Origin of the sequence: Streptomyces glomeratus (assembly GCF_021462825.1) — a bacterium.
GTDB classification, from domain to species: Bacteria; Actinomycetota; Actinomycetes; order Streptomycetales; family Streptomycetaceae; genus Streptomyces; species Streptomyces glomeratus.
The window spans coordinates 54858-169590 of sequence record NZ_JAKEEB010000011.1; the positions used below are offsets into that span (position 1 = coordinate 54858).

The window sequence follows — 114733 nt, forward strand, 5'->3', positions numbered from 1 at the left end:
GGGACCCCTACCGGACCAACTCGACCGCGCGCACCCCCAACGCCCGGGACGGCATCTACCGACGCGGCGGCTCCTCCACTCTCCTGACGCTCACTCAGGCCGGCAGTGACCTCGGCAAGGGGGTGACCGGTACGGTCGTGCTCGGCATCGACCCCGCCGCGACCCCCTGACAGCGGCCGCCCCGGCGCCGGAGACGATGGTTTCCCCACGGAACGCCACGGCCAGGAATCCGGGATGAGCCCGAGTCGAACCTGTGAGGAGTGCGGCGTGCCCCTGACCGGCAGGCAGCGCGCCGGCCGGCCGGCGCGCTACTGCTCCGGCGCCTGTAGGCAACGGGCGTTCCGGCAGCGGGCGGCCCGCCGCGACGCACACCCGGCGGAGGGGACCGCGACCCCGGCCCAGACCCTGCCCGCGGTCACACACGACCACGGTCTGGGCCGGGCGCTCGACTCCTTCGTGGGCCGCCGGCCGGAGCTCGCCCGACTGCGTACGCTGCTGAGGTCGTCGCGGCTGGTCACCCTGACCGGAACCGGCGGGGTCGGCAAGACACGGCTGGCGCTGGAGTACGCCAGGGCCCGGCCCCGCGGAGCCGGCCGGGCCGATCTGGTGGAGCTCGACTCGCTGCAGGACGACACCGAACTCGTGCAGTCCGTGGCGGCCGCACTCGGCGTCGGTGAGCGGGCAGGACGCACCGGCACCGATCTCCTCGCCCGGGCGATCGGCGAGACCTCCCGGCTGCTCGTCCTGGACAACTGCGAGCACCTCGCCGACCCGTGCGCACACCTGGCGGCGACCCTGCTCAGCCGCTGCCCCGGTCTGAGGATCCTCGCAACGAGCCGGGAACCGCTGCGCGTCCCGGGGGAGGTCGTGTTCCGGGTGGCGGAGCTGTCGCTGGCTCCTCCCGAAAGCGGGGACGATCCGGCGGCACTGCTGCGGGCCGACGCCGTACGGCTGTTCGTGGAACGAGCCTCGGCCTGCGCGCCCGGCTTCCGCCTGGACCGCGGCAACGGCCGCACGGTCGCCGAGATCTGCCGTCGCCTCGACGGTCTGACGCTCGCCATCGAACTGGCGGCCCGCCGGGCCGGAAGCCTCCCCCTGAACGGCATTCTCGCGGGCCTGGACGACCAGCTGTCCCTCCTGGCCGACGGCAGCAGGACCGGGCCTCGCCGCCACCGTGAGCTGTCCGCCGCCATCGACTGGAGCCACCGTCTGCTCGATCCGGTGGAACAGGCGGTGTTCCGGCGTCTCTCCGTACTCGTCGGCGGGTTCGACGACAACGCGGCCGAGGCGGTCTGCGGCGGCGACCCCGTCGCGTCGCGGCAGGTCCTGCGGGTGCTGTGCGCCCTGGAGGCCAAGTCCCTGATCGTACGGGTGCCGGGGGAGGACCGGCCCGCACGGTTCCGGCAGCTCACCGCCATCCGCGCCTACGCCTTGGAGCGTCTGACCGCCGCCGGTGAACTCCAGGACACCCGCCGACGGGTCGTGCGGTGGCTGAACGGGCTGGCACGGGACGCCGGTGACGAGGTGTTCGCCGACCAGGCCGGCGGCGGCCTGGCGGCGGAACGCGACAATCTCGCCGCGGCCCTGGCCCAGGGCGCGCCCCGCGACGGCGGCGTGCACGTCCGCCTCGCCCTCGAACTCGCCCGGGTCCGCTACCAGCAGGAGCAGCCGTCCGCCGCCGGGGCGCTGCTGGCCCGCCTCGTGGACGACGCCGACAGCCGGGCGCTGGGTGGCGAGGTCCCGGCACTCGCCGCCCGTGTGGCCTGCCAGCAGGGCGAACTGGCCAAGGCGCTGCGGCTCGGCGAGCGAGCCGTGCTCGAAGAGCGCTCGCGCGACAGTCCCGCGGGCCTCGCCAACGCCCTGGACGCACGGGCCGGGGCCCGCTTGTGCCGCGGCGAGTTCATGGAGGCCGTGGCGGACCTGCGCGAGTGCCTCACCGTCGTCGCCGTGCTCGGCAACGCGCACGCCACCGCCTGGTGCTCCCACCATCTGGCCTGGGCCCTGCTCCAGGCGGGCGGCGAACGGGAGGCCGACGCGCTCATGTCCCGCTGCCTGCCGGTGCTCCGGCGGCACGCCCCCTGGCGTCAGCTGGCGGCCGCACTGCACACGACGGGCGCCGCGCGGCTGGCCCTCGGCGACCTGAAGCACGCCGAGGAGCTGTTCGCCGAGGTGCTCAGGATCGCCCCGGGATCCAGCTTCCACGCGCTGTATCCCGTCGAGGGCCTGGCGATCGTGGCCGCCGAGACCGGTGACATGGAGCGGGCGCTACGGCTGTGCGAGGCGAGCGCCCAGGCACGCCGACGGCTGGACACCGAGGCGGAGGGCCCCTGGCGGCGCCGGGTGGAGGAGACGGCGGCGCGCGCCGGGACACGGCTGTCGCCGGCCGCGCGGCGGGCCGCCGTCGGGGCGGCCCGCCGACTGCGCGGGGAACGACTGGTCGCCTACGCGCTGCGGGGTGGGTACGGCGGCCCGGGAGCGGAGGGCGGCGGTGCGCACGCCGGGGAGGAGTCTCCGCTGACCGGCCGGGAGTTCATGGTCGCAGAGCTGGTCGCCCAAGGACTGACGAACCGTCAGATCGCCGGAAGGCTGGATCTGTCGCCCCACACGGTCGCCACCCACCTCGACAAGGTGCGGGACAAGCTCGGCCTGCGGACCCGGACGCAGATCGCCCTGTGGGTGGCCGACCGGGCCGCTCACCGGCCCGTTCCGGCCCGGTGAGCAGGTATGCGGGCCGCGGCTTCGGACGCCGGGAGCCGGTCCTCCGGGTACGCCGGGCCGGAATGTGATCGGATAGGGCGTGGCACCCGGCTACGGGACCGCCTCGCGAGAATGCCCACGCATGCGAAAGGACTCATCGTGGCTACCACGCGCACCGCACACACCGTCTGGGAAGGCAACCTGCTCGAGGGCAACGGCGTCGTCACCTTCGACTCCTCCGGCATCGGCCAGCAGCCGGTGTCGTGGCCGTCGCGCGCCGAGCAGGCGAACGGCAAGACCAGCCCGGAGGAGCTGATCGCCGCCGCCCACTCCAGCTGCTTCTCCATGGCGCTGTCGCACGGCCTGACCGGCGCCGGCACCCCGCCCACCAAGCTCGAGACGAAGGCCGACGTCACGTTCCAGCCGGGTGAGGGCATCACCGGCATCCACCTCACCGTCGAGGGCACCGTCCCGGGCATCGACAACGACGCGTTCGCCGCCGCAGCCGAGGACGCCAAGAAGAACTGCCCGGTCAGCCAGGCCCTGGCCGGCACGACGATCACCCTGGACGCCAAGCTCGCCTGACGCGCACACCTCCGCAGGTGCCGCGCCCGCCGCAAGGGGGGCGCGGCACCGCTGTTTTCCGGGTATCCGAAGGCGGGGACGGACGGTGGCCGGTGTCGAGACGGTGTCATTGACAAGGACCCACTCAAGTTTTGTGATGGAGTGCAAGGAGCGCCCTGACGGAAGGGGACAGCGATGGCACGTGCGGTCGGGATCGATCTCGGTACGACGAACTCGGTGGTGGCCGTCCTGGAGGGGGGTGAACCGACCGTCGTCGCCAACGCCGAGGGCGCCCGGACCACCCCGTCGGTCGTGGCCTTCGCCAAGAACGGCGAGGTGCTGGTCGGCGAGGTCGCCAAACGGCAGGCGGTGACGAACGTGGAGCGCACCGCACGCTCGGTCAAGCGGCACATGGGCGAGGCGGACTGGCGCTTCCCGGAGCAGGGGTCCGTCGACGGCAACCGCCTGCGGGCGCAGGAGTTGTCGGCCCGTGTCCTGCAGAAGCTCAAGCGGGACGCGGAGGCCTATCTGGGCGAGGACGTCACCGACGCCGTGATCACCGTGCCCGCCTACTTCGACGACTCGCAGCGGCAGGCCACCAAGGAGGCGGGGGAGATCGCGGGACTGAAGGTCCTGCGGATCATCAACGAGCCGACGGCCGCGGCCCTCGCGTACGGGCTCGACCGCGGTGAGGAGCAGACAGTCCTCGTCTTCGACCTCGGTGGCGGCACCTTCGACGTCTCCCTGCTGGAGATCGGTGAGGGCGTCATCGAGGTGAAGGCCACCAACGGCGACACCCGCCTCGGCGGGGACGACTGGGACCAGCGGATCGTGGACCACCTCGTCCAGCGGTTCCGGGGGCAGTACGGCATCGACCTGGGGGCCGACAAGATGGCGCTGCAACGGCTGCGCGAGGCCGCCGAGAAGGCCAAGATTGAGCTGTCGAGCTCCACCGAGACCACCGTCAACCTGCCCTACATCACGGCCTCTTCCCAGGGCCCGCTGCATCTGGAGGAGCGGCTGACGCGCGCCCAGTTCCAGGAGCTCACCGCCGATCTGCTGGACCGCTGCCGCACCCCCTTCCACCAGGCGGTCAAGGACGCGGGCGTGAAGCTCCCCGCGATCGACCACGTCATCCTCGTCGGCGGCTCGACCCGTATGCCCGCCGTCACCGACCTGGTCAGGGAGCTCACCGGCAAGGATCCGCACAAGGGCGTGAACCCGGACGAGGTCGTGGCGGTCGGCGCGGCGCTCCAGGCCGGTGTCATCCGCGGCGACGTCAAGGACGTCCTGCTGCTCGACGTCACCCCGCTGTCCCTCGGCATCGAGACCCAGGGCGGCATCATGACCAAGCTGATCGAGCGCAACACGACCATCCCGACCCGGCGTTCCGAGATCTTCACGACCGCCGAGGACAATCAGCCCTCCGTCGGGATCCAGGTCTACCAGGGCGAGCGCGAGATCGCCGCGTACAACAAGAAGCTCGGCGTCTTCGACCTGGCCGGGCTGCCGCCCGCGCCGCGCGGGGTGCCGCAGATCGAGGTGGCCTTCGACATCGACGCCAACGGGATCATGCACGTCTCCGCCAAGGACCTGGCGACCGGCCGGGAGCAGAAGATGACGGTCACCGGCGGCTCCGCGCTCCAGAAGGACGAGATCGACCGGATGATGCGGGACGCGGAGCAGTACGCCGAGGAGGACCGCAGGCGCCGGGAGACCGCCGAGACGCGCAACCAGGCGGAACAACTCGTCTACCAGACCGAGAATTTCCTGCGGGACAACGAGCAGCGCGTTCCGGCGGACACCAAGGGCGAGGTGACGGCCGCGCTCGCCGAGCTGAAGGAACTGCTGGAGGGCGAGGCCGACACGACGGCCCTGCGGGCCGGGGCCGAGAAGCTGGCCTCCGCCAGCCAGCGGATGGGCCAGGCGATGTACGCCCAGGCCCGGCAGACGCCGACGGAGAGCGCCGAGCAGCATGCGTCGCCGCGGGACGAGGAGGGCGTGGTGGACGCCGAGATCGTCGACGACGACACGAGCGCCGGGAGCACCGCGCACAAGGGCGGCCGGGGCGGTGCGGGCTGACGCCGGAAGGAGGCCGTCGGCTCAGGGTTTGCGCGCGACCCCCGCGTAGACCGGCACGATGCCCTCCGCCTGGGCTGCGACGTCCTCCGGCTCCGGCCGCCATCCGCTGACGGGGATCACCCCGGGCCCCAGCAGCTCCAGACCGTCGAAGAACGCCGAGAACTCGGTGAGCGTGCGCGGGAACAAGGGCGTGCCGCTCTGCCGGAACAGGCCCGCGGCCTTCTCCACGGCCTCGGCGTTCAGATCCGGCGTGACCTGCGACAGGACCAGGTGACTGCCGGGCGCCAGGGCCTTGAGATATCGCTTCAGCAGCCCATGGACGTCGTCGGCCTCGTCGTCGAGGTAGTGCGTGAGCGCGACCAGCGACAGCGCGACCGGCTTCCCGAGGTCCAGGGACCGCGCGGCCAGGGTGAGGATGGCGTCCGGGTCGCGGACGTCCGCGTGGACGTAGTCCGTGACGCCCTCGGCGGTGCCGCGCAGCAGCGCCTGTGCGTGCCGCAGCACGATCGGGTCGTTGTCGGCGTACACCACCCGTGCCTCGGGTGCCACCTCCTGGGCGATCTGGTGGAGGTTGGGCTCGGTGGGGATGCCGGTGCCGATGTCGAGGAACTGGCGCACCCCCGCCTGCGCCAGTGTCCGGGTCGCACGATGCATGAACCGGCGGTTGGCGCGCGCCCCGCGCCGCACGGTCGGATCCACGGCGAGGATCTTCCGCCCCAGCTCCTCGTCCACCGGGTAGTTGTCCTTGCCGCCCAGCCACCAGTCGTACACCCGGGCGGGGTGGGGCCTGCTGGTGTCGATGCGGGTGGTGGGCGCCGCCTCGTGTCCGGTCGTCATGCGGATGCTCCTGATGGGGGGTGACTTCGATCTCGGTGTGCCGTACCGGCCTTCGCCGGGTCAGTAGTACGTGTCGCGGTACTCGCGCAGGATCGTCCTCGTGCGCTGGACGGAGGCCGCCTTCGCGGACATGTGGTCCAGGACCTCCAGATGCATGGCCACCTCGGCGCGCGAGTCGAGGTAGAGGGCGCCGGTCAGGTACTCGCTGTAGACCATGTCGGGCAGCTCCGGCTCCTGGAAACGGAACAGCACGAACGGGGTGTACGTCCCCGGGTGCGGCCCTGAGGCGAATTCGGCGACCTGGAGAGTGATCCCGGGGTTCTCGCCGGCCTCGAGGAGCCGGTCGAGCTGGTCGCGCATCACCTGGGCGCGGCTGCCGACCGGCCTCCGCAGCACCGTCTCGTCCATGACCACCCAGAGGTGCGGCGCGTCCTCGCGGGCGAGCAGCCTCTGCCGGGCCAGGCGCAGTGCCACATGCCGTTCGACGTCCTGGGGACTGACCTGTCCGACGGTTCCCGCCTCCAGCACGGCGCGGGCATAGTCCTCGGTCTGCAGCAGCCCGGGCACGAAGTGCGGCTCGTACGACCGGATGAGGCGGGCGGCGCCCTCCAGGCTGACATGCAGACTGAACCAGTCGGGCAGCACATCGTGGTACCGCTGCCACCAGCCGGGCCGGTTGGCCTCCTCGGTGAGCCGGACGAAGGCGGTGATCTCCTCGTCGGGCACGCCGTACCTCGCCAGCAGCATCTGCACGTAGGGGATCTTCAGCGCGACCTCGGCGGTCTCCATGCGCCGCACGGTCGCCGGAGCGACCCGCAGCACCTGTGCCGCCTCCTCGCGCTTCAGCCCGGCGGACTCCCGCAACTCCTGCAGCCGCCGCCCGAGCACCACCTGCCCCACGGTGGGCGCAGCACGCCGCTCACTCACCGCCACGCCTCCCCTCGCGCCGAACTACGGAAGAAGTGTGGCATGTTCGCGGGGAAGTCTCATGGGGTCCCGCCGTGCCACGGGCCTGCGGTGCGTCAGGCACCGGGCGACTGGAGGTACTTGACCGTCGCCGGGTCGGCAGGCAGAAAGGTCTCGATGGCCAGTTCCGCCACCGTCACGTCCATGGGGGTGTTGAAAGTGGAGATGGACGAGATGAAGGACAGCACCCGGCCGTCGTGCTCGATCCGCATCGGCAGCGCGAAGGGCGGTGCGGGCTCGTCAGGTTCGGGCCGGGGTTCGGTCACGGTCCGGTCCGGTACCGGATACGCCGCCACCTCCTCGTACAGCGTGCGCAGGGCCGGCGAGCGCTGAAGCGCGATCTGGCGCTCCATCTGCGCCAGCAAGTGGCCCCGCCACTCGGGGAGGTTGACGATGCGCGGCGCCAGGCCCTCCGGGTGCAGCGTGAGCCGCATCGCGTTCAGGGGCGGGACGAGCAGCCGGTCCGGGACCCCCTCCAGCAGCAGCGCGATGCCCCGGTTCGCCGCCACCACGTCGTACCGCGCGTCCACCACCAGCGCCGGATAGGGCTCGTAGCCCTGGATCAGCCGCTCCACTCCCGCGCGCAGCGCGTCCATGGACGGGTCGTCCAGGGGCGTCTCCGGGTAGTGGGGGGCGTAACCCGCCGCCAGCAGCAGCGCGTTGCGCTCGCGTACCGGGACCTCGAGGTGCTCGGCGAGCCGCAGCACCATCTCCTCGCTCGGCCGTGACCGACCCGTCTCGATGAAGCTGATGTGCCGTGCCGAAGAGCCGGCCCGCAGCGCCAACTCCAGCTGGCTGACCCGCCTTTTCTCCCGCCAGCCCCGCAGCAGCGGCCCGATGCCCGGGTCGGAGGGGGCCGGTGGGGAGGCGGCGGTGCCGGACGCGACAATGGTCATACGGACGACCGTAGTCGAGGAGCGGCATGTACGACCGGCTGAACCCGTCCTGGGAGGCCACGGCGATCTACCGGGCCCGGGTGCGTGGGGCCCTGCTCGGGGGTGCCGTCGGTGACGCCCTCGGGTATCCCGTCGAGTTCGTCTCCCTGGACCGCATCCGGGCCCTGCACGGCGCGCGGGGCGTCACCGGTCTCGTGCCGGGCGCAGGGGGAGTCGTCGGCCGGGTCACCGACGACACCCAGATGACCCTGTTCACCGTGGAGGGGCTGCGGCAGGCGCACCAGCGCGAGCGGCACAAGGGAATCGGCGGCGGCTGGTCCCGGCTGGTGCGGGAGGCGTACGGCCGCTGGTTCGACACCCAGCGGCTGTCCGGCCCGCCCGAGGGGGCCGACGGCCTCGCCGCCCAGCCGTGGCTGTACGCGCGCCGCGCGCCCGGCAACGCCTGCCTGTCCGGCCTCGCCCAGGACTTCGTCCCCGACCCGCAGGCCGAACTCGGCCGCCCCGGCCCGGTGAACTCCGACTCCAAGGGCTGCGGCGCGGTCATGCGCTCGGCGCCCTTCGGGCTCACGCGCGTGCCGGCCGACACCGCGTTCGCCATGGCCGCCCGAAGTGCCCAGACCACCCACGGCCACCCCACCGGCTACTACTCCGCGGGCGCCTTCGCCGCGATCGTCGCCCACCTCGTCGAGGGCGACTCCCTGGAGGGGGCGGTGCTGCGCGCCGCGCGCCTGCTCGCCCGGTATCCGGGGCACGAGGAGACCACGGACGCCCTGCGGGAAGCCCTCGACCTGGCCGCCGAGGGCTCGCCCACCGCGGAGAGGGTGGAGACCCTCGGCGGGGGCTGGGTCGGCGAGCAGGCTCTGGCCATCGCCGTGTACTGCGCGCTGGTCGAGCCCGATGTCCGGCGCGCGCTGCTGCTGTCCGTCAACCACTCCGGTGACAGCGACTCCACCGGCGCCATCTGCGGCAACCTTCTCGGTGCCCACCACGGCGACCATGGAATGCCGCACGAGTGGCTGGAACGCCTCGAGGGCCGGGCCGAGATCACCGTCGTGGCGGACGACCTCGCCGCGGAGTGTCTGCGAAGCTGACGGTCCAAAGGCCCGGCCGCGCGTACGGAGCCCCACGAAGGGGATGTGACAGGGTGGGGCGAACCCCGCGCCGTACGGAAGGAGCCAGGCCATGCCCGTCGAACCGCTGTCGCAGAAGGAGATCGAGGACCGGCTGGCGGAGCTGCCCGGCTGGTCGCTGGAGGGCGACCGGATCGCCCGCTCCTACCGGCTCGGCTCGCACTCCGCGGCGACCGCGATGGTCGTGCACATCGCCCAGGTGCAGGAGGAGCTCGACCACCACTCCGACCTCACTCTCGGCTACAACACCGTCTCGGTCAGCGTGAACACGCACAGCGTGGGCGGCGCGGTCACCGAGCTGGACTTCGAGCTCGCCCACCGGATCGAGGAACTGGCGTCCGGGCACGGCGCGCACTGAACGGGGGAACGACACGTGCTGGACTACGACAAGGAGGCCGAGGCGTACGACGTCTCGCGCGGCGGCGAGCCGCGGGCCGCGGCCGCGGCCGACGCCGTGCTCGGACTCATACCCGGGGACGCGCACCGGCTGCTGGACCTGGGCTGCGGCACGGGCATCGTGACCCGGCGGCTCGCGGCCGGGCGGTCCGGATTGCAGGTCACGGGGGTGGACCTGGCGTACGGGATGGCGCGCCGGGCCGACGCCCGGCTGCCCGGCACCGTCGTCCTCGCCGACAGCCGCCGACTGCCGTTCGCCGACGGGACGTTCGACGCGGTCACCGGCATCTGGCTGCTGCATCTCTTCGGGCGGCCCGAGGACGTACGGGCCGTGCTGGCCGAGTGCGCCCGCGTGCTGCGGCCGGGTGGGGTGTACGTCACGACCGTCGACAAGGCCGCCGCCCACGACGTCGGCAGCGACATCGACGCCGTGCTCGCCCCGCGCCCGCACCGGCCCGCCGTCGACACTGCGCAGGCCGTCGCCGAGCACGCCGCCGCCTGCGGTCTGGTACCGGCCGGAGCGGCCGGCTTCCCCGGCATCGGCCAGGGCCGCAGTCCCCGCAGCACGCTGGCGGATCTCAGGCGCGGCTGGTTCGCCACGCTGACGCCCGGCGATCCGCTCGGGGAGCGGATCGCCGGGCGTCTTGCCGAGCTGCCGGATCAGGACCGGCCGCGCCCCGATCCGATGTTCTCCCTCAGGGCGTTCCGCAAACCCGGGCCCTGACCCGGCGATCCGCCTCGATCGCGGGAGCGCCGTCGGTGCCGTCCGGCCGAATGGCGGTGATCGGCCGCCGGCGTCCGTGGCGCTGACGCCCGTACGGATGAGATCACGCCGAGATGGTCCACCTGTGGCCGACGGCCACTACGCGGACCGCGTCCGGGGGGTGATGCGCCGGGCTCAGCCCTTCCGGCCCAGGCCCCGGCGGATCGCGAGCTCCACCGCCGAGTAGTTCCCGTCCGCCGGCTCCAGCTCACAGGGCACCGCCGGATACAGGGGCGGCTGCGCCATGAACCGGGGCCGGGTGCCGTGGTGGGGCTGGGCGGCGTGGACCAGGAACGGGTGGCACAGGTAGACGTCTCCTGGGCGGCCGGTGGCATACGCGAGCGGGCGGTGCGCGGAGGCCGCGTCCACCCGTGGGCCCAGCTCCACGAAGGAGGCGCCCTCTTCGCCGTACGGTGCCAGGACCGGGGGTACGTCGAGATGCGAGCCGGCGCGGATGCGGGTCGGGGCGTCGTCCTCGGTGACCTCCGTGAACAGGAACAGCATCAGAAGAGCACGCTCCCTGGACCGGAGATTGGCGTGCCACAGGGCGGCGCCCTCCGGCAGATAGCTGCCCTCGATGTGCCAGCCGGCGTCGTCCGGCTCCTCCTCGTGCGGGAAGCGCAGCGGAAAGGTGCCGAGCGAATAGCGGGGCTCCCAGCGGCGCTCTCCCACCAGCAGGTCGAAGGCCCCGTGCAGGGTGGGGGAGTTGGCCGCGGCGGCGAAGGGACCCTGCGCCATGCCGCCCACCCGGTACACGGGGTCCTTCCAGGTGCCGGGGTCGTCCGGGTCGTAGCCCGTCTCCCGCCACAGCAGCCGCGCGCAGTCCTCGGCGACCCGTGGCGGAAAGGCGCCCTCGAGCTTCACGAACCCGTCCTCGAGAAAACGCTCCACCATCTCGTCGCCCATGGGCCCATGGTCGCGACCGGCCCTCGCCACCGCACCCGGTTTTTGCCGCTCCCGCAACACAGGTGGCCTTCGCGCGGCACCTCGGCGCAGGCTGGCGGCACCGAGAAGAAAGGCTGACCACCATGGCGCACGAGCACCACGGCCACTCCGGCCGCCACGGCCACTCCGGCGACACCGCCATCGACTGGGCCGTGATGGCCCCGATGCTGGAGTCGCAGGCGGAGCTGTTCGCTCCGTTGTACAAGAGGGTCATGGCGTGGCTGGCGCGGGAGACGCCCGAGCCCGGCCTGATCGTCGACACGGGCAGCGGACCCGGCGTCGTCTCCGGTCTCTTCGCCGAGGCCTTCCCGGGCGCGCGGGTGGTCGCGGTGGACGGTTCCGGGCCCCTGCTGGAACGTGCCCGCGCCCGGGCCGCCCGTCTGGGTCTCGCCGACCGCTTCGGCACGGTCACCGGAGAACTTCCGGACGTGCTCGCCGAGTTGGACTACCCGGCCGATCTGCTGTGGGCCGCCAACAGCCTGCATCACCTGGGCGACCAGCGGGCCGCCCTCGCCGCGTTCGCCGAGCGGCTCGCGCCCGGTGGCACCCTGGCGCTGCTGGAGGGCGGTCTGCCCGCGCGGTTCCTGCCGAGGGACATCGGCTTCGGCCGTCCGGGGTTCCAGGCGCGGCTCGACGCGGTCGAGGCGGAGTGGTTCGCGCGGATGCGGGCCGAACTGCCCGGCGCCGTCGCCGAGGCCGAGGACTGGCCGGCCCTGCTGACCGCCGCCGGTCTGAAGCACACCGGTACGCGCAGCTTCCTCCTCGACCTGCCCGCGCCGGTCGAGGACCGGGCCCGGGCGTATGTCGCCGCCACCCTGACCCGGCTGCGCGAGGCCCTCGCCGACGGCCTGGACGCCGACGACCGTGCCACCCTCGACCGTCTCCTCGATCCCGAGGACGAGGCGAGCGTGCACCGCCGGTCGGATGTCTTCGTGCTCAAGGCGCACACGGTGTACACGGCGGTGCGACCCGTCTGAGGCGGGCCGCGCCCGGTACCGCCGGCGACGCGGTACCGGGCGCGGCCCGGCCGCCGGATCAGTTGTTCCGGATGAACTGCTTCGCCAGCGACTCGCCGAGCGAGACCGCCGCGCTGTGACTCTCGATCGGCGACACCTGGGAGTTCTTGAACAGGATGTACGTCACGCCCGAATCGGCGCCGCCGGTCGCCGGGTCGGGGTCGATGCCGAGTGCCTTGGCGGTCGCGTACGAGGCCTCGCCGATGATCTTCGTGGGTCCGGTGTCGCCGACGACCGCGTACTCGACCTTGTTGTTGTAGATCACGGCGACCACGCCGCCGCCCTTGATGCCGGAGCCGGAGTACTTCCAGATGCCGCTCGCGCTCGGCACGACGACGTACGGGAGCGAGTCGGCACGCAGGGGCCTGCCGTCGGACTGGTGGAACGCGGTGTCGTCCTGGAACCAGGGGTCGGTGTCGCCGTTGCACTTGGCGGTGACCTGGCCGTCGCAGTCGACGTCCATGTCGGCCTTCCAGAACACCGCGCCGTTCTTTCCGCACACGGGGACGGTGGCCGAGGTCTCGTCGTCGGTCTTGTACTTCCCGTTCGATATCTGCGAACAGGACGTCACCTTGGCGAGCAGGTCGGCCGCGCTGACCGTGCCCTCCTGAGCGGACTTGGGGGCGGCCGCCCCGGAGGCGGTGGTGGGGAGCACCGCGGCGGCGAGGATCGCGGCGCCGGCGGCCGCTGTGAGGGTCAGTGTTCGAGTGCGCACTGTGGGGGACCCTTCTGTTAGGAAAGTTTCCTTACCAGTGCCGTACAAGGTGCCCGTTCCTCATGGCCGCGTCAACCCCCAACGCTCCGACGACAGGCCGGAGTTGAGTTCGGGTCGACGCCGGTGCCGCGGCCTGCCTCCCATGGACAGCGGCACGCCCCGGAGCCGCCGGCAAGCGGTCCGGGGCGTGCCGCCCGGTCGTCCGTCAGGCCATGTCGAACGTCGCCGGGTCCGGACCGAGGCGCCGGTCCTCGTTCAGCGCGCTGATCGCCGCCATGTCCTCGGTGTCCAGCGAGAAGTCGAAGACCTCGATGTTCTCCCTGATCCGGGACGGGGTCACGGACTTCGGGATCACGATGTTGCCGAGCTGGAGGTGCCAGCGCAGCACCACCTGGGCGGGAGTCCGGTTGTGCTTCTGGGCGATGGCCACGATCGCGGGGACCTCCAGGAGGCCTCTGCCCTGGCCGAGCGGCGACCAGGCCTCGGTGGCGATGCCCTGCTCCGCGTGGAAGTCGCGTGCCCCGTGCTGCTGCAGGTGCGGGTGCATCTCGATCTGGTTGACCGCCGGGATGACGGACGTCGCGGCGAGCAGCGTCCGAAGGTGCTCCGGAAGGAAGTTGGAGACACCGATCGCCTTGGCGCGGCCGTCCGCGTAGATCTTCTCGAAGGCCTTGTACGTCTCGACGAACAGGCCGCGGGACGGCAGCGGCCAGTGGATGAGGTACAGGTCGACGTACTCCAGGCCGAGCTTCTCCAGCGAGGTGTCGAAGGCGCGCAGCGTGGCGTCGTACCCGTGATCGCTGTTCCAGAGCTTGGTGGTGACGAAGAGGTCCTGGCGCGGAATCCCGGAGGCGGCGACCGCCTTGCCGACGCCCTCCTCATTGCCGTAGATCGCCGCGGTGTCGATGCTGCGGTAGCCGGCCTCCAGTGCGGTGGCCACGGCGGTCTCCGCCTCGTCGTCCGGCACCTGCCAGACGCCGAAACCCAGCTGGGGCATCTCGACGCCGTTGTTCAGGATGATCGGGGGGACCTTGCTGCTCACGAGCTCTCGATCCTTCAAGTCGTCGGGTGGTACTCCCATCGTCAACGATCACGCGGACGCGTGCATTCCTGACGGGTGATTTCGCCGCGGAATCTCTGGGGGACCCACGGATCGGCCGGACACGTATCCGGCCTCTCGGACACGCGCGGCGAGTCAACCCCCGGCGAACCCCCGGCGAACCCCCGGCGAACCCCCGGCGAACCCCCGGCGAACCGCCGGCGAACGGCCCGGCACGTCGGTCGGCGCGCGTTTCGTGCAGCGACGACGCGCCGTTCGTGCAGGCGCTCGCCGGGGCGCCGGCCGCACACTCGGTCACCAGGCAAGGCCCATCCCGACCGACACGCGAAGGCGGAGCCTCATGCGGACGTTCGTCTACACATCCCATCCCTCACGGGTGGTCTTCGGCTCCGGCGCCGTCGACCGACTCCGCGAGGAGATCGAGCGGCTCGGCCGTCAACGGATCCTGCTGCTGTCCGGCCCGGCCCTCGAGTGGGCTTCCGCGAGGGTCCGCGAGGCGGCCGGGGACCTGGTGGTGGCCGAGTTCGGCGACGCGGCCATGCACACCCCCGTGGAGGTGACCGAGCGGGCGCTGGCGATCCTGCGGGAGACGTCCGCGGACTGCCTGGTCGCGGTCGGCGGCGGATCGACGACGGGCCTGTCGAAGGCGCTGGCCCTGCGCACCGGCCTGCCCCAGGTGATCCTTCCGACCACGTACGCCGGCTCCGAGGTGACCCCCGTGCTCGGCGAGACGCGGGACGGCCACAAGACCACCCGGTCCTCTCCCGAGATCCTGCCCGGGACCGTCCTCTACGACGTCGACCTCACGCTCACCCTGCCCGTGCCCCTGTCGGTGACCAGTGGCGTGAACGCCCTCGCGCACGCCGTGGAGGCCCTGTACTCCGCGGACGCGAACCCGGTCACCGACGGGCAGGCCCTGCAGGCGATCTCCCTGATCGGCCGGGCGCTGCCCCGCCTCGCGGCCGACCCGGCCGACCGGGAGGCGCGCGCCGATCTGCTTGAGGCGGCGTGGCTCGCGGGTACGTGTCTGGCCACGGTCGGGATGGGTCTGCACCACAAGCTCTGCCACACGCTGGGCGGCAGCTTCGGCCTGCCGCACGCCCCGACGCACACCGTGATCCTGCCGCACGCCATGGCCTACAACGCCCCCGCGGCGCCCGAGGTGATGCGCAGGATCGCCGAGGCTCTCGGCGTGCCGGACGCCCCAGCCGGTGTCCACGACCTGGTGACGTCCCTGGGCGGGCCGGTCTCACTGCGCGAGCTGGGCATGCCCGAGTCCGGCCTGGCGCACGCGGCCGAGTGGGCCGCGGCGACGCCGTACCCGAATCCGCGCGAGGTCACCGCCGAGGGCCTTGCGGGCCTGCTGTCCGACGCCTGGCACGGACGCCGCCCGGCCGGCCGCCCGTCCGGTGCGGACCCCCGGCTGGCCCGTCTCACCGAACAGGTCGTGGCGAGCTTCGCCCAGGCGCCCGAGCCCCGGACCGGCGCCCTGCTCGCGGACCTCGTACGGCATCTGCACAGCTTCGTGATCGACAACGACGTCACCGACTCCGAATGGCAGTACGCGATCGACTTCCTCACCCGGACCGGACAGCAGTCGGGCCCCACCCGCCAGGAGTTCGTGCTGCTGTCGGACACACTCGGCGTGTCCAGCGTGGTGGACCTGCTGACCAACTCCCGTACCCCCGGCACCACCCCCTCCGCGGTCCTCGGCCCCTTCTACGTGGAGGGCCCGCCCGAAGTCCCGCACGGCAGCGACATCTCCGGCGGACTCGACGGCACCCCGCTGTGGGTGGACGTACGGGTGACGGACACGGCGGGCAAGCCCCTCGGGGACGCGGTCGTGGACGTATGGCAGTCGAACGAGGACGGCTTCTACGACGTGCAGCTCCCCGATCTCGACGGACCCGTGCTGCGTGCCCGGCTGCGCACCGACGCCGAGGGGCGGATCACCTTCTGGTCGACCCTGCCGGCGGCGTACCCGATCCCGGACGACGGCCCGGTCGGGCAGATGCTCGCCGCGGTCGGCCGCCACCCCTACCGGGCACCCCATCTGCACTTCATGATCGGCGCGCACGGCCACCGCAGGCTGGTCACCCAGCTGTTCGTGGCGGGCGGCGCGTACCTCGACGGCGACACCGTCTTCGGTGTGAAGGACGAACTCGTCGTCGACTACACCCCCCAGAGCGGCCCCACCCCCGACGGCCGCCGCGTGGACGGCCCATGGCGCCGTCTCTCCCACACCTTCCGCATCGCCCCGTCGGCCGAGTGACCGAGGAGTGCCCCTCATGACCCGCATCAACACCGCAGGCCCCGGCGGCTACGACACCGACGTCCTGGTCGTCGGCAGCGGCCCGGCCGGCGGCTCGGCCGCCCTGCTCCTGGCCACGTACGGCATCCGCACCCTGCTCGTGACCAAGTACGGCTGGCTGGCCAACACCCCACGAGCCCATATCACCAACCAGCGCACCATGGAGGTGCTGCGCGACCTCGGTGTCGAGAACGAGGCACTGGCGGTCGGCAGCCCGTCCCAGCTCATGGGCGACACCGTGCTGTGCACCGGGCTCGCCGGAGAGGAGATCGGGCGGATCCGCAGCTGGGGAACGGGCCCGGCCTCGCTGACCGAGTACGCCTCGACGAGCCCCTGCCAGATGATCGACCTGCCGCAGACCTACCTCGAGCCGATCCTGGTGAACAACGCGGCGGCCCGCGGCGCCAAGGTCCGCTTCGACACCGAGTTCCTCGGCTTCACCCAGGACGAGGACGGCGTCACGGCGCGGCTGCGCGACCGGGTCCGCGGTGACGAGTTCACCGTCCGCGCCCGCTATCTGATCGGCGCGGACGGCGGACGCAGCGCCGTGGCCGAACAGCTCGGCCTCCCGTTCGACGGCCGTATGGCCAAGGCGGGCAGCATGAACATCGTCTTCAAGGCCGACCTGGCCCGCTACTGCGCCCACCGTCCCAGCGTCCTGTACTGGGTGCTGCGTCCCGGCGCGGAGACGGGAGGCATCGGCATGGGCCTGGTCCGGATGGTCCGCCCCTGGAACGAGTGGCTGCTGGTCTGGGGCTACGACATCGAACAGGCGCCGCCGGACGTGGACGAGGCGGAGGCCAGGCGGATCGTGCGCGATCTCGTGGGCGACGCCGAACTCCCGGTGGAGATCGAGTCGATCTCGATGTGGACCGTCAACCACAGCCATGCCACGGTGTATTCGTCCGGCCGGGTGTTCTGCGCCGGGGACGCCGTGCACCGGCATCCGCCGTCCAACGGGCTCGGCTCCAACACCTCCGTCCAGGACGCGTACAACCTGGCCTGGAAGCTGGCCATGGTGATCCGGGGCGAGGCGCGGCCCGCGCTGCTCGACAGCTACACGGCGGAACGCGCTCCCGTGGGGCGGCAGATCGTCCAGCGGGCGAATCTGAGCCGGGACCAGTTCGGGCCGATCTTCGATGTGCTCGGTGTCGGCGCCGGAGGCGACGAGCTGGCCATCGCCGAGGGCCTCGCCGCGGTGCGGGCCGCCACCGCGGAGGGTGCCAAGCGGCGGCGCCTGCTGGAGGAGGCGATCCGGCTCAAGAACTACGAGTTCAACGCGCACGGTGTCGAGATGAACCAGCGCTATGTCTCCGGGGCGGTCCTCGCGGACGACGCTCCGGCCGAGGCAGGGCAGGACGATGCGGAGCTGGTGGCCAGGCCGACGACCCGGCCGGGCGCCAAACTCCCGCACGCCTGGCTCGTGGACGGTGACGGCGAGCGTGTCTCCACGCTCGACCTGGTCGGCAAGGGCCTCTTCACGGTGATCACCGGCCTGTCGGGCGGCGTCTGGGAAGCGGCGGCCGACGCCTGCCGGGACGAACTCGGCGTACCGCTGCGGTTCGTGCGGATCGGCGACGCCGGCTCGCGTGACGCCTACGGCGAGTGGAGCCGGGTCGCCGAGATCGCCGAGGACGGAGTGCTGTTGATACGGCCGGACGGCCATGTGGCCTGGCGGCGCACCGACGCCCCCGGGGGCGAGGCCATGGCCCGCCAGGAGCTGACGGGCGCCCTGAGCCGGGTGCTGGGACGGTAGGGGCGGCATGGACAAGCAGGTGGCCACGGCCGCTGAGGCCCTGGCGGATGTGGTGGACGGGCAGTCCTTCGCCGTCGGAGGCTTCGGGCTGAGCGGGGTGCCCGAGGTTCTCGTCGGCGCTCTGTACGAGTCGGGGGCGCGCGACCTGTCGGTCGTGTCCAACAACTGCGGGGTGGACGGGCGCGGTCTCGGGGTGCTGCTGGCCGCGGGCCGTATCGCCCGGGTCACGGGCTCCTACATCGGGGACAACAAGGAGTTCGCGCGTCAGTACCTCGGGGGCGAGCTGGAGGTCGAGCTGATCCCCCAGGGCACGCTCGCCGAGCGGCTGCGGGCCGGTGGCTGCGGGATTCCGGCCTTCTTCACCCCGGCCGGAGTCGGCACGCTCGTCGAGAAGGGCGGCCTGCCGTGGCGGTACGGAGCGGAGGGATCGATCGCGGTGGCCTCTCCGCCCAAGGAGGTGCGTGTCTTCGACGGCGTCGAGTACGTCCTGGAGCGCGCGATCACCACCGACTACGCGCTGGTCAGGGCCGCCCGCGGTGACCGGCACGGCAATCTCGTCTTCCACCGCGCGGCGCGCAACTTCAATCCGCTGGCCGCCATGGCGGGGCGGATCACCGTGGCCGAGGTGGAGGAGCTGGTCGAGCCCGGGGAGATCGACCCCGACGAGGTGCACCTTCCCGGGGTGTTCGTGCAGCGGGTCGTGGCGCTGACGCCGCGGCAGGCGGCCGACAAGGGAATCGAGAAGAGGACGGTGCGTACGCCGTGAGCTGGACCAGACAGGAGATGGCGGCGCGGGCCGCGGGCGAGTTGCGCGACGGCGACTACGTCAATCTCGGCATCGGACTGCCCACCCTGGTGGCCGAGTTCCTGCCCCCGGACGTCGATGTCGTCCTGCACTCGGAGAACGGGCTGCTCGGCGTAGGACCCTATCCGGCCCCGGATGAGGTCGACGCCGACCTCATCAACGCGGGAAAGGAGACGGTGACCGTACGTGCGGGTGCCTCCTTCTTCGACTCCTCGCTCTCCTTCGGCATGATCCGCGGCGGCCACATCGACACCGCCGTCCTCGGCGCACTCCAGGTCTCGGCGCGGGGCGACCTGGCCAACTGGGCGGTCCCCGGAAAGATGATCAGGGGCATGGGCGGCGCGATGGACCTCGTCCACGGCGCTCGCCGGGTCGTCGTGCTGATGGAGCACTCGGCCCGGGACGGGAGCCCCAAGATCGTTCAGGAGTGCACGCTGCCGCTGACGGGACGGGCCTGTGTGGACCGGATCATCACCGACCTGTGCGTCCTCGATGTGACCCCCTCCGGCCTCGCACTGGTCGAGACGGCACCCGGAGTGACGGTGCCCGAGGTGCTCGCCCTGACACCCGTCGCCGTCCACCACTAGTCCCGCAAGGAGCCAACGATGATCGAGCGACCGCGCGACGTCTACGTCGTCGACGCCGTCCGTACCCCCTTCGGCCGCTACGGCGGAGCCCTGTCCGGTGTGCGCCCCGACGACCTCGCCGCCGGGGTGCTGCGCGCCCTCGTCGACCGCAGTCCCGGCCTGGACCCGGCCCGCATCGACGATGTGCTCCTCGGCAACGCCAACGGCGCCGGCGAGGAGAACCGCGATGTGGCCCGCATGGCGGTGCTGCTGGCGGGGCTCCCGGTGAGCGTGCCCGGGGTCACCCTCAACCGGCTCTGCGGCTCGGGCATGGAGGCCGTCATCCAGGCGGCCCGGGCCGTCGCCCTCGGTGACGCGTCCGTCGTGATCGCGGGCGGGGTCGAGTCCATGAGCCGCGCCCCCTGGGTGCTGCCCAAGCCGGAGCGGGGCTTTCCCGCGCGCGACCAGCAGCTCTACTCGACCACCCTGGGCTGGCGCCTGGTGAACCCGAGGATGCCGCGCGAGTGGACCATCCCGCTCGGTGAGAGCGCGGAGCTGGTCGGCGCCAAGCACGGCATCACCCGCGAGCAGCAGGACACCTTCGCGCTCGCCAGCCACCGGAATGCCGCACAGGCCTGGCGCGAGGGTCTCTACGACGGGGAGGTCGTCCCCGTCGAGGGGGTGGAGCTGCCGCGGGACGAGAACATCCGCGACACCACCTCCGCGGCGGCGCTGGCGGCGCTGAAGCCGGCGTTCCTGGCGGACGGCACCATCACCGCCGGCAATGCCTCACCGCTGAACGACGGAGCGGCCGCCCTGCTGCTGGCCGACGAGGACGGACTCGCTGCGATCGGCCGGGAGCCGCTGGCCCGGGTGCGGGCGGCCGCGGTCACCGGCATCGAGCCGCAGTACTTCGGACTCGGCCCGGTGGACGCCATCCGCAAGGTGCTCCGCAAGGCGGACATCGCTCCTTCCGCGCTGCACACGATCGAGCTGAACGAGGCGTACGCGGCACAGGTGCTGGCCTGTCTGGCGGCGCTGCCCGAGCTCGACCCCTCGCTCGTCAACCCCCGTGGGGGCGCCATCGCCATCGGCCATCCGCTGGGTGCCTCGGGCGCCCGCGTCGCGGGGGCGGTCGCCCACCAGCTGGCCGCGGCGGGCACCGGGACGGGGCTGGCGGCCCTGTGCATCGGTGTCGGACAGGCGCTGGCGCTGGTCCTGGAGCGCTGAGGCGGCCCGCCGGGTGCGGCCGCTCAGGCCGCGCGGCGCACGGCGGCCGGGGTGGTCCCCAGCCGGGCGCGCATCACCCGCGTCAGATGTTCCTGGTGGGAGAACCCGCAGTCGGCGGCGACCTGCCCGATCGGAGTGGGCCCGGTGCGCAGCAGACGGCAGGCCTGCTCCAGGCGCAGCCCGAGGAGGTACTGGTGGGGGGACTGTCCCGTGCTGGCCCGGAACTGCCGGGTGAACTGGCTGCGGCTGAGCGAGGCCGCGGCGGCCAGGTCCGCGATCGGCAGCGGTTCGGCGAGCCGCTCCTGCATGAGGTCCCGTACGGCCGACAGCTGCCGCTTCGACAGCCCCGACCGCACGGGTGGCGGCTCGGCCGGGCGTGTGGCGTGGCACCGTACCAGCTGAGCGGCGAGCATGCCCGTCAGGTGGTCCACATACGTCCGGGCGGACGGCTCCCAGCGTCGCACCGCGCCGTCCAGTGCGAGCACGAGCTGCTCGGCGAGCGGATCCGTGGTCCCGAGTTCCTCGGACAGCTCCACGGGACGGCCGTCGTTGGCGTCGCGCAGCGCCTGGTCCGCCAGATACGCGTGCACCGTGTCGAGCCTGCCGCCGAGCTCGACGGACAGCGTCCGTCCGGCCGGCTGGAGGAACAGCCCGCCGGCGGGGATCTTCCGCGAGCGCGTCGTGGCGCCGCGTCCCCGCCGTACCGCGACGGGCCCGCTGAGGTGCAGGATGACCAGGTGAGTGGGTGCGGGCTCGAAGTCCGCGCGGTAGGAAAGCTCCTCCTGGGACGACACGTACAGCCGCTCCCAGCCGAGCCCCGCGCTGCTGCCCCGGGGCCGCACCCCGGGCTGCCGGAGAATGCCCACCGTGTCGGCGATTCCCAGTTCCGGCATGTGCGACCTCCTCACAGCCCCCAGTTGATTGAATATTGAATCACAATGGGGTGAACGCGTCGAGGGGTCGCGGTGGCCGGCTCAGGCCTGGTACAGCGCCTCCACCTCGCCCGCGTACGCTTTCTCGATCGCCTTGCGCTTCAGCTTCAGCGACGGGGTGAGCAGGCCGTGCTCCTCGGTGAACTGGTGCGCGAGGATGCGGAAGGTGCGGATCGACTCGGCCTGCGAGACCAGTGTGTTCGCGGCGACCACCGCCCGCCGCACCTCGGTCTCCAGATCGGGGTCGCGTACCAGCTCGGCCGGGGTGAGCCGCGGTTTGCCGCGCATCTGCAGCCAGTGCTCCACGGCCTCCGCGTCGAGGGTGATGAGCGCGGCGACATACGGGCGGTCGTTGCCCACGACGATGCACTGCGCGACCAGCGGATGGTCCCGTACCCGCTCCTCCAGCGGACCGGGCGAGACGCTCTTGCCGCCGGAGGTCACCAGGATCTCCTTCTTGCGCCCGGTGATGGTGAGATAGCCGTCCTCGTCGAGGGAGCCCAGGTCACCGGTGGCGAGCCAGCCGTCGTGCAGGGTCGCGTCCGTGGCCTTCTGGTTGTTGAGATAGCCCTGGAAGACATGGGCGCCGTGCAGCCAGACCTCGCCGTCGTCCGCGATGTGCACCGTGGTGCCGGGGATGGCCTGACCCACCGTGCCGTACCTGGTACGGCCGGGCGGGTTCGCGGTCGCGGCCGCCGTCGTCTCCGTGAGCCCGTAGCCCTCGTAGATCTGTACGCCGGCGCCCGCGAAGAACAGCCCGAGCCGGCGGTCCATCGCCGAGCCGCCGGACATCGCGTGCCGTACCCGGCCGCCCATCGCGGCACGGATCTTCGTGTACACGACCTTGTCGAAGAACTGGTGCTGCATGCGCAGGCCCGCCGAGGGGCCGGGGCCGATGCCCCACGCCTTCGCCTCGATCGCGTCCGCGTACTTGACGGCGACCTCGACCGCCTTCTCGAAGGGGCCCGAGCGGCCCTCGGTCTCGGCCTTGCGGCGGGCCGCGTTGAAGACCTTCTCGAAGATGTACGGCACGGCCAGGAAGAACGTCGGCTGGAACGCGGCCAGGTCGGGCAGCAGCGCCGCCGCGTTCAGCTGCGGCTGGTGGCCGAACTTCACCCTGCCGCGGAAGGCCGCGACCTGCACCATCCGTCCGAAAACATGCGCGAGCGGCAGGAACAGCAGCGTGGCCGCCTCATCGCCCTTCTTGGAGTGGAAGACCGGCTCCCAGCGCGCGACGACCGTGTCGGCCTCGAACATGAAGTTGCCGTGCGAGAGCACACAGCCCTTGGGGCGGCCGGTGGTGCCGGAGGTGTAGATGACGGTCGCCGTCGTCTCGGGGGTCACCGCCTGCCGGTGCCGGTGCACGACCTCGTCCTCCAGGTGCGCGCCCGCGTCGTACAGCTCCTGAAGGGCGCCGACGTCCAGCTGCCACAGCCGGTGCAGATGCGGAAGCCGGTCGATGACCGTCGCGATGGTCATCGCGTGGTCCTCGTGCTCCACCATCGCGGCCGACACCTGTGCGTCGTGCAGCATCCAGAACACCTGCTCGGCCGACGAGGTGGGATAGATCGGCACCACCTCGGCGCCGATGGACCACAGCGCGAAGTCGAACAGGGTCCACTCGTAGCGCGTACGGCACATGATCGCGACCCGGTCCCCGAACCGGACGCCCTGGGCCAGCATGCCCTTCGCGAGGGCGAGGACCTCGTCGCGGAACTCGGCGGCGGTCACATCGCGCCACTGCCCCTCCCCGTCCTTGCGGCCGAGGGCGACACGGAGCGGATCTTCCTGGGCATACTCGAAGACGGCATCGGCCAGACCGCCCACCGGCGGCGCCGACGCCAACGGAGGGTTGGTGAACTCGCGCAATCCCGCTCCTTGAGGCGCTCCGCACAGCGCCGTGAAAGCTACCCCACCGCACGACGGGGCGGGAGGGGCTGGGAAACACATGGGCTCGTGGCAAAACGCACAGGTCAGCCGGGGAAAATACGCGCATAGCGGGTGGAGGCCGACAAAATTTGCTACGGCGCCGTAGGTTCCGGGGCCGCAATCTGCACGGAATCTGTACGACGCGATTACCGCGCCGCACATCCTACTGGCCAGTAGTGAAGGGTGGTGACCCGGGGCCGCAGATCCCGGCGCGGTGGACTACCGGCGGTGCAGCCGGTCCCCGCCCGCCAGGATCGCCGCCGCAAGCGCCCGGGCCGTGTCCTGCGCCGGGCCCGGGCGCTCCGCCTGGACCAGCACGAAGTCGATCTCTCCCAGCTCCGGCAGCCCGGCCCGCTCCGGAACGCGCACCAGACCCGGCGGGACCAGTCCCCGGGAGTGCGCCATCACACCGAGGCCGGCCCGGGCCGCCGCGATCAGGCCGTTGAGGCTGCCGCTCGTGCAGGCGATGCGCCAGGGGCGGCCCTGCCTCTCCAGCGCCTGAAGGGCACGCGCGCGGGTGATGCCCGGCGGCGGATAGACGATCAGCGGCACCGGGCGGTCGGGGTCCAGACGCAGCCGCTCCGCGCCGATCCACACCAGCCTGTCGTGCCAGACCAGCTGGCCGCGAGGGTCCTGGGGGCGCCGCTTGGCCAGCACCAGATCCAGCCTGCCCGCCGCGAGCTGCTCGTGCAGCGTGCCCGACAGCTCGACCGTCAGCTCCAGGTCCACCTCGGGATGGTCGTACCGGAAGCGCTCCAGGATCTCCGGCAGCCGGGTCAGGACGAAGTCCTCAGAGGCACCGAACCGGAGCCGGCCCCGCAGCCGTGTGCCGGCGAAGAACGCCGTTGCCTGCTCATGCACCTCGAGGATCCGCCGGGCGAAGCCCAGCATCGCCTCTCCGTCCTCCGTCAGCTGCACGGAGTGCGTGTCCCGGGCGAACAGCGGGCGGCCGGTCGCGGCCTCCAGGCGCCGCACATGCTGGCTCACCGTCGACTGACGCAGCCCGAGCCGCCGGGCGGCCTGTGTGAAGCTCAGCGTCTGGGCCACCGCCAGAAACGTACGCAGCTGGGCGGGGTCGTACACACCCCCAGGTTATCGCGAATCGCGATGACAGTCAGAGCGGTGTATGGGATTCCCGATCGCGGACGGCAGGAGGACGATGGCAAGGGCACGACCGTGTCCGGCACCGGACGTACAGCGACGCAATGGAGCACAGTGAAACGCCTGCGATGGCCGCATCGGATGCCCGTCGACCCCTACATCCTCCTGTTGCTGGGGACGGTGGGACTTGCGGCCCTCGTCCCGGCGCGGGACACGGCCGCGGACGTCGCCTCCGGAGCCTCCACGGCCGCCATCGCCTTCCTCTTCTTCCTGTACGGGGCCCGGCTCTCCACCCATGAGGCACTGGCCGGTCTGAAACACTGGCGCCTCCATGGCACCGTGCTGGCCTGCACCTTCGTGATCTTCCCGCTGCTCGGCCTCGCCGCGCGCGGCCTGGTGCCGGTGCTGCTGACGCCCCACCTGTACACGGGCCTGCTCTTCCTCACACTCGTCCCGTCGACCATCCAGTCGTCGATCGCTTTCACCTCCATCGCCCGCGGCAATGTGCCCGCGGCGATCTGCGCGGGCTCGTTCTCCTCCCTCGCCGGCATCGTCATCACCCCGCTGCTCGCGGCGGCGCTGCTCGGCAACAGCGGCGGCGGGTTCTCCGCGGACTCGCTTGTCAAGATCGTGCTGCAACTGCTGGTGCCCTTCCTCGCGGGCCAGCTTCTGCGGCCCTGGATCGGGCGCTTCGTCACCCGGCACAAGAAGGGGCTCGGGCTCGTCGACCGGGGCTCGATCCTGCTGGTCGTCTACACCGCCTTCAGCGAGGGCGTGGTCCGGGGCATCTGGCACCAGGTGAGCCCGCTGCGGCTGGGCGGCCTCCTCGTGGTCGAGGCGGCCCTGCTCGCCGTGATGCTGGGCCTGACCTGGTACGGCAGCCGGGCATTGGGCTTCGGCCGGGAGGACCGGATCGCGATCCAGTTCGCCGGGTCCAAGAAGTCCCTCGCCTCCGGACTGCCCATGGCCGGCGTGCTGTTCGGCGCGCAGGCCTCACTGGCCGTGCTCCCGCTGATGCTCTTCCACCAGATGCAGCTCATGGTCTGCGCGGTGATCGCCAAACGCCGCGCGCACGACCCCGAGCGCCCGGTCAGCCCCGGGACAGCCGCAGCACCGCGAAGCGCGGTCGGTACAGGGACACGTTCCGGCTGAGGTTCGCCTGCGCGGCGACTCCCGTCGCATCGAGCCAGTTGACGTCGTAGCTGAGCACCAGCCCGTCGTGGCCGCTCACCTCCGGATGCGCCTGCGGGTTGTACGCGGCGACCTGGCCCGGAGGCAGCGGCGCGGGCAGTCCCTTGCCCGGGCCGTGCCAGGGACCGGTGGGTGCGCAGGCCCAGTAGGAGGTGACCGTGGTCAGCCCCCGGGCGCCGGCGGCCATGGTGAACAGGACGTACGTCCCCCTGTCGCGGACCACCGTGAACGCGCTGGCCACGCCCGTATCGCGTCCGTCGCCCAGGACGGCCCCGAGGCGGGGCCGGGACGTCCAGGCCGAGCCGTTCCAGTACTGCCAGGCCGTGGCCTCGGCGAGCCGGCCGCGTTCCACCCGGGCCAGATAGGCCCGGGAGGCGGGGCGCGAGGCGGCCCGGGCGTCGTCGCCGCCGAATACGTACGTCCACGTCCCGTCGACCGTCGTCGTCGTGCCGAACAGCACCCGCCGGGAGGGGTCGGGGACCTGCTGCTGGTCGAGGATGCGCACGACGCTCTCGACACGCAGGTCCGGCAGGGAGAGCGTGGCCACCTCCGTCGCGGCGGGAACCCCGTAGATCCAGGGAAACGCGCCGGCCGTACGCGTCCACAGCAGAACGCGGACGACCTGCTCGGAGGAGCCGGGGGAGCGAGGCTCGACCTGGGCCGCCACCGGCCAGCGCCATCGGCCGGGCGCCGGGTCGGGGAAGAGCGGCGCGGTCAGTGTCCTCTCCAGCCGGCCCGCGCGGGACATCACGACCGCGGAGTTGCGCACCAGCGGCGCCGAGGCGTCCCGCCAGGCGTACGGCTCGCCGAGCAGATTGGGCGGGCCGTGCACCTGCCCGAGATAGGTGTCCGAGAACAGCCACAGCACCCGCCCGTCCGGCAGGCGTACCGCATGGGTGCCGTCACCGCCGGTCCAGTCGTCGGTGCGGGACGGGTCGTCGCCGTACCGCGTGAACTCGGTGTCGAGTGCGGTGTCGGCCGTCCAGGACCCGAGCGTGCGCGGTGTGCAGACGCCGCCGCCCTCCCGGTCGTGGCGGGGGAGGGCGGTGAGCAGCACTGCCGCGCAGACCAGGGCCAGGACCAGGCCGAGCCCGGTCCCGGCCCGCCGTCGTGCCGTGGCGTCGTCGGGCACTCCGGGGACGTTAGTGGCTGCCGCTCACCCGGTCCATGGGCAGCCACACCACCGTGTCCCACGCGGGCGGTCGGGCGCCGGTGCGCAGCGCGGCGATCTCGTCGTCACCGAGCGCCCGGTCGTAGACCCTGACGTCGTCGATCGCGCCGGTGAAGAAGGCCCGGCCGTCCATCCGCTGGCCGATGTGGACGCCGAAGGGGGAGTTGCGGCTCACCGAACCGGGCACGTCCGCCGTGCCGAGCGCGGTGCCGTCGACGAACAGCGTGAGCTGCCCTCCGCCGCGGCGCAGCGCCACATGGTGCCACCGGCCGTCGTTGTACGCGCCCGAAGTGCGCACATACGCGGACCGCGGTGCCGAGGCGCCGTCGCGGACCGTGATCAGACCCTGGACGCGTTTCGAGGCGGGCTCCGCACGCAGCCAGACCTGCGGCTGCGAGGTGCCGATCCCGCCCATCCAGAGCAGGGGCTGCTCACCGCTCGCAGCCGTGTACCGGAACCACAGTGAGGCGGTGAAGTCCTTGCTCCCCAGGGGGAGCCCGGACCGATACGGCAGGCGTACGGCGTCGTCGGTGCCGTCGAACGCCAGGGCGCCGCCGAACACCCCGTCCGTCTGCTGCGCGCCGCCGAGGACGGCGGCCGGCCGGGCGTGCGGGGCGAGGTCCGGTGTGACGGGGTCGGGGCCGCGGCGCGGCCGCAGCCAGTCCTCGGTGAAGCGGGCGAACCGGATCTCGTCGCGCGCGTCGACCGCACCGCCCTCGTACGTCAGCCCCACGGTGTCCCCGTCGATGCGGACCAGGTCCGAATAGCCGGACCAGTCCGTGGTGACGACCGTGCCGCGGTCCACGCTGTCCCAGCTGCGGCCGCCGTCGTAGGAGGAGCGGATCATCATCGTCCGGCGGCGGTCCGGGTCGCCGGGGCAGGCCAGCAGGATGCGGTCGCCCAGGCGCAGCATCGAGCCCTGGACCTGGGGTGCGTACAGGTCCGGCAGATCACGGAAGGGGGCGGTGAAGCCGCCGCCGCCGTCGCGGCTGACGGTCTGGGTGCGGTGGCCGAGGTCGGTGCCGTCCTGCTCGCGCCCGCTGACCAGGATCGAGCCGTCACCGCGCTCGGTGAGGGCGAGTTCGGACGGCTTCTGGCGGAAGGTGCCGTCGTCCGCGATCGGCCAGGAGTCGGTGGCGCCGACGCGCCAGTGGTCGCCGCCGTCGTCGCTGGTCATCAGCGCGGCGTGGTTCGCGGTGACCCGGCTGCCGTTCCATGTCTCGGCGTTGACGCCGAAGACCAGGCGGCCCGCGTGCCGGCCGCGGGTCAGCTGGATGCCGTGCACGGGCCCGGTCGCGTACCAGGAGTTCCAGTCCGCGGGCAGGATCTGCGGACTCAGGTCCCGCGGCTGCGACCAGGTCAGCCCGTCGTCGTCGCTGGACTGAAGATGAGGGGTGCGGTCGCAGGGCACCGAGCAGCTCGCGCTGTCCGTGCGGCCCGTGTTGTACGTCTCGGCGAGCAGGATGCGGCCCGTCTCCCGGTCCACGAGGGGCGCCGGGTTGCCGTGTGTGTCCCCGGCACCCTCGTTGACGACCTGCAACGGGCCCCAGGTGCGGCCGCCGTCGGTGGAGCGCTTGACCACGATGTCGACGTCGGCCGCGTCACCGCAGTTGAGCACGCGGCCCTCGGCGAAGGCGAGCAGGGTGCCCCTCACCGTCCTGATGACGGCCGGTATGCGGAAGCAGGAGTAGCCGGGGTCCTGGGAGGCCTTGAAGAGCACCTGCTGTTCGAAACCGCCCTCGCCTCCGGCTTGTTGCGCGCCCGCCGGGCTCGGCAGCGCGAGGAGTGCGGTGGCGGTGAGGACGGCGGTCAGGGTCGATCCGAGTCGTGCACGGAGACTTGACGCCATGGTGCGGCCCGCCCTTCATGCGTCGGGACTCATGTGCGCAGGACATACAGGACGTCCCACGTCCAACGTGCCGGTCCCAGACGGTACTTGGGGCCTCAGCGGCCCCACAAGAAGGGTGCAGGGCACACCTTCCCCCGCAGGGGCGGAGCGGCCGTGGCGGGGTCAGGGCCGCAGCACCACCTTGCCGCGGTTGGCGCGCGACTCGATCACCGCATGGGCCTTCGCCGCCTCCTCCAGCGGGAACTCCGCGTGCACGACGGGTCTCAGCGCCCCGTCGGCGAACAGCTGCCACAGCTCCCGTCGCCACCGTTCGTACAGCTCCGGCTGTCCGCGGGCGATCCGCGCCATCTGGAAGCCGGTCACGGTCTTCGCGCCCACCAGCAGGTCGTATGCCTGAAGTGTGCCGCCGCCCGAGCTGTACGTGACCAGCCGTCCGCCCGGGGCCACGGCGGCCAGCGCCGGGGTGAGCAGGGCGCCGCCGACCGCGTCCAGGGCGTAGTCGACGGGCTTTCCCCAGTCGGGGGCGTCGTACGTGACCACTTCGTCGGCACCGAGCGACCGCACGAACTCCGCCTTTCCGGACCCCGACACCGCGCCCAGGACGCGGGACGCGCCACGTGCCCGGGCCAGTTGCACCGCGAGGTGGCCGACGCCACTCGCCGCCCCGGTGACCAGCGCCGACTCGCCGTACTCCGGGTGGGCCGCGGCGAGCGCGCCGAGCGCGACCAGACCGCTGCGGACCAGCGCGACGGCGTCTACGGCCGTGGCGTGGCCGGGCACGGGGGAGGCCATGGTCTCGTGCAGCACGGCGAAGTCGGCGTACCCGTGCCCGAAGCACAGCCCCGTCACCCGGTCGCCCGCCCGGAAGCGGGTGACGCCGCCGCCGACCGCCACCACCTCGCCCGCGATCTCCCCGCCGAGCGGGATCGGCTCGGCGGCCTCGGTGACCTTGCGCACGACGGGCAGGGTGACTCCCACGGCCTCGCAGCGCACCAGGAGTTCACCGGGACGGGCCTCGGGCACGGGTGCCTCCTCGACGAACAGGGGGCCGCGGGCGGACTCGTACCGGACGCGACGCATCGCACCTCCAGAAATCGTTGGGACTCCCAACGGTATCCGGATTTCATGGGGAGGTCCAATGACTTTTCGTTAGGCTCCGGTCATGACCGAAGCACCCCTGACCGCGATCCGCTCCCTGCCGAGCTGGCTCCTCGGCCGCGCCGCGGCACGCGGCCGCGCCCTGGTGGCCGAGGCGCTCGCCGCCGAAGGCCTGAAGATGTGGCACCACGTGGTGCTCTCCGCCGTCCGCGACCTCGCCCCTGTCGCCCAGGCCGACCTCGGCCGTGGCATCGGACTCGACCCCAAGGATCTGGTCGGCATCCTCAACGACCTGCAGTCCGCGGGGTTCGTGGTGCGCGCGCCGGACCCGAAGGACCGGCGCAAGAATGCCGTCTCGCTCACCCGGGAGGGCCGACGGCTGCTGGAGCGCTGCGAGAAGGCGGCCCGCGAGGCCAACGACGCCCTGCTCGCCCCGCTCTCGGCGGCCGAACGCGACCACTTCATGGATCTGCTGATCCGGATTTCGGGCACGGACGGCTGATGGCGGCTAACGTTCCGTCATGACCGCACCTCTCACTCTCGATCCCACGCGCACCGCGCTTGTGCTCGTCGATCTGATGGAGCGCATCGTCGCGCTGCCCCTGGAACCCCGCAAGGGCACCGAAGTCCTGCTCACCGCGGAGGAGTTGGCCCGCACGTTCCGCTCGGCCGGCGCGCCCGTCGTGCTCCTCCGCGTCGAACGCCCCTCGGTCGCCGAACAGCCGCCCGGCAGCAGCCTCGCGGCCGGCCTGCTCCGGGACGGCGACCTGGAGGTGGTGAAGGGGACGGTCGGCGGCTTCCAGGGCACCCGCCTCGACGAGCGCCTGAGGGAGCGCGGGATCACCACGCTGGTGTTCGGTGGCATCGCCACCAACCTGGGCGTCGAGTCCACCGCCCGCGCCGCCGCCGACCTCGGCTATGCCCTCGTCTTCGTCGAGGACGCCATGACCGCGTTCACCGCCGCCGAGCACGAGGCGTCGATCCGGCTCGACTTCCCCCGACTGGGATCGGTCGTGACGGCCTCACAGGTGCGCCTCACACCGGGGTGACCGGCCGGGCCGGCGCCCACCCCGACCCGCCGCGTCCGCACGGGGCGCCCGGGAGCGGGGGCTGCGACGGGGCCCCTGCGGCGCAGGGGGCGCTTCCCGCCGGTCGGGGCCCCGCCGCCGTGCCGCGGGGGCCCGGTCAGCCCTGGGCGGCCGCGGTCCGCAGGCGGATGCGGTCCTCGCCCGCGTACACGTTCATGGAGCTGCCCCGCAGAAAGCCCACCAGCGTCAGACCGGTCTCCGTGGCCAGGTCGACCGCCAGCGACGAGGGCGCCGAGACCGCCGCCAGCACCGGGATGCCCGCCATCACGGCCTTCTGCGCCAGCTCGAAGGAGGCCCGCCCCGAGACCAGCAGGATCGAGCGGGACAGCGGCAGGCCGTCGTTCTGCAGGGCCCGGCCGACCAGCTTGTCGACCGCGTTGTGCCGGCCGACGTCTTCCCGGACGTCGAGCAGCTCCCCGTCCTCGGCGAACAGGCCGGCGGCGTGCAGCCCCCCGGTCCGGTCGAAGACCCGCTGGGCGGCCCGCAGCCGGTCGGGGAGGCTCGCGAGCAGCTCCGGATCCACCCGGACCGGGGGGTTGTCCGCGATGGGCCAGCGAGCCGTCGTACGGACCGCGTCCAGGCTCGCCTTGCCGCACAGACCGCACGAGGAGGTCGTGTACACATTGCGCTCGAGGGTGATGTCCGGGATCGCCACGCCCGGCGCGGTCTGCACGTCCACCACGTTGTACGTGTTCGACCCGTCCACGGTCGCCCCGGCGCAGTAGACGATGTTCCGCAGCTCACCAGCCGCGCCGAGCACCCCCTCGCTGACCAGGAATCCGGCCGCCAGCGCGAAGTCGTCACCAGGGGTGCGCATCGTGATCGCGAGCGGCTTCCCGTTCAGCCGGATCTCCAGCGGCTCCTCCGCGACGAGCGTGTCCGGGCGGGCGGAGACGGCGCCGCCCCGGATGCGGATCACCTTGCGTCGTTCCGTGACTCGTCCCATGTCCTGATCAGCCCCGGTTCTGTAGGTGGACCCTCACCCGGTCATTGTCCTGCACCGTGCAGGTCATAGGCGCAGCCCACACCGCAGACGCGCACACGGCGGTCGCACGCGTCTGCGCCGACTCGTCCCAGGTACCCGCAGCGCGCCGGTCGAACTCCGACCCGGTCGGCGAAGCACGGCGGTACCGCGGATCCTCGGGCGTCCGAGGGTCTGCGGGAAGCCGACAACACGGACGCACCATTACTGTCGCTTCGCCTGCCGCCGTACCCGTGAGTCATTGATCAGACTGGTGGATCCCGCTACCCACGGCAACGAGGGGAAACCACCCATGCACGGCTCACGCATCGCCGCCGTCGGCCACTACCAGCCCGCCACGGTGCTCACCAACGAGGACCTGGCGAGCATGGTCGACACCAGCGACGAGTGGATCAGGACCCGGGTGGGCATCCGCACACGCCACATCGCCGGCCCCGACGAGCCCGTCGACGAGCTGGCCGCGCACGCCGCGGCCAAGGCCCTCGCGGCGGCGGGCCTGGCACCGGGCGACATCGACCTGGTCCTGGTCGCCACCTCCACCGCCGTCGACCGCTCGCCCAACACGGCCGCCCGTGTCGCGGCCCGGCTCGGCATCCCGCAGCCGGCCGCGATGGACGTCAACGTCGTCTGCGCGGGCTTCACGCACGCACTCGCCACCGCCGACCACACCGTGCGCGCGGGCGCGGCCACCCGGGCGCTCGTGATCGGCGCCGACAAGATGTCCGACGTGACGGACTGGACCGACCGATCGACGTGCGTCCTGGTCGGGGACGGTGCCGGGGCCGCCGTGGTCGAGGCCTGTCCCGCCGGGGCCGAGTCCGGGATCGGGCCGGTGGTGTGGGGCTCGGTGCCCGGGATGGGACACGCGGTGCGCATCGAGGGCACGCCCCCGCGGTTCGCGCAGGAGGGGCAGAGCGTGTACCGGTGGGCCACCACCCAGCTGCCGCCCATCGCCCGTCAGGTGTGCGAACGGGCCGGGACGGCGCCCGAGGACCTCGCGGCGGTCGTGCTGCACCAGGCGAACCTGCGCATCATCGAGCCGCTCGCCGAGAAGCTCGGCGCGGTCAACGCGGTCGTCGCCCGCGATGTCGCCGAATCCGGCAACACCTCGGCGGCGAGCATCCCGCTCGCCCTGTCCAAGCTCGTGGAGCGCGGGGAGATCTCGACGGGCGACCGGGTGCTCCTCTTCGGCTTCGGCGGAAATCTCTCGTACGCGGGCCAGATCGTCAGGTGTCCGTAGGCGGCCCCGGGGCCGCCTACGGGCCGGGCCGGCCCTCCATACTGGTCTCCCGGCCACCGCGCTGCCGTTGCCCTGGAAGGGGACCGCGATGTCGTCGAGAGGACTGCCGCACGGAGCGATGCCCCGGCTGGAGCGCCCCGGCCCGCTGCGCGACCGCGTCTACGAGGCGCTGCTCGAACTCATCACCACGCGCGCCCTCCAGCCCGGCCGGCATCTGGTGGAGAGCGAACTCGCCGGGCACCTCGGGGTCTCCCGGCAGCCGGTGCGCGAGGCGCTCCAGCGGCTGAACACCGAGGGCTGGGTCGATCTGCGGCCCGCTCAGGGCGCGTTCGTGCACGAGCCGACGGAGGAGGAGGCCGACCAGCTGCTGACGGTGCGTACGCTGCTGGAGGCGGAGGCAGCCCGGCTGGCCGCCGCGCACGCGGGAAGCCCCGGCATCGCGGCCCTGGAGGAGCTGTGCGCGCAGGGAGAGCGCGCCGTCGCCGAGGACGACGTCGACGGGGCCGTCGCGCTGAACGCCCGCTTCCATGCGAAGGTGATGGAACTCGCGGGCAACGCGGTCCTCGCGGAGCTGGCCGGGCAGGTCGACCGACGGGTGCGGTGGTACTACACCCCGGTCGCCCGGCAGCGGGGACAGCAGTCCTGGAACGAGCACCGCGAGCTGATCGCCGCGATCGCCGACCGCGACGAGCAGCGGGCCACCCGGCTCATGCGCGAACACACCGAGCACACGCGGCGTTCGTATCACGCCCGGACGATGCCCTGAGGGTGACGTCACTCATAGTTGGGGCGACGTTACTTTCAGACGCGACGACGCCTCGCTAGCGTCCTCCGTGCGACCGTACGAGCTCTCTGAACGTATGGTCGGCCGGGAAGCCGCACGCTATCCGTGGGACATCCCATGCGCCTGCAATAGAGGGCATCTCCTCCGCGGGCATCTGTGCGGCGCAACCCGTGGAACACGACAAGCCATGCACGACCCGCCCCCGACTGTGCACCGAGAGCGGAGCAACCGAATGGCACTCACCCTCACCCTCAAATCCGGTACTTCCTGGTCCGACGCCTGGCGGCGCTGCCTCGAAGCAGCCCCCGAGGCCTTCCGGGACGACCGTGTCCTGAACCTCTGGGACTCCTCCTGGCAGGCGGACGGCCATGCGCTGCCCGCGACCAGCCCGGTCGACGGCAGCCCCATCGCCGGCCCGCCGCGCCTGGGCCGTGACAGCGCCCGCCGCGCCGTGCGAGCCGCGCTGGACCAGCACCGCCGCTGGCGCCAGGTGCCCCTGCCCGAACGTCGGGCCCGGGTCGCCGCGACCCTGGACGCCCTCACGGAACACCGCGATCTGCTGGCGCTCCTGCTCGTCTGGGAGATCGGAAAACCCTGGCGGCTCGCGCGGGCCGACGTGGACCGGGCCATCGACGGCGTGCGCTGGTACGTCGATGGGATCGAACCGATGATCGGCGAGCGGGTCCCGCTGGACGGCCCGGTGTCGAACATCGCGAGCTGGAACTATCCGATGAGTGTCCTGGTGCACGCGATGCTGGTGCAGGCCCTGGCGGGCAACGCCGTCATCGCCAAGACGCCGACCGACGGCGGGGTGGCCTGCCTCACCCTTGCCTGTGCGCTCGCCGCACGCGAAGGGGTCCCCGTCACCCTGGTCAGCGGCAGCGGGGGCGAGCTGTCGGAGGCGCTGGTGCGGGCCCCCGAAATCGGCTGTGTCTCCTTCGTCGGCGGCCGGGACACCGGCGCCGCGGTGGCCACGGCAGTCGCCGACCTGGGCAAACGGCACATTCTCGAACAAGAGGGCCTCAACACCTGGGGCATCTGGAACTACACGGACTGGGAATCACTCACCGCGGTCGTCCCGAAGCTCTTCGACTACGGCAAACAGCGCTGCACGGCGTACCCGCGCTTCGTGGTCCAGCGCTCCCTGTTCGACGAGTTCCTCGCGGCGTACCTCCCGGCGGTCCGCCGTGTGCGGGTCGGCCACCCGCTGGCGGTCGAGAAGCGCGACGACCCCTACCCGGAGCTGGACTTCGGTCCGCTGATCAACGCGGCCAAGGCGAAGGAACTGTCCGACCAGGTGGCCGAGGCGATCGACCGCGGCGCGGTCCCCCTGCACCGTGGGAGGCCGGCGGACGCCCGCTTCCTGCCCGGCCAGGACACATCCGCCTATGTGCACCCCGTGACACTCCTGAACCCGCCCCCGTCCTCTCCGCTGCACCACGCGGAACCCTTCGGCCCGGTCGACACCATCGTCCTGGTCGACACGGAGGCGGAGCTGCTGGCGGCGATGAACGCGTCGAACGGCGCGCTGGTCGCGACTCTGGCGACGGACGACCAGGAGACCTACGACCGCCTGGCCCCGCAGATCCGCGCCTTCAAGGTGGGCCGTGGAAAGCCCCGCTCCCGCGGTGACCGCGACGAGCTCTTCGGCGGCTTCGGCGCCTCCTGGCGCGGCGCCTTCGTGGGCGGTGAGCTGCTCGTCCGCGCGGTGACCCGGGGACCGGCGGGGGAGCGGCTGCCGGGGAACTTCCCGGAGTACCAGCTCATGCCGTAGCGGCAGACCGGCCCTCTGCACGGCGATTCGGCCGCCCGGTCACTGCCTGTGACCGGGCGACCCCGCCGCACGGCCGAGCGCGCAGGCGAATACGCAGGTGAAGGCCACTCCGAAAGCTTGGTATTGTTGTCCCTGTCGCCGCCGCGGGGAAGACCCCCGGCCCGGCGGCAGACACCTAGTCCGGGTGGCGGAATGGCAGACGCGCTAGCTTGAGGTGCTAGTGCCCTTTATCGGGCGTGGGGGTTCAAGTCCCCCCTCGGACACAACGACAACGACCAACGACGATACGGTGGCGAGGGCCTCGATCTTACGATCGCGGTCCTCGTTGCGTTTTCGTGGCTGATAGCGATGCCCAGGGCGTCGTAGAGCGGGCCTTTCTCCTCGACGGCGACGGGTTGGATGCGCTGTGCAATGTCTCCAAGACTCTCAGTGATCTGCCGGTTCTGTCGCGCGTCGAGCGGGGACTGCTTCTTCCGGGGCACGGCGGGGTGCGCGTCGAGCTTCTTCTGCGCCGCGTCCTTGTCCCGCTGGGCCTTCTGCGGTGCTTGCTGCGGCGCTCGCATGGGTGAGCGCTTCGATGGTGGCGGAGAGCCGATCGAGGGCGAAGGCCCGGGCGATCCACCGGTCCAGGGCCTGGCACACGCTGTCTTCCCTCGGGTAGACGGTGCGCGGGTGCGTCAGGTCGGGATAGAGGGCGGCTTCTTCCTCTTTGCACTCGCAGCGGTAGTAGACGCGACTGCGGATGGTGGCGGGCTGCATCTTACGCCCGCACAGGCTGCACCTGACCCGTCCGCGCAGGGCGTAGGGGCGTGCGCCTTGCTTTCCTGCGCGCTCCCGCCGTCCCTGATTGCGGGCACGCGGCCTGCGGAGGGCTTGGACGGTATCGAACCGGCTGGGGCTGATGATCGCTTCGTGGGCGGGCTCGTTGGAGCGGATCGACTCCTCGGCGGGGTTGTGGGTCATGCGGCTGGTGTGGCCGAGGGTGACGTCGTCGACGTCGAGGAGGCGTTCTTCCTTGCGTTGCTTGTTCCAGATCTCGTAGCCGGTGTAGCGGGGATTGATGAGGATGGCGCGCACGGCGCCCTGCTGCCATGCGGTCTTCGCCCAGTGCGGATTGCGGGCGGCGTCGTGGGCGGAGGGGCAGGGGATGCCTTCGCGGGTGAGCATGGTGAAGATCCGCTGCACGATGGGTGCGGCGACGGGATCGGGTTCGAGTTTGTGGATGAGCTGTCCGGCGGCGGCTTTTGAAGGGTTGGGGTGGGGTCCGGCGTCGGTGATCCGGTAGCCGTAGGGTGGTCGGCCGCCGAGGTAGCGGCCCTGGAGCTGGGCCTGGGAGCTCATGGCGGTGCGCACTCGGATCTTGATGCGTTTGCGTTCTCCCTTGCTCATGCCGCCGAAGACGGACATGACGAGGCCGTGGGCCTCGTTGTCCGGGTCGATCGGGCCGCCGACCTCCGGTACCCAGAGCGGGATGCGGAAGTGGACGAAGACGGGGAAGGTGTTGCCGAACTGGTTGCCGTAGAAGGTGCGCTGCGGCTCCCCGATGACGACTGCCTCGAAGCCGCGGTTGGGGTTGCGGAGGGACTGGAGGAGGGTGTTGGCGCGGGGGCGGCGCTGCCAGGGCAGGGAGCGGCTGTGGCCGATGTCGAAGTACTCGGTGACGATCTGGCCGCCGGCGGGTTCGATCAGGGCTTGGGCGCTGGTGAACTGCCAGTTTCGGGGGGCTTCGGGATCTTAAAGGTCCTCGGTAGAGCAGCGTCCGGTGAAGGCGAAGCGGATCACGGGAGGACTCCACAAACTGCACCCCGACCTCGTGGAAACCGACCTCGCCGACTTCACACGCTGCCTGAAAGACGCCTTCGCAACCTCCCGTTCACAGCCCTGCACCCTGACCACGAACGGCTCGCCCAGCACGCCATCCGCCTCTACCAGACTGCAGGCCGCCACGATGCCGCCCGGCATACCTACACACGCCTCGAGCGGCATCTCGCCGACCTCGGCCTGGAGCCCGAGCCGGCCACCCAAGCCCTGATCGCAACCAGGACCCAGGGTCGAAACGTGCGGTGGAACCAACCCGTCTCCCGGTTCTGACCCGCATAGAGCGTTGTCCAACCTGAATGCGCTGGCCTGGGCGACGAGGCCTCGAGTAGGTCGGTCGGAGAGGCACATCACATGATCGGTTTCGCTGTTCGCCGCGGAGTGGCGGTCACCGCTCAGGGCGATGGAACACCGCGAGCGGCCCGTACTCCGTCGGCTTCGCGGCGGCGAACTCAGGGTGGGCGGACAGGCGATCCCACTGGATCCCGATGGTATCCGGCCAGGCGGTCAGTTGCTCCCCCGACCCGACCAAGATGAGATCCCAGTCCTGTCCGCCGGATGTGCCGATGCGGTCAATGACGAGTCCTAGGCAGTGCGCCGCGTCATGGTCGAGCGTTCGTTTCAGCGCGGCGACGGCTTCGTCGCGATCGGCTTCGGGGACGTCGGCGATCCGGAAGGTGAACCTCTGGGTTGACGGATCAATGCGCCGCACATTGGCTGCGAGGGACTGGTCGTAACCCATCCAGCACTGGAACTCGATTTCGCGGTACTTGGCGCTGGCCAGGGACGCCGCCAGTACGTCGGGACCGCCCGTGAGCGGCTCTTTTTTGCCTTCCTCAGTCTCGCGGAAGCCGAAGACGGCATCCGTGAGCGGATGCGCGACCGAGAGGCCCGCTGCTCCGAGCTGCGTGACCAGCGCCTGGCTCGATGGGCTGGTCAGAGCCGGCAAGTACCACGCGACGAACGGCCTCAGCACAGAGCGCGGGGCGGCGGTGTTGGCCGGGGCGTCCCGGTCGAAGTGCTCGTTGAAGATTTCGAGGGCCTGCTCGTGGGACAGGGCAGGACTTGTGTAGTCGTTGGCTCGGATGTGGTCGACGAACTCGGCGGGAAGAGCGAGGTGATGGTTACGTACGTAGTGTGCGAGCTCGACGGGCCACAACCACGTTCCGTCCGTGACCAGCGATCCGGCACCGGAGATCCATTCATCGCCGCTGATGACGTCGCGCTCGGCCCCCATGGTGGAGTAGATCTCGGTGGACGATTCCAGGTACGCGATGACCCGGTCCTCGTCCCACTCACCCGTGGGCCTGACCGCATCGCGGAGCGAAGGGACGGAAGCCGACCGGTCGCCGTGGCCGCCGAGCTCCCGGAAGAAGCCCACCCGCTTGATCATCGTCTCTCCAGTCGAACCGTGGGCCTCAGTGGTGTACAGGCAGGTAGATGCCTGGGTGCGCCGGTGTACGCACCCACGGACAAGGTCGGCACCTCGCCGAGCTGGGCCTCAACCAGACCCCCACGATCGGCAACAATGGCTACTGGCGGCCGCGTACGTAGTCGCGCATCCGGCGGCGTAGTTCCACCCGGCCGAAGCGATGGCCGATGGTCACGAAGAGGTCGTCCAGTTCCAGGTCCCACTGCTCAGCAACACACTCGGTGATCACGTGGGGAAGCTGCCCCGCAGGCTGTCACTATCTGCGGCCCTGACGCACGATCGAGCGGCGGCCTGCTGAAGGCCACCCCTGACCACTCCGCAGCCCGCTACACTCCAGCCGCCTGACGAAAACCGCAGGTCAGACACCGAAATCCTGCTGGAGTATTAGAGCGTCAGCCGCAGAACGTGTCCTTCACGGCCTTGACGACCTCGGCCGCCTGGCGCTCGTCCACCGTGGCGTCCCCACCGGTGAAGCGGGCGCTGGTGTTCGTGACGATGGACTTCATCGAGTTACCGGCCTGCATCTCCTGACAGGTGTTCACGGACCGACGCACGGCCCGCTCCTCGTTCACCGTGATGCCGGGGTTGATCGCGTGCAGCTTGCTGAGGAGCTGCTTCTCTTCGGCCGCGTTGGGCTCATCGAATTTGATCGGGGCCGGCGCCTCGCTCGGCTTGGCCTTCGGGGAGGTGGACACCTTCACCGCGGGCTTCGCCTTCGTCGGGGTGTCGGTGTCGTCACCGTTGCCCGCGTTGGCGATGGCAGCCACCACCAGGACGCCACCAGCGATCAGCAGGGCCTTCTTCTTACCGTTCACAGTCTCTCCTCATAGAAAAGCCAGCCCCACGGCGAGGCTGGCTCTGGCCGATGGCCTTTCGTTGTTTCAGGACTCTTCGGGTTTCATCCGGACACGGGGGCGGGATGGTTAACCCAGTTGTCGTCGTACCAGCCTTTCTCTTCAAGGCTGATGGTGCAGTAGCGATCGTCCGGGTGGTTGTCGTGGCACCACTTGTCTATCTCGTCCATGCACTCGACCATCTCGTTCATCGTCACGGGTGCCGACGGATCGGCCTGCACCTTTGCGCAGGACGGAACACCGCCGTCATCGGTGGTCGCCTTGACTACCCCAACGAGTAGGACCACAGCCCAGGCGCAGCCGATGACCGCCCATACCCGCTTCTTGCCGTATCGCTCGGTGAGCGTTTGCATGTAGATGTGCCCCCCACATGGTTCGTAGGCCGGTGATCATATGTGGTTGATCAGTGAACGAAAAGAGGGGCCACCGTGAAGACGATGACCCCCTCGAACTTGCTATGTACTACTTGGGATGCAGTGACGCCCATACAGGGCCAACGCTCTCGTACCAGTCCTTACCTGCTGCCACTGCCTCACGACCCTGAGTGTCCACGCGGTCTTGCAGTTCCCGAGCTGCCGCACGCAGCAGGCAACCCCTCCACTGGGGGCTGAGGTGGCGCAGGGAGCGACGCAGGGAGCAGCGCAAGCAGTCCAGGGCTTGATCCACGGTCGACACATCCGCGTATGCCTGTCCGCCCCAGTCGCTTCCCCAGGACACCCCTAGCACCACTCCTCCAGGGTCCTACCGTCCGGACTCGTTGTCCTCCCGGTGGACGGGGAGGTCCCTGAGCATCCAGTAGACCGCGCCGGACATGCCGTACTCCTTGCCTATCCCCTCGAACGTCCACCCCTGCTTCCTCAGGTGGAGCATGCCCTCAACGCTCGGCTTCACTGTGTCTCTCCTGTACGATTGCGTGAGAGCGGCCCCGGATACTTTCTCTATCCAGGGCCGTTCGTTGTTTCTTTCAGAACCTCGTGAGCACGCCGTCCACGTACCCGAGAGGGATTATGTCGGTGTGCGGGTCCAGCCCGTGAGGGTCGTCGTGGCGGTAGTGGTACCGGCCTCGCTCGTCCACCAACAGGCCCAAGGGCTCAGCTCCGCACTGGCGACACTTCCAGAACTGGAACTCGGCCTGATCTGCCGAGGGGTTCACGTCGCTCGGGCGAATAACGGTTGCCACTGTCTTCCTCCCAGCATCCTTTGTTGCTGAGATTCTGCCACTTGTTGACCAGATAAGAAAAGCGCCCTCGTATAAGGCGCTTTGGTCTCTGCTGAGGCATCTCAGAGGGGTTCACTTACCCGTCCTCCGGTACTCCTCGCAACGGCGCGTCCAGTAGGCGCGGGTCGTTCGAGGAAGCTGGGGACCGTCTCACAGATGCAACACGACGTGTGTGCGCCCTACGGCGGACTAGGCCGGGGGGGTAGCCCGAATCGGGTGGCCGGCGCGGCCCGAGCTTGGCTGGGCCCGCCGCACCCCATGGACGAACATGTGTATGGCGTGGTGCGGTTGAGGCGCTGCCCCGGGAGCCAGCTCAGGAGAGCTCGCAGCTCACCGGCGCATCTCGGCTGACGCCGACCGCTATTGACCGTGGTTGGCCGCTCCATGTGCACGGTTGTGGCACGCACCGAGCGACCAGGCGCTTAGAAGGCGCACTTCTGGTTCGCCCACAATGAGCCACTGACCTGGGCAGTTGTACGGCCTGGAGTAGCCTCGCATGCCGACTTCGACAGGCATTCGACTGGCTTTTTCGCGTGCGGCTAAGCCGGTGGCAGTGCACACTTCTTCGCCGTGGAGATCATCAAGGGCGAGCTTCGGCGTCTGCGGTCCGGCCTCGGAACTGATGACAGTCAGCAGAGGCCGTTTCTCGTGAGGGTCCGGTTCGCCGCCGAAGATCCGGCACGGGTCATCGCTGATGCCCGTGCTGTGCTGACGGCTGTGGTCGAGCGGACGTATGACTGGCCCGCCTTCGAGCGGTGGCCGGAGCTGCTGCCGGCGTGGTTCGTGCAGCGGTGCGCGCCGGAGCACACGGAGTCGGGGGCTGGCCTGCCATTCGACGCCCAGGCCTGGCTCCGGAAGTGGCAGGCGATGACGCCTGAGCAGAAGGCGGAGTTCAGTGAAGGACCTTGGACGCTGTCAGGCTGGCTCTACTACTTCGACCCAACCGACGAGGGCATGGGCGACGACCGCAGCTGGTCGTGGTGGGAGGCGGGGTCAGACGAGCCGGGCAGCGGCTGGGTTGAGGTAGCCACCACCGGTTGGCCATTCGGCAGCGGTTCGCTGTCTTGGTTGATCGAGGCCAGCGGCGGCAGGGATCGCGCGTATGGCGCCTGAGCGTCGGGGACCCCGGTGGTAGTTGCTATGCAGCACTTGCGTCGACCACCGCTTTACAAGTTCGATCCCGACTCACGTCTGCCCGTCAGGATCCGACTCGGCAGGCGACGACTGGTCCAAGCGTGGTCGGCCCGATCCGCCGCTGTCCGGACCCGTCGATGTCAGCTGTGGATGTCAGAACGTTCTGATCCGTAGCTCTGGCGAGAGCGGTCAGCCTCGCTCATACCCACCGTTTCAATGGCCCCAGTGGGACGCTGCCGGACGAGGGCGGTTGCTGTGGTGCGGTCCTGCGCTGTTGTGCGTGCGTCCGGGATCGGTCTTGAGATCACACACACCTTTCAGGTCGTGATCCGGACACCGGTTCATGACCTGAGCCACGCGTATAGGCCGTCTGCCCCGCTGCGGCACCGACCGTCGGTCGTACCGGTGAGGTGTGGATGGCACTCAGCCTGTGTGGTTTGCAGGGCTTGCGGGACTGCGGCTTGATGGTCACTGTCACGGAAGGGCCGGTGGTGGTGTTACCGCCGGCGTCAGTGGCGGTGGGGGTGAAGGTGTGTTGCCCCGAGGAGATCGGTCTCTTCGAGGTGCAGGTCCAGTTTCCGGCAGCATCGACGACGGCCGTGCAGATCGTGACGCCGTGCTCATCGGTGACGGAGATGGTGTCACCAGAGCTGCCTGTGCCGGTGAAAGTCACCGTGCAGCGCCGCCCTGTGTTCCCCATGACGTTGCGGTGCTTGCCGGGGCGCCCACCGCAGTCCTTGATCGTTGATCCGTCGGCCGGACTGGTGATCACGGGTCCTGTGGAGGAGCCGGTGGTGTTGAGCAGCACCGACACCGTACTCGAGCTGCTGTTTGCGCTGACGATGTCGGGCAGTCCGCCGTTGAAGTCGCCCACCGCCACCGCGACAGGGCTGCTGCCGGTCGTATAGTCGGTGTTGGCGCCGAACGTACCGTCACCATTGTTCAAGAGCACCGACACCGTACTCACGGAGTTCGCGGTTACCAGGTCTGGGGCTCCGTCACCGTCGAAGTCACCCACCGCCACCGCGACTGGACCGCTGCCGGTCATATAGTCGGTCTTGGCGCCGAACGTGCCGTCACCATTGTTCAAGAGCACCGACACCGTACTCACGCCGAGGTTCGAGGTGACGATGTCCGGGAAGCTGTCACCGTTGAAGTCGCCTACCGCCACCGAGGTGGGGACGCTTCCGGTGGGGTAGTCGGTCTTGGCGGCGAACGTGCCGTCACCATTGTTCAAGAGCACCGACGCCGAATCCGCGTTGGTGTTTGCGGTGACGATGTCCGGGAAGCCATCACCGTTGAAATCACCCACCGCCACCCCCTCAGGATTGGCACCGGTGGGGTAGTCGGTCTTGGCGGCGAACGTGCCGTCACCATTGTTCAAGAGCACCGACGCCGTACTTGCGGAGAAGTTCGCGGTGACGATGTCCGGGAAGCCGTCACCGTTGAAGTCACCCACCGCCACCGCGGCAGGGCTGGAGCCGGTGGGGTAGTCGGTCTTGGCGGCGAACGTGCCGCCACCATTGTTCAAGAGCACCGACGCCGTACTTGCGTTGGCGTTTGCGGTGACGATGTCCGGGAAGCCATCACCATTGAAGTCACCCACCGCCACCCCGTCAGGGCCGGCGCCGGTGGGGTAGTCGGTCTTGGCGGCGAACGTGCCGTCACCATTGTTCAAGAGCACCGACACCGTACTCGCGGAGAAGTTCGCGGTGACGATGTCCGGGAAGCCATCACCATTGAAGTCACCCACCGCCACCCCGTCAGGGCCGACGCCGGTGGGGTAGTCGGTCTTGGCGGCGAACGTGCCGTCACCATTGTTCAAGAGCACCGACACCGTACTCGCGGAGAAGTTCGCGGTGACGATGTCCCGGAAGCCATCACCATTGAAGTCACCCACCGCCACCCCGTCAGGGCCGACGCCGGTGGGGTAGTCGACTTTCGGTGCGAAGGTCGCGGTTGCGGCCTCTGCGGTCCCGGCCCCCGGGAACAGCCCCAGAACCACCCCGGTCATCACCACCGCCACGAGCAGGGCGAACCTGCCCCGCATCGCGCCGGTCATCTGCCCTGACGTCATCGTCTCTCCGATCCTCGCAAGACCCCGAGAGGGCCGCTCGAGCGGTGCCACCCAGGCGGGCTGGACGACAAAGAGGCACACTGCCAACGGCACACGCCCAGCCACCACCCGACACCCACCACCAGAGCCGAGAACACCCGATGAGCCCACGGACTGGGCATGGTGACCCCTTCGCCCTGAAGCGAACCCGGGCAAGCACCTTGGGCCAGGGCACTTCTCATCTGTCGCGACCGTCCATGGGCGTTCGCGGGTGTCCGCCGCTGTCCGTGGGCGCTGTCACGCGATTGGACACTCAGGGATCCGCTCGTGCCGGCACTCACCGGTCTGCTCGTCGATGCCGTGTGGGGGCTGGAGAGCAGCGGGGACGAGGAAGCCGATCCCGACTCCGCGGTGAAGATGACGGATGCGGTCGTTGACTCGTGCGACGGCCGGGCAGGGACGCTGGTGTACGCCCCCGTCCGGCGTCGTTGATGTCAGCCTTGGATGTCAGAAGCCTTCTGATCCGTAGCTCTAGAGAGATCGGTCATTGGAGGTCATGCAGGCGGCCGTGATGGCTATGCCGGACGATGTTGGACGCTGAGGTTGCTGTACTTCGCTGCTGTACCGCAATGGCCTCTCGCCCGCCTCGGGCTCAACCGATGAGTTCTCATGGGCTGCCGGGTCAGTACGGGCATGACTGCTGTGAATACGCCGCCGGTCGTCTCCCGCCGGGAGTGGCTGGCCGCCATCGACACCCTGCGCACCCGGGAGAAGACGCACACCCGGGAGGGCGACGCGATCGCCGCCGCGCGGCGGCGCCTGCCCATGACCGAGGTGGATCCGTCCACCCCGCTCGTCACGGGCACCGGGGCCGTTCCCCTGATCGACGTCTTCGAGGGCCGCACCCAGTTGTTCGTCTCATATCACATGTGGCACGACGGCCGCCGCGCCGCCGACCAGTGTGAGGGCTGCACCTTCTTCACCGGCCAGGTCCGCGAACTGTCCTATCTGCATCAGCGTGACGTCACCTTCGCGGCCTTCTGCCAGGGCCCCTTCGACGAGTCCGACCGCTATCGCCGCTTCATGGGCTGGGACATGCCCTGGTACTCCGTGCCCGCCGAGTCGCATGAACGGCTCCTGGCCGGCCGCCATTTCGGGATGAAGGCGTGCTACCTCCGAGACGGGAACCGGGTCCACGAGACGTACTGGACCACGGGCCGCGGCGTCGAACCCATGGCCCCGTCCTACGGCATTCTCGACATGACCGTCCACGGGCGGCAGGAGACCTGGGAGGACTCCCCACCGGGCTGGCCTCAGCAGTACGGGACCCTCGGTCAGCAGTTCCGCAAGGACGGACGGCCGACCGCGCAATGGGAACGGCTCGACGCAGGCCACGACGACGACCTCCACGGCGGACAGCACAGCACGGACCGCTCAGGCTGCTGCTCCTGAACCTCCTGAAGGGCGCCCAGTAGCCGAAGAAGTGAAGGCCCGGGTCTCTGACCTGCAGCCGGGTAATCGATCAACGCTGCGACCTGCGGCTTAGCTGTCGACGGTTGTCAGCGTTGGTTGTCGTTGAGCACCCCCGCACGGCCCCGATACGGCCCGAGCGGGGGTGTTGCGTGTGGCACCTCGATGCGAACTACGAGCGGGGCGGTAACTGAGGGCTGTTCGGCCGGTCATCCGCGTGCCTCCAGTCGGTGATGACTGGCTGCTGTCGCGTTGCTACCAGAGGGGCACAAGACACACCTGCCAAACGGCGGGGAAACTCATGCCTAGAGCGCCTCTGCTAGCACGCAGAACCAACGGCAGCGTCGGAAACCCTGCGTGCCTCGGCGGCCAAGTCCTTACCCGTCTTTACGTAGCCGTCACCCTTGGACTTGATTGCGGACACCGTGTCTTTAGCGTTCGTCCGCAGCTTCGAGACCCCACCGACCCCCGTCGACAGGACTGGCGTGTATTCCGGCATGAGGCCCTGCGCCGTCTCGTACGCGTCCCACGCGTCCTTCAACGCCGTCGACTGGCTCTCGATGTCGGAGATCGTGTAGTCCAGCGTCCCCCGGTCCGACTCCAGCGTCCCCGCGTCCATCTCGACCGTCCCGGCATCCATCTCCACGGAGCCAGCGTCAATGCACGCGTCCTCGCCGGACAGATTCGCCGCGTTGTCCTTGACCGTCTTCAGGTCACTGCGCACTGTCGCGAGGTCGGTCTCAAAGGAGCTGTAGTCGACCGACACGCCCAGCGTCTGCTTCAGCGCGGTGTACGCCGAGTTCACCTTCGTCGCCGCAGCGTCGATCTTCCCCCTGGTCTCCGCGTCGGCAGCTGCCTGAGCCTCCTTTGCCTGCGCGTCCTGGAGATCAGTGAGCGCATGCCGGGCCCGGCTCTGGAGATCGCCGACCTTGCTGTTGTAGTCGTCGACCGAGCCCGGCCGCAGCGTCAGCGTGTACATGGTGCCGGTGTCGTGCGGTACGTGAAGAATCATCTCGGTGTTCGTCAGCGTCCCCGACAGGGAGCCAACCGACCCCAGAGCCCCGTCAATCCGAATCGTCACCGCAGACCCGTCGACCGTCCCCGTGAAGGCCGCGTGCTCCGCCTTCGTCGTTGTCCGGTCGCTGGACGGGATCGCTGTGACGTCGAACGACCCCGACAGACTCGACCCCGTCCTCGTCAGCTCAACCATCGCCACGCCGTCATCGGCCGTGCCCACCCACAGGTGCGGTGTCTCGAAGGCATGAGTGAACGGAGCCGCCGACGAGTGCCCCTTATCGGACTGGCCGATGTAGACGGCTACCCCCACTGCCGTCGCCATCACTGCGGACACGGAGCCAATCAGCAGCCACGCCTTCCGCCTGCTCGGTGCAGGTGGTGGCGGGTACATCTGAACCACCCTGGATCCCTCCCCATTTTGGTTCAGATATTGAAACTCAGACGACCCGTCGGTGTCTCAGCATCTCGACGACCGCGACACCGGCCCCTGACCAACGCCCAGTCGCGGGTTCGAGCCTGGTCGATGAACACAAACCTGATAGCTCTCTCGCGGCTCGTGGCCCCTTCGACGCGGCGCCCGCCGGCTTGCAGCGTGCCCCGGAGTGGTCCGTGGCCTCTTACCCGTGCGCACTCGGCAGGATTCGAATCCTGGAACCTTCTGATCCGTAGCTCTATGTGGATCGGTCGGTGGTGGTCATACCGGTCGTGGCACGGCTCTTTGGAGGCATTACCGGGCGGGCCGGGTTGCTGTGGTTGCTGTGCTCCGCTGCTGTACCGCTACATGCTGACCAGGCCGGGGCGGGCATCTGGGCGCCCGCGCGCCGGCCCGGCGGTGGGGGACCGCCTACGCCACCCAGCAGTAGAGGCCGAACCCTTGATCATTCGCGACGCGGGCCAGTTCCGAAACCTCGGTCAGGATCTCGCGCGCGGGCTCGTCGTCCAGATCCTCTCCATCTTCGCTGCGCATGCGTTTCCAGCCCTTGGCGAGCTCGGCGATGCGAAGGTCGTCGACGCCTGCCAACTCGCGGAGGAGCCGCTCGGACACCACGAACACCTGGCAATCACCGTCCTCGGCGACACTGCGCGGCTCCCCGGCATCCAAAAGCGCATCGAAGCTTGTCCCGGTCGTCAGCTCTTCCCACTCCAGGACCGAGATCTCAACCAAGAAGTTGCCCAATGTCACCGTCTCGAACGTGCCCTCGGATCCACCCGCAAGGACGCTGGCCGCTGACGTCTCATCCGGCGCAACGAAGAATTCGATGATCCTGCTCATCGCTGCATCATGGCTTAGCCCGTCGGTCTGGTGCAGTGTCCACCTCCTGACTGATCTTGAAAACCGTCGTGGCAGCGATGCCACCGTGGGCTCAAATCCCACCGCCTCCGCAGCGCAAGCAGCGAGAACGGCCCCTGAGCAGGGAGACTCGGCCAGGGGCCGCTCTCATGTCCGGCCACCGTCGCTGCCCGCTGTTCCCCGTGGTTTCCCGCTTCATCGGGCACGAGTGGGGCACGGCGCTTTGAGGTTCGGCCTCGTCCTTATCAGGTCGATCACGGGGTGCGACGACGTTGGCCAACTGGCGCTCCGCCTCGGTCGATCGTCCACTCAGGTTTGGCGCCGACCGCCGCTGTTCGCACTTGTTGGTGTCAGCGGCTGGTGTCAGGGCGGAGAGGCGCCCTTTGCACACTCAGTTTGTGTGCGGTCGACCGTCACGGACCCACGTCACCACGGTGAGAACTGCGGTGACGTACATCAGGACACTGAAGGTGGCTACGGATTCGACGTACTGCTCGTAGCCGTCCGCACGAAGCTGGAGCGCAAGGGAACCAAGTGCAGTCCCAAGCGCGGCTGTCGCGGCGGCCATAGCGACGAACGGGCCCTTCGTCATTGGTACTTCCCCCAAGCCAAGAGACGACTGATCACAATCGAGGCTACACGCATCGTGATCTCAGGGTGCGGCCGAAGACCTACCCAGCCCAGCACTCTCCCCAGCTCCCATCCCGTCCGCCGTCGACCCACACACCGTGGAGCGGGCGTGGTTCATGGCGTCAAGGTGGAGCGCGCCACTGTACGAACGACTGTGAGGATTGACGACGGCGCCGCTCGGCAGGTCTGACTCACCGAACGATTGACGCTTTGGCTGTCCTTTCCAGGAATCGTCGGCCGGCTGGGCGGCGCTTTGCACGCGGCCGGTCGGGCGCCTGTGACCTCATAGAGCCCGGCCAAAGGTCCCACCACAGTCTTGTCCAGCCGCCCGACCGGCCCGTGCGATCCCTCGCGCATCGCACGGAAGAACAGCAAGACACAGCATGGCAGACCAGATCGTGGTGGTCGGCGGCGTGGACACCCACACCGATTTCCACCAGGCCGCGGTGATCGACTCCATCGGCCGGCACCTTGCCACCGCACCGTTCCCCACCACCCCCGACGGCTACCGCCACCTGCTGGAATGGCTGCGTACGCACGGCGATGTCCTCGCCGTCGGAGTTGAAGGGACCGGCGCCTACGGCTCCGAACTCACCCGGTTCCTGCGGGCAAACGAGGTCACGTCGTGGACGTGGACCGCCCCGACCGCAAGGCCCGGCGGGCCAACGGCAAGTCCGACCCCGTGGACGCCTACGCCGCCGCGACCGCCGTCCTGCCCGGCCGCGCAAGCGGCCAGCCGAAAACCCGCGACGGCATCGTGGAGGCCATCCGATCCCTGCGGATCGTCCGGCGTTCGGCCATCAAGGCCCGTACCCAGACGATCAACCAGATCCGTACGCTCATCGTCGCAGCCCCTGCCGAGGTGCGTGAACGCCTACGTGGCCTGCCTACTTACCAGCTGATCTCGCAGCTCGCCCGCTCCCGCCCCGGCACCGACCTCGCCGACCCGAGCTGCGCGGTCAAAACCGCGCTGCGGCGACTGGCTCGCCGCCACCAGAACCTACCCATGAGATAGCCGAGGCTGACGCAGAACTCGAACCCCTCGTCGTGCAGGCGGCCCCGGTCCCAGCGGCATCGGTGCGGCCACCGCCTTGTCGCTCGAGCGGCAGGGCGCCGCTGTGGCAGCGGTCGCCCGCCGTACGGGGCGGCTGGAGCACCTGGCCGCAGTGCTCCGTGATCGGAGTTGTTCGTATCAGCGCCTCTACGAAGCGAACAAGATCAGCCACACCACCCGGCGGCGGATCCAGCACGAACTCGACCTCGAAGAAGCCAGCCACCGCCCCCGCGACTGACTGCCGGCCCCAGTAACGCCGCTCATACAGTGCGGGTCACGCGACAACACCTCAGTGGAGGTGTGGCTCACTTTCCGTCTGGCAGGTGGAACTGCCCTTGCGCCACCAAGACCGTATCGTCAGCCGTTGACTCGCCCCTCGGACACAACGCTTGACGATACGGAATCGAGGGCCTCGACCTTACGGTCGCGGTCCTCGTTGCGTGTTCGTAGCTGATGGTGATGCCCAGGGCGTCGTAGAGCGGGCCTTTCTTCTCGGCGGCGGTCTGGATGCGCTGTGCAATGTGTCCGAGACTCTCCGTGATCTGCCGGATCTGTTGCGCGTCGAGCGGGGATTGCTTCTTCCGGGGGACGGCGGGGTGTGCGTCGAGCTTCTTCCGCGCCGCGTCCTTGTCCCGCTGGGCCTCGTTGATCCACTGGGTGACGACGGCGGGGTCCGCTCCGGCGTCGAGGGCTGCCTGGTAGCGGGTGAGCCGCCGCTCGCATTCCTTGATCGCCTGGCGTGCTTGGGCCTGCTCGGGTGTCTGGGTCTCTGCGGTGCTTGCTGCGGCGCTGGCGTGGGTGAGCGCTTCGATGGTGGCGGAGAGCCGCTGGGGGGCGAAGGCGCGGGCGATCCATCGGTCCAGGGCCTGGCACACGGTGTCTTCGCGCAGGTAGACGGTGCGCGGGTGGGTGAGATCGGGGTAGAGGGCGGCTTCTTCCTCTTTGAACTCGCAGCGGTAGTAGACGTGGCTGCGGATGGTGGCCGGTTGCATCTTCCGCCCGCACAGCCTGCACCGGATCCGACCACGCAGAGCGTAGGGGCGTGCCCAGCTTGCCGGCGCGCTCCTGCCGCCCTTGGTTGCGGGCGCGCTGTGTGCGCACGGTGCGGGCGGCATCGAAGAGAGCGGGGCTGGTGATCGCTTCGTGGGCGGGCTCGATGGAGTGGATCCACTCATCAGGCGGGTTGTGGGTCACGTGGGTGCGGTGGCCGAGGGTGACGTCGTCGACGTCGAGGAGGCGTTCTTCCTTGCGTTGTTTGTTCCAGACTTCGTGGCCGGTGTAGCGGGGGTTGAGGAGGATGGCGCGTACGGCGCCCTGCTGCCAGGCGGTCTTGTTGCGGTGCGGATTGCGGGTGGCGTCGTGGGCGGAGGGACAGGGGATGCCTTCCCGGGTGAGCTGGGCGGCGATGGCGCTGTAGCTCATGCCGTCCACGTACAGACGGAAGATCCGCTGCACGACGGGCGCAGCGGCGGGGTCCAGCTCGAGCCTGTGGATGCGCTGGCCGGCGGCTGGCCTTCGAGGGGTTGGGGTGGGGGCCTGCGTCGGCGATCCGGTAGCCGTAGTGTGGCCGCCCGCCGAGATAGCGGCCCTGAAGCTGGGCCTAGGAGCTCAGGGCTCGGGGAGTGGGTCGGCTCCCAGATGGCTCCCAGCACCGGGGCGCCCCCTGAGCACCTGAGACGTGCCCCAAGGCGTTCCTACGCCTGACCCGACAGGTCGTCCACCAGAAGGTCGAGGGTGACCTCCTCATGGAGCGCGACCCCGAGAGCGGTCATGGCAGGGGCGAGACCTGGGTCCCAGGCTGCGCTGACGGGCTGGCCGTCGAGCGGCAGCTGAGGGATTCCCTCCGTCTGGCTGCGAGCGGTCAGGTGCTCGTAGTCCTCGGCGCCCATGCGCCATGGCTGGGCTTCGTAACGGCGGATGATCCGGTTGGCCAGAGCGATGCCCGGCCAGTCGAAGTCGCCGTGGTACGCGAAACGGCAGCCGGTGGCGGCGAGGGCGTCGAGGAGTGTGAGGACCACCGTGGCGGCGCTGCCGGAGGTGCACACCAGGGGGCGGGCGCAGGCAGCGTCCGCCGCAGCCTCCACCACGCGCGGGTTCTCACAGATGTGGATCACTGTTCCGGCTGGCAGTTGCAGCTGCAGGTCGTGCAGGTCCCGTGAGGTGAGGTGGGCTTCGGCGTGATGGTCGGCTCGCTGCCTCAGAGCCTGCTCCCGCCAGCCTCCGCCGACGGGTCGCAGCCCGTAGGTCAGCACTGTGCTGGAGACCTCGTCCGGTGTGACGGACACCAGCCGCCACAGCGCACGTCGGCCGGCCGCGTCGCCGGGGAACTCGGTGCCGTGGGCGAGGGCGATTCCGCGTTGGACGAGGCGCGCGAGCCAGGTGCCGTCGTCCAGTCCGTGTGCGGACCCGGTCGCCAGGGCGGCAAGTTCTCCTCGGCCTCGGGTGCCACCCCGTTCCGGGGTGAGCAGCACGGTGAGGACCTGCACCGCCTGTTGAAGAGTTCGGACCGCCGTTTCAGGTGTCGCTCCTCTCGGGACGCCGGCACGGCGGAGCAAGTCGCACCACTGGCCGGTCCACTCCTGTCCGGCGAGCGGAGAGGCGTCCAACGCCGAGGCGAGCGACGACCATACGTGCTCGCGCCATGCCGCGATACCCGCGCGGACGGCACGGCGGTCGGTGAGCGGAGGGCCGAGTTCCTCCAAGACGTCCCTGAGCCCGAGTCCGGCCGCCGAGGCACGCAGCCGCGTGTCGAGCGCATTGAGGCGCACAGTTACGGCAGCGCCCGTGACGGGTTTGCCCAACAGAAGCGACAGGTCGTTGCGTTCCTGGGCGCTCACCGAGGTCAGCCGGAGCGAACCGGTGGTCTGCACGCCGTTGCTTTCCAGACGCTTGCGTACCGCTTCCCAAAGCCGGGTGAGCCCGGGACCGGCCAGCCAATCCCGTGTCGCCGCGGGCAGCTTGCTCATACGGACACCAGACGCCGGTGCCGGCCGTTCCAGGTGTAGTGCAGGGTGGCCACCCCGCGCACATGGGGATCACGGAGGCACTCGTAGATGTGCAGAGACGGCACTTCCGGCCAGTTGCCCATGAGCCGTTCACTGGTGAGGACGAAGTCGAGGTCGAGATCGACGAGGATCCGCCCCAGCCGCCCGTGGGTGGGTTCGTCGACCTTGGCGAAGGCGTCGTCGAGCAGGATCAGCCGCGGCGCGTGTGGTGCCGACTCGGCGAGACTCGTGAAGTGGGCGGCCGCCGCGGCGAAGAGCACGAGGTAGGAGAGCACTCGCTGCTCGCCCTGGCTGAGTCCGGTGCGACCGGTCAGTTTCCGCCTGCGCCCCGGGGCGGCGTCCTCGACCACAAAGGTGTGGAAGCGGAACCAATCACGGTAGTCCAGCGCGGTCCGCAGGTGGGCGGCGTAACCGGCTGAGGGATCGGCCCGTCGGGCATCCTCGATCCGGCGTTGCAGCACCTCGCGGAGCTGCTCGGTCTGCTCACGCGTGCGCAGGCTCGAAGGACTGCGCAGCAGCTCCACGGCCGCCCTCACGTCTGCGTCCACGTCTTCGTCCAGCTTCCACAGCAGCTCCACACCGAGACCGTGGGAGGTGCGTACGGTCCGCAGAGTTTCATTGAGAGCCGAGACCAGGTTCGCCGCGGTGATGACCTGGCCCGAGAGATGGTCACCGAGCTCACCGGTCAGGAACCGCTGGAAGACCTCACGTTCGCGCTCGGTGAGCCGTCCCCGGGCCTCTGCCGCCTGGACGGCGATCCGCTCGCCCACGGCCGCGACGTCGTGGGAACCGTGGTCGTCGATCAGGCGGCACACCTTGATCCCGTCGCGTTCCTCCAGTTGCGCGTCGTAACCGCCGGCCAGCTGGTCGCGCAGGTCGGTGTGCCGGTTGAGCAGGGTGCTGTCCGACACCTCACCTTTCGGGCGGCCGAGAGCCTGCTGTACCGCGTCGGCCAGTGCCTGTAGCGCGCGCAGACGGCTGCGGACGTCCGAGCCGGGATCGACCACCACGTCCTCGGGCAGCGAGGACCGGTCCAGCCCGGCGCCGCGCACCACCTCCGGCCGGCCGAGTGCGCCGCGAAGGGCGCCGCCGGTTGCGATAACTGCCGTCTCCTGGGCGGTCAGGCCCTCGCGCAGGCGCTTCTCCTCCTCTTCCGCGCGCACGCGCCGGTCGTGCAGATCGTTCCGGATACGTTGTGCAGCCGGGACGGCCTGGGCGGCGTGCGCGATGCGCTGTCTGGCTTCCTGCTCGCGCGTGAGGATCTCTTCTTCGGTCGCCCCGATGGCCTCCTCGCGGGTGCGCAGGTCCTGTTGCGCGGTACGCAGCCCGGTGAGGCGGAGCCGGTAGTTCTCCTCCGCGGCCAAGCGTTCTCTACGGGCGCGTTCGTATCGCTCGGCATCGGCGTGATGGGTGCCGAGCCGCTCGCCCGTGCTGCCGATCGCTCGGCGAAGATGCCCGATGCCGGTGAGAAGGGCAGCCAGCGCGGCGCGTACGCGCTCCAGCTCGACCGGGTCGCTGGGCAGGTCATGGGCGGTGGCGGTGGCGTCAGCCTCGGCGCGTGCGGCTACGGCGAGAGCGCGGGCCTCCCCGGCCACCCGTGCCGCGCGGGTGGCCTTGGCGGTCATGTCACGCAGAGTCCTTTCGTCCGACTCGGCTCTGCTCCAGGCGTCGGCGAGACCTCGTGCCCGGGGGAAGTTCTGCTCCGCGAGCCTGAGGGCCCGGCGCCGGGCATCGGCCTCGGTGAGTTCGTGGCGGGCATCGGCCAGCCGCTGTTCCGTGTGTGTAAGCCGCTGTTCCAGCTCGGCCAGGAGGCGCCGTCGAGTCTCGGCGCGTACGGCGGCCCCCACGTACTCGGCGTCACTCTTGTGGTGACGGCCGCTGAGGATGCCCAGACGCCAGCTTCCGTCGTAGTACACCGCGTCATGAGCGGTCGTTTCCTCGGCAGGTGCGAGCGCGATGGCGGTCAGCAGGTGTTCCACCTGCTCGGACGTGACCCCACATCCCGGTTGGGGTGCTGGGCGCAGGGCCGAGGCGAGGGTCGGCCCCTCCGGCAGTGCGGGGCCGGCAAGCAGCAGAGTGTCACGAGTGCCGGGATCGACAAGAGCGCCATCCGCGCCGACCCACGCGTCCAGAATCCCGCTGGCCTCCAGCGCCGCTTCCAGACCAGCCCGATGCGCGGGGCTCAGATCATCCGTGAAGTCCACCAGCCGATAGAAAGGCGCTCCGGTGCCCGGTGCCCTTTCGGCGACGCGGTGGTAAGGGACCGCCGGCTCGGGATCGGTACGTCGCTCCCAGTCACGCTTCTTACGCGTCAGGAGGTCGCGTTCTTCATCGAGCCGGCCGACGGTGAGTGCGAGGGCATCGCGGCGCTCGGTGAGTTCCTCGCCGTACGGCTCCAATGCGGCATGGGCGGCCTGCCACGCCTGGCTGTCGATATCGGGCGGGAGCGTACGGTCCGCGAACACGGCGTCACTGGAGCTCTCGCAGGCGACCATGGTGTGGACGACGTCCAGCGGCGGGCAGTCGGACCCAACGGCGGTCCGCGTGCGTGCTACCCACTCGGCGACCCGGCGGGCATAGGCACCGCTCTCCTCGGCGATCTTCTCGCGGTCGGCATCGAGACGGCCGGAGGCCTCTTCCGCCTCGCCCTCCAGCCGTTCCCGCTCGGCGTCGGCCTGCACCGCCCGGCTTCGAGCCTCCTCGGCCCGCGCGGTGAGACGCGTCACCTCCTGGACCATCCGAGCTCGGTTCTTCACGACCGTCTCGGCATCCTCCAGCTGTCCCTGCCACGAGCGCAGTCCGACCTGCACCGCGGCCGCGTCCAGGCGGACGACCGATGGCTGCTGCACGGTGTGTGTCTCCCTGTCAGGAGTGGTCAGCTCCGTCTCGACGGCCTGGGAGCGGACCGTGCGGGGCAGGGCAACTGCCTCGCCGAGATGGCCAATGGGAAGCCCGGCCTTCTCCGCCTGCGTCAGCAGCTCCCGGTGCTCGGTGCCCAGTTCGGCCAGCCGGCTCCCCAGGTGTTCGACACCGTCGGCCAGCCGCTCGGCCGCCCCCTCCTCTGCGCTGTGCGCGTTGCTCAGGGCTGTGAAGGCGGCTACGGCGGCGGCGTGCAGCGCCTCGACCGTGCTGCGGCGTTCCGACAGTTCGCGCAGGCTGCGGTAGGCGTGGCTGGCGTGCAGGGCGGCGAGGTCGGTCCGGGCGGCTTCTTCCTCTTCGCGCAGGGTTTCCAGCCGGGCTTCCGACTCCTCCTCCTGCGTCCTCAGCTCGCTCGTCCGCTGTGCGGCGTCTCCGGCCGCCCGGCGTCGCTGCGCGAGGATTTCCAGCTCCCGGCTCACCGCCTGCGCGGAGGCGCGCAGGACACCGGACAGGTAGCCGCGGTAACTGGTGAGGAAGGTGCGCAGCGCCGTATCGGTGCGCTCCAGGCGGCCGAGTTCGTCGCGTACGGCGTCGAGGTCGTGGAGGTTACGCGCGACCTTCTCGACCACGTCCTCGTCGAGTCCCGGCAGGGTCTCGCTCAGCAGAGAAGCAAGTCCACCGTGCTCGATGCGGTCCCCGACCGTGGGCCGCCGCAGCCGGTGGAGGAGCTGGGTGAGGTTGCGATAGCGGGTCGCGTCGGTGATGCCGAACAGCTCCCGGGCCACCCGCGAACGGTGGACGACCGCGCGGTCAGTGACGTTACCGGAGCCGACGATCTCCTTGAGCCGGTCGACCGGCAGGGGCCTTCCGCCTTCGACCAGGTGCAGGTCCTCACCGACGCGCAGCGGCGTGACGAAGAACGCCGGCAGCGCCTTCTGCGTCGACTTCGAGGCGCGGATGGCGGCGCCGAGGGTGAGGTGGCGATGGTCGCCGCCCTCGGTCGTGCCCCGAAACTCCACCCACAGGTAGCCGAGACGGTTAGTCTGCTCGAACCCGTCCAGCATCAGCCAGGCGAGAGTGGTCCGGCCGGTGCCCGTCGCATCCAGTGCCCGTGAGTCGCCGTCCAGCAGATACGGGAGCAGCATTTCCAGGGCCTTGGACTTGCCCGCGCCGTTCTTGCCGCGCAGGAGCAGCCGTCCGTCGCCGAAGGCGAACTCCTGCTCGTCGTACTGCCAGACGTTCTGGATGCCCGCCCGGTGCAGCCGGAAGCGGGTGCCAGCGGTCGTCGCGGGGCCGGAACGCGGCAGCGGGACGAGGCCACCCGCATCGATGGTCACAGCGGCAACTCCTCCTGAACATCAGTGCACTTGCCGGCTGCGGTGGCCGGGCGCACGGTCACGTGGGTGGCGTAGCGTGCCGCTGCGGCCAGCAGCACCCAGCTGTCACCGCCAGGACGTGCCCTGCGGACATCGGTCACGGTGCGTCCCTCCGGTGCCTCTTCGGCGTACCCCTCCGGCAGGCCATATCCCTCAGCACGCAGCCGGCCGGTGCGGGCCATCAGCCGCATGCGGGCTAGCAGGTCCAGCACGGCCTCCCGCAGGGTGGGGATGTCCTCCACGTAGCCACGCTGCCAGTTGCTGCGCTGTCCGTACTCGACGACCAGTTCGGCCAGCAGTTCGTCCACCAGGCCGTCCGGGACAGCCACGCCGATGACGAGCGTCCCTCCGGTCGCCGGGTGCCCGGGCTCCTGCGGTCGAAGGCGCTCCACGAGCCGTTCCACCAGCAGCAGGGCGGCCTGCGCGATCGTCCCGGTACCCGGCAGGTGCAGATCCGTCAGCTCGTCCTCTGGATCCACCAGCGCCACTCCCTCGGCGCGGATCTCCATCTCCAGGCCCAGAAGTTCGGAGAACGCCTGCGCTTCGCGGCGCTGCCGGGTGCGCAACCAGTCGCGTTCGGCGTCGGTCAGCTCGTCCAGGTAGACGACGGGTGTCTCGACGAGCATCCGACGCACATAGGTGCGAGGACCGCCGAACCCCGGGTCGGCTGCCCGCCGGACCAGGTCGGCGCCGTCACGGGCCTGGGCGAGCGGGCCGGCGACGACGACGCGAGCCAGCTCGCGGTCCACTGTGATCAGGGCCTCTCCGCCCGCGTCCTGTGCGAGAGCGGCCACATGGCCCTCGGTCTCGATGAGGACGCCCCACTCGACCAACAGGCGCAGAGCCGCGACCAGAGTCCGTTTCCCGGCCGCCCTACCTGCCTCCTCCAGCTCGATCTCCGCGTCGGCCGCGGCGGCCCTAATGTCGGCCACCAGCTGTGACAGCAGCAGTTGTTCGGGTGCGGTCACCAGCACGGACAGGGCCAGCGCGAGGCAGGCGTACGTGTGCGGGGTGAAGGGGGTGCCGGTGGAGCGTTCCAGTCGGTGTCCCGCGCCTGCTCCCAGCCCCGCCTTGAAGAGCCGGGCGTATGAGCTGTCGACCAGCAGGCGGTAGCCGAGCACCTGCTGGAACCGCTTGCCCAGCCAGTCGGCATGCCTGCGGATCAGCGGGAAGAGGTCGGCGTGCGGGCCGTCCGAGGTGACCAGCGGATGGGCGAGCAGCAGCCGGGCGGCGCTGCGGCGCTCGGCGGCCAGGGCGACGTCGTGTGCCGAGGGGAGGGTCATGACACGCTCACCTCGACATCGCCGTCGGCCACGTCGGAGGAGGTACGACCGACGTCCAGCTCAAGGTCGTCCAGCAGCAGGTCGCCGTCGACCGAGTGCAGGACACACTGGGCGCCCGCCGTGCGTCGCACGGTGAGCCGGATCGCCAGCTCGGCGTCCTCGCTGTGCGCCTGGTCGAGGCCGAATTCCGTCGCGCCCTTCCCGTCCGTGCCGGCGCGACGCCGGAGCTGCGCGTTCCCGAGTGCGGTGGCTAGCAGCTCCAGGAGCAGACCGAGCGCTGCAGAGGTGAGACGCACCTCGGCGAACCGGCCCGAGGCGCTGCGCAGTTCGTCCGCCGCCGCTGCTCTGGCCGCGGCCCGCTCACGGGCGGCCTCCCGCAGCCGCTGCTTCTGCGCGGAGTGGTCCTCCACCGCGGACGTCCGGCCCCGCTGGGCGCGGCTGCCCCTTTCCCGCAGGGCCATCGGCACCTCGACGACCGGCCCGGTCCACCAGCTCGTGTAGGCGGGCACCACCTCGTCGGTGGCCGGGGGTATGCCCAGATGACGGGCGCCGTGCAGCCCGAAGGCGGCGACGGCGATGTCATGCGCGTCCTGCGGCGCCGCTTCCTCGAACCACCGGGCCAGCCGCAGCAGGTCCTTGCGCCGGGACATCTCCCCGGTGGCCGACCGCAGCATCCGCTTGGCGTTGGCGAGCAGCGACTGCAACGCGCGCAGGGTGGCGTCCCGCAGTTGATCGACCTGGCTGCCCTGCCCGTCGGTGTCGCTGAACCAGCCGCGCAGGCCCTCCCAGTCCGCGAACTCGCGCCCACGGCTGCGCTGCACCCGTGTCTCCAGGCGGCCGTCTCCCTGCGGTGACAGGCCGGTGAGCCCCTGTGCGTGGGCGTCCAGCCGGGCGAGCAGATCCGGGATGTGCGGCCACAGCTTTTCCAGTGCCGCCGAGATCCGGGGCGCGCGGAACGCCACGTCTTCAGTGATCGCCTCGACGTAGTCGAGGAGCAGCTCCTTGAAGCCCTGGTACTCGGCGCTGTCCAGGTCGTACCGGGCCAGAACCTGGCCGAGGTAGGCGTAGAAGTCCCGGATGGAATCCGCGAACTCGGTGAACTGCACGAACAGCGTGCTGACCCGCTCCAGCCCGTCCTGCGGTTCGATGCCGCCGGGCGCGGTCACGAGCTCGGCCAGCTCCCTGAGCCCGCGCTCGACCAGGGCGAGCAGCTCGTTGCTCACCTCCCGGGCGGCGTCCGCCTCGGCCAGGATGCCATCGGCGTCCCGCTGGATGCGCTCGCCCAACTTCGACAGCTGATAGCGGGCCCGGGACCGCTGGTACTCGCTGATGCTGGACGCCTTGACCGTGTGGCTGCTGCGCAGCAGGTTGCCCCACTTCACCAGCTGTTCGAGCCGGACGGTGAGTGTGTCGGCGTCCAGCCCGGCGGCAGGGCCCCCGGCCTGGCGCAGCTTCGCCAGGACGTCCGGGACGGCCAGGTCCGCCAGCAGGGTCCCGCAGAAGACCCGCATGATCGACAGGTGCTCCAGCCGCTCGGGGGCGCTGAGGTAGGTGTAGGCGTCCAGCCGACGGCGCGCTTCGTACTGGACATCCTGCGTTGCGGCGTTTTGCGCTGTACCGGGTGCGGGTGCCTCCATGCCTGCGAGGTTACGCGGCGCATCCGGACGCCGCCGGTGTGTGGCCCGAAAATGCCACGGACACGCGCCGTCAGGCAACGGCCCGGCTCCCGCTGACGAACCGGATTCGGCTACTCCCGTCGGCGACCGGCCATGTCAGGCACTGTGGGTCGCGGTCTGGGGCTGGGGGAGGCCCGCGGTGCTGAGCTGGGCGGGGCCCGGTCTCCAGTGGTTGGGGGAGTCAGACGCATCTTGCGCTGCGCGCTCGGCATCATCGCCCCGAACTCGGTGCACCCATGACCTCAACACCTCAGCGAGTAAGCGACTGGGCGACTTCACATGCGCGCCGCGCGGGTGGGGGCGTCATAGGAGCCGAGGGCGGTCTATCTCGGGGGCGCGGGGGCAGTGCCACCGATCGATCCAGAGCACGCTTCGCCGCCGGCAGCGGTAAGCCCATTGCCATGAAGTCTTCATTGCAGTTCTATGGAGGCATGCCATTGCCCGTTCGCGTGATAGCTCCCAGTCGCCTTGCGGCGCTGCGGGAGCGTGCAGGGCTGTCAAAGGCTGAACTTGCCCGGCGAGTCGGGGTGTCGACGCGCATGGTGTTCTTCTACGAGAAGGGGCGGCACACGCCCACTCCGCAGCGGCTGCAGAAGATGGCAGCGGCGCTGCACTGCGATGTGGAGGAGCTCACTGGGGTTCGCCGTGGGGAGGAGGGGCTCGTCGACCTGCGGTTTGCTGCCGGCCTGACACTCGATCAGGCGGTGGAGCTGCTGCGCCGGACGCGCGTCGGGCGTGACCTGTGTCTGTCGGCCCCGAGGCTCTCCGCCTTGGAGCAGGGGCGCCCCGTGCTAGGCCGGAATTGGCGGGATCGCGACGTGGTGGGGCGGCTCCCTACCGCGTTGGCCAAGATCTATGGTGTGCCCGTGCGCATGGTCGTGGACGCTTGGATGCGTACCCGCCCTGATGAGTCGGCGCCGGTGCACCCGAGGCGTCAGCGCCAGAGGGGTTCGAGCGACTCGGCCGAGGCTGCCTGGCGATCGTTGAACGAACGGCAGCAGGTCTACCTCGGTGAGATCCTGCGGGACGAGCGCATGACGGAGACGGAGATGTGGATGCGCCGGACGCATCATCTGCCCGTGCCTCGCCCTGCGGAGTGGCGCAAGCTCCCCCTCGCTCTCCACGCACCAGCGGATGTCGTGGGCTACACGCGGCTGCAGGAACGCTTGCGGCGCAATGGAGTTCACGACCCTGGAGCCGGCGCGACGGTGCACGCTTTGGCACGCCGAGGACTGCTGGTGACTAGCACTGATGTGGTGCATCACGCTGAAGCTGGCGAGGTGACCAGGGTTCGGGTTGAGATGACGAGGCGGGGCAGAGCAGCCGCACGCGCTGGACTGGGCGAGCGCGCGGAGCAGCAGCCGGACACGCCTCTGCTGTCTGAGTGGCTGTGGGGCGTCATGGCTCGGGTGGCCGAGGCAGGCCCGGACGGGCTGGAGCGGGACGCACTGTCTGGCCGGGCTCCATTCTATCTGGGTGTCGGCTACAAGAACCGGTCTGCAGGGCGGCCGAGCCGGGGATTCATCGATGAGGTGCCGGTAATCGCCGACGACGGGAGTCACGTCGTCGGGTACCGGTGGAAGCTGACCCCGGTCGGGCTGCGGCACGCAGTTGAGTACCTGGACGAGTACCGCCGTCGGTATCCGCAGGTTGATACCACGGGCGTCGCAGCGCTCGCTGGCGAACACTCATAATCCGTCTCTTCCGTTCGAGCCCGACGAATTGTCAGTGGCAGCTCTTACCCTCTGGGCTCATGAGGAACGCGACGAACAATGGCGTTCGGCCGACCGATGAGCTATGGGTGAAGTCCCTGGTGGCACGCTCGGTGTTGCGTGCGGCCGACGCGATGACGGCCCCCGGCGTGAGCCCTTCTGCCCGCCTCAAGGTCTTGATGGAGTGCCACGGCGCGCTGCTGGCGGCGCGCGGACCGGGCAGTGAGCTGTCTTTTGCCGACTTCCGGCGCCAGGTGCGCGGTGATCCCTCCCGGCTCTTGCCCGAAGGTGTCCCTGGGTGGGACGTCGACGAACTGCGCGTGGTCGATGCCGACGGGCACGTAACGGAGGACGCCTTCGATATCGCCGCGGAGCAGCGCCTGGTGCTCCGCATCCTGCAGAAGGGCGGCCGAGATGCCGGCCTGCTCAGTGGGCAGGACCTGGACGACGAGGTTGCGCAGGAAACGGCCTTCGCCCAGCTGTGCAAGGCGGGCAACCAGAAGGTCTACGAGAGCGGACGTACCGATCTGATCCGCTACCCGGCGGGCCCGGTGAGCGAGCTGAGTGAACTGAGGCTGCCTCCGCTGGTCGCGGATCTGTACGAGGACATCCCCTATGCCTCGAGGTACCGGGGCTGGTGGTTCGCGTGCCCCGTATGCCGGTGGCCGATGCGCGTCGTACTGCGTCGTGAGGCGGGGCAGCAGGTCGGGGTAGTTGCCTGCTGGCACACGCCGCACCAGGAAATGGGCTCCACGTATCGCTTCCGCCCGGTCGAGGGGATTATTCCGCCTGAGCTGCTGCCGGAGCCGCCTCCGCCTCCCCCGGACGAGCGGGAGGCAGTCCTCTGGCCCGACCTGGAGTACGTCCCGGAGGCGAAACCCGTGGAGGGGCATAAGGCTCTGGTACGGGGCGTGTGGCGGTACACCTGCGTCCCCGGGCTGGCGGAGCTGGCGCTGCGGGACCGGTTGGTCGAACGGGGCCTCAAGGTGGAGCTGTGGCCCGCCCTGGACGCCTACGACCTGTGTGTACACGTCGGGCGCAAGCGGGCGCGGAAGAAAGAGCATCTGCGCGTGGACGTGAAGGACTACACCTCGGGCACCGCGCTCGCGCAGCTGATCCACGCACAGGAAGGCGATAGCGGGGGAGCAGAGTGGCTGGTGGTTCCAGACCACCGCGCCAGCCAGGTGCACCTGCTGTCGGGTGTGGGGGCGGAGTACGGGCTGAAGGTAGCCACGGCGTCCGAGTTCGGCGAGTTGGTCTGCGAGCGTTCGGGGGTGGCCTGGTCGTGAGCGAGCCGCCCGTGGAACAGACAGCCCTGTGCGCCTCGCTCGCACTGGCTGCCTACTACTTCCCTGACACGTCCGTGGACAACGATGCGCCCGCTGCCCCCTTCCGGAAGGCGGCCTTCCTGCTGTCAGGCCAGTTCCGGGCCTGGGACCGGTGGCCGGAGCTGACGAGCGAAGAACGCCGACGCATCGTCGACGTGTACCGCACCGCCCCTGGCAAGTTCGGCGACGTACGGAACTTCACTCCCGCCGCCCGCGCACTGCTCACACCCCTCGGTGACTGGGATCCTGGTGAGCCCCAGAAGCTGCTCACTTTCGAACCTGCAGGCGGAGACCCGCTGACTGCCGAGGCAGCCATCCCCCGGGTCGGCGGTGATCTGCTGGCCTACGTCGACCGGCAGATCGCCCGGTATCGGCGGCCCAGCGCGCGGCCGAAGCCCCCCGAGTTCGCAGGCCCCGGATTCTGGAAGACGGGGGAGATCAGCGTGCAGGGCGTCGGCCAGGTGCATGGCCAGCTGACGATCCCCACGTACCCCGGCTTCACCGAGGCCTTCGGCCACGACCGCCTGCCACACATCGCCACCGCGCCCCCGCTGGACAACCTCCGTATCCCCACGGAGGATCTGCTCGAACTGGCTACGCAGATCGAGAGCGGTGAGCCGGAGGAGAAGCGCTACCTTCACACGGTCCTCAAGGGCCTGTTCTCTGTCCTGCAGACGTCCGACTCCATTAGCCCACAGGAAGCGCTGCGGATGACGGCCGGCGGCCTGGAGATCTTCCACGCGCCGACCGGGACGGGCAAGAGCGTCTTGGTGCGCGTCCTGGCTGCCTGGTTCGCCCAGCAGGGCCACCGGGTGGCCATCGTGCTGCCCGACATCAAGGCATGTCTGGCCATCACCCGCAAGATTCGGTCCGACCTGCGCGTCCTGCAGGGCCTCGGCGTCATCAAGCACGAAACCGGCTGTGCGCACCTGATGTCGTCATCAGGCATGCACGAGCGCGCGCACAAGCTGGCCCGTCTCATCGACGAGGACCCGCAGGCACCGGGAGAGTGGGGCGAGAGCGGCGAACGGGACGTGGATCCGCTCTCCTACGGGTGCGCCCAGCGACCACTGCTGGAGTCCAACGCCGACTATCCGCCCGGCCGCGAGCCTTGCCTGTCCCTGCACCGGCAGGACTTGGGTGCGTCCGCCTGTCCTTGGATTCCCACCTGCGGCAAGTTTGCCCCCGTATACGAAGCCTGTTCGGCGCATGTGGTCGTGACGAATCACTTCGCCTTCCTCCAGGGCAACCTGCGCATCGGCGTGAACCTTGACGGGCGCCCCGTTCAAGGGGTGAGCGTTGCCGAATTCGCGTTGCGCACCTGCCACGCCGTCCTCGTCGACGAGGTCGACCAGTTCCAGTCGAGGGCGGTGGATCGATGCGCCGGCGAGGTCGTCCTGCACTCACGCAGGCACTGGACGGCGGCCCCGCAGGAGATGGACACGGACGCGAAGCGGCTGCCGATCTCGGCCGAGGCCGACCTGCTGCCCTCGGTCGGCCAGGTACGGCTGATGGCGGAGTTCCTGCTGCTCGCCGTATGCAGCAACGCGCTGCGTCTGGATGTCAGGGAGGTCGAGCGCGCGGAGAATCGCGTGCCGGACCGCACCGGGCTGCGCTGGCACCTGGCCCGTGGCCGTGACCGGCAGCTGATCCGTCTGCTCTGGCCGGACCTGGCCACCTCCGGGGAGACTGATCTTCCAGCCGACCTCGCTCGGCGCCTCCAGGGCCTCATGCCCGCCCGCTACCTGCAGCCACGCGCCGCGGAGAGCGATTCCACGGAGGTGGGGTGGGACGAGGTGCGCCGCGCTCTGGAGGCGCTGGTGGCCCCGCGCGGCCAACAACTGCTCGACGCCGTGAAGCTCGATCTGCATCGGCTGCTGGAGTCACGGGTGAAGGACCCGCACCAGCGTGCCCAGGCGGTCAACTTGCTGGTCACCCGGGCGACCCTGACCGAGCTGGACGAAGCGCTCTCCGAACTGCGCACCTGCGTGCAGCACTACCGCCCCTCCGGGCTTCGCTCCGCGCAGCGGATCGCCGAGACGCTCAGCCCGAGTGCCGTCTCGGCCGTCCTCCCGCTTGGCCTGTTGGGGCGCTCGATCACGGGATACCGGGTAACCGGCCTGGACAAGAGGGAGAGTGACGCCGAACTCGTCGCGCAGAGCATCGCGGGCGACCCGCACACCTTCACCGCCGAGCTGGGCGGTCTTGTCTCACTGTGCCTGGCCGGGGTCGAGCGTCCCGTCATGGGCCTGTCCGCCACGGCGTACTTTCCCCAGGCGGTACGCGAGCACGTCCACGCGCCCGTGCGCTGGTGGATGACCGATGCCCAGGCCCGTTCGATCCGCGCTCGACGCCACCGTATCGAGTACGGCGAGGGACACCCCATGTACGGCGAGCCGATCAAGATCTCGGGCCAGCATCCCAGCCGCAAGAAGGGCGCCTTGATCGAGCTCGGCACGGAGCTGTACGACCAGTACATCTACCGGGAGCTGGAGCGACAGCGTGCCAAGGACAAGGACCGCGCGCACGTCCTGGTCGTGGCCAACTCCTACCAGCAGTGTGCCTGGCTGGCCCGAGGCATCGCCCAGGCCGGCACCTACCGCGAAGGGCTCTGCGTAGCCGTGCGGGACGGCGACCGGCACAGCCCCGACCCCGACCTGCCTCGGGAGAACATCGCCACTCGCCTCACGGCCGAACAGTTCGAGGACTTCCCGCAGTACGGCAACGTCCTGGTCGTCCCCCTGGCCCTGATCGCCCGCGGTCTGAACATCGTCGTCGGTGTCCGTTCCGCCGTGCGCTCGGTCTACCTCTGTGTCCGACCCTTGGCGCTGTTCGCCGAACCCGCGGAGATGTACGCAAGCGTCAACGCCGCAGGACTGCACGCGCTCCCAGAGGGCGGCACCGCCAACCCCGACGACGCGTTGGAGAAGGCACGCACCACCGCATGGCAACGGCTCGAACTGATCCTGCGCGCGACACCCCAGTTCACCTCCATGCCCAAGTCGCTCCAGGAGGAGGTCGTCGCGGGTGTCGTCGTCGACCTGATCCAGCTGGCCGGACGGGCCCGTCGTGGTGGTACCGAGGCCGTCCTGCACCTGGTCGACTACGCCTTCCACGAGGACACCTGGAGCTCCGACCTGGAAACCGTCCTGCGCCGCATCCACGAGCAGTGGCCGCCAGCGGTGAAGCGGCAGATGAACGACCTGTATGGGGAAGCCCTCAACGCCTTCCTCTCCTACGCGGGCATCGACCCGACCCTCACCCACTGAAAAGAGAAGAGACGAGTGAACGACCAGAACCTCGAGCCGGGCAAGTACCTGCACACACTGGCCTACCGCTGCACTCCCGCTCTGGTGGGGGACGCGACGGTTCACGTACGCCAGCTGGACACGGAGACGGCCAAGCTGTGGGCCACCTTCACCGGCCAGTGCAGGAAGCGCTTCGGCAAGGAGGAGGCGCAGGCGCCGTACACCATCGCCACGACCGTGCTCCAGGTGATCACCGGAGGGTATGGGTACTTCGAGCCCAAGGGCGCGGCGCCGTTCCTGGTATCCCGGCAGCCGATCGACAGCGATCTGCTGTGCAAAGCCTTCACCCTGACGTACGGTCTCGCCCTCGGCGAACAGGTAGAGGTGATCGACCTGAGGCAGCCACCCGATCTCGCGGTGCGTATCGCGAGGACTCCGGAGCGGGAATTCGCTCTGGAGGAGCACTTGGCGGGGGCCAAGGGAGCACAACCGGATGCGCCGAACTGGCTCTACAAGAGCGTGGGGTGGGGGCTGGCGGAGCGTCTCGCAGCCGTTCCCTTCCAGCTCTCCAACGGCCGAGAGATCACACTGCGTCCCGATATCACCGGCGGTCTGGTCGCGTTGGACGATCCCTGGGAGAACGAGAGCGGCGGTCGCTACGCCGTGTGCCGCACGGCGGTGCGTCTCAAGACCCTGCCGAACGTGCAACATCCCGTGCTGCTCTTGGACGCGCGCGTCTCCCGCATCTCGTCATCGCTGATCTTCAGCTCCACAGCACTTGCCGTCCAGCCCGGAGAGGGCCGCCCGATCCTGGAGGTCAAGCTCAACGGGCGGGGCGGAACGAAGACGATCCCGCGGCAGACTCTGCAAGCGCTCGGCCGACTGGAGATGGACTACTCGATTCTGCAGTCCATCGCCAAGCGTTCCGAGCGCGAGCAGAAACTTCGCGAGCGGGCCAGGGCTTTCAAGGAGAAGCTCCAGTTCCCCCGCGAAAACCCGGGCCAGATCTGGCCCATCCCCGCGAAGAACTACCAACACCCCATCGGAACGGGCGTCGGCATGCACCACCTGAGGCTCCTGCGTGCTCACGCAGACGCTGTCTTCGGCGATGATGCCCAGCGCCTGTCCCTGCGCCAGTCCGCGATGACCCTGCCGCGACGCCCCACCGACCCTGAAAAGGTCTCGGCCCAGGAGTACAAGCGCCGCAAGGAGGAGCGCGAGAGAACCGGCAGAAAGGAGCCACTGCGCCCGCGGGGCAGCCTCTTCCCGTCAGCAGAGTCGCTCTGCGCCTCCGTCGCCGAGGCCGGCTTCAAGAAGCTCCGCATCGCTTGCCTGTGGTACCGGGACGAGACCCGGCAGCGCATGCTGCAGACGTTCTGTCACGCGTTCGGACTCAGCCCCGCCGGCCTCGACACCCAGGAGGGCGTCGAGTTCGACCTCTACCAGGGCCGCATCACAGCCGTCTTCCACTACGTGCCGGACTTCCTGCGGCCAGGTCGCGGGCGGGACCGGGCAGAAGCGCTGGGTGCTGTGAGCGCCTCACTCAGGTCCCGCGACGGAGTCCTGGTCGGCGCATGGTGCGAGACCGAATTGCCGCACGCCGATGACTTCCCCGGCATCGACGCTCGTGACCTGGACGATCTGGATGCCAAGCCGCAGACGAAGGCGCTCCTGGCCCGCCTCGACGTTCCATCGCAGTACCTGAAGGGCCGCGGAAAGGAAGGTGTCATCGAGCCGGGCGGCGAAGACCACCCGGCACAGATGGCCCTGCTTGACCTGTACCGCTCCCTCGGCGTCACTGACGAGCGGATCTCCAATGCTCTTCAGGGCACGAGCGGATTCCCGGTCGACCGGCTGGCCCATGTCGGCGTGCATGTGCGACAGCAGAACCGACGCTACGGCGAGAAGGGCGAACCCAAGATCGTCATTACGGCCACCGCGCTGGTCCCGCCCCAGTCCCCACAAGGGGCATGGTCCCTGCTCGGCTGGAGTTCCACGGCCCCGGTATGGCGGCCGTACCGCTCGGCTCAGAACGCCTTCCACACCCACCCGTATCCCGAACCCTCCGCGGAGACCACGAGTTATAGGCAGAAGTGGGACGGTGCCGCCGACATGGTGGAGCGCGCCCTCGGTGACCTCGCCGACGAGCTGGACGGCGTGCCCTACACAGTCACGGTGGACGCGCAGTCCGCGCGACGCATGTGGGACGGCTTGCAGAACGTTCGCCTCGGTGAACAGCTCACGCGGGCAGGAACTGACGGCAACCGCAGCCGATACCAGCTTCCTGGAGCACGCCTCGGCCAGGACGCCCCGCTGGCCGTAATCCGCCTCAACACGGACGACGAAGAGGTGCCACAGCCCGTCAGTGTCACCCACCTGGGCAAGAAGGACGGCGCCGAACCCGTTGAGAAGGACACCTCGACGCTGCTCTTCGAAGTCGACACGGACTTCGGAACGCCGGTATGGCTGCTGTGCAACGTGCCTCGCGCCTACGACGGCAGCGGCGCCGGTCGACTGGGCTCCAAGCGCACCCGGTGGGAAGCGGAGAAATCCGTGCAGTCAGAGGACCGGTCGAAGCGCCGCAAGGGCGAGATGCCGCAGAACTTCTACGCCATGACCGCCACCGAGATCCTCCCCATCGGGGGACCGTCCGACGAGGCACGTGAGGCACTGTCGGCTATGACCGCCCGTCTGTGCCACCAGACCCTCTTCTGGTCCGACCGCGCCCGCTACCCGGTGCCGCTGCATGCAGCACGGCAAATGGACCTCGACCACCCGCAGTATCGGCGCGAGGTAGCTGATGCGGAGCCAGGAAGTGGGGACGAAGGCAAAGAGGGAGAAACAACCGCGTAAAGGGGGAACGTGGACAGGCGCGGGGAGGGAGCAGTTCGCTCCATCCCCGCGTGGTCTCACCGGAGTGACCGGATCCGGTGTCGCAGTTGCTCGGCCTACGCCTCGAACAGGGTGGGCCGCCACTCCAGGATGTTGCTGTCGAAGTCGCCATTACGTACGTCCTGCAGAGCTGCCGCATAACCGACCTCGATAGCCTCGGTGATCAGCTGCCGCAGTTCTGGCGGCGCGTACAGGAGTCGGTGTCCGGCGCCCGAGTAAAGGTTGGCCGTGGCGTGGCCGGCGGCACGGGCATGCTCGCCGGGAACCGTTGCGACATGCATGTCCGAGATGGCTTGTGCAGCGTTCTTGATCTCTTCCTGCGGAGACGAAGTCATGGCGGCCAGTATCCGCAAGACGGCGGCGGGACGGAATGCCGTCCCAGCCGGCCCTGCGGCCGACCATTCGCCAGTTCGCCGGGGGCAGACAGCTCAGTGTCCAGGGCTGGCTCTACGGCGTGGACCGGCCGCGCACGACCGCCACCGTCCCTGGTTTCTCCAGCACCGTGTCCTTGGAGTTGCTGCTGCCGCTCGTCCGGGACGCCGACCCGTGCCCTGACGGGCTGGCAGCCGTGAGCGGAACCTGTTCTCGGCGCCCAGTACCTGTGGTGCGCGAGCTTTAGCGCCAGTGTCCCCCACGGCCTGGTTGCCGCGTTCGCGTCCTCGCTCGCCTCGCCGGTCCCAGTGCTCCGCCGCAGGTGCCGGTGTTCATGGGGCAAGGACGGCCGAAAACGTTGGCGCGGGGGCGCGGCGAGTGGTCTGGAGCGTAGGTCCGGCGTCGGTACCCTGGAGCGCATGTCTACTGCTCCGGTTCGCGTTCGTTTCGCCCCGTCCCCGACCGGCATGTTCCATGTCGGTGGTGCACGGTCCGCTCTCTACAACTGGGCGGTGGCGCGACAGTCCGGCGGCACGTTCGTCCTGCGGATCGAGGACACCGACGCGGCCCGGAACAAGCCGGAGTGGACCGAGGGCATCATCAGCGCGCTCGCGGCGATTGGCATCCATGGCGAGGACCCAGCCTTCGAGGGGCCGTACTTCCAGTCGCACAACGCCGACCGGCACCGGGAAGCGGCTCAGCAGCTCTTCGCGGCCGGCCGGGCGTACTACTGCGACTGCACCCGGGAGCAGCTGAAGGAGCGCACAGGGTCGGAGCACCTCGGGTACGACGGGTTCTGCCGGGACCGGGGGCTGGCCTTCGAGGAGGGGCGGGCGCTGCGGTTCCGGACGCCGGACGAGGGTGAGACCGTCGTGGTCGACCTGGTCCGCGGGGAGCCGGCGTTCCCGAACAGCGCGATCGAGGACTTTGTGATCGCCCGCGGCGATGGATCCCCGGTTTTTCTCATCGCTAACGTCGTGGATGACCTGGACGAGGGAATCACGCAGGTCATCCGTGGTGAGGAGCACCTGTCGAACACGCCGAAGCAGCAGCTGCTGTGGGAGGCGCTCGGTGCCAAGCCGCCCGTGTGGGCGCATCTGCCGGTGATCGTGAACGAGAAGCGGCAGAAGCTGTCGAAGCGCCGGGACAAGGTGGCGCTGGAGGACTACCTCGCCGAGGGCTTCCTGCCCGAGGCGATGGTGAACTACCTCATGCTCCTCGGCTGGGGCCCGGGCGACGACCGGGAGATCAGGCCGTACGAGGAGCTGGAGCAGCTCTTCCGGATCGAGGACGTCAACACCGCACCGGCCTTCTTCGACGTGAAGAAACTGACGGCGTTCAACGGCGAGTACATCCGCGCCCTGTCGCCGGAGCAGTTCGCCGCCGCCTGCGCGCCGTGGCTCGTCGCCCCGTATGCGCCGTGGCGGCCGGAGGCGTTCGACAAGGACGTCTTCGAGGCTGCGGCTTCCCTGGCCCAGACCCGGCTGGCGCTGCTTTCCGAGATCACCAGCTATGTGGACTTCCTCTTCCTCGACGAGCCGGTCGAGGACGAGGCGTCGTGGAACAAGGCGATGAAGGCAGGCGCCGGCGACATCCTGTCGGACGCCCGCGCCGAGCTGGCCGACGTCGCGGACTGGAAGGCGGACGACCTGAAGGCCGTCCTGCTCGCCGTCGGGGAGAAGCACGGGCTGAAGCTGGGCAAGGCCCAGGCGCCCATCCGGGTCGCGGTCACCGGCCGGACGATCGGACTCCCGCTGTTCGAGTCCATGGAGCTGCTCGGCCGGGACCGCGTGCTGGCTCGTCTGGAAGCTGCCAGCAAGAAGCTGGTCGCGCAGGCTTAGCCGCTGGTCAGGCGACCTGCGTCAGGAGGTTGCCCCAGGCGTCGCCGAAGTAGTTCAGGTCGAACCGGGCCAGGGCCTCGTACCCCGCCTTGGCCTCGGTGTGGCGTGCCGCCGCACGCTCCCGGACCTGTGCCGGGAGACGGCGGAGGTCCGGGGCTGGCTGGCCAGCCAGTGCGGCGAGGTCGCCCAGGCCGGCCACCGGACGGATGAGGCAGGGCAGGCCGAGGAGTAAAGCCTCGGCGGCGCAACGGCTCCAGCCCTCCCGCATCCGTGGGAGGAAGACACCGACGTCACAGGCGCGCAGCAGACGCAGGTACCGCTCGCGTTCGACGTCGTAGTGCGCGCTGTCGAGGCCGATGGTGTTGCTGCCGCTGGTGATCACCCGCAGTCCGGGAACGCCAGCCAGTGCTGCGGAGACCTCCTCGGTCCCCTTCCAGTGCACGGCCTTGCCCGCGTAGACGCCGATCACGTCGGGTTGTAGGCCGAACTCGGCGCGGCACTCGGCCCGGTCGTAACCGCGTGCCTGCTCGATCTCGGTCATGTCGAAGGCGTTGCAGATCACCCGTACGTTGCGAACGCCTCGGGCGCGAAGCTGGTCGACCCAGTACGGGGCGACGCACACAACGGCGGCGCACTGCGGCAGAACGCGGAACAGCCGCTCCCAGAGCATGGCCTCGATGGGGGCGGAGTCATGTTGGAGCGGCTCGTAGTGGTGCAGGAGGAACACCGTGCGGGCGCGCATCTCGGGCGTGAACAGCAGCAGGCTGAGGTCGTCCCACACGAAGGTGCCGGTGTTGCCGTGCAGGGCCCGTATGGAAGGGGCCAGGCGGGCGAGGTGGCGGAGCTTGCGCCAGCGGCGGACCCGGTAGGTCCGCTTGTGGTCCGGGACCGTGCGCCATTCCACGTCGTCGGCCGTCACCTCGTGGAGCATCCGTAGGTAGATCCGGCCGCCGGTCCGGCCGACCGGCTCCATCGAGTAGACGACCCGTTTCACGGACGTACCTCCCGTATGTGGTGGACGTACTCGGCGTGCAGGCGCGCGTGCATGGTCTCCAGATGGGGGCCGAGGTCGCGGGCGGCGTCGGCGAGGGGGAGGTGGAAATCGCCCAATGTCTGGAGGAACCGTCGGCGTCGGTCGAGGTTCGGCGACGCGGCGAGGTCGCGCAGGTTGTGCAGGCGGTCGGCGAGCCGGACGAGGAGCTCCTCGGGCGGGAGCGCGGCCTGCTTCGCGCGCCAGCGGGTCTCGTCGCCGACGGACTTCGTGCGCTGTTCGAGGCGGTGGTCGGCCGTCATGGCACGCAGGCGAGCGGTGAACGGGCCGCCGAGGTGACGGACGAGCAGTGCCTCCGACTCAGGGGACACCTCCAAGGCGTCATGGAGGAGAGCAAGGAGGAGGGTCTCGGGGCGCCGGACGCCGATCTCCGTTCGCAAGAGCCTGACGACGGCCAGCGGGTGCTCCAGGTAAGGCGTGCCCTGGTCGCGGGTGTGGCCGTCGTAGACCGTGAGAGCGAGGCTGGCGGCCACGCGGGCGCGGGACTGCTCGTTCAGGCTCCACGCCGCGGCACCGAGCACGGTCAGGACGTGGTCGAGATCGATGGGATCCATCCGCCTCACCTCGTACGAAGGGACGCGGCACGGGGATCGGGGACGTGGTCGGCGAGCAGCAGGGTGTCCCCGACGGCGAGGGCGTCAAGGCGCAACTCCACCGTCGCCGCCACGGCTTGCTCAGCGGTCCGCAGGATCGGGGCGCCTTTGCGGTTGAAGGATGTGTTCAGCAGCAGCGGCAGTCCGGTGAGGTCGCGGAACTGCTCAAGGAGATCGCGCAGGCCCTGGTGGTCGGCGGCGACGGACTGGACGCGGGCGGTGCCGTCGTGGTGGGTGACCGCTGCGACTCGGTCGGCTCGGCACCGTCGGACGGTGGCGACACGGTTCATGAACGGGTCGCCCGCCGACATAAACCATTCCGTGGCATGCTCGGCGAGGACGGCCGGCGCGAACGGGCGGTACGCGGCTCGCTTCTTGATCGCGTTGAGCCGGTCCCGCGTGGCGGCGTGACCGGGGTGGGCAAGGATCGAGCGATGGCCGAGGGCACGCGGCCCGAATTCAAGCTGCCCCTGCACCCAGCCAACGATGCGGTGCTCGGCGAGCAGTGCCGCCACTGCGGGCGCCAGCCCGAGCCCGAGGTGGGGCAAGGCGTGATAGCCGGACGGCCCCGTTGTCGTCGGCAGCGCGCCCGGATCGGGGCCCCAGGCCGCGTCGGTCGGCACCGGCAGGCGCTCCTGCCCGAGCTGGTAGTGCCAGCCGTAGAGCGCGGCGCCCACGGCTGTGCCGGCGTCGTGCGGGGCGGGTGCCACGAAGAGGGTGTCGAAGCCGCTGTCGGCGGCCAGCTGGCCGTTGAGGTGGGAGTTCAGGGCGCATCCGCCGGAGAACACCAACGCTGAGGCCCGAGTGAGCCGTTGAAGGTGGCGCGCGATGTGGACGACCGATTCGGCGAAGATCTCCTGGACGGCGGCGGCCAGGTCGGCACGCTTGTGTTCCGGCTGTTCCGCGACGTTGTCAGCGGTCCAGGCCCGGCCATCGAGCAGCAGCGGTGTGCTGCTGTCCGCCGAACCCCACGGATGATCGATGCGGACCTCGCCTTCGTCTCCGAGCCGGACCAGTTCGCGGACGTGTGCGCCGTAGCGCTGGGGATCGCCGAAGGCCGCGAGCGCCATCATGCTGCCCTCGGGCTCGTCGCCGGGCGGGATCACCCTCCGGGCGAGGTTCCGATAGAAGTGCCCGAGGGAGGAGTGGACGCGCCGAGGCCCGACCGGGCCCGGCACGACGGCCGGCATGCCCTGGTGGAGGCGGTCGATGCGATCAGGCCACAGGTCGTACCCCGTGATGCGCTCCCGGCCAGGGCCGAAGTCGGATCCCAGCGAGGAGCCGCCGGCGTCGATGACGAGGCCCGCGGCGTGCTCGTGCCCGGAAAGCAGGTAGCCGGAGAGCACGTGGGCCGTGTGGTGGGAGAGGAGGCGGAGGTTTTCGCCGAGCGGGGCGGGCAGGAGGGCGGCGAGTTCCTCCCGCTCCTCGGCCAGCCACCAGCCGGCCGCGGGGTTGGGACGCATGGAGGCCGCCCAGACGGCGTCCACGTCCTTCGGTTCGATGCCGGCGGCCTCCAGGCACCACTGGAGTGCGCGGGTAGGGGTGGTGAGTGTGCCCTTGCGGGTGGCGTGGTTGTGCTTGACGCCGCTCCAGCGCTCCTCTTCGGCCGCGTAGATGCGGCCGTCGACGACTAACGCGGCGGCCGTGTCGTGGTGGAAGTTCAGTCCGAGGACTGCGGGCATGGTGGTGTACCTCCCGATCAGACGGTGAGGGCGGGGACGAGTGCGGCGCCGGAGTCGGTGTACTCGTGGCAGCGCAGGCAGAACCGGAAGTGGTGCCTCCGGGGCGCGAACACCTTGGCCGCGAAGTCCTCGTCCCAGATGCTGAACTCGCTGTCGTCCTTCGCCATGGCGTTGAAGCAGCGGTAGCAGGACCCGTCCATCTCGATCATCAGGTGCTGGTCGAGGTAGCGGTCGCAGAGGCCGCGCAGCGCGTTCGCGGGCTGGCCGACGTCGACGTGGTGCACGTGGTTGGTGACATGGATGGCGCCGTACTTCTCGCACAGCGTCCCGAGCTGCGTGAGCCGCGTGGAACTGATGCCTTCCAGGACGCTGTTGACGACCACGGTCTTGCCGGCTTCGCGGAGGCGGGGCACGACGGCATGCACCTCGTCGTAGTTCCCGTGTTCGTCGTCGCAACCGATGAGGATCTGGTCGTAGGAGCGGAGGGCCGCGTCCATGATCGGCTGGTTGCGGGCCAGGGTGATGGCGTTCGTGCCCAGGACCATGACCTTGAACGGCAGCCGCGTGCGGGCGGCGTCGCTGAGCGCCGGGAAGTTCCTGTGCACGGTGGGTTCGCCGCCGTTGATGTGCAATTGCTGGAAGGGGATGGTCTCCAGCCGGGTCAGGACGGTGGAGAACAGCTCCAGGGACATGTTCTCGCCCTGGGCGCCGTCGGCGAAGATACAGAAGTCGCAGTGCCGGTTGCACTTCGTGGTGATCTTGACCTTCGCCGTTTTGAGGGTGCGGGGCACCGGCGCACGCGCGGTCATTGGCGAGACTCCTTGGGTCAGAGGTGGACGTCGTCGGGCGTGAAGCTGAGGAAGTCCTGGACGGTGGTCTTCTGCTGGTGCCAGCGCGCGAGGGTCACGCGCAGCGTGTCGGCGGTGGTCGATCCGGCCGGGATCAACGCCGCCATCCGGGCGGCCAGCTGCTGGGCCGGCGTGGTCTTTTCTGCCGCCAGGGTGGTCAAGGTCTGGGCGGCGGAGCGGAGTTCCTTCGCCTCCCGCCGGATCAGGTACTCGGTCGCAACGCCGGGCGGCGGATCGAGGTAGTACAGCCAGCGGGCGACGCGTACACGGAGCATGCCGGCCGTCATCACCCAGTCGGTACGAGCGTGCTCATGCCCCTGGCCGTCGGGGCGGTCCCTGCCAGCAACGCGGCGCATGGCCGCCTCCAGGGCGACATGGGCCGCGCGGAGCAGGTGGCGCGGACTCCGCGGGCGGGCATCGGCATGGTGCTCCGACTGCCGGAGGAACAGCTCGGCGTATCCGTCCAGTCCCTCCGGCCGCCACTGGGTGAGGGCCGCCGTCTTTCCGGGGCAGCGGGTCCGGGTCGCCAGTGCCGCGGCGGCGAACCAGCACGGAGCGAGGTAGTGCCACGCCACGCAGTGGCGCCGGTAAGCGGCGACGTCCTTGGCCACGTTGTCCGTGCTGTCCGCAGCCAGCTGGTATCGGCCGCCCATCCGGGCCTGGAGGATCCCCCGGTAGAACCGCTCGTCCACCGCGCACCAGGGCGCCATCTGGGCCCGGGACTTCCACCGCTGGAAGTCCCTCGCGCTGCCGCTGATCAGTGACCAGGTCGCGAGTTCGGGCGCGGACACGAGCCGCCCGTCCGCCTCGGTCACGGTGAACGCGAAGCCGGGCGGGTGCTCCAGGAGACGTCGATGGGAGACCTCCCGGTCGACTGCGGCGGCGTGTGCGGCGGCCAGGCGGTGATTCCACTCTTCCCAGTCCACGGGTGCCTGGCGCAGGAGAACGCGTACGTCGATGTCGGAGTGCGGAGCCAGCAGGTCGGCCGGCTGCCACTTGTGGGTGAGCATCACGGCCCCGACGCCGTGGGCGTCCAGCTCGCGTTCGTACAGAGCGCCGAGCTCCTGGTAGAGAGGCGGCGCGTCGACCACGACCATCACCGCTCCCCAGTGGAGGCGCGGGCGCAGGAGGAGCCGGCCGCTTCCGTGGGGAGGACGGGGAGCAGGGGCAGGACCGGAGTGCCTTCGGGGCGCTCCATCCGGTCCCACCGCAGGTCGTAGTCGACGTAGTGGAAGCCCTGCCAGGCGTCGTTGGTGTTGCGGTCGAGCATGGCCTGGAAGAGGTGGGCGAAGGCGTCGCCGAGTGTGCCGTCGGCGAGGTGAGGCTTCAGGGAGATGTCGCGGTTGTGCAGGATGCAGGGTCGCGCCACTCCGGTGGGCGTGATCTTGATTCGGTTGGCGTCGGAGCATGTGGCGCAGCTGGAGTTGGAAATGAAGCCGATCGACCCTGCCCAGCCGTCGGGACGGAGGTACTGCCCGGGGCTGCGGACGCCCAGCTGGTCCCGGGGGACTTCGCCGGCGTTGGCGAACCACTCGTGGAGGCGGTCGCGGACATCTGCCTCGGTGATGAATTCGGTGTCGAACAGCGCCTGGGCGGGACCGATGTTCTGGAGTTCGATCAGGCGGACGGCGACGGGCAGGTCGCGGGCGAGTTCGGCCACGGCGAAGGCGTCGTCCAGGTAGGTGCGCTGAAGAACGCAGTTGATCTTCACTCGCAGGCCGAGGGAGAGGGCGGTGTCGAGGGTGCTCCGGGTGGTGCGCGGGTCGCCGCCGCCCATGATCGCGGCGGACCGCGCCGGGTCGAGGCTGTGGAGGCTGAGGTTGAGGTAGGTCAGGCCGGCTTGGTGGAGCTGTTCGGCGCTCAGCCCACGGCGCAGGTTGCCGTGGCTGGTCATGCCGATCGCGGCATCGGGCCCGAGGCCGTCGGCGAGGCCCGCGATGACGTCGAGGATGTCGGCTCGGAGGGTCGGTTCACCGCCGGAGCAGTGTGCCTTCCTGATCTTCCAGGCCCTGGCCTCGGTAGCGATGGCCGCGTAGTCGGAGACGGTCAGGGGCCGGTCCTTGTGCCCGTAGTCCGGCATGCACCGGGGCTTGCAGAACACGCAGTCCAGGTTGCACAGCGAGTTCAGGGTGAAGGCCAGGTAGGGGTGGTTGCGGCCTGCGGCGGCGAAGGCGGCGGCCAGGGCGTCGTGGTCTGCGGTGGGCATTGGTCAGCCTCCTACGAGCGGAGAGCGGGTGGCGGGCGCCTCGGCCAGGCCGTTGAGGGGCTGGCCCGAGAGGTAGCGGTGCAGGTTGTCGGCGAAGAACGCCACCGCCTCGTCCATGTACGCGCGGCAGAACACCGAGCTTTTCGGGGTGAGTACGACCCGGGGGTGGAGCCGTAGCGGATGGCGTGCAGGCAGCGGTTTCGGATCGAACACGTCCAGGGCCGCGCCGCGCAGGTGGCCGGTGTCGAGGGAGGCCAGGAGGGCCGACTGGTCGACGGTTGCCGCGCGGCCGAGGTTGAGGAAGAGAGAGCGGTGCTTGCACGCCGAGAAGAGGTCGGGGTCGAAGTAGCGGTGCGTGCCAGGGGTCGCGGGCAGCAGATTGACCACGACGTCGGCGATGGACACCGCCTGGTGCACCGCCGTCGTGTGCACCCACGTGATCCCGCCCTCGGAAGCCGCAGGTGGTGTCCGGCGTACTCCGATGACGTTCATGCCGAAGGCCCGGGCGGCCTGGGCGAGGTGGCGCCCGACGCTGCCGCAGCCGACGATGGTCATCGTCGCCCCCGCCAGGTCGAAGAACTCCTCGGCCAGGTCGTCCTTCCACCAGGCACGGTTCCGCTGGACTCGCTGGCTGATGAACAGCCCGCGGGAGAAACCCAGGATCAGGCCCATGGCGTGCTCGGCCATGGGCCTGCCGTGGAAACCGTACGAGCGGGTCAGGGCTACCCCGACGGAGTGCGCCTCGGCGACGGGCAGATGGTCCGTGCCAGCGGCCGGGGAAGCGATCCACTTCAGATGTGGCGCGGCGAACAGCCACGAGGGCGCGAATCGCCATCCGAAGTAGACCTGTGCGTCTGCCAGCTGGTGCGGCACGGCCTCCTCGGTCGCCCTGCGGAACGCGATGTCGGGGAAGGAGGCGGACAGCGCACGCTCGTGATCGGAGGACAGCCGCCAGAAGGAGTGCGGGGACTCCAGGCTGATCAGCACCACCGGCTGGTTCATCGCGCTCGGCCCTCCGCGGTGGTTGACCGCGTCAGCGCCCAAGGGGCCATGCGGTCCATGACGAAGCCGACGCTGGCCTCGTAGTCGTGGCGGGAGCGCACCATGGCCGCCCCGGCGCTCCGGAGCCGATCGCGTTCTCGGGGCAGGACGGTCAGGGCCCGGTGCAGGGCTGAGGACAGCGACCTGGGGTCCTGCGGTGCGGCCGTGAAGCCGGTCTCGCCCTCGATGACGGTCTGAGCCAGGCCGCCGGCCGTGGTCGCGACCACCGGTCCCGCACCGGCTGCGAACGCCTCCAGAGGTATCCGGCCAAAGGGCTCCTCGCGAGAGGGAACGATGACCGCGCGCAGGGCGGGGCTGTGCAGCCAGGCACGGATCGCGGGGGTGAAGCGAGTGATCAGAGTCGCGTCCAGATCGTGCGCGCGGATGTCTGCCGCCAGGTCCTGCTGGTACGAGGAGAGGTGCTTGTGTTCCTCCGAGGTCACGGCAGCCAGCAGCAGGTGAGGAACGGGGACACCGCGTTCCTTCAGCAGACGCAACGCCTCCAGGAGGTCTTCGAAGCCTTTCGTCGGGACTGCGCGGCCCATGGCGAGAAGGAATCCGGCGCGGGCCTTGAAAGGCAGCGGCAGAGCCGTGGCCGGCCTGACCATCTCCTCACCGATCAGCCCGTTCGGGATGCTCACGATGCTTGACCGAGGGACGGCGTAGTTGACGACGAGGTGGCCCCGCATGTGGGAGGAGATGGCCCCGACGCGCGCACCTCGGAGTGTCGCCGCTCGCAGGGCGTCCCGCTCCCAGCGGACGCGGGAGACATCCTTGGGCCGCGTCAGCGCGGTCGTGGAGCGGGGCACGAGCAGCAGATCCGTGGTCGGCGACGTGTAGGGCGCGAGCCCGAGGAACGGGATGTCGAGGCCGACGAGGAGGCACCGGCTCGCTCGCGCGGCGATGCGTATGGCCGCCTCGCCCGCCAGGTCGCACAGCTGAACCGAGCCGCGGACCGAGTCCGGCGGCGCGTTGACCTTCGGGATCGTGATGACCTCGGCCGCGGCCTGCCGCAGCATCTGCCGCACCTCGTGGGCCCACCGCTGATTGTGCGCGCCTGCGGCCTCGGGCACGTGCGGGGTGATCACTGAGAGGCGGCCTGTCGGCAGGAGCCGGGCCAGTGCCGTGAGGAAGGCGCGGTTGCTGAAGCCGGTGCCCGACTCCGCGCCGTAGAAGCCCTCGTGGAGAGCGACGACGACCCTGGGTTGAGGAGCGGCCTCCGGCACAGCCGTGAGTGAGGGTGGGGAAGTCGCGCGGTCGATGCGCACTGTGTGGTGCCTCCTTGGAGGACGGGTTTCTGCAGGCGTGGACGTCAGGCGCCGGCGGACGAGGAGCACGGCCTGTGTGTGAGTCGGCACCAGGCACGAGAGCCGCTGGTGCCAGTCGTCAGTGACCAGGCATCGGCCAAGGCATCGACGATGATCAGTCCCCGTCCTGATTCGGCCTGCTCGTCGGGCGCGGTAGGAGAAGCGGGTGCCGGGCGGGAACAGCCGCCGTCGGTGACGGTGATCTCGATCTCCAGGCCGCCGCTGGCCAGGCTCCTGCGGTCGACGCACAGGACCAACGGGGGACTGCCCGAGACGAAGGCGTTCGTCGCGAGCTCCGACCCGATCAGGCGGGCGTCAGCAAGTACGTCCGTCTCAGTGCCACGCAGCGCCAGCGTCACGGCGCTCCGGGCGACCTCGGCCGCTTCCGGTCCGTACGGCAGATCCGTGATCAGGGTGGTTGTGCCGTCGCTAGCGACGAGCCCGCGTCCGGGGGCGGAGGTTGGTCGTCCGGCGTCACGGTCCAGCACATCGCCCGGTCGGCCTGGGGAGGTGCTCGTGTGCTGTCTCAAGGCCCACCTCTTTCTCCGTCGGCTCGGAAGACGGGCGCCTCCGCCGGGATCCAAGAACACAGGAGGGGGACGGTCAGGCAGGACCCGAGCAGTGGGTCAACTCGGTCAACTTCCATGCGGCGGTGGTGAATCGTCCGTCCAGGGGCGTCACCATGGGGCTCGCGAAGTGGTGGACGAACCACTGGAGCGAAGGGTGGTCGCACGTGGCACCGCAGACAGGCGAGCCCAACGTCGTACTGGCGGGGTGCCTCGACGAACTCGGGTGGAGCCCGAAGGCGCTCGCTCGCAAGCTCAACCGGGTCTTCGGCGCGGGGACGGTGGCCGAGTCGGCGCCGTACCACTGGCGGGACGCCGGCTCGCTGCCGCGCTCGCCGTTGCCGATGATGGCCGCCTACGTGCTCTCCCAGGAGCTGGGTAGGAATGTCTCGGTGGCCGAACTGTGGCAGGGCCGTGTGGGCGACTCGTCAGCCCTGGTCCCCGCAGACACGGATCTCGCGCGGCCTTGGACCGCGCAGGGCATGGAGGCGATCGTGGAGGACTGGGTGATGGGAGGGCTTGTCGACCGTCGCCGGTTCCTCGCGATCTCGGGCGCGGGACTCCTCGCGATCGTCGCCCAGTACCTCGACGGCACCGCGGGACGCGGTCAGTACACGCCTCGAATGACGTCGTCGTCCGGCACCGATCCGCTCGTGGACCAAGTGGAGCAGCATCTCCCCATGCTCCAGTTGCTCGATGACGAGCACGGAGGGGCACGTCATCTGCCTTACGTGGGAGCCCAGTTCCGGGCTGTCGGGCTGCTGATTCGCGAAGGCGGCCATCCTCCGGCTGTCGCAAGCCGTCTGATCCGCGCGCTCGCGGAGATCGGTCAGCTGGCCGGCTGGATGGCCTTCGACGCGGCCGACCACGGACTGGCGCAGCGCTACTTCGTCACGGCGCTTCGGGCCGCCCATCAGGTCAATGATCTTCCCCTGTGTGCCCACATCCTGGGCGACCTGTCCTTCCAAGCGGCGAGTCGAGGACACCCCGCAGACGCCATCGCCCTCGGTGAGGCCGCCCGCCGTGCGAGCGACGCCGCCCCGCTGGCCGTCCGGGCGTCCGTCCTGTCCCGGCTCGCCTACGCGTACGCCGTCGCCGGCCGTGACAACGACTTCGCCCACACTCGTGGCGCTGCCCGCGAACTGATCGCAAACCGGGACGGCCGCCAAGAAGAGCCCCGCTGGATGTACTTCCTCACCGACAACCACCTGGACTGCCAGGCTGGTTACGGCCTCATCCAGATGGGTCGTGCACAGCAGAAGGCGGAGAGCGGAAAGAAGAGCCGTCGCTTCCTCGCCCAGGGGACCGAGATGCTCAGGTCCGGGGCGTACGACGTCCCGCGCGGCGACCCAAGCCAGCGCCGAGCCATGTTCGAGGGAGCCTGGCTGGCCCTGGGACACAGCGCGCACGGAGACCTGGAGGCAGCCTGCGAGATCGGCCAGATCGCCGCCGACCGCCTCGATGTCGTCCGCTCGCCTCGCAGCGCGGAGCTGCTCCACCAACTTGCCGCCGACCTCCGTCGCCGACAGCGCAACCCTCACGTGCGCGGCTTCCTGCCAGCCCTGGAGAACGTCCTCGCCCAACACGCCCCATCGACGCAACCCGGCCGTTAGGGTCAGGTTCATGACCGCAGGGGAGCGCGTTGTCGTTGTCGGGGCTGGGGTGGCTGGACTCACCACGGCCGTCGTTCTCGCCGAGGCCGGGGCTTCGGTGCACGTGATCACCGAGCAGGTGCCGGGGGTCACTTCGCTGGCGGCCGGGGCGATGTGGGGGCCTTACCTGGTCGAGCCGAAGGACAAGGTCGACCAGTGGGGACAACGGTCCTTGGAAATCTTCCGGGAGCTGGCCCAGGACCCGGCGACGGGCGTCCGGCTCACCAGTGGCATCGAGGCATCCCGCACGGCCGAAGCCGCGCCAGACTGGGCCACCACTTTGCCGGGTTTCCGGCCGTGCGAGCGGGCCGAACTTCCGGCCGGGTTCACGGCGGGCTATCGGTTCACCGTGCCACTGATCGACATGCCCACATACCTTGACTACCTCCTGCGCCGGCTCCGCGATGCCGGAGGTGTGTTCGAGCGGCGACGGCTGGCCTCGTTCACGGACGCCGGTCAGGCTTCCGTGATCGTCAACTGTTCGGGCCTCGGTGCGCGCGACCTTGTGCCGGATCCTGACCTCCGGCCCATCCGCGGCCAGCACGTCGTCGTCACCAACCCCGGGCTGACCGAGTTCTTCTCCGAGGACACCGGCCTCTCCCCGGACCTCCTGTGCTTCTATCCCCACGGCGACACCGTCGTCCTGGGGGGCACAGCGATCGACGGCGAAGGCGATCTGGCCTCCGACGACAAGGCTGCGGTCGGTATCCTCGCCCGCTGTGCCGAGGTCGAGCCCCGCCTCGCCCGGGCCCGTGTCCTGGAGCACCGGATCGGCGCTCGACCGACCCGCGCCACGGTCCGTGTGGAGGAAGAGGTGGGGGAGGACGGCACCGTGGTCGTGCACAACTACGGGCACGGAGGTGCTGGCGTCACGCTGTCGTGGGGGTGCGCCGAGGAGGCTCGGGCGTTGCTCTCTGTTAAGTGATCTGCACGTGGAAGAACAGACGTTGCGACGTCCGCAGCGCGGGACCGCTCAGGGCGCCCCGACACGCTTGTAGCCGAACCACAACCGGCCACCGGTCTGCCCGAGCACCTCGTCCGCGACGGCCACGAGGGTCTCGACTCTCCCGTCCAGTACCTCCTGTACGCCGTGGTGGAGGCGTGCGCTGAGCCCTGGCGCGGTCGTCTCAAGAAGGCGTGCCAGCCACTTCCCACCGCCACCCCACGACCCGCCTACGGCCAGTGCCAGCTCACCGGTGCGTCGGACCAGCTCGGTCGCGATGAACAGACGCTCGCTCTGGTCGTCACTTCCCGCGAGGTCGTCCAGAAGGTCGATGATCGCGTAGCGGCGATCATCGATCTCTTCCGACGACAACGGTGGTGGTCCGGCGGCGGTCAGCTTCCGGGCCTGTGCGGCGAGGCGGGCTCCGAGTCCGTCGGTGTCGAAGAGCAGCAGCCCGTCGGCACACATCCACAGCAGCGGTGACCGGCGCTTGCGCAGCTACCGTTCGACATATGCGTGCCACGTTGCCTCGGTGTGCACGAGCATCTCCACCGGCCAGCCGGCGTACTGGAGGCTCGCCCGGTACGGAGCTGGGGCCCCGTGGAGCAGCACCACGATGTCGAGGTCCGACGTCGCCGTGCGGCGACCCGTCACGACGCTGCCGCCCAGGAACGCGGCGCGGGTCGGGGTGCTGTTCATCTACGACGGCGCGTGCGGCCTCGATCGCATCCATGCGGCAACGATCAGCACTGGCCCCACCCCGCGCACGCCCTTTCTCGATTCGGCCGCGATGTCTCGCTGTAGGGTCTCGTGGCTCCATGGCCCGCAGCGGCATTGTGACCGGCGACTTCATCCAAGTCTCGCGCTGTGACCGCCCAGCCAGTCTCACGGACGTGTCCGAATCCGCGGACCGGCGCCCGGCCTGAGCGATGACGATCTCCTCGTGCCTGGGCAGGCTCAAGTGCTCTCGTCGAGATGAGAGCGGGCCGCTTGAACGAAGTCTGTGCGCACTTCATGGAACCGGAGCCACCGCCCGTGCGGGAGGCGATCCAGAGCCTCGCTCAGCGACAGCTGCTGACTGTAGGTGAAGAGGAGGGCTCCGGCATCAGAGGCAGACAGGAGGCCCAAGGTAATGATCTGGAGGCCGATCTGCTGGCCGTACTCCGTGCGGCCGGGATCGTTGGAGTCAATTGCCTGCAGCTCGCGTAGGGAACTGAGAATCGCCGTGATCGGCCGATCCTGGTCAGAGGAAACTTCCCGCTGCTCACGCTCCCCGGCTTCTCGGAGCACTCTCATTGATCGCGCGGCAGTGAGTGCCTGTTCCAGCTCGAAGATCGTGTTGACTATGGAGTCCTGTAGGGCGTAGCCCTTTGAGGCGATTTGTTCCGGCCCTTCGAGTTCGATCTTGCGATAAGCGTCTGTCGCGCGGAGCGAGAACGAGTCTCTTCGAGGGCCAACTCGGCCTCCGGCAGATCCTCATCGGCGAGATGCTCTGCCACAACTCCGGCAGAAAGTCTGAACTCATCCACGGCGCCTAGATATTCGACCCAGACGTCGCGCCTTACGGTCCGACGCCACTGTGCGTTCTGGTCTCGGCCTTGTGCCCTGACTGCTTCGATGGCTGCGTTGGCCTGCTCTTGCATACTGCGTGCCTGCCAGCGGGCTCCAAACAGGCCAAGCGCCACACCTGCCACCGCGATCAGCGCCGCGAGTACGGCAGCTACCCCCTGATCCATCCCAGCATCGTTTCATTCCGAGGATCAGGCAGAAGGGTGGGCCGGTCAGTCTCAGATCCGTGGCCCACCGGCTGCTGAGTGGCCATGAGCTATGAGATTTGGCCACGCAATCTGAGATCCCACACTCGCCCCATGCGTCTCAGTTCGCCGGGGGCAGACAGCAAAGATCCACGAATAGCTGGTCAGCGCAGGAATCTGGGTTGTGGCGAGGTCTGGGGGATGAGCCCCTTTGGGGGCAGCACCAGTGCCTCGGTGTGGGACAGGTTGGACCCACGCCGTTTCCTCCAGGACAGCGGTCGGCTCTCCCGCGTCCAGGCAGCGTTCCGAGCCGCCTACCGCCTCCGGCGGGTCGGCTCCATCGCCGTGGGCACCGACGAGCCGACCCGCCTGGGGGAACTCGTCGGAGCCCTGGCAGGCCAGGTGGAGGAGCGGACCGTCCAGGAGTACCGGAAGCTCCTCCGCGACCGCTCACGTAATCAGTCCGCCTGAAGCTCCTCGATGACCTGCTCGGCCATGCGCTGTGCAGGCTCCAACCGAGGATCCTGAGGGTGGGCGTACGGCCCGAGGATCTTCGAGCAGACGAACAGCGTCATCAGCTTGCCGTCCCGGCTCTCGAAGTCCCGCCGACGCTCCTGCCGTACACGATCGGCCAGAGACGGGACGGCAAGCGAGCTCCCCCACAGTGAGGCCGAGTCCAGTCCCCGCGGGGCGTTCCCCCAGTCCTCCCAGTCGAAGAGACTGAACACCGGGGCCGTGACGTTGGCCCAGTTCAGGTCGGCGTGGGCGGGCACCCAGCGCTGGACGGTTGTATCGAAATCGCCGGGAAAGAGGGCTCGGATGGCCTCGGTGACCGACGCCTGGGTGATGGTCTCGGTGTCGGGGGTGGCGACCCGCTTGGTCGTGTGAGCCGCCAGCGCGTCCAGCGAGGCGTTCAACCGTTTCCACCACTCGTCGGGAAGTTCTGGTGCTTCACTCAAGATGGAATTCCCGACCGGAGTTCCGGGCAGGAGGTCCGTCTCATCGGCCCGCCACATCACTGGCTCGTCTGTGTCCCGCCAGACCATGCATCCGTGCCATGCGGGCTGGATGACGGCCTTCAGACGAGCGGCGGACTCGGTACCGTTCCATCCCTGGTCGGTGATCTTGCTGAGCCTGCGACGCTCGATGCGGACCCAGGTATCGCGGCTTGTTCGGGCTCCTACCGACCGGCGCTTGCGCACCACCGTTTCCTGGAGGAAACGCACCTGAAGAGACCGAGCAACGCGGTCGAGTGCCTCATCGACCGGCTGCATTCGTAGATCAACAGCCCGAGCCGTGGAGACCGAGAGTGTCATACGCGAGACCGTAGCAGCGCGATCGCGTCGAGAGGACGAGTTCCTGGGCCGCTTCGGACAGTGGAGCGGGACATGCCAACCGAACCGACTGCATGGTGGGATTCGCGGAAACCGGCGGCTCGTTGTCAAGCTCGGACACAGTCGATCAGGGCTTGGCGTAACCCATCCCGCGCTCTCGACTCACCCGGGAATAGGGTGAGGTTCGTGGCCGCAGGGGAGCGCGTTGTCGTTGTCGGGGCTGGGGTGGCTGGGCTCACCACGGGCGTCGTTCTCGCCGAGGCTGGGGCTTCGGTGTGCGTGATGGCCGAGCAGGTGCCCGGTGCCACGTCGCTGGCGGCCGGGGCGATGTGGGGGCCGTACTTGGTCGAGCCGATGGAAAAGGTCGAGCAGTGGGGACAACGGTCGCTGGAGGTCTTTCGGGAGCCGGCGGAGGAGCCGGCGACGGGCGTCCGGCTCACCAGCGGGATCGAAGCGTCCCGCACGGCCGAGGGCGCGCCGGGCTGGGCCACGACTTTGCCGGGTTTCCGGCTGTGCGAGCCCGCCGAACTCCCGGCCGGGTTCGCGGCGGGCTACCGATTTACTGTGCCGCTGATCGACATGCCCACCTATCTGGATTACCTCTGTGCCGGCTACGCGATGCCGGGGGAGCGATCGAGCGGCGTCGGCTGGCCTCGCTCGCGGATGCCGGTCCGGCTTCGTTGATCGTCAACTGTTCTGTCCTCGGTGCACGCGACCTGGTGCCGGATCCTGAACTTCGGCCCGTCCGCGGCCAGCACGTCGTCGTCACCAATCCGGGGCTGACCGAGTTCTTCTCCGAGGAGACCGGCCTTTCGCCGGACCTGCTGTGCTTCTATCCTCACGGCGACACCGTCGTGCTGGGCGGCACAGCGATCGACGGTGAGGGCAACCTGGCCCCCGACGACAAGGCGGCGGCCGATATCCTCGTCCGCTGGGCAGAGGTCGAACCCCGTCTGGCCCAGGCTCGCCTGCTGGAACACCGGATCGGCGCTCGACCGACCCGTGCCACGGTCCGTGTCGAGGAGGACCTGTGGGAGGACGGCACTCTGGTCGTGCACAACTACGGGCACGGTGGCGCCGGCGTCACGCTGTCGTGGGGATGCGCCGAGGAAACTCGGGACCTGCTTTCAGCCTAATGACCTGAGACTCCTGAGCGGGTGGTTGCGGGCCGCGCGCAGGCCGCACCACCCAATGGAAGGTGGGGCACTACGTTCTGTCCCAGCAACGTGGTGGTACACAGGCACCGTCGGTAGGTCCAACTGCGCAAGCGGCCCCGGTCGGTTGCGAAGCCAGGTGCGCATCGCCCGCCCAAGGATGCGCAATCACCACGTGCCCGTCGGGACGCCGGGTGCGCAGAGGCGTGGTGGGCCCTTTGGTCGGGGCAGACCTGGTCGGGCCGACCACGGCAGGTAGGAGCACGGCTGCGCAGGCTCCGATTCGCCCGGGTGCACAGACTGCGCAACTGCTGCGCGCTCAGTGCGCAGTTCCTTGCGCAAGGCTGCGGTCGGAGTTGTGGTTGGGTCCACGGTCGGGGGTGTGGTCGGGCCTGTGGTCGGAAATCTCTGCGCAGCCGTCGCACGGAGACGGTGGGCGCTGCGCATCGGCTGCGCAGGCCGGTCTACACGTCCTGGGTCTGGCTCCAGACCACTGTGCGGTCGGGGTCCCGTATGGGGCGCCACACTGGCTCGGACGGGCCGTTGCTGCGCAGGTCGACAAGGGATGCGGCCACCACGGGGACAGCGTGCAGGAAGCCGGCCACTGCCGGGTCGACGGCGGCCGCGTGCAGGGCGCGGATGCGGATGGTGATGCCGGCGGGGCCGATGCCGTCAAGGACGAACAAGACGCGGGGGAAGAGCGGGTAGCGCCTTCGCCATTCCTCCTGCACCGGTTCCTGCCCGATGGTCGGCCGGTGGCGACCCGGGGCGGCGGGCACGTAGTGGTAGAGGCGGGCGTAGGCGGTGAGCTTTGCGGCCAGGCGTTCTGGGCCCATGGTGGCCCGGTCGACCTCGACGAACGCCCGCAGCATCGACCCCTCGCCGTCCGCGGGTCCGCGCCGGTAGTACATCAGCGCGTCGGGGATGACGGCCTCACCACCCCCGACGGGGTGGTAGACCTCGGGCAGCCAGTCCAGCGGCCGGCACAACTCGCCGAGGCGGCGCGCGTCTTCGAGGAAGAGGAGCGCGGTCTCGGTCACCGTCAGAGTGTGTCCGACCCGCAGTCGCGCGGCAGTGGGATCGGACACCGTCTTCGGTGGCCGCCGCCCGCGCAACTCCGGCCACTCCGAGGCGATCTGCACGCCGTAGGAGGTGGGAAACCACACGCGCAGCCGTCCGGCCTGGGGCAGGGTGATGCGGTCGATGAGTCCCTCATCGCGCATTTTGGCCAGCCGCCGCCGGGTCTGCTCGATGCGCACCTCGGGGGCGATCACCCGGTGCATCTGTTCGGTGGTGGCCATCCGGTACTGCGTCAGCACCGCCAGCGCCAGCCGGTCCCCACCCCCCGCGTCCACGTCGGTCATCGTCGGCCCGCCCCTCTCTTACGGGCGGCGCCGTCCCGCCCGGCGCCGCGTATACCGGCTACAGCAGCAGGCGACCCCGACCGGACCACCGACCACGAAGGCCCGACCACGGTCACGGGGCGACAACACCGCCCCCGACCGTGCCGGCATCCCCGCCGACATCTCCTCCGACAACTGACCGTGCCCTGCCACACCCTGGACGGCGTAGCCGCAGGTCACCATGCCTTGTCGGCCCTGGCGCGGAGCACGACATCCCCCTATGCGCCTCTCACAGCCGACCCCAAAACAGAAAGAGAAGGGTTGGGACGGGCTGGGGGCCGGCGATCGGCGCGGCGGGGGATCGGGGGCGGCCTGGAGCTCTTGTTGCGCGTCGGCCGGGGCCTCCGCGCTCAACGCCGAGCAGGCCGGCACAAGGGCGGACTGGCGGGCGGGGCGCAGCTGCACCGCGCCTGGTTACACGGCCCACAACACGGGCACGACGGATACCTTCGATGGGACGTCGACTCCGGTCGGCTGGGCTCTGAGAACGCGGGTCTAGGCACATGGGAGTTCGACGCCTCGCAGCTGGAGGCGCCCGGATAGAGCCAGGGCAACCACACCGGAGGTAGCGGCTGACTGGGTTTTCGGTGGCGAGTCTCTGCCATTCTCCGCTGTGCCCTGTGGGTACCCGTCCCATCGGGCATGTGCTTGTTTGCGGGCTTGTCGTGGTGGTCTTGGACGCCTTGCCTGTTGATGTCAACTTGTGGGACGACTGGGTCACCGCTCGAAAGGCTGCGGGCGTTACGGCCTGCACTTTCACGACCTGCGGCACACGCGCAACACGCTCGCCTCCACGACCGGGGCCAGCACCCGAGAGCTGATGACGCGCATGGGCCACAGAGGCTCGCGCGCCGCACTGTCGGATGAGGTCAGCTGCGGTCGCGTCGAAGCGGTGAGGCGCTGGTCAGATGGTTGTTGAGTTGCCTGCGGACAGAGTTGCGGCCACCGTGATTACGAACGTTTGTGACGACATTTCAAGGCAGATGGCCGTGTCACATGCGTGACCGGCAGCGATGCTCTGGATCGGTGCCTGGGTGGAGCGGCCGCACTATCGCTGGCAGAGTGTGGTCGGCTCAGGGGCGGCTTTCCGGCACGTTGTCGTGGACTCGCCTCGGGTCGGTGACGGCAACCGCTCCCAGAACCTCTTCAATGCGGGCCATGAGGTCGGACTTCAGTACGACACCGGAAGCCTTGGCGTTTTCCACAACCTGCTCCGGACGCGAGGCACCGATGATGGCGGCCGAGACGTTGGAGTTCTGCAGCACCCACGCTACGGCCAGTTGTGCAAGGGACAGCCCGGCCTCGGCGGCCAGCGGCTTGAGCCGCTGAACGGCCTCCAGCACCTCGTCGCGCATCCACCGCGCGATCATGTCGGCCCCACCCTTGTCATCGGTGGCCCGCGAGCCCTGCGGAGGCCGGCGACCGGGCTCGTACTTGCCCGTCAGCACACCCTGTGCGATCGGCGAATAGACCAGCTGGCCCATGCCCAGTTCCTCACAGGTGGGCACGACCTCTCCCTCGATAACCCGCCACAGGGCGTTGTACTGTGGCTGATTGGACACCAGAGGGATACGCAGTTCCCGCGCCAGCGGGTGAGCGCGCCGGATCTGCTCCGCGGGCCACTCGGAGACGCCGATGTAGTGGGCCTTGCCGGAGTGGACGATGTCGGCGAACGCCTCCATCGTCTCCTCCAGCGGCGTAGCCACGTCGTACCGGTGCGCCTGGTACAGGTCTACGTAGTCGGTCCGCAGGCGTCGCAGCGATCCTTCGATCGACAGCATGAGGTGCTTGCGTGATAGGCCCCGGTCGTTGCGCCCCGGTCCGGTCGGCCAGTAGACCTTGGTGAAGATCTCCAGTCCCTCGCGGCGCTCACCCTTCAGCGCGTCGCCCAGGACCGACTCGGCACGCGTTGCCGCATAGGCGTCGGCTGTGTCGAAGGTGGTGATGCCCATGTCCAGCGCCGCGTGCACGCATGTGGTGGCCGCCTCCGCCTCCACCTGCGAGCCGTGGGTGAGCCAGTTCCCGTAGGCGATCTCGCTGATGACCAGGCCGCTGCGGCCGAGATGACGGTACTCCATGAAAGCAATCCTTTGGTGGTACGTGCGGGGCCGTCGGTAGGGGCTTGATCAGGAGCACTTGGCAGGCGTTTATCCGATCACTTCAGGCCCTTCAGTAACAGCACGTGCCTGCTACTGCTGAAGGTCTGCCTGGCTCTGCGAGCGCGGTGGCTCCCACAGCTTGGAGGTCGGTGCTCAGGTGTGTGGTTCGTTGCGTACCTGATGTCGCGCCGTGCGCAGGGCCAGTGGTGCTGCGGCTGCCCACGCTTGGGGTGAACAGGAATGCGGGTAGGGAGTGGGTCCTGTGGTGGCGGAGCGGTCGTAGCCGGCGATTACCTCGGGCAGGCGGAAGCCGTGGTGGGCCGCTGCCGCGATGAGGCCATTAGTGACGGTGTCGACCTCGTGGGCGAGCTTGTAGCGGGCGAAGCCCAGGGCGATGATGGCGTTGTCATGGGGCCAGGCACTGCCGCGGTGGTAGGAGAGAGGGTGGTACGGCTTCTGTCCGGCGGACAGGGTGCGGATCGCCCAGCCGGAGAAGAAGTCCGGGTCCAGCAGGCGTTGGCCGACCCGGCGGGCGTGCTCCGCGTCGAGGATTCCGGACCACAGCAGGTGGCCGGCGTCCGAGGCCAGGGCGTCGACCTGGTGTCCGTCGCCGTCCAGAGCGAGGGCCGGAAAATCGGCCTGCGGCATCCAGAAGTCCGTTGTGAAGCGGCTGCGCAGTCGTGCAGCGGCGTTACGCAGTCGGTGCGCGTATGGCTCGTCCTGCCAGATCTTGTGGGCGAGTTCTGCTGTGCGCTGGAGTGCGTCGTAGGCGTAGCCCTGGGCTTCCGAGACTGCAATGGGGCCTTTTGCCTGTGTGCCGTCGGTGAAGCAGATGGCCCCTGCGGAGTCCTTCCAGTTTTGGTTGGCCAGCCCGCCCGGGTCCGGGGTGTAGACGAGGTAGCCGTGTTTTTCCAGGCCGCCGTCGGTCAGCATCCAGTCCACGGCCTTGCGGGCGTGCCGCTCCAGGCGCTGGGCGAGGGAGCGATCGTTGGTCGTCTCGTAGTGGGCGTGGAGCAGGACCAGGAAGAGCGGTGTGGCGTCGACGGCACCGTAGTACCGGCCGTAAGGGACCTGTCGGAAGTGGGCGAGTTCGCCGTGGCGGGTCTCGTGGACGATGCGTCCGGGCTGTTCGCCGCTGAAGGAGTCGTAGCGCTGTCCCTGGGTGGCGGCGAGGGCGCTCAGTGTGGCGGCGGCCGTGTCTGGTCGGTAGGGCAGGAGGAAGTAGGAGGTGAGCAGGGAGTCTCGACCGAACAGGGTGAGGAACCACGGGATGCCGGCGGCGGGGACGTGCACTTCGTCACCGTCGACTCCGGTGACCGGGATGGTCAGCAGGTCGATGTCGGCGAGGCCCCGTTCGCAGGCGCGGTTCAGGTCGTCCGTCCCCGTCGACGTCTGCCGATGGGTGTGCGGCACGGGAGGCGGGTCGAGCGTCAGGCCGTGCGGGTGAGCACGGAGGGTCAGGTGCAGTTCAGCCTCGCCGTGGCTGTCGAGCCGAAGATGCCAACTGAGGGTCCGCGCGGTGGACTCCTCTGCACCCTGCGCCGTGGCAACGGTGTCCGGGGCCGGATGGCAGGTGAGGGTGGTCCGGGCGTGCCAATCTGCTCGGTCGTAGTCGAAGTGCAGGCCGTCAGGCGTGGTGTGGGCTGTGTACCGGCTGCCGGGTTTGGGGTAGTGGCGGTCGTCGGCACGCAGTTCGAACAGGTCGGCGAAGTCCACGTCGACGGTGAGGTCGACGCGCGCGGTAACCGGTTCGGGAAGGTTGCTCACCAAGCGCAGATGGTCGGTGAGCGTCCCTGCGCTGACGGTCTGCCGACGGAAGACAGTGTAGGCGGGAGGGTTGTCCCGCGTGCCCTGGGGCGTGAGGACACACGTCGCCGCGTCGTCCGTCGCCGCTTCGGCGGGCACCAGGGCGATGGGGCTGGTGCCGTCGACGGTGAGCTGCCAGCGGCTGAGGTGACGTGCATCTCTCAGGAACAGTCCGTCGGGGTTGGTGCCGCGGTTGCCGCTGATGCCTCCGGCGGTGTCGAGGCGGACGAAGGTGGCGTCGCGCACGAGTTGGACGCGGTTGTCGGACGCGGTCATGGCATGGGTTCCTTCAGGTCGGCGCACAGCAGGTCGAGCGCGAGGGCAGCGGTCCAGGAGAAGTGCCGGGCACCTCGGCCGGCGCCGGTCGCGGGGTCGACGTATTCGGCGAACTGGGACCGCTCCGCCTCCGCGAGAAACCCCTGCCTCAGGCGTTCGGCGTCCGTCTTGAGACGGTGGGTGCGCAGTCCCCGATAGATCAGCCAGGCCGTGTTGAACCAAGCGGGGCCGCGCCAGTAGCGCTGGGAGTCGAAGGCATGACCGGTCAGGTCGTAGCTGGGAACCAGCCCGGTGGACGCTGCCTTGAAGTGCGGACCGCCGAGGGATTCCTGCAGGCGCTGCACGATGCCGTGTGGCAGGCCCGGCACGACGAGGGGGATGAGTCCGGTGACGCTGCGCTCGGCGACCAGGGAGTGGGTGTTCAGGTCGAGGACGCGGAAGAGGCCGGCGTCGTCGTCCCACAGCCGGGCCACCAGCTGCTGGGTCAGTTCGTCGGCGCGCCTGATGTGAGGGGTGTCGTCCAGACCCAGGTTGTGCGCCATGGCGGCCAGGGCCCGCTCGCTGACGATGAGCAGGGCGTTGAAGCATGGGTCTTCCATGGCGAAGCCGTGCCGCAGTGCACGGTCGTCGTAGTCGGCCTCGCGGTAGTCCGTCGCGAGCCGGACATATCGGCCGTAGTCCAGGTCGGTGGGTCGGTCGGAGGGGTGGCCGTGGTTCAGGTCGGCGCGCTGGAAGGCCGCGGGCGCGGCGGGCTCGATGCGTTGCAGGGCCTGGTCCCAGCAGGGGCTGTTGTCCATGCCCGGTTCCCAGGGGTGGACGACGGCTGCCAGTCCCCCGCCGCCGAGGTCGCGGCGGGTGAGGAGGTAGTCGTGCCAGGCGGCGAGCCGGGGGTAGGCACGGGCGAGGAAGCCGCGGCGCCGGGATTCCCGGGGGTCCGCCTGATGCACGAGCCAGGCGGCCAGGGCGTGCACGGGTGGTTGGACGATGCCCGAGGTCTCGGGGGCCGTGGGCGCGCCCGCGGCCCGGCCGGCGCGGGAAGACTGCCAGAAGTCGGGGCTGGGGAAGTAGGCGTCGTGCGGAACGGCGGGGTTGAACACGATGTGCGGTATGCGTCCGTCGGCCCACTGTCCCGCCAGCAGGGACTCGAGTTCCTGCTGAGCCCGGCGCACGGAGAGGTGGCGCAGCCCGATGGCGATGAAGGCGGAGTCCCAGCTCCATTGATGGGGGTAGAGGGTACGGGAGGGAACGGTGGAGATGCCGGCCCGGTTGTCGATGAGGACCCGCGCCGCACCGCGCCGCAGTGTCAGGGCTGCGGTCGCGGTGGGCGCGGGCCAGTCCAGGAGGGAGCTCACGCGCCGGACCTCTGCAGGAAGGCGGGGATCGAGCGGACGGCCTCGATGGGATCGCCGGTAAGCCGGCACTCCGCGGCAAGGTATCCGTCGTAACCGATCGTGTGCAGGGCGCCGAGCCAGGCAGGCCAGTCGAGGTGTCCGGCCCCGGGCTGGAAGCGGTTTGAGTCGGAGACCTGGGCGTGGCCGATGACGTCGGCGTGAGCGAGGATCGCGGCGGCTGGGTCGCTCTCCTCGATGTTCATGTGGTAGCTGTCGATGCCGATCCTGATCGAGTCGAGTCCGATTTGGCGGATGAGCTCGGCGGCTTGCTCGAGCCGGTTGACCATGTGGTCCTCATACCGGTTGAGCGGCTCCAGGAAGAGAGTGACGCCCTCTTTGCGTGCGTGCTCGCCCAGTTCCGACAGGCCGGCAAGCAGAACCTCGCGGTCCTCCTCCTCGGTGCGTGGCGGTTCGAAGGGCGGAAGACGGCGCGAGAACATGCCGTAGGAGGCCGGGGTCTGGGCGCCCAGGCCGCCGATCTCGGCGATGACGGTGAGCTGTGACTTCATCTGGTCGATGGCGTCGCGGCGCAGGTCCGCGTCGAAGGCGCCGAAGAAGTGCAGCATGTCGACGCAGACTGTGGGCATGACCACACCGTCCTTGCCGGCCTGCTTCAACTCGTCGAGGCGGGCAGCGAAGTGCAGGTCGCCCTTGCCGCGCAACTCGATGGCGTCGTAGCCGGCCCGCTGGGCGATCGACGACGGCGGCCAGGGCTTCCTGAGGTTCCTGCTCAACTCCGCCCTCGTGTCGCTGGGCACGGTCGTCCTCACCCTGCTGGCCGCCGTGCCCGGTGCCTACGCCGTCAGCCGGCTGAAGTTCTTCGGCCACCGCCAGGTCAGCGCGCTCTTCCTGGCCGTCTACCTGTTCCCGGCGAGCTTGTTGGCCGTTCCGCTGTTCGTCATCTTCGCCAAGATGGGGCTGTCCTCCAGCCTGGTCGGGCTCGCCATCGTCTACGTTGCCCAGACCGTGCCGGTGGCGATCTACATGCTGAAGAACTACCTCATCACCATCCCCCAATCCATCGAGGAAGCGGCAGCGATCGACGGAGCCACCCGGCTGCAGACCGTCCGCAAGGTGATCCTGCCCCTCGCCCTGCCCTCCCTCATGGCGACCGGCCTGTACGTCTTCATGATCGCCTGGAATGAGTTCCTCTTCGCCCTGCTCTTCCTGGCCGCCGACCCCGCAAAGTGGACCGTGTCCCTGGGCCTGGCCCAGCTCTCCAACGGCGTCGAGGTGCCCAAGACCATCCTCATGGCCGGTTCGGTGGTGCTCACGATTCCCGTGATACTTCTGTTCTTCGCCGCCGAGCGCATGCTGACAGAGGGCCTGACCAGCGGCGCCGACAAGAGCTGAACGATGGGGGATGTCACGATGGCGCCGAGTCAGGTCAGCGCGGGTGGGCTGTTGGAGCTGATCCGCAGCGGCCGCGCCAACACTCGCGCCGACCTGCAACGCGTCACCGGGTTGTCTCGCTCCACCATCGGACAGCGGCTGGACCTCCTCAACCGCGCTGGCTGGCTTCGACACACCGCCGGCGCCTCCACCGGCGGCCGCCCGTCCCACAGGATCGTCTTCGACCCGACGCACGCCTCGGTGATCGCTGTCGACCTCGAGACCAGGCACGCCCGCGCAGCCGTACTGGATCTGGCTGGCACCATTCTCGCCGAGCACACCGCCCCCCTGAACATCAGCGACGGCCCGGACGACGTGCTCAACCAGTTGGCCTGCTGGTTTCCCGAGCTGATCGCCGCCGCCGGTGTGGAAGCCACCCATGTCTGCGGCATCGGACTGTCGGTGCCCGGTCCCGTCGACTGGGAGACGGGACAGGTTATCCAGCCCCCCATCATGCCCGGCTGGGACCGCTACCCCGTTCGGGAACGCCTGCAGAAGGCCTACGCCCATCACGTGGGCCCGAGCATGGGGGAGGGCCCCGTCCCCGTGTTCGTCGACAACGACGCCAACCTCATGGCACTGGCCGAGCAGCAGGCCAACCACCGCGACTGCTCAGCCTTCGTCCTCGTCAAGGTCTCCACCGGCATCGGCGCAGGCGTCGTCGTCGACGGCAACGTCTACCGCGGCATCGACGGCGGTGCCGGCGACATCGGCCACATCCGCCTGCACGACCAGCCCGACGTCCTCTGCATGTGCGGGTTCCACGGCTGCCTGGCCGCCGTCGCCAGCGGCCGAGCCCTCGCACGGGAACTGACCGCTCTCGGTCTGGACAGCGCATCCGGGTCCGACGTCAAACGCCTGCTCGCCGAGGGCCACCCAGACGCCATCCGTCTGGCCCGGGAGGCCGGGCGCCGCGCCGGCGAAGTCCTGGTGACCATCGTCACCCTGCTCAACCCGGGCGTCCTGATGCTGGCCGGAGACCTCTCCGGCGTGCCGTTCATGACCGGAGTGCGTGAACTGCTCTACCAGCGCGCCATTCCCCGTACGACCGCGAATCTCCAGGTCGTCACCTCACGGCTCGGCGACCATGCCGGTGTCATCGGAGCCGCTTCCATGGTGGTGGAGTCCCTCTATGCCCCCGACCGCGCCGACGCCCGTCTCGACCGCCTCGCACTCTGACGCCGAGGCGCCGCACACCACAGGAACACCGTGACCACAGAATCTGCCCCCTGGACACACCGACCGGTCGAGGTCGGCCTCGTCGGCGCCGGCCCCTGGGCCCGCGCCATGCACGCCCGCATACTTGCCGCCGGACCCGAGACACGGCTCGCTGCAGTCTGGGCCCGCCGGACAGAAGCCGCCCAGCAAACGGCCGCCCCCTACGCGGCCCACGTCGCCGCCGACTTCGATGAACTCCTCGATCACTGCGAAGCCGTGGCTTTCGCCGTCCCGCCTGCCGTCCAGGGCGAGCTAGCACCCTTGGCGGCCAAGCGAGGGAAAGCACTGCTGCTGGAGAAGCCTCTCGGCCCGGACCTGCCCACGGCTCAGCGCGTGGCCGATGCCATCGCCGAAGCCGGCGTGATCTCGCAGCTCGTCCTCACCAAGCGCTACCATCCCACCACCCGTGCCTTCCTCGACACCGCTCGCACTCTCGACATCGCCGGTGCACGCTCCTGCTATCTCCACGGCGCCTTTCTCGGCGGCGACTTCGCCACCGGCTGGCGTCTGGAGCACGGCGCGCTCCTCGACCTGGGACCCCACCTCCTCGACCTCCTGGATACCGCGATCGGCCCCATCGCCACCATTCGCAGCACGGGCGATCCCCGACGCTGGATCGAGCTCACGTGCGAACATGCCAACGGCGCCGTCAGCCAGGCGTCCCTGTCCGGTTCCGTCAACCTGCCGCGTGCCGTCACCCGCGTCGAGCTCTTCGGTCCGGACCCCTCCCTGGTCTACGACACCGCCGCAATCGACCACGAGGAGGGCTGGCCCATCTTGCGCCGCGAATTCGCCACGGCCGTACGCACGCACACGCCGACCGAACTCGGCGCTCAGCGCGGCCTTTATTTGCAATCCCTCATCGAAGGGGCTACGCAGCTGTGAGGTTACGGTCTGGGGGGAAATTGAGCTTCGGGCGTGCCGGCCTGGTGGTTCGGCTGGTGGGTGATCAGCGGACGGTGTCGCGGACGAGGACGAGTTCGGTGCCCGTCCGGCGGCCGGTGGCCCGCTGCGCGGATCGGTCGGAGACGAGTGAGGCGATCGCGAGATGGGTCTCGGCGTAGGTATCGCGGCGTCCGGTGAAACGGCGCAGGGGTGCCCATTGGCGGAGTTCGGCGTTGGTGTGCTCCACACAGATCCTTGCCGAGGACTGCCGTCGCCGTGTCTCGCGCCAGGCATGCTTGTCACCGTCGCACGCCTCGTCCTTGGGCTTCTTCGGTGGGGCGCTGACCTGGCCGGGGAACTCTTTGGCCAGCCCGAGGTAGCCGGAATCGACCTTCGCCTTCACGCCGGGACGGGTGCGGAACTGCTCGGCAATGCCCTCGGTCCGCACGGCGGTCTGGTCGTGCATCCGGCCCGGGCGGACCAAGCCGGACCGCGGCAGGCGGCCCTGGCCGTCGCTGAACGTGGTGGTCTTGATGGTGTTCTGCTTGCGTTTGCCGGAGACGAACGCCCGGCGCCCAGGACGGTCGGCCTGCGGTCGGCGGACCTGGGTCTCGGCCCCGTCGAGCCGCAGCTCAACCCCCTCCGCCTCGGCATAGGCGAAGACGTCCTCCAGCGTCTTCAGCCGCAGGCCGGGCCGGTCGGGCACAGCGAAACCACGGGCTGCCAGCAGCGGGCGGACCTGGCGGATGGCCGCGGAGACGGTGGAGCGATCCACCTCGAAGAGCTCGGCGAGCACCACATGCGGCAACTGATGGCGCAGATGGACCAGGGTGACCAGCAGCCGATCGAGGAAGACCAGCTTGGGCTTTCTGCCGGCACCCTCCGCCCTCCGACGCTCCCCGCCCCGGGCCTCGCGGAGCGCGGACTGCCGCGCAGCCTCCATGCCGTGGCCAGTTCGGCGAACAACTCGCCGGAATGTGCGCGTGAGACGCCGGACAGGGCAGGATGGGAACAGGCCGTACGGGCCCAGGTCAGCTTCACAACTCACCCAACCCGTGCGGCCCTTCTCATGTCACGGCCCGACCGGGACGATCACCATGTCCGCCGAGACCGTAAAGCTACCCGGCCTGAATGGCGTCTGCCGGGACCTCGAAGGTGATCGTGAGTCCGACGCGCTCGTCCCCCTGCTCGCCGATGCGCGTGAAGCCGAAGCCCTCGATGCACGCCAGGGAGGCGGTGTTGTCGGATCCGATCCTGGCGCGCACGGTCCTGACGTCGGGGTCGGCCGCGGCCCTGACGAGCAACGCCCTCAGCATGGCGCGGGCATAGCCCTGGCGGCGGTACCCGGGCACGACGGTATAGCCAACCTCGACCATGCCGGCCTCATCCGGCGGCCCGTGGAAACCGGCGTCGCCAACGACGACCCCGTCCGGCTCGGACACCGCGGCACGCGTGATCCAGGGCGCGGCAGAGGGGTCCTTCGCGAGCTGGTCGGCGCGGTAGCCAAAGATCCAGCGGGCTCGCTCACCGACGATTCCGTTTTCGATGGATATAGCTGCTGGTAGCCGGGTGGTTGCGGGTGCTCGGGGGCGGGTGCTGGGTCATGGTGCTGAGGGCACGGCCGGGACGTGACGAGGGCGAGCAAGCGGTGGTTCACCGCCTGGCGGCTGCCAGGAAAGCGCCGAAGGCTCTGGTGGAGCGGTGCCGGATGGTCGAGCTGAGCTGGGACGACTGGCTGGTCCCGCAGATCGCTGACGAGGTGAGGTGCAGTCCGAAGACGGTGCGTCGCTGGCTGCACCGCTTCAACCGCTCGGGGCTTGAGGGCTTGGAGGATCTGGGCGGGCAGGGACGCAAGCGAAGGATCACCGAGGCCGAACGCTCCCGGATCATTGCGATGGTCAAGCAGACCCCGTCGGGGCGGCTGGAGGTGCAGCCGTCGAACGAGATGTGGGCCGCTGGCGAGTCAGGGCCCTCGGAGTGGACCTTGGACGCGCTGGCTGCCGCCGCCCGGGACCGGGGCATCGAGATCAGCCGCTCCCAGGTGCGCCGGATCCTGCTGGCCGAGGGCGTGCGCTGGCGGCGCACGCGCTCGTGGACACGCTCGAGAGATGCGGACTTCGAGGGAAAAGGACGCGGATCGTCGAGCTCTGCACCAGCCCGCCCGGCGGCGCGACGGTCGTCTGCGCCGACGAGCTCGGCCCGGTGATCCCCCGCACCTTCCCGCCGGCACCGGGCTGGTCACCGGACGGACACCGCATCAGGCACGTCTTCATCCCGGTCGGCGCCTGCTGGCTCAACCTTCAAGAGGGCTGGTGGCGCATCTTCCGCAAAACCGCCCTGGCCGGACGCTCCTTCGGCGACTGCGACCACATCACCCACGCCACCGAAGTGGCCACAGCCCAGCTCAACGCCCGCGCCCGACCTTGGATCTGGGGCAGACCCGCACCCCCCACCAGGCGTTTACGCCGCCGCTATGTGTACTTCCTTTGAGAAACGCAGCACTATAGGACTCCGTTAGGTCTGTCTTGATCTTGGCGTGGTCCTGCGGGGCAGAGGTCATCCGCGGTGCCTTCGGCCGCAGCAGGGCGACCAGCCGACGCCTTCCTCCTTTGCGGATCTGGGCCGGGGATCCGAACCGTTCCAGCAGCGTGAGGACGGCCGGGTGCTGCAACCGGGGCCCCAGGATTCGTTTCGGGGACGGGCGGATCTGCGTGAGCAGTCCGTGGAGGCGCTTGGCGACCCGGGTGGCCTCGCCGGCCAGGTCGTCGTCGAACCCGACGATCATCTCCAGCTCGGCGATCGTCTCGTCCTCGCCGTCGATCGACCGCAGTGTGTGCGGCATCGCGCGGGCGGCGTCGGCGATGATGAACACGTCTTTCGCGTCCGTCTTCGCCTCACCAGGGTAGAGGTCGGCGATCCGCCTCATCGTGAGACCGGGCAGGTAGACGACCGGGCAGCCCATGTCCCTCGCGACCGCCACCGGTAAGGCGCCGATCGAGGCTGGCTGGTCGACCACGACCAGCACCGTTCCGTGCTTGGCCTGGAGTTTCCCGAAGAGCTCGCGGAGCTTGGGCTCGGTGTTGGGCAGCCGCTTGTCGAACGCCTTCTTCCCGGCCGGTGTGACGGCGGTGGCGTGGTGTTCGCCCTTGCCGACGTCCAGGCCCAGGTAGACGTCGATGTCGCCGGTGTCGCGTGCAGGCCCCTCCATCACGCTTTCGTCCGGCCTTGCCAGGGCACCGAACTGCCACATCCACGTTACGGAGAGCTCTTCCGGCCCGGACAAGGCCTCGGGATCTTGAAGGTCCTCGGTGGAGCACCGACCGGCGAAGGCGAAACGGATCACGTGCGGTCAGGCCCCCAGTGTGTATGGCTTGGAGCGTTGCGGGTGTTATGTGGCGGTCTGTCGTACCTTGAATGGAGGAGAAGAGCCAGCGGGGTCCGTCCCCGCTACGTTTCCGGCTTCGGGGCACGCCTGGGCGGGATGGGCGACCAAGGCGTGAAGGAGGTGCAGAAGGGCGGCAGCGACGGGCTCGGTCACCTCGGGTGGCTCGTCGGGGAGCGGCACGTGACGCAGTCGTAAGTATCGTCCGGCGAGTCCCACTGCGATGGTCCGCGGCTACCTTGTCGCGATGCCCACAGGGCCGCCGCATCTGACCTGCCGTCGGCGAGCCCATCGCCGACGCCTCGCAGGCCGACCTCTCGTATGAAGAACGGGACATGGTGCGAGCGGCTGGGCGAACCGGCCTCGCGGCGCCAAGAGTGCCGAAGCATGCGACGTGCCGACGTGACCCGGGAGGAACCCGGCGCTCGGGCGGCGCAGCCGCCCCTCCCTCGACCGGCACTCGCGAGTGTCCTCAGGCACACGTGGGGTGTGGCGCGGCGTGCGCGTGCATCCTGGATCAGCGCCGACCCGGGGGAGTGCACGGCGTTTTCCGCCGCGTGGACGCGTCCCGAAGAGGCGGAGAGTTTCCCCGTGTCCGCGATGCAAGACCTGTCCGGGAAAGCATTGACCGACGCGGCGGGTGTCTGCTGAACTCCCGTTCCATGAACCCGCGCGTGGATCTGACTCGGCGGCGCCACATCGATCTGGCGCACGTCTCCAGCGCGTTTTGTTGTCGCTGACCGGGCGATCGGTTCCCGGCAGCAGTCGGTGTCGCAGTCGCCGCGCGCCGAACTGAGGCGGTGTGAAACCGCCCGCGCTGCGATGCCTCCCCCCGGAACCGTCGTATCCACTTCCTGAGGGCTCTCCGCCGCCTGCCCTTCTCGTATGAGGCAGCGGCCTGTTCGCGCACGCCGACGCGGTCGCTGAGAACGCGGCTGCAGCGGCTGCCCTGCGACCACTCTTCTCCGGTCGACCTGGACTTCGGTGTGCGACCGATCAGTCCTGCGCAGTACCAGCCCTTTCACCCAGCTCTCCGATCCACAGCACCCCTAGGTGTGCCCGTCTGTCCGGGAGGGACCCCTCATGCCTGTGTCCATCCGTAAGCTCACCGGCCGCATCGGCGCGGTCGTCGAGGGCGTCGACCTCACGGCGCCGCCCGACCTCTCGACGGTCACCACGCTCCGAGAGGCTCTCAACGAGCACAAAGCGATCGTGTTCGACGACGTGCAGCTCGACAACGCCGGCCAGGAACGGGTGGCCGGGTGGTTCGGCGAGCTGACGACCGCCCACCCGAACGTGCCGGCCGCCGACGGCACGACGAACGTGCTCGCCGTCGACAGTGAGACGTCCAAGGCCAACGAGTGGCACACGGACGTCACCTTCGTGGTCAACCCGCCGCAGCTCACCACGCTCCGGTCCGTCGTGATCCCGCCGTACGGCGGCGAGACGCTCATTGCCAACGCGGCTGCGGCGTACCGCGACCTGCCCGAATCGCTGCGCGCTCTCGCCGACACGTTGCGCGTCGTGCACACCAACCAGTACGACTACGCCCGCCCCGCGGCCACGACCGCACAGCGGCAGGAGTACGACCGGGCCTTCGTGTCGACGCCCTACGAGGCGGAGCACCCGGTCGTGCGGGTGCACCCGCTGACCGGCGAACGCGGCCTGTTCATCGGGGGATTCGCCAAGCGGATCGTCGGCCTGTCGAGCACCGACTCGGCCGACCTGCTCCGCATCCTCCAGTCGTACGTGACGCGTCCGGAGAACATCCTGCGCTGGACGTGGTCCCCGAACCAGCTGCTGATCTTCGACAACCGGATCACCCAGCACTACGGGGTGGACAACTACGACGATCACCCGCGCCGCCTCAACCGGGTGACGGTCGCGGGAGAGGTGCCGACCGGCGTCGACGGGCGCCGCAGCGAGCAACTCGTCGGCGAGGCCTCGCACTACAGCAGCGTGCTGGCGGTGGCGGCATGACCGAGCTCAGCCTCAAGGCGGCGGCGGTCACCGAGCGCCCGGCCGCCGAGACGGCGAGCGCGCGGGAACGCGAGGTGTTCCTGCCGCGCGACGCCCGCCGCCGGACGCCGCTCAGCACACTCCGCGAGCGCCTGCGATGGCCACTGGGCGTCTACACGACCCCGGTCGTGATCCTCGTCGCCTGGGAGGTATTCGCCCGGACCGGAGTGGTCTCGAAGACGTACGCTCCGGCGCCGACGTCGATCGTGAAGTCCGCCGCCGATCTGTGGCAGCAGGGCGTCCTCGGGCCGGATCTGGCCGTCTCGCTGCAGCGGGCCGGCATCGGTCTCGCGATCGGTCTGACGGTGGGCATCGTCACCGGCGTGCTCGGCGGGCTGCTGCGCAGCGGTGAGTACCTGTTCAACGGCGTGGTGCAGGTGCTCAACACGATCCCGCTGCTTGCCGTGCTGCCGCTGATGATCGTGTGGTTCGGCATCGACGAGCTCACGAAGGTGCTGCTGATCTCCTTCGGGGCCGGTGTGCCGATGTATCTCAATTTGTTCGCCGCGATCCGGGGTGTCGACCAGCGTCTGATCGAGATGGCGCGGACGACGGGCGCGGGTACCTGGCGCTTGGTGACGCGGGTGCTGGTGCCGGGAGCCCTGCCGGGGTTCCTGGTCGGCCTGCGGTTCTCCCTCGCGTACAGCGTCCTGGGCCTTGTCGCCGCGGAAACGATCAACGCCGACAAGGGACTCGGCTTCCTCATCACGCAAGGGCAGACGTACCTCCAGACCAACCAGGTCTTCGTGGGGCTGGTGATCTACTCGCTCCTCGGTCTGCTCGCCGACCAGTTCGTCCGGGCTCTGGAGCGGGTGCTGCTGCGGTGGCGACCCAGTTATGAGGCATCATGAGCAGCACAGTTGCGACCGAGCCGCGTCGGCAGACCGGGGTTGTCGTCGAGCAGGTGGTCCGTCGGTTCGGTGACCGGGTGGTGCTCGACCAGCTCGACCTCACCATCGGCGACGAGGAGTTGGTGGTCCTGCTCGGCCCCTCGGGCTGCGGCAAGAGCACCCTGCTGCGTCTGCTCGCCGGCCTTGACCGGCCTGACGGAGGGCGCGTGGAGGTCCCGGCGCGGCGTGCGATCGTCTTCCAGGCCGACCGGCTGCTGCCCTGGCAGCGTGTCCTGCGCAACGTCACGCTCGGCCTGCACGGACCCGACGCGGAACAGCGAGCCCGTGACGTGCTCGCCGAGGTCGGACTCGCGGGCCGCGAGAAGGCATGGCCCAAGGAGCTCTCCGGCGGTGAGGCCCAGCGGGTGTCGCTCGCCCGCGCCCTGGTCTCCGAACCCGAACTCGTGCTCCTCGACGAGCCGTTCGCGGCGCTCGACGCCATCACACGGCTGCGCATGCACGACCTCGTGCGCGCCCTGCGGACCAGGCACCACGCCGCCATGCTGCTCGTCACCCACGACGTCGACGAGGCGATCGCCCTCGCGGACCGCATCGTCGTCATGAGCAACGGCCGCATCGGCACCTCGCACGAGGTCCACCTATCCGCCGGTGACCGCGAAGCGAGCGTCGCACGCGAGGAACTCCGCGCCCGGCTCCTGGAAGACCTCGGCCTCGCCGGCCAGCACTGACCTCCCCGGAAAAGCCCTCATCCAGCACAGAAAGCACGACAACCCATGCGACAGAGAACCAGCAGACTCATCGGCGCCGTCGGCTCGCTCGCCCTGGCGAGCACCCTCGTCGCCTGCGGATCGTCCTCGTCGGACACGGCTGCGCCGCTGAGCAATGCCGTCGACGCGAGCGACGCCAAGCACCCCGAGTGGAGCAAGTACACCTTCACCATCGGCGACAACGGCGGTGACGGCAGCCAGGAACTGGCGAAGATCACCGGCGTGTTCGACAACGCGCCCTACAAGGTGAAGTTCGCCCGCTTCACCTATGGCCCCCCGCTCGTGCAGGCCGCAGCCTCGGGCGACATCGACCTCGGCAGCGTGGGTGACGTACCGCCGATCACCGGTGCCGCGAAGGAGTACGGCTTCAAGGTCGTCGCCGTCAACCGGTCGCTCACGCCGGACCAGGCGGTGGAGAACATCATCGTGCCCAAGGGTTCGACGCTGAAGACGGCCGCCGACCTGAAGGGCAAGAAAATCGCCGTTCCGCAGGGCAGTTCGGCCCACGGACTGGTCCTGAACGCGCTGAAGAGCGTCGGCCTGACCCCCAAGGACGTGAAGCTGGTCTTCCTCGACCCGGCGGCCGCCGCGACGGCGTTCAACACCGGCAAGGTGGACGCCTGGTCGATCTGGAACCCGCAGTCCGCGATCGCGGTCAAGAACGGCGCGCGGATCCTGGTGAAGGGTCTCCCGCCGATCGACCAGACGAGCAGCTACTACGTCGCCAGTGACACCTCGCTGAAGGACAGGACCAAGCGTGCCGCTCTCACGGACGTCCTGAAGAGGCTGTCGCGGGAATTCGCCTGGGCCGTCAAGAACCCCGACAAGTACGCGCAGGCGCTCTCGAAGGAGCAGGGCATCCCGCTGGCCGACGCCAAGGCGTCTCTGGCCGCCTACTCCAACCGGGTGACCCCCGTGGAGCAGTCGGACATCGAGCTGGAACAGAAGCTCGCCGACGCCTTCCTGGAGGCGAGTCAGATCACCAAGAAGGTGGACGTCAAGTCGATCACCGACAACCTGCTGCCGGCCGGTTACGACAGCTCCAAGCTGAAGGTCACCTCATGAGCGCCGGACGGCAGCTCCACCTCAACGCCTTCCTCATGGAAGCGGGCCACCACGAGGCGGCCTGGCGGCTCCCGCACAGCAACCCCCGGGCCGACTTCGACCTGCGGCACTGGATCGAGCTGGCGCAGCTCGCCGAGAGCGCCAAGTTCGACTCGCTGTTCCTCGCGGACGGCCCCGCCCTCATCGGCACCGGCGAGTTCCGGCCGCCGGGCCAGCTGGAGCCACTGACGCTGCTGACCGCGCTGTCCCAGGTCACCAGCAGGATCGGCCTCATCGCCACCGTCTCGTCGACGTACAACGAGCCGTACAACCTCGCCCGCAGGCTCGCGTCCGTCGACCACGTCAGCGGCGGCCGCGCCGGCTGGAACATCGTCACCTCGGCAGGGGCCGACGAGGCCGCCAACTTCGGCCTCGACGACCGCCCCGGCCATGCCGAACGCTACGCCCGCGCAGACGAGTTCCTGACGGTCGCCAAGGCGCTGTGGGACAGCTGGGAGTCCGAGGCCGTCATTGCGGACAGGACCACCGGACGCTACGCCGACCCCGCCCGCCTGCACCGACTCGGCCACCAGGGCAGGTACTTCAAGGTGGCCGGCCCGCTCAACGTCCAGCGTCCACCGCAGGGCTATCCGCTGCTCGTCCAGGCCGGCTCCTCCGCAGACGGCAAGGACTTCGCGGCCCGCCACGCCGAAGCGATCTTCACGGCGCACACGACGTACGAACGCGCCGCCGCCTTCTACGCCGACATCAAGGCACGGACCAGAGCCGCGGGCCGCGACCCGGACGGCGTGATCGTCCTGCCGGGCATCGTCCCGTACATCGGGTCGACCGAAGAGGAAGCCCGGGCGCTCGCGCGGCAGTTCGACGAGCTGCGCGTCCCGGAGTACGGCCTGCGCCAGCTGGCCGCCGTGTTCGAGACCGAGCCATCGGTCTTCGAACTCGACGAGCCACTGCCGGACTTCATCCTCGCCAGGCCGAAGCTGGAAGGCTCGCAGAGCCGCTCCGACCTGATCATCGACCTCGCGGTGCGCGAGAAGCTGACGGTCCGGCAGATCATTTCCCGGCTCGGGGGCGGACGCGGCCACTTCGAGTTCGTCGGCACGCCCGAGCAGGTCGCGGACACGATCATCAGCTGGTTCGAGGGCGGCGCGGCAGACGGGTTCAACATCATGGCCCCCGCCCTGCCGTCCGGCCTGGCGGCCTTCGTCGAGCACGTGCTGCCGATCCTGCGCGGCAAGGGGCTGTTCCGCGAGGACTACGAGGGCACGACCCTGCGCGAGCACTACGGGCTTGCGGTCCCCGCGAACCAGTTCCATGGCTGACCGGTTTTCCGGGTCGACCAGCTTCCCCTGGCTGACCTGATCGCGACTCCCGCCGCATCCACTTCCCGGAGCGGCGGGAGTCCGCCCGCACTACGGGGCGAGGGCCTGCGCAAGACGTAGATCGGTGTGAACGCGGCGTCGAGCGGCGCTGCCGTCCACCCGGGCATCCGCGACGCGGGACGGACCTCTTGACGCCGGCATCGGTCGGATCGAAACTCAATGGGGGAATCCTAGTGAACAGGTAGGGAAGCATGAGGCGCTTTGATCCGGTCACCGTCCGAGTGAGCCGCCCGCCTCTCCTCCTCACCTCCCGCCGCCACATCGACCTGGAGCGCGTCTGCAGTGCGATCAGGGCCCAGGGCTGAGCCGGGCCCGTCCCGCGCCGACGGCGTCCCCCTTTCCCCCTGAGGGGTCGCCCTGAGGTGTCGTCCCCTCAGGCGCGCACAGGAGAGCCCTGCTCCCTCGTCCGACGTCGTTTCCGCCGCGCGTACGTCCACGCCCGCTCCCGGGGAGAGTCATGACCGTCACACCGCAGGCCGCCCGCGCCACCGCCCAGCTCGTGCCCGCATTCCGCGGCCGTATCGGCAGGGACGCGCGCAGTGGCCACTACGCCGTTCCGGGCCGCTACCGCCTCTATCTGTCGACGGCCTCTCCCGACAGCCTCCGCATCGCCGTCGCACACAGTTTGCTCGGTCTGGACACCGTCTGTTCGGTGACTTTCCTGCCGGCCGTGCCCGACTGTCCCGAGGGGGGTCACTCCGCTCTGCGTCCGCTGTACGAGGCGAGTGCACACCGGTACATCGGTCCGGCCGTCGCTCCGGTCCTCAGCGACGACTGGTCCGGACGGATCGTGAGCACTCACGCCCCGGACATCATGCGCGATCTGGCCCGCCGCTTCGACACCGGCGGCCTCTCGCTCTACCCCTGCGGCGCAGAGTCGGAGATCGAGGCCGTGGAGCGGATGTGCGCGCAGGGCATGGACGAGGCCGCTCAGCGTGCCGGCTCGTCCGACGGCGGGCAGGCGGAGCGCGACGCGGCACTCGGGACGCTGCTGGAGACGCTGGACGCGCTGGATCGCTGGCTCGTCGGACGCACATACGTGATCCGTGACGAAGTCACCGCCGCCGACGTCGAGTTGTGGGTGGCCCTGGTCCAGCTCGACACCGTGCACCGCAACCACCTCGACGCCGCCGCGGTCCAGCGCATCGCCGACCACCCGGTGCTGTGGACCTACGCGCGCCGCCTGGCCGCCCACCCGGCCTTCGGTACCCACCTCGACCTCGACGGCATCGAACGCCGTCACCACGCCCGATGCCGGGGCCTGGAGGCAGCCGGAGCGGCCGTCCAGATCCTGGACTGGGCGGCACACGCAGCCCATTAGGTCCTGACGTCGATCTGACCGAGGCGCTGGCAGACGGTCTTTCCCCGGAGGGAGGCCGGTACGCCGACTACCGGGAAGGACTGAGGCCGGCACTCCCGGCCCGCGGCCCGTTCCACCTGGTGGACCGGCGTTGACATTCGTTCGGGCCATTGTCTTAACTACGTGCCCAGAACGGTCATGAGTGTCAGCGACAAGCCCTGGCTGGCTGACCGGCAACCCTCGCACCGCGGTGGGGTGCCCCAGGTGACGACCGGACCGATGACGTATCGGTAAGCGCGAGGCCCACAGGGCCGGAACAGTGACGGTGACGCCATGTACGCAGCTCCCAGGACGGCGACACGCCGCCCGCAGGGCTGCGTACCGTCGTACGCGAACCTGCTCGTCGCCGATCGTGCCGTCGATCTGCTCCGCGTGAACAGCGCACTGTGTACCGCACCGGGCCGCGCCCGCTGTCGGGGCTGACACCTCCCCGCAGCCCCCGCACCTCCTGACCGACACCGCCCGCGCGGTGTGCCGTCGTCCTCCACACCCCGGTACCTCGCCGTCGTCTGCTCCCGCACGCCGCCGCGCTTCCGGGGTGTCCCCACCCAGCCGGAGCCCACCATGAGTGAACCCCCTGGCGCCACCGTCACCCTCCCCGAAGCGCCGACCGCCGACGAACGTCAGCAAGCCCTCACTGCCCAGCGAGTCCTGCCGCTACGGCGGCCAGGACGCTGGATCGCCACCGCGGCGGTCCTGGTCCTGGCCGCCCAGTTCGTCCACGGACTGGTCTCCAACCCCTTCTACCAATGGGACCGCTTCGGCTACTGGTTCCTGCGGCCGAACATCCTCGACGGACTCCTCATCACCCTCGAAGTCACCGCCTACAGCGCGGTGCTGGGCCTCCTCGGCGGCATCCTGCTAGCCCTGGCCCGGCTGTCGAAGAGCCCAGTGCTGCGCGCGGTCAGCTGGACCTACGTCTGGGCGCTGCGCTCCATACCGCTCATCGTGGTGCTGATCTTCCTCTACAACTTCAGCGCCCTGTACAAGACGCTGAGCATCGGTGTCCCCTTCGGCCCTGCCTTCTTCACCTTCGACGAGTCCCGGCTCGCCACCGACATGGCCGTCGCCGTCGTCGGCCTCAGCCTCAACGAGGCCGCCTACGCCGCCGAGGTCGTACGCGGCGGCATCCTCTCCGTCGACCAGGGCCAGCACGAGGCGGCCGCGGCGCTCGGCCTGCCCAAGGGCTACCAGTTCCGCAGGATCGTCTTTCCGCAGGCGCTGCGTTCGATCGTCCCGAACTACGTCAACCAGCTCATCGGCCTGATCAAGGGCACCTCGCTGGTCTTCTACGTCTCCCTGCTCGACCTGTTCGGCTCCGCACAGACCATGGGCTCCACCTACCCCGGCGACATCGTGCCGCTGCTGCTGGTCGTCACCGTCTGGTACCTGGTCCTGACCAGCGTCGTCTCCGTCATCCAGTTCTACGTCGAGCGGTACTACGCCCGCGGTGCCACCCGCAGCCTGCCGCCGACACCGCTGCAGAAGCTCCGCACCGGTCTGACCGACCTGCGGGCCCGCATCCGCCGGGAGGCCGCCGTATGACCGCCGACACGCTCGAAGCCCTGGCGGACGTCGAGGCCGCCACCGTCGAGATCCACGACGTGCACAAGTGGTACGGCACCCACCGGGTGTTGAACGGCATCGACCTGACCGTCCGCCCCGGCGAGGTCACCGTCATCCTCGGTCCGTCCGGATCCGGGAAGTCCACCCTGCTGCGGGTCATCAACCATCTGGAGAAACCCGAGATCGGCTACGTCAGCATCAACGGCGAGCTGATCGGCGTGAAGCGGCAGGGCGACCGAAGGGAGACGGGGGTCCCCCCGGCCGAAGGCTGGGGGAGGCTGAAGGAGCTGAGCGAGAGGGCCATCCTCACCCAGCGCGCCCGGATCGGCTTCGTCTTCCAGAACTTCAACCTCTTCCCGCACCTGACCGTCCTCGACAACGTGGCCGCCGCGCCCGTCGCCACCGGGAAGCTCGGCAAGCCCGAGGCCCTGGAACTCGCCCGCGAACTCCTCGACCGGGTCGGCCTCGCCGACAAGACCGGCGCCTATCCACGCCAGCTCTCCGGTGGCCAGCAGCAGCGTGTCGCCATCGCCCGCGCCCTCGCACTGCGCCCCGGAGTCATTCTCTTCGACGAGCCGACCTCCGCCCTGGACCCCGAACTCGTCGGTGAGGTCCTCGCCGTCATCAAGGACCTGGCGACCAGCGGCACCACCCTCGTCATCGTCACCCACGAGATCGGCTTCGCCCGCGAGATCGCCGACCGGGTCGTCTTCATCGACGGCGGAAAGATCGTCGAGCAGGGGCCGCCCTCCGAGGTCCTCGACAAGCCCCGGCACGAGCGGACCCGGGACTTCCTCAGCAAGGTCCTCTGACCCGCCGCATCCCTCGACTTCCCTCACCCCACCCTCATCACCTCCAGCGACAAGGAACAGCCATGTCTGCCCACTTCACCCGACGCAGCCTGATACGCGGCATCACCGCGGCGACCGCCGTCGCCACCCTCGCCACCGGGCTCGCCGCCTGCGGTGGCGACAGCGACGCCGCCACCGCGACGAGCGACACCGCCGGCACGGTCACCGTCGGCCGGCTGTCCAACGGTGCCGCCAAGGAGACCACCCTGAAGGTCTCAGAAGTAAAGTCCATCAGCGCCGAGCTGCCCGACGCGATCAAGAAGAGCGGCAAGCTGGTGATCGGCTCCGGCACCCTGCCCTCCGGCTCCCCGCCGCTGGGCTTCGTGGGCAGCGACCAGAAGACCCTCACCGGCTCCGAGGCCGACCTGGGCAGACTGGTCGCGGCCGTCCTCGGCCTCGAACCCGAGGTCAAGCGGTTCACCTGGGAGAACCTCTTCGTCGGCATCGACAGCGGCAAGGTGAACGTCGGCTTTTCGAACATCACCGACACCGAGGAGCGCAAGCGTAAGTACGAGTTCGCCTCCTACCGCAAGGACGACCTCGCCTTCGAAACGCTCAAGTCCTCGAAGTGGACCTTCGACGGTGACTACCAGGCCCTCGCGGGCAAGACCGTCTCGGTCGGCGCGGGCACCAACCAGGAGCGGATCCTGCTGGAGTGGCAGAAGAAGCTCCAGAGCGAGGGCAAGCAGCTCACCGTCAAGTACTTCCAGGACAACAACAGCCTCTACCTGGCCCTGAACAGCGGCAAGATCGACGCCTACCTGGGTCCCAGCCCCAACCTCTCCTACCACGTCACCCAGACCGCGAGCACCCCCAACGCGACCAGGATCGCGGGCCAGTACTCCGGTGCCGGCGCGAGCCTCCAGGGGCTGATCGCGGCCACCGCGAAGAAGGGCAGCGGCCTGGCCAAGCCCCTCACCGACGCGATCAACCACCTGATCGAGACCGGCCAGTACGCCAAGTGGCTCGCCGCCTGGAACCTCTCCCACGACGCCGTCGCCAAGTCCGAGGTCAACCCGCCCGGACTGCCGCTCGACAACTCCTGACCACCGCGTGCCGGGGACTCCACCTCCGCCCGCGGTGGAGTCCCCGCGCGCCGGACACCCGAGCCGCCCACGGAGACCGCCACGCCATGTCCGTCACCACCCTCGACGCCGGCCCCTCGCACATCCTGGACAATCCCGCCTGGGCCGCGCTCACCGGCCCCCACGCCCACCTCGCTCAACGCATAGGCCACGCCGCCCGCTACCACGAGGACGTGGCCCCCTTCCACGCTGTTTCCGACGAGGACGACCCGCGCGCCTGGGCCGACCTCGCCGCGCTCGTCGGCCCTGGCGGCACCGCCTCGGTGCGGGGCGTCACGGAGGCTCCGGAGGGCTGGGAGATCGTGCGCACCGGACACGGCGTCCAGCTCGTGGACACCGGCGTGCGCGCGGAGCCCGACCGCGAGGCCGTACGGCTCGGCCCCGACGACGTGCCCGAGATCCTCGATCTGGTCGCCCGCACGCAGCCGGGGCCCTATCTGCCCCGCACCGTCGAAATGGGCACCTACCTCGGTATCCGCCACCGGGGCCGGCTGATCGCCCTGGCCGGCGAGCGGCTGCACCCGCCCGGCTGGACGGAGATCAGCGCCGTGTGCACCGATCCGGACCACCGCGGCCGGGGCCTGGCCGCCCGCCTCGTCCGCGCGGTCGCCGCCGGCATCAAGGAGCGCGGTGAACGCCCCTTTCTGCACGCCGTGGCCACCAACGCGAACGCGATCCGGCTGTACGAGTCGATCGGCTTCACCCTGCGCCGACGTACCGTCTTCTCGCTCGTCCGGCACACCGGCGCCGCCGCTCTGGAAGAAACGGCATAGCTGTGCCGTTGTGCTTGCCGAAGGCGACTGCCCGGACCGTTCGGACGGAGGTGCGACACGTGACGCGTGTACGCCGCGCCGTCCGCCTCCACTCCCGGCCCCACATCGACCTGCAGCGCGTGGCCGGCTCCCTCTGTAGCTCCTGACCCCCATCTCCCTGCGGTCGCCCAGCGCCGTGCGCCCCGATTCCCGTGGGTCGGCGATCTCGTACGGACCTCCAGGAAGGCATCCATCCGTGTCCCCTTCTCCTTCGCTGCACCTTGCCGTCGCCCTCGACGGCACCGGCTGGCACCCCGCCTCCTGGCGTGAGCAGGTCGCCCGTCCCCGGGACCTGTTCACCGCCGGATACTGGGCCGACCTGGTCGCCGAGGCCGAGCGCGGCCTGCTCGACTTCGTCACCTTCGAGGACGGCCTGGGCCTGCAGTCCACCCACTACGACGAGTTGGACGGCCGCACCGACCAGGTCCGCGGCCGCCTGGACGCCGTACTGATCGCGTCCCGCATCGCACCCCTCACCCGGCACATCGGTCTGGTGCCGACCGTGATCACCACTCACACGGAGCCGTTCCACATCTCCAAGGCGATCGCCACCCTCGACTACGTCAGCAACGGCCGGGCCGGTCTGCGGGTGCAGATCACCGCTCGCCCGCACGAGGCCGACCACTTCGGCCGCCGCACCTTCCCGCCGCTGAGCTCGGAGGAGTTGCGCACCCCGGCCGGACAGCAGCGGCTGACCGACCTGTTCGACGAGGCCGCCGACTGCGTCGAGGTCGTGCGCCGGCTCTGGGACAGCTGGGAGGACGACGCCGAGATCCGGGACGTGGCCACCGGCCGCTTCATCGACCGGGACAAACTGCACTACATCGACTTCGAGGGCAAGTACTTCAGCGTCAAGGGACCCTCCATCACTCCACGCCCGCCCCAGGGCCAGCCGCTGGTCACCGCTCTGGCCCACCAGACCGTCCCGTACCGGCTGGTGGCCCGCCAGGCCGACGTCGGCTACGTCACCCCGCACGACGCCGAGCAGGCCCGCGCGATCGTCGCGGAGATCCGCGCCGAGCAGGAGGCGGCCGGGCGGGCCGGTGAACTCCTGCACGTCTTCGGTGACCTGGTGGTCTTCCTGGACGCCGAGCAGGCCGCCGCGGAGGATCGGCGCGCACGCCTCGACGCCCTCGCGGGGGAGCCGTACACCAGCGACGCCCGCATCTTCGCCGGTACCCCCGCCCAACTCGCCGATCTGCTCCAGGAACTCCACAGCGCCGGGCTGACCGGCTTCCGCTTGCGCCCCGCCGTCGCCGGACACGACCTGCCGGCCATCACCCGAGGGCTGGTCCCCGAGCTCCAGCGCCGCGACGCCTTCCGCACTGCCTACGAGGCCGACACCCTGCGCGGCCTGCTGGGCCTGACCCGTCCCGTCAACCGCTACTCCCCCAGGCTCTCGGCTTTCCTCGAGCCCGGGGGGACCCCCATCGCCTGAGCCGGAGGGACCGCACCCACCATGAGCAAGCCGCTGAAGCAGATCCACCTGGCCGCGCACTTCCCGGGTGTCAACAACACCACCGTGTGGAGCGATCCGCGCGCCGGCAGCCA

At 69.7% G+C, this 114733-nt stretch carries 96 protein-coding genes, 1 tRNA gene, 8 pseudogenes and 1 riboswitch (2 of these 106 only partly in view); of the genes and pseudogenes, 54 read left to right on the forward strand and 51 right to left on the reverse strand.

Annotated features, from left to right (window positions below; all coding sequences use genetic code 11):
* From LZ604_RS15745 to dnaK, 4 genes are all read left to right on the forward strand, one after another.
* Positions 1 to 170 carry the end of an intradiol ring-cleavage dioxygenase gene (locus LZ604_RS15745; protein WP_234515732.1) on the forward strand. The gene continues 658 nt to the left of window position 1, outside the view, so the window shows 170 of its 828 coding nt (coding positions 659–828); the start codon falls outside the window, past its left edge; its stop codon occupies positions 168 to 170.
* 64 nt (positions 171 to 234) lie between these two features.
* Positions 235 to 2718 carry an ATP-binding protein gene (locus LZ604_RS15750; RefSeq protein WP_234515733.1) on the forward strand — a complete coding sequence of 828 codons (2484 nt, stop codon included), beginning with the start codon at positions 235 to 237 and terminating at the stop codon, positions 2716 to 2718.
* 138 nt (positions 2719 to 2856) lie between these two features.
* Positions 2857 to 3282: an OsmC family protein gene (locus LZ604_RS15755; RefSeq protein ID WP_234515734.1), complete on the forward strand. Its 426-nt coding sequence runs from the start codon at positions 2857 to 2859 to the stop codon at positions 3280 to 3282.
* Between the two features lie 174 nt (positions 3283 to 3456).
* Positions 3457 to 5343: a molecular chaperone DnaK gene (dnaK, locus tag LZ604_RS15760; RefSeq protein ID WP_234515735.1), complete on the forward strand. Its 1887-nt coding sequence runs from the start codon at positions 3457 to 3459 to the stop codon at positions 5341 to 5343.
* 21 nt (positions 5344 to 5364) lie between these two features.
* Here the strand turns inward: dnaK and LZ604_RS15765 are convergent, their stop codons facing one another.
* The 3 genes from LZ604_RS15765 to LZ604_RS15775 all read right to left on the reverse strand — a co-directional run bounded on the left by LZ604_RS15765 (position 5365) and on the right by LZ604_RS15775 (position 8042).
* Positions 5365 to 6180, reverse strand: coding sequence for an SAM-dependent methyltransferase (locus LZ604_RS15765; RefSeq protein ID WP_234515736.1), 816 nt, complete (start codon positions 6178 to 6180; stop codon positions 5365 to 5367).
* Positions 6181 to 6240: 60 nt separating this feature from the next.
* Positions 6241 to 7107, reverse strand: coding sequence for a Sco1979 family transcriptional regulator (locus LZ604_RS15770; protein WP_234515737.1), 867 nt, complete (start codon positions 7105 to 7107; stop codon positions 6241 to 6243).
* A 95-nt stretch (positions 7108 to 7202) separates the two neighbouring features.
* The gene (locus LZ604_RS15775) at positions 7203 to 8042 is read right to left on the reverse strand and encodes a helix-turn-helix domain-containing protein (protein ID WP_234515738.1); all 840 of its coding nucleotides are present in this window, start codon (positions 8040 to 8042) and stop codon (positions 7203 to 7205) included.
* 26 nt (positions 8043 to 8068) lie between these two features.
* On the opposite strand from LZ604_RS15775, the gene LZ604_RS15780 reads away from it, so the two are divergent.
* The 3 genes from LZ604_RS15780 (at position 8069) to LZ604_RS15790 (ending at position 10292) form a co-directional block, all read left to right on the forward strand.
* Positions 8069 to 9133, forward strand: a complete 1065-nt coding sequence (locus LZ604_RS15780; protein ID WP_234515739.1) for an ADP-ribosylglycohydrolase family protein — start codon at positions 8069 to 8071, stop codon at positions 9131 to 9133.
* Positions 9134 to 9224: 91 nt separating this feature from the next.
* Positions 9225 to 9530, forward strand: coding sequence for a 4a-hydroxytetrahydrobiopterin dehydratase (locus tag LZ604_RS15785; RefSeq protein WP_234515740.1), 306 nt, complete (start codon positions 9225 to 9227; stop codon positions 9528 to 9530).
* A gap of 15 nt (positions 9531 to 9545) precedes the next feature.
* A complete protein-coding gene (locus tag LZ604_RS15790) occupies positions 9546 to 10292 on the forward strand; it encodes a class I SAM-dependent methyltransferase (RefSeq protein ID WP_234515741.1) in 747 nt (248 codons plus the stop codon).
* A 174-nt stretch (positions 10293 to 10466) separates the two neighbouring features.
* Here LZ604_RS15790 and LZ604_RS15795 read toward each other — a convergent pair whose 3' ends face one another.
* Positions 10467 to 11237, reverse strand: coding sequence for a phytanoyl-CoA dioxygenase family protein (locus LZ604_RS15795; RefSeq protein ID WP_234515742.1), 771 nt, complete (start codon positions 11235 to 11237; stop codon positions 10467 to 10469).
* A 122-nt stretch (positions 11238 to 11359) separates the two neighbouring features.
* Between LZ604_RS15795 and LZ604_RS15800 the strand changes: the two genes are divergently transcribed.
* Positions 11360 to 12253, forward strand: a complete 894-nt coding sequence (locus LZ604_RS15800) for a class I SAM-dependent methyltransferase (protein ID WP_234515743.1) — start codon at positions 11360 to 11362, stop codon at positions 12251 to 12253.
* A gap of 58 nt (positions 12254 to 12311) precedes the next feature.
* Here LZ604_RS15800 and LZ604_RS15805 read toward each other — a convergent pair whose 3' ends face one another.
* Together LZ604_RS15805 and LZ604_RS15810 are read right to left on the reverse strand one after the other, a co-directional pair.
* On the reverse strand, positions 12312 to 13007 hold the full coding sequence (locus LZ604_RS15805) for a glycoside hydrolase family 75 protein (RefSeq protein WP_234515744.1): 696 nt from the start codon (positions 13005 to 13007) through the stop codon (positions 12312 to 12314).
* A 205-nt stretch (positions 13008 to 13212) separates the two neighbouring features.
* On the reverse strand, positions 13213 to 14049 hold the full coding sequence (locus LZ604_RS15810; RefSeq protein ID WP_308283591.1) for an aldo/keto reductase: 837 nt from the start codon (positions 14047 to 14049) through the stop codon (positions 13213 to 13215).
* Between the two features lie 358 nt (positions 14050 to 14407).
* Here LZ604_RS15810 and LZ604_RS15815 point away from each other — a divergent pair, with 358 nt between their 5' ends.
* From LZ604_RS15815 to LZ604_RS15835, 5 genes are read left to right on the forward strand one after another with little or no spacing between them, the layout of a single operon-like run.
* Positions 14408 to 16339, forward strand: coding sequence for a maleylacetate reductase and hydroxyquinol 1,2-dioxygenase domain-containing protein (locus LZ604_RS15815; RefSeq protein ID WP_234515745.1), 1932 nt, complete (start codon positions 14408 to 14410; stop codon positions 16337 to 16339).
* A gap of 16 nt (positions 16340 to 16355) precedes the next feature.
* Entirely contained in the window at positions 16356 to 18134 is a 1779-nt protein-coding gene (locus LZ604_RS15820; RefSeq protein WP_234515746.1) for an FAD-dependent oxidoreductase, read from the forward strand.
* A 7-nt stretch (positions 18135 to 18141) separates the two neighbouring features.
* A complete protein-coding gene (locus LZ604_RS15825) occupies positions 18142 to 18900 on the forward strand; it encodes a CoA transferase subunit A (RefSeq protein ID WP_234515747.1) in 759 nt (252 codons plus the stop codon).
* Positions 18897 to 19526, forward strand: a complete 630-nt coding sequence (locus LZ604_RS15830) for a CoA transferase subunit B (RefSeq protein WP_234515748.1) — start codon at positions 18897 to 18899, stop codon at positions 19524 to 19526. The genes LZ604_RS15825 and LZ604_RS15830 overlap by 4 nt, the downstream gene beginning before the upstream one ends.
* A gap of 18 nt (positions 19527 to 19544) precedes the next feature.
* On the forward strand, positions 19545 to 20735 hold the full coding sequence (locus tag LZ604_RS15835) for a thiolase family protein (RefSeq protein ID WP_234515749.1): 1191 nt from the start codon (positions 19545 to 19547) through the stop codon (positions 20733 to 20735).
* A 23-nt stretch (positions 20736 to 20758) separates the two neighbouring features.
* Here the strand turns inward: LZ604_RS15835 and LZ604_RS15840 are convergent, their stop codons facing one another.
* From LZ604_RS15840 to LZ604_RS15850, 3 genes are all read right to left on the reverse strand, one after another.
* On the reverse strand, positions 20759 to 21628 hold the full coding sequence (locus tag LZ604_RS15840; RefSeq protein WP_234515750.1) for a helix-turn-helix domain-containing protein: 870 nt from the start codon (positions 21626 to 21628) through the stop codon (positions 20759 to 20761).
* Positions 21629 to 21709: 81 nt separating this feature from the next.
* On the reverse strand, positions 21710 to 23536 hold the full coding sequence (locus LZ604_RS15845) for an AMP-dependent synthetase/ligase (RefSeq protein WP_234515751.1): 1827 nt from the start codon (positions 23534 to 23536) through the stop codon (positions 21710 to 21712).
* Positions 23537 to 23815: 279 nt separating this feature from the next.
* The gene (locus LZ604_RS15850) at positions 23816 to 24679 is read right to left on the reverse strand and encodes a LysR substrate-binding domain-containing protein (RefSeq protein ID WP_234515752.1); all 864 of its coding nucleotides are present in this window, start codon (positions 24677 to 24679) and stop codon (positions 23816 to 23818) included.
* 132 nt (positions 24680 to 24811) lie between these two features.
* Between LZ604_RS15850 and LZ604_RS15855 the strand changes: the two genes are divergently transcribed.
* Positions 24812 to 25849 (forward strand): bile acid:sodium symporter family protein, encoded by a 1038-nt coding sequence (locus tag LZ604_RS15855; protein WP_234515753.1) that lies wholly within the window; start codon positions 24812 to 24814, stop codon positions 25847 to 25849.
* On the opposite strand, the gene LZ604_RS15860 is transcribed toward LZ604_RS15855, so the two are convergent.
* The 3 genes from LZ604_RS15860 to LZ604_RS15870 form a co-directional block, all read right to left on the reverse strand.
* Positions 25788 to 27020: a DUF5005 domain-containing protein gene (locus tag LZ604_RS15860; RefSeq protein ID WP_234515754.1), complete on the reverse strand. Its 1233-nt coding sequence runs from the start codon at positions 27018 to 27020 to the stop codon at positions 25788 to 25790. The genes LZ604_RS15855 and LZ604_RS15860 overlap by 62 nt on opposite strands.
* Positions 27021 to 27030: 10 nt before the next feature.
* A complete protein-coding gene (locus LZ604_RS15865) occupies positions 27031 to 28908 on the reverse strand; it encodes a sialidase family protein (RefSeq protein ID WP_234515755.1) in 1878 nt (625 codons plus the stop codon).
* 162 nt (positions 28909 to 29070) lie between these two features.
* A complete protein-coding gene (locus LZ604_RS15870; protein WP_234515756.1) occupies positions 29071 to 29988 on the reverse strand; it encodes a quinone oxidoreductase family protein in 918 nt (305 codons plus the stop codon).
* An 82-nt stretch (positions 29989 to 30070) separates the two neighbouring features.
* Between LZ604_RS15870 and LZ604_RS15875 the strand changes: the two genes are divergently transcribed.
* Together LZ604_RS15875 and LZ604_RS15880 are read left to right on the forward strand one after the other, a co-directional pair.
* Complete coding sequence (locus tag LZ604_RS15875) at positions 30071 to 30508, forward strand: MarR family winged helix-turn-helix transcriptional regulator (protein ID WP_234515757.1); 438 nt, start codon at positions 30071 to 30073, stop codon at positions 30506 to 30508.
* A 19-nt stretch (positions 30509 to 30527) separates the two neighbouring features.
* A complete protein-coding gene (locus LZ604_RS15880; RefSeq protein ID WP_234515758.1) occupies positions 30528 to 31055 on the forward strand; it encodes an isochorismatase family protein in 528 nt (175 codons plus the stop codon).
* 136 nt (positions 31056 to 31191) lie between these two features.
* On the opposite strand, the gene fdhD is transcribed toward LZ604_RS15880, so the two are convergent.
* Both fdhD and LZ604_RS36250 read right to left on the reverse strand, forming a co-directional pair.
* Positions 31192 to 32040: a formate dehydrogenase accessory sulfurtransferase FdhD gene (fdhD, locus tag LZ604_RS15885; protein WP_234515759.1), complete on the reverse strand. Its 849-nt coding sequence runs from the start codon at positions 32038 to 32040 to the stop codon at positions 31192 to 31194.
* A gap of 28 nt (positions 32041 to 32068) precedes the next feature.
* A pseudogene (locus tag LZ604_RS36250) lies at positions 32069 to 32209 on the reverse strand (2Fe-2S iron-sulfur cluster-binding protein); the annotation flags it as partial.
* 159 nt (positions 32210 to 32368) lie between these two features.
* Between LZ604_RS36250 and LZ604_RS15890 the strand changes: the two are divergent.
* The 4 genes from LZ604_RS15890 to LZ604_RS15905 all read left to right on the forward strand — a co-directional run bounded on the left by LZ604_RS15890 (position 32369) and on the right by LZ604_RS15905 (position 36137).
* The gene (locus LZ604_RS15890) at positions 32369 to 33316 is read left to right on the forward strand and encodes a beta-ketoacyl-ACP synthase III (protein ID WP_234515760.1); all 948 of its coding nucleotides are present in this window, start codon (positions 32369 to 32371) and stop codon (positions 33314 to 33316) included.
* A gap of 88 nt (positions 33317 to 33404) precedes the next feature.
* Positions 33405 to 34082, forward strand: coding sequence for a GntR family transcriptional regulator (locus LZ604_RS15895; protein ID WP_234515761.1), 678 nt, complete (start codon positions 33405 to 33407; stop codon positions 34080 to 34082).
* Between the two features lie 250 nt (positions 34083 to 34332).
* Complete coding sequence (locus LZ604_RS15900) at positions 34333 to 35874, forward strand: aldehyde dehydrogenase family protein (protein ID WP_234515762.1); 1542 nt, start codon at positions 34333 to 34335, stop codon at positions 35872 to 35874.
* 178 nt (positions 35875 to 36052) lie between these two features.
* Positions 36053 to 36137: transfer RNA gene (locus LZ604_RS15905), tRNA-Leu, on the forward strand.
* Between the two features lie 163 nt (positions 36138 to 36300).
* On the opposite strand, the gene LZ604_RS15910 is transcribed toward LZ604_RS15905, so the two are convergent.
* Complete coding sequence (locus LZ604_RS15910) at positions 36301 to 37281, reverse strand: recombinase family protein (RefSeq protein WP_234515763.1); 981 nt, start codon at positions 37279 to 37281, stop codon at positions 36301 to 36303.
* Between the two features lie 228 nt (positions 37282 to 37509).
* On the opposite strand from LZ604_RS15910, the gene LZ604_RS15915 reads away from it, so the two are divergent.
* Positions 37510 to 37965 (forward strand): BTAD domain-containing putative transcriptional regulator, encoded by a 456-nt coding sequence (locus LZ604_RS15915; protein ID WP_234515866.1) that lies wholly within the window; start codon positions 37510 to 37512, stop codon positions 37963 to 37965.
* A 115-nt stretch (positions 37966 to 38080) separates the two neighbouring features.
* Here LZ604_RS15915 and LZ604_RS15920 read toward each other — a convergent pair whose 3' ends face one another.
* From LZ604_RS15920 to LZ604_RS15935, 5 genes are all read right to left on the reverse strand, one after another.
* Entirely contained in the window at positions 38081 to 39085 is a 1005-nt protein-coding gene (locus tag LZ604_RS15920; RefSeq protein ID WP_234515764.1) for a hypothetical protein, read from the reverse strand.
* Positions 39086 to 39224: 139 nt separating this feature from the next.
* The gene (locus LZ604_RS35745; protein WP_267971426.1) at positions 39225 to 39353 is read right to left on the reverse strand and encodes a hypothetical protein; all 129 of its coding nucleotides are present in this window, start codon (positions 39351 to 39353) and stop codon (positions 39225 to 39227) included.
* Positions 39354 to 39516: 163 nt separating this feature from the next.
* Positions 39517 to 39939 (reverse strand): DUF732 domain-containing protein, encoded by a 423-nt coding sequence (locus LZ604_RS15925; protein ID WP_234515765.1) that lies wholly within the window; start codon positions 39937 to 39939, stop codon positions 39517 to 39519.
* 83 nt (positions 39940 to 40022) lie between these two features.
* Positions 40023 to 40331, reverse strand: a complete 309-nt coding sequence (locus LZ604_RS15930; protein WP_234515766.1) for a hypothetical protein — start codon at positions 40329 to 40331, stop codon at positions 40023 to 40025.
* A 388-nt stretch (positions 40332 to 40719) separates the two neighbouring features.
* Positions 40720 to 40869 (reverse strand): hypothetical protein, encoded by a 150-nt coding sequence (locus tag LZ604_RS15935; protein WP_234515767.1) that lies wholly within the window; start codon positions 40867 to 40869, stop codon positions 40720 to 40722.
* Positions 40870 to 41767: 898 nt separating this feature from the next.
* On the opposite strand from LZ604_RS15935, the gene LZ604_RS15940 reads away from it, so the two are divergent.
* Positions 41768 to 42310, forward strand: a complete 543-nt coding sequence (locus tag LZ604_RS15940; protein ID WP_234515768.1) for an HMG-box domain-containing protein — start codon at positions 41768 to 41770, stop codon at positions 42308 to 42310.
* A 325-nt stretch (positions 42311 to 42635) separates the two neighbouring features.
* Here the strand turns inward: LZ604_RS15940 and LZ604_RS15945 are convergent, their stop codons facing one another.
* Positions 42636 to 44408 (reverse strand): FG-GAP-like repeat-containing protein, encoded by a 1773-nt coding sequence (locus LZ604_RS15945; protein ID WP_234515769.1) that lies wholly within the window; start codon positions 44406 to 44408, stop codon positions 42636 to 42638.
* 306 nt (positions 44409 to 44714) lie between these two features.
* On the opposite strand from LZ604_RS15945, the gene LZ604_RS15950 reads away from it, so the two are divergent.
* Both LZ604_RS15950 and LZ604_RS15955 read left to right on the forward strand, forming a co-directional pair.
* Complete coding sequence (locus tag LZ604_RS15950) at positions 44715 to 44879, forward strand: hypothetical protein (protein ID WP_234515770.1); 165 nt, start codon at positions 44715 to 44717, stop codon at positions 44877 to 44879.
* Between the two features lie 201 nt (positions 44880 to 45080).
* A complete protein-coding gene (locus LZ604_RS15955; RefSeq protein ID WP_234515771.1) occupies positions 45081 to 45839 on the forward strand; it encodes a DUF899 family protein in 759 nt (252 codons plus the stop codon).
* Between the two features lie 337 nt (positions 45840 to 46176).
* On the opposite strand, the gene LZ604_RS15960 is transcribed toward LZ604_RS15955, so the two are convergent.
* The 3 genes from LZ604_RS15960 to LZ604_RS15970 all read right to left on the reverse strand — a co-directional run bounded on the left by LZ604_RS15960 (position 46177) and on the right by LZ604_RS15970 (position 48757).
* Positions 46177 to 47274: a hypothetical protein gene (locus LZ604_RS15960; RefSeq protein ID WP_234515772.1), complete on the reverse strand. Its 1098-nt coding sequence runs from the start codon at positions 47272 to 47274 to the stop codon at positions 46177 to 46179.
* Positions 47275 to 47718: 444 nt separating this feature from the next.
* On the reverse strand, positions 47719 to 48147 hold the full coding sequence (locus tag LZ604_RS15965; protein WP_234515773.1) for a hypothetical protein: 429 nt from the start codon (positions 48145 to 48147) through the stop codon (positions 47719 to 47721).
* 409 nt (positions 48148 to 48556) lie between these two features.
* Entirely contained in the window at positions 48557 to 48757 is a 201-nt protein-coding gene (locus LZ604_RS15970; RefSeq protein ID WP_234515774.1) for an SCO3870 family protein, read from the reverse strand.
* Positions 48758 to 49178: 421 nt separating this feature from the next.
* Here LZ604_RS15970 and LZ604_RS36045 point away from each other — a divergent pair.
* From LZ604_RS36045 to LZ604_RS35755, 3 genes and pseudogenes are all read left to right on the forward strand, one after another.
* Positions 49179 to 49358 (forward strand): annotated as a pseudogene (locus LZ604_RS36045) (IS110 family transposase); the annotation flags it as partial.
* Between the two features lie 62 nt (positions 49359 to 49420).
* Positions 49421 to 49810 (forward strand): IS110 family transposase, encoded by a 390-nt coding sequence (locus LZ604_RS36050; protein WP_234515876.1) that lies wholly within the window; start codon positions 49421 to 49423, stop codon positions 49808 to 49810.
* 103 nt (positions 49811 to 49913) lie between these two features.
* Entirely contained in the window at positions 49914 to 50087 is a 174-nt protein-coding gene (locus tag LZ604_RS35755; protein ID WP_267971428.1) for a hypothetical protein, read from the forward strand.
* 67 nt (positions 50088 to 50154) lie between these two features.
* On the opposite strand, the gene LZ604_RS15990 is transcribed toward LZ604_RS35755, so the two are convergent.
* The 6 genes and pseudogenes from LZ604_RS15990 to LZ604_RS16010 all read right to left on the reverse strand — a co-directional run bounded on the left by LZ604_RS15990 (position 50155) and on the right by LZ604_RS16010 (position 60009).
* A complete protein-coding gene (locus LZ604_RS15990) occupies positions 50155 to 51024 on the reverse strand; it encodes a recombinase zinc ribbon domain-containing protein (RefSeq protein WP_372482146.1) in 870 nt (289 codons plus the stop codon).
* Positions 50948 to 51430 (reverse strand): annotated as a pseudogene (locus LZ604_RS36255) (recombinase family protein); the annotation flags it as partial. The gene LZ604_RS15990 and the pseudogene LZ604_RS36255, both read right to left, overlap by 77 nt.
* A gap of 113 nt (positions 51431 to 51543) precedes the next feature.
* Entirely contained in the window at positions 51544 to 52815 is a 1272-nt protein-coding gene (locus LZ604_RS15995; RefSeq protein WP_234515776.1) for a TIGR02679 family protein, read from the reverse strand.
* Positions 52812 to 57050: a TIGR02680 family protein gene (locus tag LZ604_RS16000; RefSeq protein ID WP_234515777.1), complete on the reverse strand. Its 4239-nt coding sequence runs from the start codon at positions 57048 to 57050 to the stop codon at positions 52812 to 52814. Before LZ604_RS16000 ends, LZ604_RS15995 begins: the two co-directional genes overlap by 4 nt.
* Positions 57047 to 58372, reverse strand: a complete 1326-nt coding sequence (locus tag LZ604_RS16005; RefSeq protein WP_234515778.1) for a TIGR02678 family protein — start codon at positions 58370 to 58372, stop codon at positions 57047 to 57049. Before LZ604_RS16005 ends, LZ604_RS16000 begins: the two co-directional genes overlap by 4 nt.
* Complete coding sequence (locus LZ604_RS16010) at positions 58369 to 60009, reverse strand: TIGR02677 family protein (RefSeq protein WP_234515779.1); 1641 nt, start codon at positions 60007 to 60009, stop codon at positions 58369 to 58371. The genes LZ604_RS16005 and LZ604_RS16010 overlap by 4 nt, the downstream gene beginning before the upstream one ends.
* A 470-nt stretch (positions 60010 to 60479) precedes the next feature.
* Between LZ604_RS16010 and LZ604_RS16015 the strand changes: the two genes are divergently transcribed.
* The 4 genes from LZ604_RS16015 to LZ604_RS16030 are packed head-to-tail and all read left to right on the forward strand — an operon-like array spanning position 60480 to position 69189.
* Positions 60480 to 61742, forward strand: a complete 1263-nt coding sequence (locus LZ604_RS16015) for a helix-turn-helix domain-containing protein (protein ID WP_234515867.1) — start codon at positions 60480 to 60482, stop codon at positions 61740 to 61742.
* Positions 61743 to 61801: 59 nt separating this feature from the next.
* Positions 61802 to 63049, forward strand: a complete 1248-nt coding sequence (locus LZ604_RS16020; RefSeq protein ID WP_234515780.1) for a restriction endonuclease-related protein — start codon at positions 61802 to 61804, stop codon at positions 63047 to 63049.
* Positions 63046 to 66357, forward strand: a complete 3312-nt coding sequence (locus LZ604_RS16025; RefSeq protein ID WP_234515781.1) for a hypothetical protein — start codon at positions 63046 to 63048, stop codon at positions 66355 to 66357. The genes LZ604_RS16020 and LZ604_RS16025 overlap by 4 nt, the downstream gene beginning before the upstream one ends.
* A gap of 15 nt (positions 66358 to 66372) precedes the next feature.
* A complete protein-coding gene (locus tag LZ604_RS16030) occupies positions 66373 to 69189 on the forward strand; it encodes an RNaseH domain-containing protein (protein WP_234515782.1) in 2817 nt (938 codons plus the stop codon).
* Positions 69190 to 69284: 95 nt separating this feature from the next.
* On the opposite strand, the gene LZ604_RS16035 is transcribed toward LZ604_RS16030, so the two are convergent.
* A complete protein-coding gene (locus LZ604_RS16035) occupies positions 69285 to 69563 on the reverse strand; it encodes a hypothetical protein (RefSeq protein ID WP_234515783.1) in 279 nt (92 codons plus the stop codon).
* 504 nt (positions 69564 to 70067) lie between these two features.
* Here LZ604_RS16035 and gltX point away from each other — a divergent pair.
* Positions 70068 to 71441 carry a glutamate--tRNA ligase gene (gene gltX / locus LZ604_RS16045; protein WP_234515868.1) on the forward strand — a complete coding sequence of 458 codons (1374 nt, stop codon included), beginning with the start codon at positions 70068 to 70070 and terminating at the stop codon, positions 71439 to 71441.
* A 7-nt stretch (positions 71442 to 71448) separates the two neighbouring features.
* Here gltX and LZ604_RS16050 read toward each other — a convergent pair whose 3' ends face one another.
* From LZ604_RS16050 to LZ604_RS16090, 9 genes are read right to left on the reverse strand one after another with little or no spacing between them, the layout of a single operon-like run.
* Positions 71449 to 72435, reverse strand: coding sequence for a glycosyltransferase (locus LZ604_RS16050; protein ID WP_234515784.1), 987 nt, complete (start codon positions 72433 to 72435; stop codon positions 71449 to 71451).
* Positions 72432 to 73046 (reverse strand): HD domain-containing protein, encoded by a 615-nt coding sequence (locus tag LZ604_RS16055; protein WP_234515785.1) that lies wholly within the window; start codon positions 73044 to 73046, stop codon positions 72432 to 72434. Before LZ604_RS16055 ends, LZ604_RS16050 begins: the two co-directional genes overlap by 4 nt.
* Before the next feature lie 5 nt (positions 73047 to 73051).
* Positions 73052 to 74767: a carbamoyltransferase C-terminal domain-containing protein gene (locus LZ604_RS16060; RefSeq protein ID WP_234515786.1), complete on the reverse strand. Its 1716-nt coding sequence runs from the start codon at positions 74765 to 74767 to the stop codon at positions 73052 to 73054.
* 17 nt (positions 74768 to 74784) lie between these two features.
* Complete coding sequence (locus LZ604_RS16065; RefSeq protein WP_234515787.1) at positions 74785 to 75576, reverse strand: radical SAM protein; 792 nt, start codon at positions 75574 to 75576, stop codon at positions 74785 to 74787.
* 17 nt (positions 75577 to 75593) lie between these two features.
* Positions 75594 to 76712: a hypothetical protein gene (locus tag LZ604_RS16070; protein ID WP_234515788.1), complete on the reverse strand. Its 1119-nt coding sequence runs from the start codon at positions 76710 to 76712 to the stop codon at positions 75594 to 75596.
* Positions 76712 to 77821 carry a radical SAM protein gene (locus LZ604_RS16075; protein WP_234515789.1) on the reverse strand — a complete coding sequence of 370 codons (1110 nt, stop codon included), beginning with the start codon at positions 77819 to 77821 and terminating at the stop codon, positions 76712 to 76714. The genes LZ604_RS16070 and LZ604_RS16075 overlap by 1 nt, the downstream gene beginning before the upstream one ends.
* Positions 77822 to 77824: 3 nt before the next feature.
* Complete coding sequence (locus LZ604_RS16080) at positions 77825 to 78823, reverse strand: D-2-hydroxyacid dehydrogenase (RefSeq protein ID WP_234515790.1); 999 nt, start codon at positions 78821 to 78823, stop codon at positions 77825 to 77827.
* The gene (locus LZ604_RS16085; RefSeq protein ID WP_234515791.1) at positions 78820 to 80130 is read right to left on the reverse strand and encodes a glycosyltransferase family 4 protein; all 1311 of its coding nucleotides are present in this window, start codon (positions 80128 to 80130) and stop codon (positions 78820 to 78822) included. Before LZ604_RS16085 ends, LZ604_RS16080 begins: the two co-directional genes overlap by 4 nt.
* A gap of 44 nt (positions 80131 to 80174) precedes the next feature.
* Positions 80175 to 80657, reverse strand: coding sequence for an ATP-binding protein (locus tag LZ604_RS16090; protein WP_234515792.1), 483 nt, complete (start codon positions 80655 to 80657; stop codon positions 80175 to 80177).
* Between the two features lie 245 nt (positions 80658 to 80902).
* On the opposite strand from LZ604_RS16090, the gene LZ604_RS16095 reads away from it, so the two are divergent.
* The gene (locus LZ604_RS16095; RefSeq protein WP_234515793.1) at positions 80903 to 82348 is read left to right on the forward strand and encodes an NsdA family TPR-like regulatory protein; all 1446 of its coding nucleotides are present in this window, start codon (positions 80903 to 80905) and stop codon (positions 82346 to 82348) included.
* 10 nt (positions 82349 to 82358) lie between these two features.
* Positions 82359 to 83312 (forward strand): FAD-dependent oxidoreductase, encoded by a 954-nt coding sequence (locus tag LZ604_RS16100; protein ID WP_234515794.1) that lies wholly within the window; start codon positions 82359 to 82361, stop codon positions 83310 to 83312.
* A gap of 48 nt (positions 83313 to 83360) precedes the next feature.
* Here the strand turns inward: LZ604_RS16100 and LZ604_RS16105 are convergent.
* Together LZ604_RS16105 and LZ604_RS16110 are read right to left on the reverse strand one after the other, a co-directional pair.
* Positions 83361 to 84063, reverse strand: a pseudogene (locus LZ604_RS16105) (nucleotidyltransferase domain-containing protein).
* A 224-nt stretch (positions 84064 to 84287) separates the two neighbouring features.
* Positions 84288 to 84620, reverse strand: a complete 333-nt coding sequence (locus LZ604_RS16110; RefSeq protein ID WP_234515795.1) for a hypothetical protein — start codon at positions 84618 to 84620, stop codon at positions 84288 to 84290.
* A 665-nt stretch (positions 84621 to 85285) separates the two neighbouring features.
* Here LZ604_RS16110 and LZ604_RS16115 point away from each other — a divergent pair.
* Positions 85286 to 85555: a hypothetical protein gene (locus LZ604_RS16115; protein ID WP_308283592.1), complete on the forward strand. Its 270-nt coding sequence runs from the start codon at positions 85286 to 85288 to the stop codon at positions 85553 to 85555.
* On the opposite strand, the gene LZ604_RS16120 is transcribed toward LZ604_RS16115, so the two are convergent.
* Positions 85543 to 86400: a hypothetical protein gene (locus LZ604_RS16120; protein WP_234515796.1), complete on the reverse strand. Its 858-nt coding sequence runs from the start codon at positions 86398 to 86400 to the stop codon at positions 85543 to 85545. The genes LZ604_RS16115 and LZ604_RS16120 overlap by 13 nt on opposite strands.
* Before the next feature lie 204 nt (positions 86401 to 86604).
* Between LZ604_RS16120 and LZ604_RS16125 the strand changes: the two are divergent.
* Positions 86605 to 87554, forward strand: a pseudogene (locus LZ604_RS16125) (FAD-dependent oxidoreductase).
* A 482-nt stretch (positions 87555 to 88036) separates the two neighbouring features.
* Here the strand turns inward: LZ604_RS16125 and LZ604_RS16130 are convergent.
* Entirely contained in the window at positions 88037 to 88936 is a 900-nt protein-coding gene (locus LZ604_RS16130; RefSeq protein WP_234515797.1) for a replication-relaxation family protein, read from the reverse strand.
* Positions 88937 to 89673: 737 nt separating this feature from the next.
* On the opposite strand from LZ604_RS16130, the pseudogene LZ604_RS36695 reads away from it, so the two are divergent.
* Positions 89674 to 89834 (forward strand): annotated as a pseudogene (locus LZ604_RS36695) (site-specific integrase); the annotation flags it as partial.
* Between the two features lie 214 nt (positions 89835 to 90048).
* Here the strand turns inward: LZ604_RS36695 and LZ604_RS16140 are convergent.
* The 4 genes from LZ604_RS16140 to LZ604_RS16155 all read right to left on the reverse strand — a co-directional run bounded on the left by LZ604_RS16140 (position 90049) and on the right by LZ604_RS16155 (position 95281).
* On the reverse strand, positions 90049 to 91053 hold the full coding sequence (locus LZ604_RS16140; RefSeq protein ID WP_234515798.1) for an aldo/keto reductase family protein: 1005 nt from the start codon (positions 91051 to 91053) through the stop codon (positions 90049 to 90051).
* A gap of 174 nt (positions 91054 to 91227) precedes the next feature.
* Positions 91228 to 93156 (reverse strand): amylo-alpha-1,6-glucosidase, encoded by a 1929-nt coding sequence (locus tag LZ604_RS16145; protein WP_234515799.1) that lies wholly within the window; start codon positions 93154 to 93156, stop codon positions 91228 to 91230.
* Positions 93153 to 94508: an MGH1-like glycoside hydrolase domain-containing protein gene (locus tag LZ604_RS16150; protein WP_234515800.1), complete on the reverse strand. Its 1356-nt coding sequence runs from the start codon at positions 94506 to 94508 to the stop codon at positions 93153 to 93155. The genes LZ604_RS16145 and LZ604_RS16150 overlap by 4 nt, the downstream gene beginning before the upstream one ends.
* Positions 94505 to 95281, reverse strand: a complete 777-nt coding sequence (locus LZ604_RS16155; RefSeq protein ID WP_267971453.1) for a sugar phosphate isomerase/epimerase family protein — start codon at positions 95279 to 95281, stop codon at positions 94505 to 94507. The genes LZ604_RS16150 and LZ604_RS16155 overlap by 4 nt, the downstream gene beginning before the upstream one ends.
* Between LZ604_RS16155 and LZ604_RS16160 the strand changes: the two are divergent.
* The 3 genes and pseudogenes from LZ604_RS16160 to LZ604_RS16170 form a co-directional block, all read left to right on the forward strand.
* Positions 95244 to 95900, forward strand: a pseudogene (locus LZ604_RS16160) (carbohydrate ABC transporter permease); the annotation flags it as partial. The gene LZ604_RS16155 and the pseudogene LZ604_RS16160 sit on opposite strands and share 38 nt — an antisense overlap.
* Before the next feature lie 18 nt (positions 95901 to 95918).
* Positions 95919 to 97118: an ROK family transcriptional regulator gene (locus LZ604_RS16165; protein WP_234515802.1), complete on the forward strand. Its 1200-nt coding sequence runs from the start codon at positions 95919 to 95921 to the stop codon at positions 97116 to 97118.
* Positions 97119 to 97148: 30 nt separating this feature from the next.
* Entirely contained in the window at positions 97149 to 98042 is an 894-nt protein-coding gene (locus LZ604_RS16170) for a Gfo/Idh/MocA family protein (protein WP_308283593.1), read from the forward strand.
* A gap of 64 nt (positions 98043 to 98106) precedes the next feature.
* Here LZ604_RS16170 and LZ604_RS16175 read toward each other — a convergent pair whose 3' ends face one another.
* On the reverse strand, positions 98107 to 98985 hold the full coding sequence (locus LZ604_RS16175) for a transposase family protein (protein WP_234515804.1): 879 nt from the start codon (positions 98983 to 98985) through the stop codon (positions 98107 to 98109).
* Between the two features lie 175 nt (positions 98986 to 99160).
* Positions 99161 to 99595 carry a GNAT family N-acetyltransferase gene (locus LZ604_RS16180; RefSeq protein WP_308283594.1) on the reverse strand — a complete coding sequence of 145 codons (435 nt, stop codon included), beginning with the start codon at positions 99593 to 99595 and terminating at the stop codon, positions 99161 to 99163.
* A 50-nt stretch (positions 99596 to 99645) separates the two neighbouring features.
* On the opposite strand from LZ604_RS16180, the gene LZ604_RS16185 reads away from it, so the two are divergent.
* Entirely contained in the window at positions 99646 to 100248 is a 603-nt protein-coding gene (locus tag LZ604_RS16185; RefSeq protein ID WP_267971430.1) for a helix-turn-helix domain-containing protein, read from the forward strand.
* Positions 100249 to 100599: 351 nt separating this feature from the next.
* Here LZ604_RS16185 and LZ604_RS16190 read toward each other — a convergent pair.
* Positions 100600 to 101250: pseudogene (locus LZ604_RS16190) on the reverse strand (IS110 family transposase); the annotation flags it as partial.
* 1257 nt (positions 101251 to 102507) lie between these two features.
* Between LZ604_RS16190 and LZ604_RS16195 the strand changes: the two are divergent.
* The 13 genes from LZ604_RS16195 to LZ604_RS16250 all read left to right on the forward strand — a co-directional run.
* Entirely contained in the window at positions 102508 to 103404 is an 897-nt protein-coding gene (locus LZ604_RS16195) for a TauD/TfdA dioxygenase family protein (protein ID WP_234515807.1), read from the forward strand.
* On the forward strand, positions 103401 to 104294 hold the full coding sequence (locus LZ604_RS16200) for an ABC transporter permease (protein WP_234515808.1): 894 nt from the start codon (positions 103401 to 103403) through the stop codon (positions 104292 to 104294). Before LZ604_RS16195 ends, LZ604_RS16200 begins: the two co-directional genes overlap by 4 nt.
* On the forward strand, positions 104291 to 105022 hold the full coding sequence (locus tag LZ604_RS16205; RefSeq protein ID WP_234515809.1) for an ABC transporter ATP-binding protein: 732 nt from the start codon (positions 104291 to 104293) through the stop codon (positions 105020 to 105022). The genes LZ604_RS16200 and LZ604_RS16205 overlap by 4 nt, the downstream gene beginning before the upstream one ends.
* Positions 105023 to 105067: 45 nt before the next feature.
* Positions 105068 to 106126 carry an aliphatic sulfonate ABC transporter substrate-binding protein gene (locus LZ604_RS16210; protein WP_234515810.1) on the forward strand — a complete coding sequence of 353 codons (1059 nt, stop codon included), beginning with the start codon at positions 105068 to 105070 and terminating at the stop codon, positions 106124 to 106126.
* A complete protein-coding gene (locus LZ604_RS16215; protein WP_234515811.1) occupies positions 106123 to 107448 on the forward strand; it encodes an LLM class flavin-dependent oxidoreductase in 1326 nt (441 codons plus the stop codon). Before LZ604_RS16210 ends, LZ604_RS16215 begins: the two co-directional genes overlap by 4 nt.
* Positions 107449 to 107965: 517 nt before the next feature.
* Positions 107966 to 108829, forward strand: a complete 864-nt coding sequence (locus tag LZ604_RS16220) for a glutathione S-transferase C-terminal domain-containing protein (RefSeq protein ID WP_234515812.1) — start codon at positions 107966 to 107968, stop codon at positions 108827 to 108829.
* 173 nt (positions 108830 to 109002) lie between these two features.
* A riboswitch (SAM riboswitch) is annotated at positions 109003 to 109111 on the forward strand.
* Positions 109112 to 109432: 321 nt separating this feature from the next.
* Complete coding sequence (locus LZ604_RS16225; protein ID WP_234515813.1) at positions 109433 to 110413, forward strand: amino acid ABC transporter permease; 981 nt, start codon at positions 109433 to 109435, stop codon at positions 110411 to 110413.
* Positions 110410 to 111246 (forward strand): amino acid ABC transporter ATP-binding protein, encoded by an 837-nt coding sequence (locus tag LZ604_RS16230; protein WP_234515814.1) that lies wholly within the window; start codon positions 110410 to 110412, stop codon positions 111244 to 111246. Before LZ604_RS16225 ends, LZ604_RS16230 begins: the two co-directional genes overlap by 4 nt.
* Before the next feature lie 62 nt (positions 111247 to 111308).
* Positions 111309 to 112331 (forward strand): transporter substrate-binding domain-containing protein, encoded by a 1023-nt coding sequence (locus LZ604_RS16235; protein WP_234515815.1) that lies wholly within the window; start codon positions 111309 to 111311, stop codon positions 112329 to 112331.
* 86 nt (positions 112332 to 112417) lie between these two features.
* Positions 112418 to 113143 carry a GNAT family N-acetyltransferase gene (locus LZ604_RS16240; RefSeq protein ID WP_234515816.1) on the forward strand — a complete coding sequence of 242 codons (726 nt, stop codon included), beginning with the start codon at positions 112418 to 112420 and terminating at the stop codon, positions 113141 to 113143.
* A 59-nt stretch (positions 113144 to 113202) separates the two neighbouring features.
* On the forward strand, positions 113203 to 113289 hold the full coding sequence (locus LZ604_RS36260; protein ID WP_361781344.1) for a putative leader peptide: 87 nt from the start codon (positions 113203 to 113205) through the stop codon (positions 113287 to 113289).
* A gap of 89 nt (positions 113290 to 113378) precedes the next feature.
* Entirely contained in the window at positions 113379 to 114620 is a 1242-nt protein-coding gene (locus tag LZ604_RS16245) for an LLM class flavin-dependent oxidoreductase (protein ID WP_234515817.1), read from the forward strand.
* 21 nt (positions 114621 to 114641) lie between these two features.
* Positions 114642 to 114733, forward strand: the 5' portion of a protein-coding gene (locus tag LZ604_RS16250; RefSeq protein ID WP_234515818.1) for an NtaA/DmoA family FMN-dependent monooxygenase. Its footprint extends 1321 nt past the window's final position; the window shows 92 of its 1413 coding nt (coding positions 1–92); the start codon lies at positions 114642 to 114644; its stop codon lies off the right edge, out of view.

Coding starts and splice junctions, on each gene's coding strand:
- LZ604_RS15765 (WP_234515736.1), bottom strand. CDS start 6,180: ATGACGACCGGACACGAGGCGGCGCCCACCACCCGCATCGACACCAGC.
- LZ604_RS15895 (WP_234515761.1), top strand. CDS start 33,405: ATGTCGTCGAGAGGACTGCCGCACGGAGCGATGCCCCGGCTGGAGCGC.
- LZ604_RS16235 (WP_234515815.1), top strand. CDS start 111,309: ATGTCTGCCCACTTCACCCGACGCAGCCTGATACGCGGCATCACCGCG.
- LZ604_RS16140 (WP_234515798.1), bottom strand. CDS start 91,053: ATGGAGTACCGTCATCTCGGCCGCAGCGGCCTGGTCATCAGCGAGATC.
- LZ604_RS16035 (WP_234515783.1), bottom strand. CDS start 69,563: ATGACTTCGTCTCCGCAGGAAGAGATCAAGAACGCTGCACAAGCCATC.
- LZ604_RS16130 (WP_234515797.1), bottom strand. CDS start 88,936: ATGACCGACGTGGACGCGGGGGGTGGGGACCGGCTGGCGCTGGCGGTG.
- LZ604_RS16015 (WP_234515867.1), top strand. CDS start 60,480: ATGCCATTGCCCGTTCGCGTGATAGCTCCCAGTCGCCTTGCGGCGCTG.
- LZ604_RS15750 (WP_234515733.1), top strand. CDS start 235: ATGAGCCCGAGTCGAACCTGTGAGGAGTGCGGCGTGCCCCTGACCGGC.
- LZ604_RS16240 (WP_234515816.1), top strand. CDS start 112,418: ATGTCCGTCACCACCCTCGACGCCGGCCCCTCGCACATCCTGGACAAT.
- LZ604_RS16020 (WP_234515780.1), top strand. CDS start 61,802: ATGAGGAACGCGACGAACAATGGCGTTCGGCCGACCGATGAGCTATGG.
- LZ604_RS16075 (WP_234515789.1), bottom strand. CDS start 77,821: ATGCCCACCGCAGACCACGACGCCCTGGCCGCCGCCTTCGCCGCCGCA.
- LZ604_RS15825 (WP_234515747.1), top strand. CDS start 18,142: ATGGACAAGCAGGTGGCCACGGCCGCTGAGGCCCTGGCGGATGTGGTG.
- LZ604_RS15965 (WP_234515773.1), bottom strand. CDS start 48,147: ATGAGCAGGATCATCGAATTCTTCGTTGCGCCGGATGAGACGTCAGCG.
- LZ604_RS15780 (WP_234515739.1), top strand. CDS start 8,069: ATGTACGACCGGCTGAACCCGTCCTGGGAGGCCACGGCGATCTACCGG.
- LZ604_RS15955 (WP_234515771.1), top strand. CDS start 45,081: ATGACTGCTGTGAATACGCCGCCGGTCGTCTCCCGCCGGGAGTGGCTG.
- LZ604_RS16010 (WP_234515779.1), bottom strand. CDS start 60,009: ATGGAGGCACCCGCACCCGGTACAGCGCAAAACGCCGCAACGCAGGAT.
- LZ604_RS15775 (WP_234515738.1), bottom strand. CDS start 8,042: ATGACCATTGTCGCGTCCGGCACCGCCGCCTCCCCACCGGCCCCCTCC.
- LZ604_RS15820 (WP_234515746.1), top strand. CDS start 16,356: ATGACCCGCATCAACACCGCAGGCCCCGGCGGCTACGACACCGACGTC.
- LZ604_RS15970 (WP_234515774.1), bottom strand. CDS start 48,757: ATGACGAAGGGCCCGTTCGTCGCTATGGCCGCCGCGACAGCCGCGCTT.
- LZ604_RS15870 (WP_234515756.1), bottom strand. CDS start 29,988: ATGCGTCGCGTCCGGTACGAGTCCGCCCGCGGCCCCCTGTTCGTCGAG.
- LZ604_RS15875 (WP_234515757.1), top strand. CDS start 30,071: ATGACCGAAGCACCCCTGACCGCGATCCGCTCCCTGCCGAGCTGGCTC.
- LZ604_RS16100 (WP_234515794.1), top strand. CDS start 82,359: ATGACCGCAGGGGAGCGCGTTGTCGTTGTCGGGGCTGGGGTGGCTGGA.
- LZ604_RS16065 (WP_234515787.1), bottom strand. CDS start 75,576: ATGACCGCGCGTGCGCCGGTGCCCCGCACCCTCAAAACGGCGAAGGTC.
- LZ604_RS16225 (WP_234515813.1), top strand. CDS start 109,433: ATGAGTGAACCCCCTGGCGCCACCGTCACCCTCCCCGAAGCGCCGACC.
- LZ604_RS15880 (WP_234515758.1), top strand. CDS start 30,528: ATGACCGCACCTCTCACTCTCGATCCCACGCGCACCGCGCTTGTGCTC.
- LZ604_RS15800 (WP_234515743.1), top strand. CDS start 11,360: ATGGCGCACGAGCACCACGGCCACTCCGGCCGCCACGGCCACTCCGGC.
- gltX (WP_234515868.1), top strand. CDS start 70,068: ATGTTCCATGTCGGTGGTGCACGGTCCGCTCTCTACAACTGGGCGGTG.
- LZ604_RS16165 (WP_234515802.1), top strand. CDS start 95,919: ATGGCGCCGAGTCAGGTCAGCGCGGGTGGGCTGTTGGAGCTGATCCGC.
- LZ604_RS16070 (WP_234515788.1), bottom strand. CDS start 76,712: ATGGTCGTGGTCGACGCGCCGCCTCTCTACCAGGAGCTCGGCGCTCTG.
- LZ604_RS16055 (WP_234515785.1), bottom strand. CDS start 73,046: ATGGATCCCATCGATCTCGACCACGTCCTGACCGTGCTCGGTGCCGCG.
- LZ604_RS16005 (WP_234515778.1), bottom strand. CDS start 58,372: ATGACCCTCCCCTCGGCACACGACGTCGCCCTGGCCGCCGAGCGCCGC.
- LZ604_RS16205 (WP_234515809.1), top strand. CDS start 104,291: ATGAGCAGCACAGTTGCGACCGAGCCGCGTCGGCAGACCGGGGTTGTC.
- LZ604_RS15865 (WP_234515755.1), bottom strand. CDS start 28,908: ATGGCGTCAAGTCTCCGTGCACGACTCGGATCGACCCTGACCGCCGTC.
- LZ604_RS16185 (WP_267971430.1), top strand. CDS start 99,646: ATGGTGCTGAGGGCACGGCCGGGACGTGACGAGGGCGAGCAAGCGGTG.
- LZ604_RS16215 (WP_234515811.1), top strand. CDS start 106,123: ATGAGCGCCGGACGGCAGCTCCACCTCAACGCCTTCCTCATGGAAGCG.
- LZ604_RS15995 (WP_234515776.1), bottom strand. CDS start 52,815: ATGAGCAAGCTGCCCGCGGCGACACGGGATTGGCTGGCCGGTCCCGGG.
- LZ604_RS16210 (WP_234515810.1), top strand. CDS start 105,068: ATGCGACAGAGAACCAGCAGACTCATCGGCGCCGTCGGCTCGCTCGCC.
- dnaK (WP_234515735.1), top strand. CDS start 3,457: ATGGCACGTGCGGTCGGGATCGATCTCGGTACGACGAACTCGGTGGTG.
- LZ604_RS16060 (WP_234515786.1), bottom strand. CDS start 74,767: ATGCCCGCAGTCCTCGGACTGAACTTCCACCACGACACGGCCGCCGCG.
- LZ604_RS16195 (WP_234515807.1), top strand. CDS start 102,508: ATGCCTGTGTCCATCCGTAAGCTCACCGGCCGCATCGGCGCGGTCGTC.
- LZ604_RS16115 (WP_308283592.1), top strand. CDS start 85,286: ATGAGCCCCTTTGGGGGCAGCACCAGTGCCTCGGTGTGGGACAGGTTG.
- LZ604_RS15840 (WP_234515750.1), bottom strand. CDS start 21,628: ATGCCGGAACTGGGAATCGCCGACACGGTGGGCATTCTCCGGCAGCCC.
- LZ604_RS16230 (WP_234515814.1), top strand. CDS start 110,410: ATGACCGCCGACACGCTCGAAGCCCTGGCGGACGTCGAGGCCGCCACC.
- LZ604_RS16145 (WP_234515799.1), bottom strand. CDS start 93,156: ATGACCGCGTCCGACAACCGCGTCCAACTCGTGCGCGACGCCACCTTC.
- LZ604_RS15990 (WP_372482146.1), bottom strand. CDS start 51,024: ATGAGTGGATCCACTCCATCGAGCCCGCCCACGAAGCGATCACCAGCC.
- LZ604_RS15930 (WP_234515766.1), bottom strand. CDS start 40,331: ATGCAAACGCTCACCGAGCGATACGGCAAGAAGCGGGTATGGGCGGTC.
- LZ604_RS15795 (WP_234515742.1), bottom strand. CDS start 11,237: ATGGGCGACGAGATGGTGGAGCGTTTTCTCGAGGACGGGTTCGTGAAG.
- LZ604_RS15815 (WP_234515745.1), top strand. CDS start 14,408: ATGCGGACGTTCGTCTACACATCCCATCCCTCACGGGTGGTCTTCGGC.
- LZ604_RS16175 (WP_234515804.1), bottom strand. CDS start 98,985: ATGGAGGCTGCGCGGCAGTCCGCGCTCCGCGAGGCCCGGGGCGGGGAG.
- LZ604_RS15900 (WP_234515762.1), top strand. CDS start 34,333: ATGGCACTCACCCTCACCCTCAAATCCGGTACTTCCTGGTCCGACGCC.
- LZ604_RS15920 (WP_234515764.1), bottom strand. CDS start 39,085: ATGATCAAGCGGGTGGGCTTCTTCCGGGAGCTCGGCGGCCACGGCGAC.
- LZ604_RS16120 (WP_234515796.1), bottom strand. CDS start 86,400: ATGACACTCTCGGTCTCCACGGCTCGGGCTGTTGATCTACGAATGCAG.
- LZ604_RS15835 (WP_234515749.1), top strand. CDS start 19,545: ATGATCGAGCGACCGCGCGACGTCTACGTCGTCGACGCCGTCCGTACC.
- LZ604_RS16080 (WP_234515790.1), bottom strand. CDS start 78,823: ATGAACCAGCCGGTGGTGCTGATCAGCCTGGAGTCCCCGCACTCCTTC.
- LZ604_RS15785 (WP_234515740.1), top strand. CDS start 9,225: ATGCCCGTCGAACCGCTGTCGCAGAAGGAGATCGAGGACCGGCTGGCG.
- fdhD (WP_234515759.1), bottom strand. CDS start 32,040: ATGGGACGAGTCACGGAACGACGCAAGGTGATCCGCATCCGGGGCGGC.
- LZ604_RS16200 (WP_234515808.1), top strand. CDS start 103,401: ATGACCGAGCTCAGCCTCAAGGCGGCGGCGGTCACCGAGCGCCCGGCC.
- LZ604_RS15945 (WP_234515769.1), bottom strand. CDS start 44,408: ATGACGTCAGGGCAGATGACCGGCGCGATGCGGGGCAGGTTCGCCCTG.
- LZ604_RS15910 (WP_234515763.1), bottom strand. CDS start 37,281: ATGTCCGTCTTCGGCGGCATGAGCAAGGGAGAACGCAAACGCATCAAG.
- LZ604_RS16220 (WP_234515812.1), top strand. CDS start 107,966: ATGACCGTCACACCGCAGGCCGCCCGCGCCACCGCCCAGCTCGTGCCC.
- LZ604_RS15890 (WP_234515760.1), top strand. CDS start 32,369: ATGCACGGCTCACGCATCGCCGCCGTCGGCCACTACCAGCCCGCCACG.